The sequence below is a fragment of the Citromicrobium bathyomarinum genome (assembly GCF_021021475.1).
Lineage (GTDB): Bacteria > Pseudomonadota > Alphaproteobacteria > Sphingomonadales > Sphingomonadaceae > Alteriqipengyuania > Alteriqipengyuania bathyomarina.
Map to the genome: position 1 here is coordinate 1,395,579 of NZ_JAINWL010000001.1, position 109,919 is coordinate 1,505,497.

Annotated in this window: 119 protein-coding genes and 2 tRNA genes (2 of these 121 cut by a window edge); 61 read left to right on the forward strand and 60 right to left on the reverse strand. The window is 66.5% G+C overall.

Translation table 11 applies throughout. The features are described from left to right. Positions 1-558, reverse strand: partial view of a YqaA family protein gene (locus K7H93_RS06990; RefSeq protein WP_029140627.1) — the 5' portion only. Its footprint begins 84 nt before the window's first position; 558 of the gene's 642 nt are visible here — the first part of the coding sequence; it begins with the start codon at positions 556-558; the stop codon falls past the left edge of the window. 206 nt (positions 559-764) lie between these two features. Between K7H93_RS06990 and K7H93_RS06995 the strand changes: the two genes are divergently transcribed. Then, on the forward strand, positions 765-1,268 hold the full coding sequence (locus K7H93_RS06995) for a hypothetical protein (protein ID WP_230783008.1): 504 nt from the start codon (positions 765-767) through the stop codon (positions 1,266-1,268). Further along, positions 1,258-2,628, forward strand: a complete 1,371-nt coding sequence (locus K7H93_RS07000; RefSeq protein ID WP_230783174.1) for a DNA-packaging protein — start codon at positions 1,258-1,260, stop codon at positions 2,626-2,628. The genes K7H93_RS06995 and K7H93_RS07000 overlap by 11 nt, the downstream gene beginning before the upstream one ends. 17 nt (positions 2,629-2,645) lie before the next feature. On the opposite strand, the gene K7H93_RS07005 is transcribed toward K7H93_RS07000, so the two are convergent. After that, positions 2,646-3,071 (reverse strand): hypothetical protein, encoded by a 426-nt coding sequence (locus tag K7H93_RS07005; protein WP_230783009.1) that lies wholly within the window; start codon positions 3,069-3,071, stop codon positions 2,646-2,648. 103 nt (positions 3,072-3,174) lie between these two features. On the opposite strand from K7H93_RS07005, the gene K7H93_RS07010 reads away from it, so the two are divergent. From K7H93_RS07010 to K7H93_RS07095, 18 genes are all read left to right on the forward strand, one after another. Next, positions 3,175-4,335, forward strand: coding sequence for a phage portal protein (locus K7H93_RS07010; RefSeq protein WP_230783010.1), 1,161 nt, complete (start codon positions 3,175-3,177; stop codon positions 4,333-4,335). Next, a complete protein-coding gene (locus tag K7H93_RS07015; RefSeq protein WP_010239774.1) occupies positions 4,332-4,640 on the forward strand; it encodes a DUF6127 family protein in 309 nt (102 codons plus the stop codon). Before K7H93_RS07010 ends, K7H93_RS07015 begins: the two co-directional genes overlap by 4 nt. Continuing rightward, complete coding sequence (locus tag K7H93_RS07020) at positions 4,637-5,026, forward strand: HK97 family phage prohead protease (protein WP_230783011.1); 390 nt, start codon at positions 4,637-4,639, stop codon at positions 5,024-5,026. Before K7H93_RS07015 ends, K7H93_RS07020 begins: the two co-directional genes overlap by 4 nt. A gap of 107 nt (positions 5,027-5,133) precedes the next feature. Further along, entirely contained in the window at positions 5,134-6,309 is a 1,176-nt protein-coding gene (locus tag K7H93_RS07025; RefSeq protein ID WP_230783175.1) for a phage major capsid protein, read from the forward strand. Positions 6,310-6,427: 118 nt separating this feature from the next. Further along, a complete protein-coding gene (locus K7H93_RS07030) occupies positions 6,428-6,967 on the forward strand; it encodes a head-tail connector protein (RefSeq protein ID WP_230783012.1) in 540 nt (179 codons plus the stop codon). Beyond that, positions 6,967-7,125 carry a hypothetical protein gene (locus tag K7H93_RS07035; protein ID WP_226664385.1) on the forward strand — a complete coding sequence of 53 codons (159 nt, stop codon included), beginning with the start codon at positions 6,967-6,969 and terminating at the stop codon, positions 7,123-7,125. The genes K7H93_RS07030 and K7H93_RS07035 overlap by 1 nt, the downstream gene beginning before the upstream one ends. Further along, positions 7,125-7,517: a tail completion protein gp17 gene (gp17, locus tag K7H93_RS07040; protein ID WP_230783013.1), complete on the forward strand. Its 393-nt coding sequence runs from the start codon at positions 7,125-7,127 to the stop codon at positions 7,515-7,517. Before K7H93_RS07035 ends, gp17 begins: the two co-directional genes overlap by 1 nt. A 17-nt stretch (positions 7,518-7,534) precedes the next feature. Then, complete coding sequence (locus tag K7H93_RS07045) at positions 7,535-7,942, forward strand: phage major tail protein, TP901-1 family (RefSeq protein ID WP_230783014.1); 408 nt, start codon at positions 7,535-7,537, stop codon at positions 7,940-7,942. After that, the gene (locus K7H93_RS07050) at positions 7,939-8,280 is read left to right on the forward strand and encodes a gene transfer agent family protein (RefSeq protein WP_230783015.1); all 342 of its coding nucleotides are present in this window, start codon (positions 7,939-7,941) and stop codon (positions 8,278-8,280) included. Before K7H93_RS07045 ends, K7H93_RS07050 begins: the two co-directional genes overlap by 4 nt. Continuing rightward, positions 8,277-8,474 (forward strand): phage tail assembly chaperone, encoded by a 198-nt coding sequence (locus K7H93_RS07055; protein WP_230783016.1) that lies wholly within the window; start codon positions 8,277-8,279, stop codon positions 8,472-8,474. The genes K7H93_RS07050 and K7H93_RS07055 overlap by 4 nt, the downstream gene beginning before the upstream one ends. Next, on the forward strand, positions 8,467-9,048 hold the full coding sequence (locus tag K7H93_RS07060) for a tail tape measure protein (protein ID WP_230783017.1): 582 nt from the start codon (positions 8,467-8,469) through the stop codon (positions 9,046-9,048). The genes K7H93_RS07055 and K7H93_RS07060 overlap by 8 nt, the downstream gene beginning before the upstream one ends. Continuing rightward, on the forward strand, positions 9,048-11,387 hold the full coding sequence (locus K7H93_RS07065; protein ID WP_230783018.1) for a DUF2460 domain-containing protein: 2,340 nt from the start codon (positions 9,048-9,050) through the stop codon (positions 11,385-11,387). The genes K7H93_RS07060 and K7H93_RS07065 overlap by 1 nt, the downstream gene beginning before the upstream one ends. Beyond that, complete coding sequence (locus tag K7H93_RS07070) at positions 11,384-12,199, forward strand: DUF2163 domain-containing protein (protein ID WP_230783019.1); 816 nt, start codon at positions 11,384-11,386, stop codon at positions 12,197-12,199. The genes K7H93_RS07065 and K7H93_RS07070 overlap by 4 nt, the downstream gene beginning before the upstream one ends. Continuing rightward, positions 12,199-12,633 carry an NlpC/P60 family protein gene (locus K7H93_RS07075; protein WP_230783020.1) on the forward strand — a complete coding sequence of 145 codons (435 nt, stop codon included), beginning with the start codon at positions 12,199-12,201 and terminating at the stop codon, positions 12,631-12,633. The genes K7H93_RS07070 and K7H93_RS07075 overlap by 1 nt, the downstream gene beginning before the upstream one ends. Beyond that, positions 12,621-14,789, forward strand: coding sequence for a phage tail protein (locus K7H93_RS07080; protein WP_230783021.1), 2,169 nt, complete (start codon positions 12,621-12,623; stop codon positions 14,787-14,789). Before K7H93_RS07075 ends, K7H93_RS07080 begins: the two co-directional genes overlap by 13 nt. Next, entirely contained in the window at positions 14,789-15,241 is a 453-nt protein-coding gene (locus K7H93_RS07085) for a DUF2793 domain-containing protein (protein ID WP_230783022.1), read from the forward strand. The genes K7H93_RS07080 and K7H93_RS07085 overlap by 1 nt, the downstream gene beginning before the upstream one ends. A gap of 222 nt (positions 15,242-15,463) precedes the next feature. Next, a complete protein-coding gene (locus K7H93_RS07090; RefSeq protein ID WP_230783023.1) occupies positions 15,464-16,579 on the forward strand; it encodes an OmpA family protein in 1,116 nt (371 codons plus the stop codon). Between the two features lie 93 nt (positions 16,580-16,672). Next, positions 16,673-17,224: a superoxide dismutase family protein gene (locus tag K7H93_RS07095; protein ID WP_230783024.1), complete on the forward strand. Its 552-nt coding sequence runs from the start codon at positions 16,673-16,675 to the stop codon at positions 17,222-17,224. A 57-nt stretch (positions 17,225-17,281) separates the two neighbouring features. On the opposite strand, the gene K7H93_RS07100 is transcribed toward K7H93_RS07095, so the two are convergent. The 7 genes from K7H93_RS07100 to K7H93_RS16045 all read right to left on the reverse strand — a co-directional run bounded on the left by K7H93_RS07100 (position 17,282) and on the right by K7H93_RS16045 (position 24,208). Continuing rightward, on the reverse strand, positions 17,282-18,886 hold the full coding sequence (locus K7H93_RS07100) for a spinster family MFS transporter (RefSeq protein WP_230783025.1): 1,605 nt from the start codon (positions 18,884-18,886) through the stop codon (positions 17,282-17,284). A gap of 21 nt (positions 18,887-18,907) precedes the next feature. After that, positions 18,908-19,603, reverse strand: coding sequence for a 7-cyano-7-deazaguanine synthase QueC (gene queC / locus K7H93_RS07105; protein ID WP_230783026.1), 696 nt, complete (start codon positions 19,601-19,603; stop codon positions 18,908-18,910). 57 nt (positions 19,604-19,660) lie between these two features. Continuing rightward, positions 19,661-20,071 carry a hypothetical protein gene (locus K7H93_RS07110; protein WP_230783027.1) on the reverse strand — a complete coding sequence of 137 codons (411 nt, stop codon included), beginning with the start codon at positions 20,069-20,071 and terminating at the stop codon, positions 19,661-19,663. A gap of 85 nt (positions 20,072-20,156) precedes the next feature. After that, entirely contained in the window at positions 20,157-21,086 is a 930-nt protein-coding gene (hslO, locus tag K7H93_RS07115) for an Hsp33 family molecular chaperone HslO (protein ID WP_230783028.1), read from the reverse strand. Positions 21,087-21,134: 48 nt separating this feature from the next. After that, positions 21,135-22,064, reverse strand: a complete 930-nt coding sequence (gene argF, locus K7H93_RS07120; RefSeq protein ID WP_230783029.1) for an ornithine carbamoyltransferase — start codon at positions 22,062-22,064, stop codon at positions 21,135-21,137. Next, positions 22,064-23,257, reverse strand: a complete 1,194-nt coding sequence (locus tag K7H93_RS07125; RefSeq protein WP_010239728.1) for an aspartate aminotransferase family protein — start codon at positions 23,255-23,257, stop codon at positions 22,064-22,066. Before K7H93_RS07125 ends, argF begins: the two co-directional genes overlap by 1 nt. A 138-nt stretch (positions 23,258-23,395) precedes the next feature. After that, positions 23,396-24,208 (reverse strand): cold-shock protein, encoded by an 813-nt coding sequence (locus tag K7H93_RS16045; RefSeq protein ID WP_010239727.1) that lies wholly within the window; start codon positions 24,206-24,208, stop codon positions 23,396-23,398. Between the two features lie 355 nt (positions 24,209-24,563). On the opposite strand from K7H93_RS16045, the gene K7H93_RS07140 reads away from it, so the two are divergent. Genes K7H93_RS07140 through K7H93_RS07150 form a run of 3 tightly spaced genes read left to right on the forward strand, consistent with a single transcriptional unit; the run spans position 24,564 to position 27,574 of the window. After that, entirely contained in the window at positions 24,564-24,977 is a 414-nt protein-coding gene (locus tag K7H93_RS07140; RefSeq protein WP_230783030.1) for a hypothetical protein, read from the forward strand. After that, positions 24,970-25,932 carry a sterol desaturase family protein gene (locus K7H93_RS07145; protein WP_230783031.1) on the forward strand — a complete coding sequence of 321 codons (963 nt, stop codon included), beginning with the start codon at positions 24,970-24,972 and terminating at the stop codon, positions 25,930-25,932. Before K7H93_RS07140 ends, K7H93_RS07145 begins: the two co-directional genes overlap by 8 nt. A 49-nt stretch (positions 25,933-25,981) precedes the next feature. Beyond that, positions 25,982-27,574, forward strand: a complete 1,593-nt coding sequence (locus tag K7H93_RS07150) for a GMC family oxidoreductase (protein WP_230783032.1) — start codon at positions 25,982-25,984, stop codon at positions 27,572-27,574. 39 nt (positions 27,575-27,613) lie between these two features. Here the strand turns inward: K7H93_RS07150 and K7H93_RS07155 are convergent, their stop codons facing one another. The 14 genes from K7H93_RS07155 to glpX form a co-directional block, all read right to left on the reverse strand. After that, positions 27,614-28,537: a hypothetical protein gene (locus tag K7H93_RS07155; protein ID WP_230783033.1), complete on the reverse strand. Its 924-nt coding sequence runs from the start codon at positions 28,535-28,537 to the stop codon at positions 27,614-27,616. 110 nt (positions 28,538-28,647) lie between these two features. Beyond that, positions 28,648-29,214: a pyridoxamine 5'-phosphate oxidase family protein gene (locus K7H93_RS07160; RefSeq protein ID WP_230783034.1), complete on the reverse strand. Its 567-nt coding sequence runs from the start codon at positions 29,212-29,214 to the stop codon at positions 28,648-28,650. A gap of 106 nt (positions 29,215-29,320) precedes the next feature. Then, the gene (locus K7H93_RS07165; RefSeq protein ID WP_230783035.1) at positions 29,321-30,883 is read right to left on the reverse strand and encodes a peptide chain release factor 3; all 1,563 of its coding nucleotides are present in this window, start codon (positions 30,881-30,883) and stop codon (positions 29,321-29,323) included. Between the two features lie 95 nt (positions 30,884-30,978). Beyond that, positions 30,979-31,728 (reverse strand): SDR family NAD(P)-dependent oxidoreductase, encoded by a 750-nt coding sequence (locus tag K7H93_RS07170; RefSeq protein WP_230783036.1) that lies wholly within the window; start codon positions 31,726-31,728, stop codon positions 30,979-30,981. Further along, a complete protein-coding gene (gene pheT / locus K7H93_RS07175) occupies positions 31,725-34,112 on the reverse strand; it encodes a phenylalanine--tRNA ligase subunit beta (protein ID WP_230783037.1) in 2,388 nt (795 codons plus the stop codon). The genes K7H93_RS07170 and pheT overlap by 4 nt, the downstream gene beginning before the upstream one ends. After that, a complete protein-coding gene (gene pheS / locus K7H93_RS07180; protein WP_230783038.1) occupies positions 34,109-35,224 on the reverse strand; it encodes a phenylalanine--tRNA ligase subunit alpha in 1,116 nt (371 codons plus the stop codon). The genes pheT and pheS overlap by 4 nt, the downstream gene beginning before the upstream one ends. 89 nt (positions 35,225-35,313) lie before the next feature. Further along, positions 35,314-35,673, reverse strand: coding sequence for a 50S ribosomal protein L20 (rplT, locus tag K7H93_RS07185; protein ID WP_010239708.1), 360 nt, complete (start codon positions 35,671-35,673; stop codon positions 35,314-35,316). Positions 35,674-35,726: 53 nt separating this feature from the next. Beyond that, positions 35,727-35,930, reverse strand: coding sequence for a 50S ribosomal protein L35 (gene rpmI / locus K7H93_RS07190; RefSeq protein ID WP_010239706.1), 204 nt, complete (start codon positions 35,928-35,930; stop codon positions 35,727-35,729). Positions 35,931-36,049: 119 nt separating this feature from the next. Continuing rightward, positions 36,050-36,784 (reverse strand): SDR family oxidoreductase, encoded by a 735-nt coding sequence (locus K7H93_RS07195; protein WP_230783039.1) that lies wholly within the window; start codon positions 36,782-36,784, stop codon positions 36,050-36,052. A 2-nt stretch (positions 36,785-36,786) separates the two neighbouring features. After that, positions 36,787-37,545 carry an SDR family NAD(P)-dependent oxidoreductase gene (locus K7H93_RS07200; protein WP_230783040.1) on the reverse strand — a complete coding sequence of 253 codons (759 nt, stop codon included), beginning with the start codon at positions 37,543-37,545 and terminating at the stop codon, positions 36,787-36,789. Positions 37,546-37,593: 48 nt separating this feature from the next. Continuing rightward, complete coding sequence (locus tag K7H93_RS07205) at positions 37,594-38,025, reverse strand: gamma-glutamylcyclotransferase family protein (protein WP_230783041.1); 432 nt, start codon at positions 38,023-38,025, stop codon at positions 37,594-37,596. After that, positions 38,025-38,828, reverse strand: coding sequence for an inositol monophosphatase family protein (locus K7H93_RS07210; protein WP_230783042.1), 804 nt, complete (start codon positions 38,826-38,828; stop codon positions 38,025-38,027). Before K7H93_RS07210 ends, K7H93_RS07205 begins: the two co-directional genes overlap by 1 nt. Positions 38,829-38,856: 28 nt before the next feature. Continuing rightward, a complete protein-coding gene (locus K7H93_RS07215) occupies positions 38,857-39,792 on the reverse strand; it encodes a ribose-phosphate pyrophosphokinase (protein WP_010239689.1) in 936 nt (311 codons plus the stop codon). Between the two features lie 770 nt (positions 39,793-40,562). Then, the gene (gene glpX / locus K7H93_RS07220) at positions 40,563-41,552 is read right to left on the reverse strand and encodes a class II fructose-bisphosphatase (protein ID WP_230783043.1); all 990 of its coding nucleotides are present in this window, start codon (positions 41,550-41,552) and stop codon (positions 40,563-40,565) included. A 63-nt stretch (positions 41,553-41,615) separates the two neighbouring features. On the opposite strand from glpX, the gene K7H93_RS07225 reads away from it, so the two are divergent. Continuing rightward, positions 41,616-42,167 (forward strand): hypothetical protein, encoded by a 552-nt coding sequence (locus K7H93_RS07225; RefSeq protein WP_230783044.1) that lies wholly within the window; start codon positions 41,616-41,618, stop codon positions 42,165-42,167. A 6-nt stretch (positions 42,168-42,173) separates the two neighbouring features. Here K7H93_RS07225 and K7H93_RS07230 read toward each other — a convergent pair whose 3' ends face one another. Both K7H93_RS07230 and K7H93_RS07235 read right to left on the reverse strand, forming a co-directional pair. Next, positions 42,174-43,490, reverse strand: a complete 1,317-nt coding sequence (locus K7H93_RS07230; RefSeq protein WP_230783045.1) for a homoserine dehydrogenase — start codon at positions 43,488-43,490, stop codon at positions 42,174-42,176. A gap of 63 nt (positions 43,491-43,553) precedes the next feature. Then, positions 43,554-44,435: a hypothetical protein gene (locus K7H93_RS07235; RefSeq protein WP_230783046.1), complete on the reverse strand. Its 882-nt coding sequence runs from the start codon at positions 44,433-44,435 to the stop codon at positions 43,554-43,556. Between the two features lie 344 nt (positions 44,436-44,779). On the opposite strand from K7H93_RS07235, the gene K7H93_RS07240 reads away from it, so the two are divergent. The 5 genes from K7H93_RS07240 to K7H93_RS07260 all read left to right on the forward strand — a co-directional run bounded on the left by K7H93_RS07240 (position 44,780) and on the right by K7H93_RS07260 (position 47,909). After that, the gene (locus K7H93_RS07240) at positions 44,780-45,412 is read left to right on the forward strand and encodes an energy transducer TonB (protein ID WP_230783047.1); all 633 of its coding nucleotides are present in this window, start codon (positions 44,780-44,782) and stop codon (positions 45,410-45,412) included. Between the two features lie 84 nt (positions 45,413-45,496). Then, positions 45,497-46,243 (forward strand): MotA/TolQ/ExbB proton channel family protein, encoded by a 747-nt coding sequence (locus K7H93_RS07245; protein WP_010239677.1) that lies wholly within the window; start codon positions 45,497-45,499, stop codon positions 46,241-46,243. Between the two features lie 81 nt (positions 46,244-46,324). After that, the gene (locus K7H93_RS07250; RefSeq protein WP_010239675.1) at positions 46,325-46,855 is read left to right on the forward strand and encodes an ExbD/TolR family protein; all 531 of its coding nucleotides are present in this window, start codon (positions 46,325-46,327) and stop codon (positions 46,853-46,855) included. Between the two features lie 34 nt (positions 46,856-46,889). Beyond that, positions 46,890-47,321, forward strand: a complete 432-nt coding sequence (locus tag K7H93_RS07255; protein WP_029140622.1) for an ExbD/TolR family protein — start codon at positions 46,890-46,892, stop codon at positions 47,319-47,321. 141 nt (positions 47,322-47,462) lie between these two features. Further along, positions 47,463-47,909, forward strand: coding sequence for an ExbD/TolR family protein (locus tag K7H93_RS07260; RefSeq protein ID WP_230783048.1), 447 nt, complete (start codon positions 47,463-47,465; stop codon positions 47,907-47,909). A 15-nt stretch (positions 47,910-47,924) separates the two neighbouring features. Here K7H93_RS07260 and K7H93_RS07265 read toward each other — a convergent pair whose 3' ends face one another. From K7H93_RS07265 to K7H93_RS07285, 5 genes are read right to left on the reverse strand one after another with little or no spacing between them, the layout of a single operon-like run. Beyond that, complete coding sequence (locus K7H93_RS07265; protein WP_230783049.1) at positions 47,925-50,363, reverse strand: ligase-associated DNA damage response DEXH box helicase; 2,439 nt, start codon at positions 50,361-50,363, stop codon at positions 47,925-47,927. Positions 50,364-50,404: 41 nt separating this feature from the next. Beyond that, positions 50,405-51,412: a DUF2059 domain-containing protein gene (locus K7H93_RS07270; RefSeq protein WP_230783050.1), complete on the reverse strand. Its 1,008-nt coding sequence runs from the start codon at positions 51,410-51,412 to the stop codon at positions 50,405-50,407. Positions 51,413-51,461: 49 nt separating this feature from the next. Then, positions 51,462-52,865: a phosphoglucomutase/phosphomannomutase PgmG gene (pgmG, locus tag K7H93_RS07275; RefSeq protein ID WP_230783051.1), complete on the reverse strand. Its 1,404-nt coding sequence runs from the start codon at positions 52,863-52,865 to the stop codon at positions 51,462-51,464. Beyond that, complete coding sequence (locus K7H93_RS07280) at positions 52,862-53,158, reverse strand: J domain-containing protein (protein ID WP_230783052.1); 297 nt, start codon at positions 53,156-53,158, stop codon at positions 52,862-52,864. The genes pgmG and K7H93_RS07280 overlap by 4 nt, the downstream gene beginning before the upstream one ends. After that, positions 53,155-53,967, reverse strand: coding sequence for a division plane positioning ATPase MipZ (locus K7H93_RS07285; protein WP_230783053.1), 813 nt, complete (start codon positions 53,965-53,967; stop codon positions 53,155-53,157). The genes K7H93_RS07280 and K7H93_RS07285 overlap by 4 nt, the downstream gene beginning before the upstream one ends. Positions 53,968-54,051: 84 nt before the next feature. Here K7H93_RS07285 and panC point away from each other — a divergent pair, with 84 nt between their 5' ends. Beyond that, entirely contained in the window at positions 54,052-54,915 is an 864-nt protein-coding gene (gene panC, locus K7H93_RS07290) for a pantoate--beta-alanine ligase (protein WP_230783054.1), read from the forward strand. Between the two features lie 130 nt (positions 54,916-55,045). Here panC and K7H93_RS07295 read toward each other — a convergent pair. Beyond that, positions 55,046-55,119 (reverse strand) — tRNA-Gly (locus tag K7H93_RS07295). Between the two features lie 112 nt (positions 55,120-55,231). Here K7H93_RS07295 and cysD point away from each other — a divergent pair. Genes cysD through K7H93_RS07310 form a run of 3 tightly spaced genes read left to right on the forward strand, consistent with a single transcriptional unit; the run spans position 55,232 to position 58,805 of the window. Continuing rightward, positions 55,232-56,134 carry a sulfate adenylyltransferase subunit CysD gene (cysD, locus tag K7H93_RS07300; RefSeq protein WP_230783055.1) on the forward strand — a complete coding sequence of 301 codons (903 nt, stop codon included), beginning with the start codon at positions 55,232-55,234 and terminating at the stop codon, positions 56,132-56,134. After that, positions 56,134-58,062 carry a sulfate adenylyltransferase subunit CysN gene (gene cysN / locus K7H93_RS07305; RefSeq protein WP_230783056.1) on the forward strand — a complete coding sequence of 643 codons (1,929 nt, stop codon included), beginning with the start codon at positions 56,134-56,136 and terminating at the stop codon, positions 58,060-58,062. Before cysD ends, cysN begins: the two co-directional genes overlap by 1 nt. Next, positions 58,059-58,805 (forward strand): 3'(2'),5'-bisphosphate nucleotidase CysQ, encoded by a 747-nt coding sequence (locus tag K7H93_RS07310; protein WP_230783057.1) that lies wholly within the window; start codon positions 58,059-58,061, stop codon positions 58,803-58,805. The genes cysN and K7H93_RS07310 overlap by 4 nt, the downstream gene beginning before the upstream one ends. A gap of 9 nt (positions 58,806-58,814) precedes the next feature. On the opposite strand, the gene K7H93_RS07315 is transcribed toward K7H93_RS07310, so the two are convergent. The 8 genes from K7H93_RS07315 to pepN form a co-directional block, all read right to left on the reverse strand. After that, entirely contained in the window at positions 58,815-59,465 is a 651-nt protein-coding gene (locus K7H93_RS07315; RefSeq protein ID WP_230783058.1) for an OmpA family protein, read from the reverse strand. Between the two features lie 38 nt (positions 59,466-59,503). Further along, positions 59,504-61,405, reverse strand: a complete 1,902-nt coding sequence (locus tag K7H93_RS07320; protein WP_230783059.1) for a cation:proton antiporter — start codon at positions 61,403-61,405, stop codon at positions 59,504-59,506. Between the two features lie 87 nt (positions 61,406-61,492). Then, positions 61,493-62,050 (reverse strand): adenine phosphoribosyltransferase, encoded by a 558-nt coding sequence (locus K7H93_RS07325; RefSeq protein ID WP_230783060.1) that lies wholly within the window; start codon positions 62,048-62,050, stop codon positions 61,493-61,495. Between the two features lie 22 nt (positions 62,051-62,072). After that, positions 62,073-62,942 carry a cytochrome c1 gene (locus K7H93_RS07330; protein WP_010239638.1) on the reverse strand — a complete coding sequence of 290 codons (870 nt, stop codon included), beginning with the start codon at positions 62,940-62,942 and terminating at the stop codon, positions 62,073-62,075. Between the two features lie 52 nt (positions 62,943-62,994). Then, positions 62,995-64,284, reverse strand: a complete 1,290-nt coding sequence (locus tag K7H93_RS07335; protein WP_010239636.1) for a cytochrome b — start codon at positions 64,282-64,284, stop codon at positions 62,995-62,997. Positions 64,285-64,305: 21 nt separating this feature from the next. Next, entirely contained in the window at positions 64,306-64,896 is a 591-nt protein-coding gene (gene petA, locus K7H93_RS07340; protein ID WP_010239634.1) for a ubiquinol-cytochrome c reductase iron-sulfur subunit, read from the reverse strand. A gap of 211 nt (positions 64,897-65,107) precedes the next feature. Then, positions 65,108-65,878, reverse strand: a complete 771-nt coding sequence (gene pgeF / locus K7H93_RS07345) for a peptidoglycan editing factor PgeF (RefSeq protein ID WP_230783061.1) — start codon at positions 65,876-65,878, stop codon at positions 65,108-65,110. Continuing rightward, entirely contained in the window at positions 65,871-68,513 is a 2,643-nt protein-coding gene (gene pepN, locus K7H93_RS07350; protein ID WP_230783062.1) for an aminopeptidase N, read from the reverse strand. The genes pgeF and pepN overlap by 8 nt, the downstream gene beginning before the upstream one ends. A gap of 58 nt (positions 68,514-68,571) precedes the next feature. On the opposite strand from pepN, the gene K7H93_RS07355 reads away from it, so the two are divergent. Next, on the forward strand, positions 68,572-69,357 hold the full coding sequence (locus K7H93_RS07355; protein ID WP_230783063.1) for a Rossmann-fold NAD(P)-binding domain-containing protein: 786 nt from the start codon (positions 68,572-68,574) through the stop codon (positions 69,355-69,357). A gap of 13 nt (positions 69,358-69,370) precedes the next feature. Here K7H93_RS07355 and K7H93_RS07360 read toward each other — a convergent pair whose 3' ends face one another. Both K7H93_RS07360 and K7H93_RS07365 read right to left on the reverse strand, forming a co-directional pair. After that, the gene (locus tag K7H93_RS07360; protein WP_230783064.1) at positions 69,371-70,327 is read right to left on the reverse strand and encodes a DMT family transporter; all 957 of its coding nucleotides are present in this window, start codon (positions 70,325-70,327) and stop codon (positions 69,371-69,373) included. After that, complete coding sequence (locus K7H93_RS07365; RefSeq protein ID WP_230783065.1) at positions 70,324-71,331, reverse strand: threonine aldolase family protein; 1,008 nt, start codon at positions 71,329-71,331, stop codon at positions 70,324-70,326. Before K7H93_RS07365 ends, K7H93_RS07360 begins: the two co-directional genes overlap by 4 nt. 60 nt (positions 71,332-71,391) lie before the next feature. Between K7H93_RS07365 and K7H93_RS07370 the strand changes: the two genes are divergently transcribed. Further along, a complete protein-coding gene (locus K7H93_RS07370) occupies positions 71,392-71,694 on the forward strand; it encodes a GNAT family N-acetyltransferase (RefSeq protein WP_230783066.1) in 303 nt (100 codons plus the stop codon). A gap of 4 nt (positions 71,695-71,698) precedes the next feature. Here the strand turns inward: K7H93_RS07370 and K7H93_RS07375 are convergent, their stop codons facing one another. From K7H93_RS07375 to K7H93_RS07385, 3 genes are all read right to left on the reverse strand, one after another. Next, entirely contained in the window at positions 71,699-73,312 is a 1,614-nt protein-coding gene (locus tag K7H93_RS07375) for a PH domain-containing protein (RefSeq protein ID WP_230783067.1), read from the reverse strand. Continuing rightward, complete coding sequence (locus K7H93_RS07380; RefSeq protein ID WP_230783068.1) at positions 73,309-73,815, reverse strand: PH domain-containing protein; 507 nt, start codon at positions 73,813-73,815, stop codon at positions 73,309-73,311. The genes K7H93_RS07375 and K7H93_RS07380 overlap by 4 nt, the downstream gene beginning before the upstream one ends. A 98-nt stretch (positions 73,816-73,913) precedes the next feature. Beyond that, positions 73,914-73,988: transfer RNA gene (locus tag K7H93_RS07385), tRNA-Thr, on the reverse strand. 117 nt (positions 73,989-74,105) lie between these two features. Here K7H93_RS07385 and K7H93_RS07390 point away from each other — a divergent pair. The 11 genes from K7H93_RS07390 to K7H93_RS07440 all read left to right on the forward strand — a co-directional run bounded on the left by K7H93_RS07390 (position 74,106) and on the right by K7H93_RS07440 (position 83,878). After that, positions 74,106-74,255 (forward strand): hypothetical protein, encoded by a 150-nt coding sequence (locus K7H93_RS07390; protein WP_230783069.1) that lies wholly within the window; start codon positions 74,106-74,108, stop codon positions 74,253-74,255. Between the two features lie 35 nt (positions 74,256-74,290). Next, on the forward strand, positions 74,291-74,977 hold the full coding sequence (gene gpmA, locus K7H93_RS07395) for a 2,3-diphosphoglycerate-dependent phosphoglycerate mutase (RefSeq protein WP_010239611.1): 687 nt from the start codon (positions 74,291-74,293) through the stop codon (positions 74,975-74,977). Continuing rightward, positions 74,977-75,462: a 5-(carboxyamino)imidazole ribonucleotide mutase gene (gene purE / locus K7H93_RS07400; RefSeq protein ID WP_230783070.1), complete on the forward strand. Its 486-nt coding sequence runs from the start codon at positions 74,977-74,979 to the stop codon at positions 75,460-75,462. Before gpmA ends, purE begins: the two co-directional genes overlap by 1 nt. A gap of 10 nt (positions 75,463-75,472) precedes the next feature. Then, the gene (locus K7H93_RS07405; RefSeq protein ID WP_230783071.1) at positions 75,473-76,546 is read left to right on the forward strand and encodes a 5-(carboxyamino)imidazole ribonucleotide synthase; all 1,074 of its coding nucleotides are present in this window, start codon (positions 75,473-75,475) and stop codon (positions 76,544-76,546) included. Beyond that, on the forward strand, positions 76,543-77,034 hold the full coding sequence (locus K7H93_RS07410) for a dihydrofolate reductase (RefSeq protein WP_230783072.1): 492 nt from the start codon (positions 76,543-76,545) through the stop codon (positions 77,032-77,034). Before K7H93_RS07405 ends, K7H93_RS07410 begins: the two co-directional genes overlap by 4 nt. Then, positions 77,031-78,233, forward strand: coding sequence for a dipeptidase (locus K7H93_RS07415; protein WP_230783073.1), 1,203 nt, complete (start codon positions 77,031-77,033; stop codon positions 78,231-78,233). Before K7H93_RS07410 ends, K7H93_RS07415 begins: the two co-directional genes overlap by 4 nt. Further along, complete coding sequence (locus tag K7H93_RS07420) at positions 78,230-79,159, forward strand: bifunctional riboflavin kinase/FAD synthetase (RefSeq protein ID WP_230783074.1); 930 nt, start codon at positions 78,230-78,232, stop codon at positions 79,157-79,159. The genes K7H93_RS07415 and K7H93_RS07420 overlap by 4 nt, the downstream gene beginning before the upstream one ends. Positions 79,160-79,435: 276 nt before the next feature. After that, positions 79,436-82,375, forward strand: coding sequence for an isoleucine--tRNA ligase (gene ileS / locus K7H93_RS07425; protein WP_230783075.1), 2,940 nt, complete (start codon positions 79,436-79,438; stop codon positions 82,373-82,375). After that, on the forward strand, positions 82,375-82,902 hold the full coding sequence (gene lspA, locus K7H93_RS07430) for a signal peptidase II (protein ID WP_054523188.1): 528 nt from the start codon (positions 82,375-82,377) through the stop codon (positions 82,900-82,902). The genes ileS and lspA overlap by 1 nt, the downstream gene beginning before the upstream one ends. Positions 82,903-82,904: 2 nt before the next feature. Beyond that, positions 82,905-83,315 (forward strand): DUF3035 domain-containing protein, encoded by a 411-nt coding sequence (locus tag K7H93_RS07435; protein ID WP_010239601.1) that lies wholly within the window; start codon positions 82,905-82,907, stop codon positions 83,313-83,315. 263 nt (positions 83,316-83,578) lie between these two features. Next, positions 83,579-83,878 carry a UrcA family protein gene (locus tag K7H93_RS07440; RefSeq protein WP_230783076.1) on the forward strand — a complete coding sequence of 100 codons (300 nt, stop codon included), beginning with the start codon at positions 83,579-83,581 and terminating at the stop codon, positions 83,876-83,878. A gap of 110 nt (positions 83,879-83,988) precedes the next feature. Here K7H93_RS07440 and K7H93_RS07445 read toward each other — a convergent pair whose 3' ends face one another. The 3 genes from K7H93_RS07445 to K7H93_RS07455 all read right to left on the reverse strand — a co-directional run bounded on the left by K7H93_RS07445 (position 83,989) and on the right by K7H93_RS07455 (position 87,596). Next, entirely contained in the window at positions 83,989-84,723 is a 735-nt protein-coding gene (locus K7H93_RS07445; RefSeq protein WP_010239599.1) for a LytR/AlgR family response regulator transcription factor, read from the reverse strand. Beyond that, on the reverse strand, positions 84,713-85,936 hold the full coding sequence (locus K7H93_RS07450; RefSeq protein WP_420840377.1) for a sensor histidine kinase: 1,224 nt from the start codon (positions 85,934-85,936) through the stop codon (positions 84,713-84,715). Before K7H93_RS07450 ends, K7H93_RS07445 begins: the two co-directional genes overlap by 11 nt. A 142-nt stretch (positions 85,937-86,078) precedes the next feature. Then, on the reverse strand, positions 86,079-87,596 hold the full coding sequence (locus tag K7H93_RS07455) for a fumarate hydratase (protein ID WP_230783177.1): 1,518 nt from the start codon (positions 87,594-87,596) through the stop codon (positions 86,079-86,081). 171 nt (positions 87,597-87,767) lie between these two features. On the opposite strand from K7H93_RS07455, the gene K7H93_RS07460 reads away from it, so the two are divergent. The 5 genes from K7H93_RS07460 (at position 87,768) to K7H93_RS07480 (ending at position 92,952) form a co-directional block, all read left to right on the forward strand. Beyond that, positions 87,768-88,367 (forward strand): protein-L-isoaspartate O-methyltransferase family protein, encoded by a 600-nt coding sequence (locus K7H93_RS07460; RefSeq protein ID WP_230783078.1) that lies wholly within the window; start codon positions 87,768-87,770, stop codon positions 88,365-88,367. 2 nt (positions 88,368-88,369) lie between these two features. Next, positions 88,370-89,842 carry a TolC family outer membrane protein gene (locus tag K7H93_RS07465; protein WP_230783079.1) on the forward strand — a complete coding sequence of 491 codons (1,473 nt, stop codon included), beginning with the start codon at positions 88,370-88,372 and terminating at the stop codon, positions 89,840-89,842. A 25-nt stretch (positions 89,843-89,867) separates the two neighbouring features. Continuing rightward, complete coding sequence (locus K7H93_RS07470; RefSeq protein ID WP_230783080.1) at positions 89,868-90,344, forward strand: DUF2497 domain-containing protein; 477 nt, start codon at positions 89,868-89,870, stop codon at positions 90,342-90,344. 89 nt (positions 90,345-90,433) lie between these two features. Continuing rightward, a complete protein-coding gene (locus K7H93_RS07475; RefSeq protein ID WP_230783081.1) occupies positions 90,434-92,569 on the forward strand; it encodes a S9 family peptidase in 2,136 nt (711 codons plus the stop codon). Continuing rightward, entirely contained in the window at positions 92,566-92,952 is a 387-nt protein-coding gene (locus K7H93_RS07480) for a (2Fe-2S) ferredoxin domain-containing protein (RefSeq protein WP_230783082.1), read from the forward strand. Before K7H93_RS07475 ends, K7H93_RS07480 begins: the two co-directional genes overlap by 4 nt. Before the next feature lie 6 nt (positions 92,953-92,958). Here the strand turns inward: K7H93_RS07480 and K7H93_RS07485 are convergent, their stop codons facing one another. Then, positions 92,959-93,282, reverse strand: coding sequence for a hypothetical protein (locus tag K7H93_RS07485; protein WP_040379218.1), 324 nt, complete (start codon positions 93,280-93,282; stop codon positions 92,959-92,961). Positions 93,283-93,370: 88 nt separating this feature from the next. Here K7H93_RS07485 and K7H93_RS07490 point away from each other — a divergent pair, with 88 nt between their 5' ends. The 3 genes from K7H93_RS07490 (at position 93,371) to xth (ending at position 95,092) form a co-directional block, all read left to right on the forward strand. Further along, positions 93,371-93,802 (forward strand): CBS domain-containing protein, encoded by a 432-nt coding sequence (locus K7H93_RS07490; protein WP_054523180.1) that lies wholly within the window; start codon positions 93,371-93,373, stop codon positions 93,800-93,802. A gap of 31 nt (positions 93,803-93,833) precedes the next feature. Then, entirely contained in the window at positions 93,834-94,163 is a 330-nt protein-coding gene (locus tag K7H93_RS07495) for a HesB/IscA family protein (RefSeq protein WP_010239572.1), read from the forward strand. 155 nt (positions 94,164-94,318) lie between these two features. Beyond that, positions 94,319-95,092 carry an exodeoxyribonuclease III gene (gene xth, locus K7H93_RS07500; protein WP_230783083.1) on the forward strand — a complete coding sequence of 258 codons (774 nt, stop codon included), beginning with the start codon at positions 94,319-94,321 and terminating at the stop codon, positions 95,090-95,092. 76 nt (positions 95,093-95,168) lie between these two features. On the opposite strand, the gene K7H93_RS07505 is transcribed toward xth, so the two are convergent. From K7H93_RS07505 to K7H93_RS07550, 10 genes are all read right to left on the reverse strand, one after another. Next, on the reverse strand, positions 95,169-95,831 hold the full coding sequence (locus K7H93_RS07505) for a cell wall hydrolase (RefSeq protein ID WP_054523177.1): 663 nt from the start codon (positions 95,829-95,831) through the stop codon (positions 95,169-95,171). Between the two features lie 216 nt (positions 95,832-96,047). Continuing rightward, positions 96,048-96,386, reverse strand: coding sequence for a DUF1491 family protein (locus K7H93_RS07510; protein ID WP_010239565.1), 339 nt, complete (start codon positions 96,384-96,386; stop codon positions 96,048-96,050). Then, complete coding sequence (locus tag K7H93_RS07515) at positions 96,383-96,853, reverse strand: PaaI family thioesterase (protein ID WP_010239563.1); 471 nt, start codon at positions 96,851-96,853, stop codon at positions 96,383-96,385. Before K7H93_RS07515 ends, K7H93_RS07510 begins: the two co-directional genes overlap by 4 nt. Further along, a complete protein-coding gene (locus tag K7H93_RS07520; protein ID WP_040379194.1) occupies positions 96,840-97,301 on the reverse strand; it encodes a PTS sugar transporter subunit IIA in 462 nt (153 codons plus the stop codon). Before K7H93_RS07520 ends, K7H93_RS07515 begins: the two co-directional genes overlap by 14 nt. Positions 97,302-97,404: 103 nt before the next feature. After that, entirely contained in the window at positions 97,405-97,971 is a 567-nt protein-coding gene (gene hpf / locus K7H93_RS07525; protein WP_054523175.1) for a ribosome hibernation-promoting factor, HPF/YfiA family, read from the reverse strand. Between the two features lie 49 nt (positions 97,972-98,020). After that, on the reverse strand, positions 98,021-98,722 hold the full coding sequence (gene dnaQ, locus K7H93_RS07530; RefSeq protein ID WP_230783084.1) for a DNA polymerase III subunit epsilon: 702 nt from the start codon (positions 98,720-98,722) through the stop codon (positions 98,021-98,023). A gap of 37 nt (positions 98,723-98,759) precedes the next feature. Next, the gene (gene coaE, locus K7H93_RS07535; protein ID WP_230783085.1) at positions 98,760-99,368 is read right to left on the reverse strand and encodes a dephospho-CoA kinase; all 609 of its coding nucleotides are present in this window, start codon (positions 99,366-99,368) and stop codon (positions 98,760-98,762) included. Then, the gene (locus tag K7H93_RS07540) at positions 99,365-100,222 is read right to left on the reverse strand and encodes a shikimate dehydrogenase family protein (protein WP_230783086.1); all 858 of its coding nucleotides are present in this window, start codon (positions 100,220-100,222) and stop codon (positions 99,365-99,367) included. The genes coaE and K7H93_RS07540 overlap by 4 nt, the downstream gene beginning before the upstream one ends. Further along, positions 100,219-100,809: a Maf family protein gene (locus tag K7H93_RS07545; protein ID WP_269060167.1), complete on the reverse strand. Its 591-nt coding sequence runs from the start codon at positions 100,807-100,809 to the stop codon at positions 100,219-100,221. The genes K7H93_RS07540 and K7H93_RS07545 overlap by 4 nt, the downstream gene beginning before the upstream one ends. Beyond that, entirely contained in the window at positions 100,806-101,642 is an 837-nt protein-coding gene (locus K7H93_RS07550) for a pyruvate, water dikinase regulatory protein (RefSeq protein ID WP_230783088.1), read from the reverse strand. Before K7H93_RS07550 ends, K7H93_RS07545 begins: the two co-directional genes overlap by 4 nt. A 314-nt stretch (positions 101,643-101,956) precedes the next feature. Between K7H93_RS07550 and hemE the strand changes: the two genes are divergently transcribed. The 4 genes from hemE (at position 101,957) to K7H93_RS07570 (ending at position 105,399) form a co-directional block, all read left to right on the forward strand. Then, positions 101,957-102,982, forward strand: a complete 1,026-nt coding sequence (gene hemE / locus K7H93_RS07555) for a uroporphyrinogen decarboxylase (protein WP_230783089.1) — start codon at positions 101,957-101,959, stop codon at positions 102,980-102,982. 22 nt (positions 102,983-103,004) lie between these two features. Next, positions 103,005-103,448 carry a CopD family protein gene (locus K7H93_RS07560; RefSeq protein ID WP_230783090.1) on the forward strand — a complete coding sequence of 148 codons (444 nt, stop codon included), beginning with the start codon at positions 103,005-103,007 and terminating at the stop codon, positions 103,446-103,448. 162 nt (positions 103,449-103,610) lie between these two features. Then, complete coding sequence (rho, locus tag K7H93_RS07565) at positions 103,611-104,876, forward strand: transcription termination factor Rho (protein WP_054523168.1); 1,266 nt, start codon at positions 103,611-103,613, stop codon at positions 104,874-104,876. Positions 104,877-104,880: 4 nt separating this feature from the next. Continuing rightward, complete coding sequence (locus K7H93_RS07570; protein WP_230783091.1) at positions 104,881-105,399, forward strand: AAA family ATPase; 519 nt, start codon at positions 104,881-104,883, stop codon at positions 105,397-105,399. Here K7H93_RS07570 and K7H93_RS07575 read toward each other — a convergent pair. Both K7H93_RS07575 and K7H93_RS07580 read right to left on the reverse strand, forming a co-directional pair. Then, a complete protein-coding gene (locus tag K7H93_RS07575) occupies positions 105,394-105,795 on the reverse strand; it encodes a nuclear transport factor 2 family protein (protein ID WP_230783092.1) in 402 nt (133 codons plus the stop codon). The two genes, K7H93_RS07570 and K7H93_RS07575, sit on opposite strands and share 6 nt — an antisense overlap. Continuing rightward, positions 105,792-106,487, reverse strand: a complete 696-nt coding sequence (locus K7H93_RS07580; protein ID WP_230783093.1) for a dienelactone hydrolase family protein — start codon at positions 106,485-106,487, stop codon at positions 105,792-105,794. Before K7H93_RS07580 ends, K7H93_RS07575 begins: the two co-directional genes overlap by 4 nt. A 92-nt stretch (positions 106,488-106,579) precedes the next feature. Here K7H93_RS07580 and K7H93_RS07585 point away from each other — a divergent pair, with 92 nt between their 5' ends. The 3 genes from K7H93_RS07585 to mnmG form a co-directional block, all read left to right on the forward strand. Beyond that, positions 106,580-106,843, forward strand: a complete 264-nt coding sequence (locus tag K7H93_RS07585; RefSeq protein WP_230783094.1) for a DUF6489 family protein — start codon at positions 106,580-106,582, stop codon at positions 106,841-106,843. Then, positions 106,833-108,122 (forward strand): tRNA uridine-5-carboxymethylaminomethyl(34) synthesis GTPase MnmE, encoded by a 1,290-nt coding sequence (mnmE, locus tag K7H93_RS07590; protein ID WP_230783178.1) that lies wholly within the window; start codon positions 106,833-106,835, stop codon positions 108,120-108,122. The genes K7H93_RS07585 and mnmE overlap by 11 nt, the downstream gene beginning before the upstream one ends. A 62-nt stretch (positions 108,123-108,184) precedes the next feature. Beyond that, on the forward strand, positions 108,185-109,919 hold the 5' portion of the coding sequence (gene mnmG, locus K7H93_RS07595) for a tRNA uridine-5-carboxymethylaminomethyl(34) synthesis enzyme MnmG (RefSeq protein WP_230783095.1). 125 nt of this gene lie beyond the right edge of the window; only the first 1,735 of its 1,860 coding nucleotides appear in the window; its start codon is at positions 108,185-108,187; the stop codon falls past the right edge of the window.

Below are 109,919 nucleotides of genomic sequence, written 5' to 3' on the forward strand. Positions count from 1 at the left end.
CACCCCACCGATCACCAGCGCGACGAACGCGGCGGTGACCCACGGAAGATACTTGTCGATGAAGACCTTGATCGGCGCGCCGAAGATGCGGAACAGCAGGCCCACGGTGAAGAAGATCATCCCGCGTCCGACCAGGCTGGCGAGGATGAAGGTGACGATGTTCATGTTCACGAACCCGGCAGAGATCGTCAGCAGCTTGAACGGCACCGGAGTCGATCCGGCGACCACGATCGCCTCCCAGTCGTATTCGCGCAGATAGCAGGCGGCGCGCGGGAAGCTGTCGGTCATCCCGATCACGCCGATCAGCCATTCGCCGACCAGATCGTACAGGCCCCAGCCGATGAAATAGCCGAACAGCCCGCCGACAACCGAGGCGAGCGTGGCGATCACGCCGAAGCGAATCGCCTTCTTCGGCTCTGCCAGACACATCAGGCCCAGCAGCGGGTGCGGCGGGATGGGGAAGAAGCTGGCTTCGACGAAGCAGAAGAACGCGAGCCACCACTGCGCATAGGGATGCGCCGCCTTCTCCATCGTCCAATTGTACAGACCGCGCAGCATTGCCGCTCCCTCCCAGATTTCGCCAGCGCTTAGGCGAGCCGCCCACCCCGCGCAAGCGCGTGCGTGGATCGGATAATTTACCAGATAGGTTATTTGAGCATTGACATCGTGACGCTCTTTGGTTAGAGGTACGGAACATCGCGATGGTGCGGGCGGCAGCGGGATCGACCGCCGTACCAATCGCCAGCCCCCGGGGTCATCATGTCATGACAGAAACACCACTGGGCGCGCCTGCAAGGGCGCGCGCCAAACGCTCGCGCCTGATCGACCGACAGACGGGCGCGCGGGCGGAAGGCCCGGTCAGCACCCACTGGCGGACCTATTTCCTCGAAGCGCTGGCCGCGACCTCCAACGTGTCCGCGTCGGCAAGGGCGGCGGGCGTCTCCCCCAGCCGCGCCTACAAGACCCGGCGCGAACATGCGGACTTCGCCGCCGCATGGCGTGGCGCGCTGTACGAGGGATACGAGCACCTGGAGATGGAAGTGCTGGCAAGCCTGCGCGGCCACGATCCCGACCGCAAGCTCGACATCACCAGCGCAATCCGCCTGCTCGCCGCACACCGCGAGGCCATCGCCACCGAGAGGGCGAAGCGCCACGGGCAGGACGAGGCGGAGGTGTTCGCCTCGCTCGAAGCCAAGCTTGCCACGATCCGCGAGCGCCTCGCCAAGGACGGCGCCGCATCGCAGACCGATGGCGGCGATGGGCGCTGACTGGCTGGGCGACCTGCTCAAACTTGCCCCGGAGGCGCGGCTCGACTGGTACGCCTCGCTGAGCAAAGGAGATGCCCACGCGATCGCCCGCTACTGGCCGCTCTGGGCGCGGGCGGAACAGATGCCGCCGACAAGCGACTGGCACACGTGGCTGATCTGCGCCGGGCGCGGCTTCGGCAAAACGCGGGCGGGTGCCGAATGGGTGCGCATGCTCGCGCGCACTGATCGGCACGCACGGATCGCGCTGGTCGGTGCCTCTCTGGCCGAGGTGCGCAGCGTCATGATCGAAGGGGAGAGCGGCATCCTCGCGGTGTCGCCGCCGGATTATGCTCCGCAATGGGAGCCGAGCCTGCGGCGGCTCTCGTGGCCTGGCGGCGCGCGCGGCTATTGCTACTCCGCCGCCGAGCCCGAATCCTTGCGCGGTCCGCAGCACAGCCACGCGTGGTGCGACGAGATCGCCAAGTGGGACAATGCAGGCGAGCGGGCCACGGCGGCGTGGGACAACCTGCAGATGGGCCTGCGCCTGGGTGGGCACCCCCGCGTGGCTGCGACCACCACGCCGCGCGCCGTCCCGCTGGTCCGGCGATTGCTGGAGGAGGCCGAAACCGGCGACGTCGCGGTGACGCGCGGGACGACATGGGACAACGAGGGCAACCTCCCCACCCGCTTCGTGAACCGGATGCGCCGCCAGTTCGGCAGCACCACGCTGGGGCGGCAGGAACTGGACGGCGAACTGCTGACCGACATCGAAGGCGCGCTGTGGACCCGCGCCATGCTGGAGATGTGCCGCACCACTCCCCCTCTCCTTCAGGGGATGGGGTCGGGGGAACGGGCTGCGACCGAGACCAACGGTCTCACCCGCATCGTCATAGGCGTAGATCCCCCCGCCAGCGCCCACGGCGACGCCTGCGGGATAGTAGTCTGCGGCATCGACGACGAAGCGCTCGCCACCGTCTTCGCCGACGAAAGCTTAGAGCGCGCCTCGCCCGAGAAATGGGCGCGAGCCGTCGCGCGAGCCGCCGAGAAGTGGGAGGCCGACCGCGTCATCGCCGAGGCTAACCAGGGCGGCGCGATGGTCGAAAGCGTGCTGCGCGCGGCGGATGTGTCGCTGCCGGTCAAGCTGGTCCACGCCAGCCGAGGCAAAGCCGCCCGCGCCGAACCGGTCGCCGCGCTCTACGAAGCAGGCCGCGTGCACCACGCCGGGCTGTTCGCGAAGCTGGAGGACCAGCTGTGCGGGCTCACGATCGGTGGAGGATACGAAGGCCCGGGCCGCTCCCCCGACCGCGCCGACGCGCTGGTCTGGGCGCTGACCGAACTGATGCTGGGGCGCAGCGGGAGGCCGCGGGTGCGGGGGATGTGAAAGAGCCTACCTCGGAGCTAGCCCTTCAGACCTTCCACACACGTCCGGAACGCCTTGAACTCGGGAATGTCCTCGCTCGTGTCCGCCTCAATGCGCTGCGCCGTTCCGCCGACCGCGTAGGAGAAGCGCCCGGGCGTCTCGCTCAGCATCCATGCGAGGTCGTCCACGCTCATGTCGGCGATGTAGCCCTGGGCGTAGTCGCCCGCGAAGCCGTCGCGGTAGGTCACCGGGCCGCCGGTCGAGAAGTCGAGACGCATGTAGAAATAGCCTTCGCGCTCGCGTCCGGGCGTGTCGACCGCGGCCTTGAACATGAGGCCGATGATCGCCGAACCGTCCGTATCGGCGCGCATCAGCAGCGCCTTGGCCCCATTGCCCACCTCGATGCGGCACGTGGCATCGGAGACCTCGACCACGCGGTTCTGCGCGAGCGCAGGCTGGGCCATGGCCGCTCCAGCCATCGCTGCCAGAACGATTGATAGACCTAATTTCATCGCTTCCCCCTTTCGGGCCAACCGCCCGGGGGGCTGCCTGATCCCGGGAGACGCCATGTCCATGTTTACCGACCTGATCTCCGCCTTCAAGGGCGGGGGGAGCGCCCGTGTGCCTATTGCACGCGGGTTCGTTTCGCCCTGGGCCTCGGCGTTCGAGGCGCGCGGGGCCGCCGCTCCGCCGTTCGACTATGCGACCAGTCTGGAGGCGGGCTATGCCTCCAACCCCGTCGCGCAGCGGGCGGTGCGAATCGTGGCCGAGGGCGTCGGGGCCGCACCCGTTTCCACCGATGCGTACGAGCTGCTCGCTCTGGTCACCGCGCCCAGCGCGGGCCAATCGTTGGTCGAGACCATCGCCGCCCACCTGCTGCTGCACGGCAATGCCTTTATCCAGATCCTGAAGGACGCGAGCGGTAAGCCGGTCGAGCTGTTCGCGCTGCGGCCCGAGCGGGTGGCGATCCGCCAGCGCGCCGATGGCTGGCCCGAAGCCTTCGCCTATCATCTCGGTGCGCAGACGCATGTGATCCCGCTGGAGGACGAGGATGGCTGGCCCGAGCTGATCCACCTCAAATGCCTCAACCCCGGCGACGATCACTATGGCGCGGGCGCCTTGAGCGCCGCCGCGCAGGCGATCGCGATTCACAACGCGGCGAGCCGCTGGAATCACGCCCTGCTGGAGAATGCCGCGCGGCCCTCTGGCGCGCTGGTCTACCAGCCGGGCGACGGACAGGGGCTGACGACGGACCAGTTCGAGCGATTGAAGGCCGAACTCGCCAGCGCCTTCCAGGGCAACGGCAATGCCGGGCGGCCGATGCTGCTCGAAGGCGGGCTCAGCTGGCAGAGCATGGCGCTGAGCCCTGCGGACATGGACTTCGCCACGCTGAAAGCAGCGGCGGCGCGCGACATTGCGCTTGCCTTCGGGGTGCCGCCGATGCTGCTCGGCCTGCCGGGCGACAACACCTATTCCAATTACCGCGAGGCCAACCGCGCGCTGTGGCGCCTCACCCTCCTGCCGCTGGCGGACAAGATCTTCGGCGGGATCGCTGCCGGGATGGCGCCGTGGTTCTCCGATGCGCAGATCGCCGTGGATCTCGACCGGGTGCCCGCGCTGTCCGAAGACCGCGAGCGGCTGTGGAAGCAGGTGAGCGAGGCGGATTTCCTCACGCCCGAGGAACGCCGCGCAATGCTCGGCCTCGCCCCGCAGGAGGACCGGTCATGACCACCGAAGACATGCTCACCGCGCTGCTCTCGCAGGCGCGGGCCGAGGGCGCGGAGCTGGTCACGCTGCGCGCGATTGCCGAGGAAGCGGGCGAGCTGGGCGCGGCGCGCGCGCTCGCCCGGATCGGCCTGTCGGACGAGGCTGCCTCGGGCGATATCGACGAGCTGCGCGAGCTGCTGCAGGCCTGGCGCGATGCCAAGGCGAGCGCGTGGAAGGCCGCGATCGAGTGGCTGGTGCGCGGCGTGTTCGCCGCGCTGCTGGTCGGTATCGCGGTGCGGCTCGGTGTCGCGGAGCTGGTCCGATGAGGATCGCCGGCTATGCCGCGCTGTTCGACATTGCCGATGCCGCGCGCGACACCATCCGCCCCGGTGCCTTTGCCGCCACTCTGGCACAGCGCCGCGATCCCCTGCCGCTGCTGTGGCAGCACGACCCGCGCCAGCGGATCGGCTGGGTCGAGCGGATCGGCGAGGATGCGCGCGGCCTGCGCGTGGTCGCCGCGATCGACCGGCCCGCCAGCCGCGCGGCTGCTCTGCTGGCAGCCCGCGCGGTGTCCGGTCTCAGCTTCGGGTTCCGCGCGCGGTCGGCGCATAGCGGACCGCAGGGGCGCGAGCTGATCGCGCTCGACCTGATCGAGATCAGCCTCGTCACCCACCCGCTCCAGCATGGCGCGCGGGTGCATCTGGTCGCCTGACTTTCCCAGACCCCCGTCAAACCTCGCCTGCCCCACCCCAACCCCCTCCCCTGCAAGGAGAGGGGGCCTTTCCCGTGCCCAACGAAAGAGAGACTGCCATCATGGACATGCCCCTTCCCAACACCGCGCCCATTGCCCCGGCCGACGCGGACGCCACCGCGATCGACGCCAGCTTCGACATCGTCGCCCGACAGGACCGGGTCGAGCAGCAGGTCGAGGGCCTGCGCAGCGAAGTCGAGGAGGTGAAGCTGCGGGTCGACCGCATCGCCCAAGGCGCACAGCGCGCGGCGCAGCGCCCCGCACTTGCCGCCACCAGTGCCGCCCAGACCGAGGTGAAGGGCTTCGTCGATGGCTATCTGCGCCGCGGCAATACGCATGAGATCAAATCGATCTCCGGCACCAGCCCAAGCGATGGCGGCTATGCCGTGCCGCGTCAGATCGACGCGATGATCGCCCGCCAGCTGACCGAAATCAGCCCGATCCGCGCGCTGGCACAGGTCGTCCAGACCGGCAGCGCGGGCTATCGCAAACTGGTCGCCACCGGCGGCACCGCCAGCGGGTGGGCGGGCGAGACGGCCGAGCGGCCCGAGACCGACACGCCCAGCTTTGCCGAAATCGCCCCGCCCAGCGGCGACCTCTACGCCAACCCGGCGGCGAGCCAGGCGATGCTCGACGACGCAGGCTTCGATCTGGAATCCTGGCTGTCGAGCGAGATCGCGATGGAGTTCGCCCGCGCCGAAGGTGCCGCCTTCGTGAACGGCTCCGGCACCAACCAGCCCAAGGGCTTCCTCAAGGCCCCCACCAGCACGCTGGGCGATGCGGCGCGTGCCTTCGGCAGTGTGCAATATGTCGGCACCGGCGATGCGACCGGCTTCGGCACCGATCCGGAAGAAAAGCTGATCGACCTGGTTCACACGATGAAGGCGGGCCACCGCCAGGGCGCGAGCTTCGTGATGAACTCGACCACGCTGGCCGAGGTGCGCAAGCTCAAGACCAGCGACGGCGCATTCCTGTGGCAGCCCGGCCTGATCGAGGGCCAGCCGGACCGGCTGCTGGGCTATCCGGTGGTCGAAGCGGAAGACATGCCGGATATTGCGGGCGGCGAATATCCGATCGCCTTCGGTAATTTCCGCCACGGCTATCTGATCGCGGAACGCAGCGCAACGCAGGTGCTGCGCGATCCCTTCACCAACAAGCCCTTCGTCCACTTCTACGCGACCAAGCGGATCGGCGGGCAGGTGCTCGACAGCGCAGCGATCAAGCTGCTGCGGATCGAGGCCTGACGCCAAGCGGCGCGGGCGGGCTCTTCCCGCAACCGCGCCGCCGCGCCCGCGTCGGCTCCCCCCATTCCCCCGGCCGACGCGGGCGCCTTTTTCACGACGATCATTTCAGGAGACCGCCATGATACGCACGGTGCTGGCGACCGGCGATCTCGCGCCCGCGCTGGCCGAGCTCAAGCATTGGCTCGGCATCTCACGCTCGGCCGACGACGCGCAGCTGACCGGCCTGATCGGGGCCGCGCTGGAGGCGTGCGAGCGGTTCACCACCCTCACCCCGATCGCCTCGACCATCGAGGTGGTGATGGAGGCGAGCCATGAATGGACGCGGCTTGCCAGCCGACCGATCGCGCGGCTCACGAAGATCGAGCGGCTCGCCAATGACGGCACCCGCACCGCCCTGGGCGAGGAGGATTACGACCTGCATCTGGCAGGCGACGGCTCGGCTCAATTGCGGCTGCGCAGCGGCCCTTACCTGAGCCGCGTCGTGGTCACGCTGGAGACGGGCCTTGCACCCGACTGGCCCGGTCTGCCCGATGGCCTGCGCCACGGCATCCTGCGCTTCGCCGCCTTCCTCCATCGCGAGGGAGAGGCTGCGGGCGGCGAGCCACCCGCCGCGATCGCGGCGCTGTGGCGGCCCTGGCGCGTGCTGAGGCTGGCGTGATGGCCGGGATGATCCGCGTGCGGATGCCCGCGCTCGACCGGCTGGCCCATGCGCTGGAGCGGCGGGCGCTCAAGCGCCTCGAGAACCGCGCCCGGAAGCTGGGCGGCGATCCTTGGCGCTCGCCCGACCGGCTCTGGCCTCATTTCGGAGACGACTGATGGAAACCCGGCTGCGCGCCGCGCTGCTCGATCACCTGCGCGCCGATCCGGCGCTGATGGACGCGATCAATCTGGTCGACGAGGCGGAGGTGGAGCGCGCCTCGCCCCCGTGGCTCGCACTGGTCGCCTCCGCCTCGACCGACTGGGGCACCAAGACCGAGGCCGGGCGCGAGGTGCGCATCGCGCTCGAACTGCGGCTGCACGGCGACGATCCGGCGAGCGGCGGGGACATCGCCGCACGGGTCGATGCCCGCACGCTCGCCCTGCCCGCGCAGCAGTCCGGGTTCCGCGTGGTCAGCGCCACATTCCTGCGCGGACGCGCCGAACGCCGCCCGCTCAACGCCCGCGCATTGCTGCGCGAATACCGTTTCCGCCTCCTCGCTTCCGACTGATCCCGAAAGGACATCCCATGACCGCACAAAGAGGCTCCGCCTTCCTCCTCAAGATCGGCGACGGGGCCGCACCGCCCGCCTACCAGACCGTCGCCGGGCTGCGGACCACCCAGCTGGCGATCAACGGCGACAGCGTGGTGGTCACGCACAAGGAGTCCGGCGGCTGGCGCGAATTGCTGTCGGGCGCGGGCACCCGCTCGGTCTCGGTCAGCGCGGGGGGCATCTTCCTCGGCTCGGATGCCGAGGCGCGGGTGCAGACCCACGCGCTGGCCGGCACGATCGACGATTACGAACTGTCGTTCGAGGATGGCGCGCGGCTGCGCGGGCGCTTCCTCGTCCAGCGGCTCGACTATTCGGGCGATTTCAATGGCGAGCGCAATTACACGATCCAGCTCGAAAGCTCGGGCCCGGTCGTCCCGGCATGACCCCGGAACAGGTCCGGGGTGACGAACCCAATCCGCCCCCCAACGCCCTGCGCGGGGAAGCGGCAATCCGTATCGCGGGCGAGGTGCGCAAACTGCGCCCCAGCTTTACCGCGCTGGTCGCGGCGGAGGAAGAACTCGGCCCCCTGTTCGCGCTGGTCGAGCGTGCAGCCAATGGCGAGCTGCGCCTGGCCGAGATCGCCGCGCTGTTCTGGCACTGCCTGCAATCGCGCGAGGGGCTGACCCGCGAGGCTGTGGGCGACGCGATTCTGGCAGGCGGGCTTGCCGCCGCCACCAAGCCGCTGCGCGCGCTGCTCGGCGCGATCCTGCAGGGCCGATGACCCGCGCCTTCTCCCCCGGCGTGCCGCCGCTGGCAGCGCTCGCCGCGCAGGCGCTGGGCTGGACGCCCGAGGCGTTCTGGCACGCCACGCCCGCCGAACTCGCCGCCGCGCTCGGCCCGACGACCCCAGCCGCTGCGCCAGTCGTGGACCGGGCCGAGATCGACAGTCTGATGGAGCAATATCCCGATGCCTGACCTTGCAGCCGACCCGGTCGACGCAATGCTGATCGACGTGCGCGCCAATACGCGCGGCTTTGCCGAGGATGTCGCACGCATGCGGCAAGACCTCGACGGCGAACTCGTGGCAGGCTTTTCGCGCGCGGGCGAAGTGCTCGAACGCAGCCTGCTGAGAGCGATCCGGCGGGGCAGCCTCGGCTTCGAGGATCTGCAGGCCTCCGCCAGCAAGGCGATCGACCGGATCGCGAGCCAGGCGCTCAAGCTCGGGATCGGTCAGATTTTCGGGGCGAACAATCCGCTGGGCGGGATCGTCGGGACTCTGCTGGGCGGCGTGCTCGGCCTGCCGGGCCGTGCGACCGGCGGCCCGGTGAGCGCGCAGCGCGGCTATCTGGTCGGTGAGCGCGGGCCCGAACTCTTCGTGCCTCCGTCGGATGGGCGGGTCGTCCCGCTGGCAGCGCATGGCGGCGGCGCGCGGCGGGTCGATGTTGCGATCCAGCTGGCCGCGCCTGCGGGCACTGCCGCGCCGATCGCGCTCGAACGCTCCAGCCGGCAGATCGCCGCAGCGGTGCGTCGGGCAATGGAGAACAGCTGATGGCCTACTGGCTTTGCGCTGCCCGCAACGGGCAGGAGCACGACCATATCCAGCGCTTCGATCCGCGCTTCTGGACGGTCAATTTCCCCCGCCCGATGATGGCGAGCGTGGTCACCATCGCGCCCGATGCGCTGCGGTTGACCTGTGAATTCCATCATGCGGGCGAACTCGCGGGGCTGATCTGGGAGAGCGAGGATAGGCTCGACCATCCGCTGCAGAGCTACGCGACCGACCGCGATTATTCGCACACGGTCCTGTCCTTCCGGTGGCGCAGCGGCGGGGTGATCGCGCTCGACGCAGTCAATGGCCCCACGCTGACAATCGAGGGGCGCGATGCGAGCGGCACCGCATGCAGCTGGTACGTCCGGCTGTGGAACTACACCGAGGGGTCGCCCGAGGACGCGCTGGTGACGCTGCCGTTCTCGGCGCTGGAAAGCGGCTTCGCGTTGCCCGGAGAGCCAGTCCACTCCGCTGACATCGACCGCATGTTCATCTCGCTGGTGCCCCCCGGCTACGTGCCGGGCAGCGCCGATCCGCTGGCCCAGCGCGCCGATGGCTGGGTCGAGCTGAGCGCCATCTCCTGCGACGGGGCGCGCGCGATGCTGGAGATCGGCGAGAGCATGCTGCCCGAGCATGGCGAGCAGATCGCGACCGCTTATGACGACTGCTTCAACCAGACACCCGCCCGGCTGATCCGCCAGATTCGCCAGCTCGGCTATCGTGGGCGGGTGGTCCACTATGTCGGGATGAGCCACTATTTCCGGCTCGAACCGCTTGCCGGCGGGCATTACGTCAGCCTCGCGGGCGGCGTGCTCAACGATGCCTGCGCTGCATGGCACCGGGCCTATGCCGAGAAGGCGCAGGCCGCGGGGTTCGAGATCATCTGGTCGCTGTCCTACGAGTTGTTCGACGCGCATTGCTGGAACGACTGGAAACAGCGCGCCTACGATGGCGCGCCTGCGCAGACCGGGTGGGAGCCGCCCTCCGCGCTGCTTTCGCCTGCGCATGCAGGTGCGATGGGCTACCTGCGACAGGTCGCCACGGCCTTCGTGCAGATCGCACAGGCCGCCGGATTGCCCGTTCACTTCCAGATCGGCGAGCCGTGGTGGTGGGTCACACCGGGCAGCTTTGCACCGTGCCTTTATGACGATGGCGCAAAGGCCACGTTCGGCGGCGATCCACCGGTGATCACCGATATGCGCGCGCCGCTGGATGAGGCGCAGAAAGGACTGCTCGATCAGGCGGGCGTGCTGCTGTCCACCTCCACCGCCGCGCTGGCGCAGGCGGTGCGCGATGCTGCCGGGGGTGAGGCGGAGGTGCTGCTGCTCGCCTTCACACCGACGATCCTCGACGGCCAGATGCCCGAGATAGAACGCGCAAACCTGCCGGTGGGCTGGGCCTGGCCCGCCTTCGATCGCTTGCAGCTGGAGGATTACGACTGGCTGACCGCCGGTGCCGATGCGCGCCGCCGCGGGGCTTACGCGCATGTCGATGCACGGCTCGGCTATCCGATCGACCGGCAGGACTATTTCGCAGGCTTCGTGCTGAACGCCGAAGATGCGCCCGCATACTGGGCGCGGATCGATGCCGCGCTCGACGAAGCGCGCGCGCGCGGTGTGACCCAGCGCTTCGTGTGGGCGCTGCCGCAGATTGCACGCGACGGATACACCCGGCTTGCCCCGCCCCAGACTGACCACCGCGAGGACTACATGCAGAACTTCGACGACGTCCCCTATCCGCTCACACTCGGCACGGATGCCAGCGCGAGCCCCGAATTCTCGACCTCGGTGCTGGTCACCGCCTCGGGCCACGAACGCCGCACAGCGCAGTGGGCCGACGCGCGGCTTCGCTTCGATGTCGGGCCGGGCATTCGTTCGGAGAGCGAGCTGGCAACCCTGCTCGGCTTCTTCCGCGCCCGCCATGGCCCCGCACGCGGCTTTCGCCTGACCGATCCGTTCGATTTCTCCTCCAAAGGCACCACGGGCGCGCCGACCCCGGCGGACCAGTTGCTCGGGCTCGGCAATGGCGAGACCACCCGCTTCGCGCTGGTCAAACGCTACGGCGAGGAACCCGAGCCGCAGGTCCGGCGGATCACCCGACCGCGTAGCGGCACGGTGCGCGTGTCGGTCGGCGGTCAGGAGACCGCAGGCTTCACGCTCGATCCGCTGGGCTTCGTGGTGCTGGACGAGGCACCTCAGGCCGAAGTGGAGGTGCGCGCGGGCTTCCTGTTCGATGTGCCCGTGCGCTTTGCCGAGGACCGGCTGGCGATCAGCGCCGCCGGTTTTGCCGCCGGGCAGGCGCCCAGCGTGCCGCTGATCGAGATCAGGGAGGCGGCATGAGCGAGGTATATGGGGAAGACCGCCTCGCCACCCGCGCCTTCTTCTGGCGGATCGAGCGGCGCGATGGCGTAACGCTGGGCTTCACCAGCCACGACCGCGACCTGATGCTGGACGGCGTGCGCCTGCGCGCCGCGCCCGGCATCCGCCCCGCCGCGCTGCGCCTGACGAGCGAGATTGCAGGCGACGACGCGCAGATGGACGGCGCGATCACGCACGACGCAATCTCCGCAGTCGATCTGGAAGCGGGCCGCTTCGACGGCGCAGCGGTGACGATCGGCAGCATCGACTGGCAGAGCGGCGAGGCTCAGGCGCATTACTGGGGCACGATCGGCCAGACGGAAGCCGTCGCCGACGGTTTCTCCGCCCAGCTGCATTCGGCCAAGGCCGCACTGGAGGCAGACCCGGTCCCGCGCACCAGCCCCGGATGCCGCGCACGTTTCTGCGGGCCCGGCTGCAACCTGTCGCCTGCTCGCTTCACGGTTGAGCGGCAGGTCGCGGCGATCGACGCAGGTGCCAATGCGGTCGGCTTTGCAGTGCTCGCAAGCGCAGATTTCGTGTTCGGGGAACTGCGCTGGCTGGACGGGCCCGCGGTCGGCCTGCGCCAGGCCATTATCGCCGATGAGGCCGGAATGCTCGTGCTCGACAGCGGTATCCCCGCCGGAGTGCGCGAGGGAACCAGAGCACAGCTGCGCGAGGGCTGCGACCGCACCATCGCCACCTGCTCCACACGCTTCGGCAATGCGGTGAACTTTCGCGGCGAACCCTTCCTGCCAGGCAACGACCTCGTCGCCCGCTACCCATCGCGCAGCTGATGGACAGGGCATCCCGGATCGCACGCGCGGCGGGCGATCTGGTCGGCACACCGTTCCGCCTGCAGGGGCGTGATCCATCGATCGGGCTCGACTGTATCGGAGTGGTACTCGCCAGCCTTGCGGCAGCGAAGATTACGCTCGCGGTACCGGCGGATTACCGGCCGCAGCGCAGGCGCTTCACCTTTCCGCATGAGGCGCTGGCAGCAGCACGCCTGATCGAGGCGCACGGCCCACGGCTAGCGGGCGATCTGCTGCTTGTGCAAACCGCCCCGACGCAGGTCCACGCGGCGGTCGCCGTGGATGGGCACCGGATCATCCATGCCCACGCCGGGCTTCGCCGGGTCGTCGAAAGCCCGCTGCCCGACCACTGGCGCGTGCTCGCCTGCTGGCGGGCCGCCGCCAATCCGCAAGGAGCTACATCATGGCAACGCTGATCCTGTCCACGGTCGGCACCGCGCTCGGCGGGCCGATCGGCGGGGCGATCGGGGCGGTGCTGGGCCGCGCGGTCGACAGCGCGGTGATCGGCACGCCAACCCGCCAAGGCCCGCGCCTGACCGAGCTGGCAGTCTCCACGTCCAGCTACGGCCAGCCGGTCCCGCGCGTGTTCGGCACGATGCGGGTGCCCGGCGCGATCATCTGGGCGACCGAACTGGTCGAAAGCAGTCAGACGAGCGGCGGCAAGGGGCAGCCGAAGACCACCACCTACAGCTACGCGATCTCCTTCGCGGTCGCGCTGTCGAGCCGGCCAGTCGCCGCGATAGGGCGTATCTGGGCCGATGGCGCATTGCTGCGCGGGAGCGCGGGCGACCTGAAAGTCGGCGGGGTCATGCGGCTGCACAAGGGCACCGGAGACGACGAAGTCGATCCATTGATCGTCGCAGACAAGGTCGCGCAGGCCTGTGCCTTCCGCGACCTCGCCTATCTGGTGTTCGAGGACCTGGAGCTGGCCAGCTTCGGCAATCGCATCCCAGCGCTCAGCTTCGAGGTGACCGCGCCCGACGGTACGCTCGACGTCGTCGACCTGCTTGAAGACATCCCGCTTGCGGCTGGCGCTAGTGCTCCGCTGGCGGGGCTGCGGGGCTTCGCCGATCAGGGCGGGTCGCGCGCGGATCTGCTGGCGCATGTGGGGCAGGTTTTCCCGCTGACGCTTGGCGCGACCGCCAAGGGCCTCTCGCTATCGCCGGTGGAGGTCGGCGAGCCGATCGCGCTGCCGCGCCCGGTTGTCGGTCGCCTCGACGGAGAGGATCGCGCCGAGCCGCGCGTGCGCCGCGACGCGTCCACGCGCGAGGTGCCAGCAGCCTTGCGCTATTACGATCCCGCGCGCGACTACCAGCCCTCGCTCCAGCGTGCGCCGGGCGTCGGCGGGGCGAGCGGGCAGATCGAGTTCCCCGGAGCCTTTGCCGCACCGGACGCACAGCGACGGATCGCCGCGCTGCATCGCCGCGCTCTCACCGCACGCGACAATCTCGAATGGCGGATCGCAGAGCCTGCGGCGGGAATCGTGCCGGGGGCCGTGGTGACGCGTGCGAGCCACGGCGATGTCTGGCGCGTGAGCAGCTGGGAATGGCACGCCGACGGGATCGACCTGGGGCTGGAGCGGATCGCGCGGCTCCCTGCGGGGCAGTCGGTTGCCGATCCGGGCTCCGGCCCGCCCCCGCTCGATGACGTACCCGGCGAGCTCGTGCTGCGCTATGTCGAGCTGCCATGGGACGGATCGGGCGATCCGGCGACGCCGCAACGCTACGCCGCGCTCAGCATGGCGGGCACGCGCAGCCCGATCGCGCTGGCGGCGGTGGAGGGCGATGCGCTGCTTCCGCTCGGGCAGGTCGGCCGTGGCGACACGGTCCAGGGTGCCAGCCTCGCGCCGCTCGCACCCTCCCCCAGCCTGCTGTTCGAGGCGGAGGCCACGCTGGAGATCGCGCTGGTCTCGGCCGGCATGCAGCTGCAATCGGTCGACATGCCCGCGCTGCTGAGCGGCGCGAACCGGCTGCTGCTGGGTGAGGAAGTGCTCCAGTTCCGCCAAGCCGAGCCGCTCGGCGATGCGCACTGGCGCTTGACCGGCCTGCTGCGCGGGCGCGCAGGGACCGAGCATCACGCAGCTGCGGGCCACCCGCAGGGCACTGCCGCAATCCTGATCGACCACCGGCTGGTCGCGCTCCCGGCGCAGGATCACATGGAGATCGCTGCGCTTCCCGGTGTCGGCTCGACCGAGCCTGTCTACGCCGCACTTGGCTCTGCCGGCGTCACGCAGCGCCCGCTCACCCCTGTCCACCCGCGGGTCGATCTCACAGCGGCGGGCGATGCGATGTGGAGTTGGGTGCGCAGGGCACGCGGAGGCTGGCGCTGGCAGGACGGAGTGGACATGCCGCTGGTCGAGGAGCGCGAAACCTATCAGGTCGGCCTCGGTTCGCTCGAAACGCCGCATGCGCTGTGGGAGGTGACCGGGCCGAGCTTCTCCCTAACCCAGACCCAATGGGCAGACTTGCGCGCACTCCACCCGTTAGCGGCGCTGTGGGTTCGCCAGATCGGCACCCGTGGTCTGTCGCACCCCGTCCACCTTCCTCCCGCCCCATCCCAGGAGACCAACTGATGTCCATCCCACTGGAACTCGCAGCGCGATCGCCGCGCAACGCTCTGCCCTTCCTGGTCGTCGCCCAGGCGCAGAAGGAAGCGACCGTGAACGAGGCACTTGCGCGGATCGACGCGCTGCTGCGCCCCGTGGTGGAGGGGGAAAGCGATGCACCTCCGGCGGAGCCCGCGGAGGGCACAGGCTGGATCGTGGGTGCGGGAGCGCAGGGCGAGTGGGCGGGGCTTGAGGGCGCGCTCGCGTTCAGGATCGCAGGCAGCTGGATATACGCGCAACCTTCGGAAGGCACCGTTGTATTCGACCGCGCGCTGGGCGGCTTGCGTCATTGGCGCGATGGCTGGCAGGCGGTCGCGTTGCCCACAATCCCCACTGGCGGTGCAACGATAGACACGGAAGCGCGCTCCGCGATCGAGGAACTTATAGCGCAACTTCGCGCCTTTGGCCTGGGGATTTGAGAGCGCCGCCGGGAACCGCCGGTTTGACGAAGCGTTGGCGGGCCGGGAGGAACAGGGATCGATCCCGGCTTCCATCAAGAGACGTTCTCGCTGATGAGGCAATCTTGCAACAGTGTCTTCGCTTTACGGAAACGAGGGCCTGTCTGCTTGCCTCGGAACTGGGGAAAAGTTAAGTGGGGGCCTCCTGGTGGCTCCCAATCATTACAAAGGGGAATTACAGTAATGCGCAATATCGTCATCGGAATGGCGATGGCTTCGACGATGCTCGCATCGCCGGCACTTGCACGTGACAGCCAATGGTACGTGCAGGTCGAAGGCGGTCCGATGCTGGTCGAAGACCTCGACTTCGACGTCAATGGCGTCGAAGACCAGCTCACCCAAGATTACGACGCCGGCTATGATTTCGGCGGTCTCGTTGGTTACGATTTCGGCCCGGTCCGGATCGAAGCCGAAGCGAGCTACCGTGAAGCCGACGCCGACCAGCTTATCGTCGGCACGCTCGGCTTCCCGGCCGGTGCCGGTACGCGCCTCGCAGCCGCAGGCCAGTTCCCGGCGAACGGCTACGTCAACTCGCTGAGCTTCATGGTCAACGGCTTGGCCGACTTCGGTCCCGATGACGGCCTGCAGGGCTTCGTCGGTGGCGGTGTCGGTGTCGCCCGGACCAAGGTCCAGACGACCATCAACACCAACGGTGCGCCGGGTCTCGACGATTCGGACACCGGGTTTGCTTGGCAGATCCTCGCGGGCGTTCGCGCTCCGGTGACCGATCGCATCGATGTCGGCCTGAAGTATCGCTTCTTCAACGCCCAGAACATCGAAATGGTCGATCGTCTTGGTGACGTGCTCGAAGGCCGCCTGCGCTCGCACTCGCTGATGGGCACGGTGACCTACAACTTCGGCGCACCGCCGGCACCGCCGCCCCCGCCGCCGCCGCCGCCGCCGCCTCCCCCGCCGCCGCCGCCCCCGCCGCCCCCGCCGCAGGTGGAGTGCAACACGGGCCCGTACATCGTGTTCTTCAACTGGGATCGTTCGGACATCACTCCGGAAGCAGCCTCGGTTCTGAACAACGCGATCTCGGCTTACCAGAACTGCGGCAACGCCTCGGTCATGCTGGCCGGTTACACCGACCGTTCGGGTACCGTTCAGTACAACCTCGGCCTCGCGGCACGTCGTAACGCTTCGGTCCGTCAGTACATGACCGGCCGTGGTATCCCCGACGCCCGCATCAGCAGCGAAGCCTTCGGTGAAGCGAACCCCCGCGTTCCGACCGCCGACGGTGTTCGCGAACTGCAGAACCGTCGCGTGGAAATCACCTACGGTCCGGGTTCGGGCATGTAATCGAGCGGACTTCCGCTACGAAACACTGGAAGGGGCCGGAGCAATCCGGCCCCTTCTTCGTTGGGCAGGTGAAAACGGAGGAGATCACCTGTCATGACACGTCTTTCCAGGCTCACACGCGTTGCCCCGGCCGCGCTCGGGCTCACCTGCGCCGCCGCACTCGCTGCATGCGCGACCACACCGGTACCCGGCGAAGAACTGCTCGCCACCGCCACCCTGCTCGACACGGACGGCAACCCCACGGGCGAAGCGCGCCTGCTGGGCGTTGGGGACCGCGCGGAGCTCGCCGTCACGGTCGAGGGGCTCACGCCGGGCGAGCACGGTTTCCACCTGCACACCACGGGCCGCTGCGCCCTGCCCGACTTCAAGTCGGCAGGCGGGCACCTCAATCCCGCCAACAAGGGCCACGGCCTGCTCGATAATGACGGCAGCCATCTGGGCGATCTGCCGAACTTGGTGGTCGCAGCGAACGGCACGGCGAGCGTGCAGGTGCCGCTCGACGGCACACGCACTTACGTGATCGACCAGATCTTCGATGCAGACGGCACCGCCGTGGTCATCCACGCGGACGCCGACGACGGGCGCACAGACCCGTCGGGCAATGCCGGTTCGCGCGAGCGCTGCGGCGTTCTCGAACAGGCCTGACAATCAGAAGGGGCGAGGCCACAGCGGCCCCGCCCCAACGCTTCACTTACAGGATTTTCAGGCTTCGGACTGGCCCGCTGCGAGCACGCGCTCCTGCGCGGCCGGGACCAGCTTCAGCGCCGCAACCAGCAGGACGAGCCCGATCGGCGCGACCCACAGGGTGCTCAGCATACCCAGGCCAAGATCGCCATCCGCCTTGGACGAAACAAGCCCGGCGAGATACGGCCCGAGCGCCAGCCCAACCAGCGTCGTCGCCAGGAAGAATGTGGCCGTCGCCACCCCGCGCATACGGGGCAGAACCAGCGACTGGCTGGTCGCGGCGGCGGCGCCAAGCGCGCTCGACGCGAACAGCTGGGCCACCGCCGCTAGCACCAGGAACAGCGCTTTGCTGTCGGTAGTAAACATCACCCACACCACCGGCACCGGCGCGAGCAGCCCGAACAGCACGACATAAAGCCGCCCGCCGGGCAGCTTGGTAAACAGCCAGTCCGCCATCCGGCCGCCGGCGATCACCCCGAGGAACCCGGTTACCGCTGCCGGCGCCCCCAGCAGCAGGCCCAGCTCGCTCTTGGAAATCTCGAACACCCGTTCGCCGTAGGGCGCGCCCCAATAGGACGTGGCGTAGGAGATGAAGGCAACCGTGCCGTAACCGAGGATGGTGCACAGGAAGGCCGGCGAGCCCCAGGTCAGCGCGAAGGTCTGCGGGTCGCGTGACCGCAGCGCGCTCGCCCAGCTGAAGATCGCGTAATAGCCGACCGCCAGCAGGAACCACTGGTCCGATATCGCCAGGTCGAAGCCCATCCCGCCCATGATGAAGCCCTGCCCGGTCTCCGCCAGCAGGGTGATCAGCCAAGCGGCGGTGAAGAAACCAACCAGCCCGACGAGATTGATCGCCAGAGCCGTCGGGCTGCGCCGCGCGGCCCCCAGAATCGTGAACGGCGGGATGATCTGCAGCAGCTCCTCGACGAAGCCGCGCCACGGCTTCTCGACCGGCTCCGACGGCATGCCGTCGATCAGGCCACGCACCGGCTCTTTCAGCGTGAAGACCCAGATCGCGAGCAGAAGGCCAGGCAGGCCCACCGCGATGAAGGCCGCCTGCCACCCGGCGAGGCCCAGCGGGCCGCCATTGGGGTAAGCCGCGTTCCAGTTCTCGACCACCAGCGCGCCGATCACCAGCGAGATACCGCCGCCGACATACAGGCCCGAGGAATAGATCGCGAGCGCGGTGGCGCGCAGACGCGCGGGGAACCAGTCCGAAATCAGCGAATAGGCGGACGGGCTCGCTGTCGCCTCGCCGATCCCGACGCCGACGCGCGCGCCGGAAAGCACCGCCGCATTCTTCGCAAAGCCGGACGCCGCGGTCATCAGCGACCATAGGCCAAGACCGATCGTCATAAGCCTGACGCGGTGCCAGCTGTCCGCCAGCTTGCCCAGCGGAATGCCGAAAAGCGCGTAGAAGATCGCGAACGCGGTGCCGTAGAGGAAGCCCAGAAACGCGTCGTCGACGCCCAGATCCGCCTTGATGTCGTTCGCCAGGATCGAGAGGATCTGGCGATCGACGAAGTTGAGCACGTAAACCAGCACCAGCACGCTGAGCGCGTACCAGCTATAGGCGGGCACCTTGGCATCTGGTGCCGATGCGGGCTTGTCCGTCGCGTCCATTCATCCCCCTCGTCGTTTTTCTTATGTATCCGCCGGATAGGTCAGCCCGTCGGTCAGCCCCGCATCGGCAAAACCCTTGCGGCGCAGACGACAGCTATCGCACAATCCGCACGGCAGGCCATCCCCTCTCGGGTCGTAACACGACCAGCTGAGTGCGGTATCGAGCCCAAGCCGGTTCGCCTCGCTCGCAATCTCGGCCTTGCCGAGGAACTGGAGCGGGGCGTCGATCGCGAAACCGCCGCCTTCGATCCCCGCCTTTGTGCCCAGCCGCGCCGTTTCGGCGAAGCTCGCGATGAATTCAGGGCGACAGTCCGGATAGCCCGAATAGTCGAGCGCATTGACCCCGATCACGATCCGGCCTGCGCCGATGCTTTCGGCAAAAGCGGTGGTCAGCGCGAGGAAGACGAGATTGCGGGCGGGCACATAGGTGACAGGGATCGTGCCATCGACGCCATCCTTGGGCACGTCGATATCGGCGGTGAGCGCCGATCCGCCGAACTTGCGCAGGTCGAGCGTGATTTCGCGATGGCTCGCAAGTCCCAGCGCCCTGGCGATTTTGCGCGCCGCCTCGATCTCGCGCACGTGGCGCTGGCCGTAGTCGATGGTGAGCGCGTGCACTTCGTGCCCCCGCTCGCGCGCCAGAGCGGCGGCAACCATGGAGTCCAGCCCACCCGAAAGCAGGGCGGCGGCGATGGCGTCAGGATTTTTGCCCGTCATGGGCTCCGCGCTAGCGGCTTGCGCGATCGATCCGCAAGCCCGAACAGCGCACGCGGATCACTTGCAGTCGCCCACCCGCCGGCCTTCCGCGGCAAAGGCGAAAGGCGAACCGCGTTCGATCCCGGTGGTCCGCAGCTGGATCAGCTCGGGCGATTCCCACCGAATATCGGTCTGGCCATAACCATTGCCGTTGCAGCTGTAATGGACGGTCGCGCTGACACCATTGTCGTCGATCACGTTGCGGCTGCAGCGCATCCCGCGATGGCGCAGCTGGACCAGATCGCTTTCGCGCCTGAGGCAGATCCGCCGCGTGGTTGCGCCTTCGCCGCGCTCGCGGATTTCCCAAGTGCCGAGATGAAGCTTGTCGAATAAGGTGGTGGAGCCGCCCTGCGCCGCAAGCGGCGCGGCAAGGCCCACGGCCCCCGCGAGGGCGAGCGCAAGGGAGATGGTGATCCCGCGTCTCGTCATTGCCCTATCCCCTTCAAATTCGGCGATTCTGTTAAAGTAGAAGAGCATCTATACACGATTTCACCCGCGCCGGACATGAACGCCGCTAGGCGTCGATTGTGAAAATTCGCGAACAGAACGCGCAATCGACCAGAATGTCACCCGCTTCATTGCGCATTTCGGCCCTGTCTTCCTGAGAGAATCGACGAATGAGCGATTCGTAGTGCTCGACACTGCAACGGCAACCGCGTGTCAGCGGCTTTCCCTGAAAGACACGCACCTCGTCTTCTTCGTGGAACAGTCGCCAGACCAGCGCTTCGAGCGGGAGCGCCTCGTCGAGCAGTTCCTCGTGCCGGATCGAGCCTGCCATGGTCTCGACATGCTCCCAGTGCGGGTGGGAGACGCGAACATGCAGCCGTTCGCGCCCGACCTCGCCATCGGGAAGATGCTGCGCGAGCAGGCCTGCAGCGAGCGTGCGCTCGCCTTCGGTCTTCACCGCAACTCGCACGAGCGTGGGGAGCTGTTGCGACTGAAGGAAATAGCTCTCGCACGCGGCGGCCAGGCTTTCTCCCTCCAGCGGCACGATCCCCTGATAGCGCCCGCCCCGCTTGGGCACGTCGAAGGTGATCGCGAGATAGCCTTTGCCGAACAGCGCGGGGAGCGAGGGGTTGGCGCCCAGCTTGGCCAGCGCCTCGGCATCGAAATCGGCATAGCCGCGCACCGCGCCCTGGCGGAAGTCGCAGACCAGCAGCTTGACGATGCCCGCCTCGGTCTGGGCCTGCATGGTCATCTGGCCGCCGCCTTCGCCCTCCGCGCTCTCTTCATCATCTTCGTCGATCAGCGCACCGACCAGCGCGGCAACCACCAGCGCTTCGGCGAGCAGGTTGCGGATCGCGGGGGGATAGTCGTGCGCGGCGAGGATTTCGTCGAGCGTGCGGTCGAGCCGCACGAGCCGCAGCCGCGTATCCCGCGAGGGGATCGACGCGCCCAGCAGGTGGTCGGAGAAGGTTTCGCTTGTCTGGAGAGTATCGGTCACGGCGGGCTATATAAGAACGCCCGCCGTCTCCCCAAGACCCCCTGCGATTCAGAGCTTGCCGAAAGCCCAGAGAAGCACGGATTTCTGCGCGTGGATGCGGTTCTCCGCTTCGTCGAACACGCGGCTTTGCGGCCCTTCGATCACGCTTTGCGTCACCTCGTCGCCGACATGTGCGGGCAGGCAGTGGAGGAAATCCGCATCCGGCTTGGCCAGCGCCATCAGCGCGTCATTGACCTGGAAAGGCTGCATTGCGGCGATCTTGCTCGCGGCGTTTTCCTGCCCCATCGAAACCCAGGTATCGGTGACGATCACGTCCGCGTCCCTCGCGGCGCCCTCAGCATCCTGCGTCAGCGTGATCGTCGCGCCGCCCGCGCGGGCCGCTTCGACGAACGCCGCCTCGGGCTCGAAACCTGCTGGCGTGGCAACACGCACGTTGAACTTGAAGATGCCGGCGGCCTCGAGGATCGAGTGGAGCACGTTGTTGCCATCGCCCAGCCAGGCCAGTTCCAGCCCCGGCAGCGCCTTGCCATGTTCGATGATGGTCAGCAGATCGGCGACGATCTGGCACGGGTGCGACGCGTCGGTCAGCCCGTTGATCACCGGCACGCTGGCATGGCGGGCCATTTCCTCGACCTTGGCGTGATCGTCGGTCCGGATCATGATCGCATCGACCATCCGGCTCAGCACGCGCGCGGTGTCGGCGATGCTCTCCCCCCGGCCGAGCTGCATCGAGCCGCTCTCCATCACGATAGCGCTGCCACCCAGCTGGCGCATCGCGATGTCGAAGCTGACCCGCGTGCGGGTCGAGCTTTTCTCGAAGATCATCGCCAGCACATGCCCGGCGAGAGGTGCATCGGCATCCGCCTTGCCCTTGGGCCAGGACTTGCGCGCACCCTTGCGGTCGATCGCGTCGTTCAGCATCGCGGCGAGGGCATCGCCGCCTGCGTCCGAGAGGTCGAGGAAATGCCGCGTGCCCATCAGCTGGCGTCCGGCACTTCGTAGTCGGCCGCACCGGCAGACAGCTTGTCGAAGAACTCGTCGATCTCCGCATCGCCCACCACCAGCGGCGGAAGCACGCGCAGCGTGTTGTCGCCTGCCGCCACGGTCAGCAGCTGGTGCTTGTCGCGCAGGTGCTGGAAGAACGGGCGGCTTTCGACCTTCATTTTGATGCCGAGCATCAGGCCTTCGCCGCGGACCAGCTCGAACAGGTCGGGATAATTGCCGATGAACTGTTCCAGCCGCGCCTTCAGCCGCGCACCCTTGTCGCGCACGCCTTGGAGGAATTCGTCGTTGGCGACCGCTTCCATCACCGCGACGCCCGCCGCCATGGCGAGCGGGTTGCCGCCGTAGGTGGAACCGTGGGTGCCGAAGGTCATCCCACGTGCGGCATGTTCGGTCGCAAGGCAGGCGCCCAGCGGGAAGCCGCCGCCGATGCCCTTCGCGCTCGCCACGATGTCCGGCTTCACGCCATAGAGCTCGTGCGCGTAGAACTTGCCCGTGCGCGCGACGCCGCACTGGACCTCGTCCAGCACCAGCATCAGGCCATGTTCGTCAGCCAGATCGCGCAGGCCCTGCATGAACTCCTGGCTGGCGGGGCGGATGCCACCCTCGCCCTGGATCGGTTCGACCAGGAATCCGGCGGTCTGCGGGCCGATCGCGGCCTTTGCAGCGGCCAGATCGTCGAACTCGCAATATTTGAAGCCCTGCAGCAGCGGCAGGAAGCCGTGGTGCATCTTGGCCTGGTTGCTCGCGCTGATCGTCGCCATCGTGCGCCCATGGAACGCGCTGGTGAACGTGATCAGCTCGGTCCGGGCGGGGTCGCCATCCTCGTGCTGGTGGAACGCGCGCGCGGTCTTGATCGCGCATTCGACCGCCTCGGCGCCCGAATTGGTGAAGAACACCGTATCGGCGAAACTCGCGTCGACCAGCATCTGCGCCAGCTTTTCCTGATGCGGGCTGCCGTAGAGGTTGGAGACGTGCATCAGCGTCTCGGCCTGGCGCTGGATCGCGCCGATCAGCCCTTCGTGGCTGTGGCCGAGCAGGTTGACCGCGATGCCGCTGGCGAAGTCGAGATAGCGCGTGCCATCCTCGTCGATCAGGTGGCAGTGCTCGCCCTTCACGGGGCGGACGTCGCAACGGGGATAGACGGGCATCAGGGCGGGGATCGACATGGCAACTCCGGAAAATTCAAAACGGTGAACGACAAATGGCGGCCCCGCGAGGGAACCGCCATTCGCGAATGACCGGCGATCTATTGCGTCAGCCGGGCCGGGTCAAACTGGTGAGCATGACCCTAGCCGGTGCGCGCCTTATTCCTGTACGGGAACGAGGTTGACCGCCGAATACTTGCCTCGTCGGTCGACTTCGAGATCGAATTCGTAGCGTTCGCCCTCGTTGATCTGCGACAGGCCCGAGCGTTCCACCGCGCTGATATGCACGAAGGCATCGGGCTGGCCGTCGTCGCGCACCAGGAAGCCGAAGCCCTTCATCGAATTGAAGAACTTGACCGTGCCGGTCGCCTTCTCGCCCGTCAGCTCGCGCCGCGGAGCACCGCCGGCCGCGCCGGGGCCGCCATCGCGGGGAGCGGCTACGGCACCACCGGTGACGGGGATGACGTCGCCCACGACCTGCAGATCCTGCGCGGAAATCTTGCCGCCACGATCGACCAGGTTGAATTCGAGCTCCTGCCCTTCGGCAAGGCCTTCAAGACCGGCGCGTTCGACGGCACTAATGTGCACGAACACGTCGTCTCCGCCGCCTTCCTGCTGGATGAAGCCGAAGCCCTTCTGGCCGTTGAAGAATTTCACCTGGCCCTTGCCGGTGCCGACGACCTGTGCGGGCATGCGGTTGAAACCGCCGCCACCGCCAGCGCCGCCGCGCGGACCACCGCCGCCGCCGCCGAAGCCGCCACGGCCACCGCCGCCCGGTCCGCCGCGATCCTGGAACCCGCCACGGTCCTGAAAACCGCCGCGATCCTGGTAGCCACCGCCACCGCGATCGTCGAATCCGCCGCGATCCTGGAACCCGCCGCCGAAATCACCGCCGGGAAACGGCTCGAAACCGTCTTCTCCGATGTTGTCCCGCTTGTCGCGCCCGCGACGACGCCCTTTATCGTAACCCATAACTCGCCAAAAACCTTGCTACTTCCACCCGCCCGCAAAACGAAATCCCGTAAAGGCGCGAACGGTCGCCTCCCGGCATTGCTGGAGTGGCAAACGATCGACGTTCATGCCGCCAGTCCCCCACCAACTGGCCCCACCCTTATCGCAGAATGCGCGTGGGCGCGAACCAATTCGCAATAGGGTACTTGATTCCGCAAGATTATGACAATTTCGAAGGCTTGCGCGGCTTCGGGAGAGCCTGCATGTCTTGCCCGGGATGGAGGGGCCGATGCGCTCGACGGACTTGGCAGGACGGGCACAGCACACCGCGAGGGGGCGATTCGCCCCGAAGCCCGGCGGGAGCGATTGAGCGCCGATGGATACTCAGCTTCTCCAACTGGGCGGATCGCTGCTCGCGATTCTGGTGCTGGCGGGAATCGCCTGGGCGCTCAAGCTAGGCCAGCCGCGCACCATCGACACCGCCGAGCGCGCTCTCGCCCTCGCCCGCGAGGCGGATAGCGCGTTCGATCCCAGGGAAGCTGCGGTCGGGCGCGACGGCTCCGCCGCGATTCTCGCCGATTCGGCCGGGCGGATCATGGTGCTGCGCCGTCATGGCACCCACTTCGCCGCGCGCGTTCTGGAGCCGGGCACGCCCGCGCACAGTGAGGGCGATATCCTCACCATCGTGCCGCACGACCGCCGCTATGGCCCGGTGGTGCTGGATCTCGGCCCCGAGGCGCAGGCTTGGGCCTCGCGCATCGAGGCGCTAGGAAGGTCGGACCATGCCTGACTTCTCGCCCGTCGATTACGCCATTCCCGGCTTCGTCCTGCTCGTTCTGGCAGAGATGCTGTGGGCGCGGTTCAAGGCGCCGCATTCCTATGAGCCGAAGGATACGCTGGTCAGCCTCGCCTTCGGCCTGGGCAGCACCGTCGCAGGATTGCTGCTGGGCGGGCTGGCGCTGGCGGTGTTCCTCGCCGCCTACGAGGTGCGCTTCTTCACCATCGGCTGGGAATGGTGGGCGTGGCCTGTGTGCTTCGTGCTCGACGATCTCAAATATTACTGGGTCCACCGATTCGGCCACCGCAGCCGGTGGTTCTGGGCGAGCCACGTGAACCATCACTCGAGCCAGCACTACAACCTCTCCACTGCGCTGCGGCAGACGTGGACCGGCGCGTTCACGCTCGGCTTCGCCTTCGCGCTGCCGCTGGTGCTGCTGGGCTTCCACCCGGCGATGATCGCGATCTGCGGCGGGTTCAACCTGATCTACCAGTTCTGGATTCACACCGAAGCGATCGACCGCATGCCGCGCTGGTTCGAGGCGGTGATGAACACGCCCAGCCACCACCGCGTGCACCACGCGACCAACCCGCGCTATCTCGACCGCAATTACGCGGGCGTGTTCATCGTGTGGGACAAGCTGTTCGGCACCTTCGAGGCGGAGCGTCCGCATTCCGAAGAACCGATCCGCTACGGCATCGTGAAGCAGCTGGGCAGCTTCAACCTGCTGTGGGCGGTGTTCCACGAATGGGTCGGGATGCTCGGCGACATCTGGCGTAGCCCCTGGAAGCACAAGCTTTCCTACCTGCTGCGCGAGCCGGGCTGGAGCCACGACGGCAGCCGCGAGACATCTGACATGATTCGCGCTCGCTGGCAGGAGCAGCAACAGCAGGCAGACGCCGCGCCGGTCGAGACGACGCAGGACGAGCCGCAAAAGCCGATTGCGGGGCCACGCCGCGCAGCCTAACCTTTCCGTAAACGGAGAGAATATTCCGTACACGAGAGAGGACGGGCGCATGAACCAATACGACTATATCGTCATCGGCGGGGGCAGTGCGGGCAGCGCGGTCACCGGGCGGCTGGCTGTGGACGGCCATCGCAGCGTGTGCCTGATCGAGGCGGGCGGGCGGAACAACGACTTCCGCGTGAAGACGCCCGGCATGATGCCTTTCCTGAGCGGCAGCCAGAACTACCGTTACGAAACCGTCCCGCAGAAGGGGCTCGGTGGGCGCACCGGGTTTCAGCCGCGCGGGCGTGGGCTGGGCGGCTCCAGCGCGATCAACGCGATGATCTATATCCGCGGCAATGCCTGGGATTACGACAACTGGGCGGCGATGGGCTGCGATGGCTGGGCCTACGACGACGTGCTGCCGTGGTTCAAAAAGGCCGAGGCGAACGAGCGCGGAGAGGATGAATATCACGGCGCAGGCGGCCCGCTGTTCGTATCGAACCAGCGCTGGACCAACGAGACCAGCCGCGCCTTCGTGGCAAGCGCCGCCTCGCTCCAGTATCCCGAACGTGACGACTTCAATGGCGAGAAGCAGGCAGGCTTCGGCATCTATCAGGTGACGCAGCGCAAGGGCGAGCGCTGGTCCGCCAGCCGCGCCTATGTCGAGCCGATCCGCAACCAGCCCAATCTCGATATCCGTACCAAGACGCTGGTCGAGAAGCTGGTGATCGAGAATGGCCGCGTGACCGGCGTCATGGTCCGCAAGGGCAAGCACCGGGAATATCTCAACGCGCGGCGCGGGGTGATCCTGTCGGCGGGTGCGTTCAACTCGCCGCAGATCCTGATGCTGTCGGGGATCGGCCCGGGGCGGCACCTCAACGCGATGGGGATCGAGGTCGCGCTCGACCGCCCGGCGGTGGGCAGCAACCTGCAGGACCATATCGATTACGTTTCGAGCTGGGAGAGCGAGAGCCGCGTGCCGATCGGCAACAGCCGCGAAGGCACGCTGCGCATGCTGGGCGCGATTGTCGAGCACCGGCGCACCCGCACCGGGGTGATGACCACCCCCTATGCCGAGGCGGGCGGATTCTGGACCGTGATGCCCGATGCGCCCGCGCCCGATGTGCAGTGGCACTTCGTCCCCGCCATGCTGGAGGATCACGGGCGCGAGAAGGTGAACGGCCACGGAGTCTCGTTGCACGCCTGCGTGCTGCGCCCGGAAAGCCGCGGCACCGTGCGTCTCACCAGCCCCGATGCGGCAGACGCGCCCGCGATCGACCCCAACTTCCTCGACGACGAGCGCGATATGGCGGTGCTGCGCGAAGGCGTGCGCCTGTCGCACCGGATTGCCGAGACCGCGCCGCTGGCCGATTACGGGCTGACCGATCGTCACCCGGTCGACCTGACCGACGATGCGGCGCTCGACGCGATGATTCGCAGCCGCGCAGACACGGTCTACCACCCGGTCGGCACCTGCCGGATGGGCTCGGACGAGGAAGCGGTGGTCGACCCGACGCTGAAGGCGCGCGGGATCGAAGGACTGTGGGTCGCCGATGCCTCGATCATGCCCAAGCTGGTCTCGGGCAACACCAACGCCCCCTCGATCATGATCGGGGAGCGGTGTGCGGACTTCGTGATCCAGGCGGAGAAGGCGGGCTAGCGCCGCCTTCCCACCGGGGGCGCCGGAACCGGCGCGACGTCAGAGCCCCTGTGCCTCGCCCGCCCCCTGCGGCGCGAGCCGGGGCAGGCCAAGCTCGGCAAAGAAGTCGCTGCCATTCTCCAACGTGGGCGGGGTCGGGTCGATCGGGCGGCAGGTGCCCGGCTCGATCGAGGTCTCCAGACACACGAAGCGGTTGTAGTCGAACCGTGCGCGCGCCCAGGCACGGGCGCCGTCGATCGTGTTGTACTCGCCGTAAACCGCGTAATCCGGGCTGTTCTTCTTCTCGCTCTCACGCTCGACATTGCGCAGCGTGCCGGAGCGGTAGCCTTGCCCCTCGGCTACGAAATAGCTGTTGAGGCGCAGCAGCGCGTCGAGCCGCGATTCGCCCGCACCCTCGCCAAAGGCGATGCCGCCGAACCGCTCATACGCGGCGATCAGCTCGCGCGTGCGCTCCTGCTCGAAGAAGTCGACCGCGTTGACGCCCACGGCTTCGAACGCGAGGTCAATCTGCTCGGGCGCATTGGCCACGCTGCGCACCGTGCCAACAAAGGCCTCGCGATCGCAGCGGCCATTCCACACCGATCCGTCGGCAGTGTCGAACAGGCGACAATTGGCACCGTTGCGGCGGCCGATCAGGCTTGAGGGGCGCATGCCCCCGGTGCCGCGATACTCGCCCTTCACGATGTCGCCGTCGAATTCGAGCTCGGCCTGGAAGCTGCCGCCGATCAGTTCGGGGCAGCCGCCTTCGCGCTTGGGGCACTTGGTGTCGGTGCGCCGGGGCGTGCCGGGCACGGTGGCGACCACTTCGCCGCTGTGATTGCCGAAATACTGGACCTTGCCATGGAAATCGGCGGGCAATGGATCGGCTGCGGCCGCATTGGCCACCTGAGCCGCAGCGGGCGCGGCCCCGAGCGGGAGGAGAGATCCTGCGAAAAGCGAAATTGCGAGTATCAACGAACGCATGTGAGGCTCACTCCCGATCATTGCTGTCGGCGTTAACCATACCATGGCGCGCTTTGCGGCAGAAGCGCTGGTTCGTCCGGCAGCCGATTGGGCCCGCCGGGTGAAGCGGCTCAGTCGAGCGGCGTGCCTGCAATATAGTGATCGGTGGCGCGGGTGGGCAGGCCATCGATGCTCGACGTGCGATCCTTCATCTTGGCCGCCCATTGGTCCGGATCGGCCTGAGCGTGCGCCTTCTTGAGCGTCGGCCGCTCCGCCTCGTAGGCCATGAAGGGCACGCCCCAGCCGCACGAGGTCTGCACGCTTTCGACGTCGATTACGAAGATCTGACGCGTGCCGGGCAGCAGCGTGAAGTGCCCGGCCAGCCCGGCCCACTCGGCATCCTGCGGCAGCACCGGGCGACCCCGGCCATAGATCCGCAGGATCAGCGCAGGCTGCTCAAAATTGCAGAACATCAGCGTGATGCGGCCATCCGCGGCGAGATGCGCGTGCGTCTCGTTGCCCGATCCGCCAAGGTCGAGATAGGCGACCTTGTTCGGCGCGAGCACCCGGAATGCGTCGTAGCCCTTGGGGCTGAGGTTGATCCGTGCGTCTTCTGCCGCAGTTGCGACGAAGAACACCGGCTGCTTCGCGATCATCGCGATATGCTTGTCGGAGAGCGTGTCGAAGAAGTCGGCCATAGGGCAAGATTTACCCCACCCCCAACGATCCGTCACCCCCGCGCAGGCGGGGGTCCCGCTCGTTTGAAGAAAGCGGGATTCCCGCCTGCGCGGGAATGACGGGATGTTATCGTTCCTTGGTGGCCGAGAACTTGAGGTCGGGGTTCTTTTCCTGCTGGTAGTTCACGTCCCAAGGGCTCTTGGCGAGGAACACCATGTCGCCATCGCGATCCTTGGCGAGGTTCGCGCGGTTGAACTTCTCGAACTCGTCGAGCGCCTTGTCCTCGCCCTTCACCCAGCGCGCGGTCGCGAAGGGTGCGGGCTCCAGCGCGGCCTCGACCTTGTACTCGGCGGCGAGGCGCGAGATCAGCACTTCGAGCTGCAGCTGGCCGACCACACCGACGATGTGGTTCGCGCCCAGCTCCGGGTAGAACACCTGGATCACCCCCTCTTCGGAGAGGTCGTCGAGCGCCTTCCTCAGCTGCTTGGTCTTGGTCGGATCCTTCAGTTGGACGCGGCGCAGGATTTCGGGCGCGAAGTTGGGCAGGCCGGTGAAGCGTACCTCGTTCTTCTCGCTCAGCGTGTCGCCCACCCGCAGCGTGCCGTGGTTGGGTATGCCGATAATGTCGCCGGGGTAGGCATTGTCGGCGATCTCGCGGTCCTGCGCGAAGAACAGGATCGGCGAATGCACCGCGATCGGCTTGCCGAGGCCGCTGGGCGTCAGCTTCATGCCGCGTTTGAAGGTGCCCGAAACCTGCCGCATGAAGGCGATCCGGTCGCGATGGTTGGGGTCCATATTGGCCTGCACCTTGAAGATGAAGCCGGTCACCTCGTCGCGGGTCGGCGCAATCTCGCCCTCATCGGTCGGCTGCGGGCGCGGTGCGGGCGCGTATTTGGCAATCGCATCGATAATCGCGGTGACGCCGAATTCCTTGAGCGCGGAGCCGAAGTAGACCGGCGTCAGGTCGCCATTGCGATAGGCCTCGAAATCGAACGGGGCATAGCCCTCGCGCGCCAGCAGGCCTTCCTCGGCCACCCGCGCGACACCATCGGCGGAGAGATATTCGGCGAGCTTTTCATCCTCAGGCCCGTCGACCTTCACGGTCTTGCCCTGGAATTCCTTGCTGTCGCCCTCGGGCAGATACAGCTCGTTCTCCTCGAAGTCGTAGACGCCTTCGAACAGCCCGCCCATGCCCACCGGCCAGCTCATCGGCGCGGTGTCGAGCGCGAGCTTCTCGGCGATCTCGTCGAGCAGTTCGAATGGCTCGCGCCCCTCGCGGTCGATCTTGTTGATGAAGGTGATGATCGGGACGCTGCGCAACCGGCAGACCTCGAACAGCTTCAATGTCTGCGCCTCGATACCGGCTGCCGCGTCGAGCACCATGATCGCCGAATCGACCGCGGTCAGCGTGCGGTAGGTATCCTCGGAGAAATCCTCGTGCCCCGGCGTGTCGAGCAGGTTGAAGGTGATCCCGTTCCGCTCGAAAGTCATCACCGAGGACGTGACCGAGATGCCGCGCTGCTGCTCGATACTCATCCAGTCCGAACGCGCCCGCCGCGCGGCCCCGCGCGCCTTGACCTCGCCCGCCAAGTGAATCGCGCCGCCACGCAGCAGCAGCTTCTCGGTCAGCGTGGTCTTACCCGCGTCGGGGTGCGAAATGATCGCGAAGGTACGGCGTTCGGAGGTCATGTGTCTTCCTCGTCATTCCCGCGAAGGCGGGAATCCAGATACGTTGTCCAGGGGCGGGAAGGTCAGCTGGACCCCCGCCTGCGCGGGGGTGACGGTTAGTTTTCGTCCCGCGCCACGCGGAAGCCCGCGAAGTCTTGCGTCACCGGCATGATCTCCAGCCGGTTGACGTTGAGATGCACGGGCAGCTCGGCGACCCAGCGGATCGTCTCGGCAATATCCTCGCCCGTCATCGGGTGCGCGCCCGAATAGAACTCGTCGGACTTGTCCTGGCTGCCCGTGCGCACGGTGGTGAATTCGGTCTCGACCATCCCCGGCTCGATGCTCGTCACACGCACGCCGGTGCCGTGCAGATCGGCGCGGATCGCCAGCGTAAAGTGGTTCACGAAGGCCTTGGAGCCCGCGTAGACATTGCCGCCGGGATAGACGTAGCTCCCCGCGACCGAGCCGATATTGACCAGCGCGCCCTTGCGCTCGATCAGGCCGGGCAGCATTTTGCGCGTCAGCCGGACCATCGCGGTCACATTGGTGTCGATCATGGTCTGCCAGTCGTCGAGATCGGCGTCCTGCGCGGGGTTGAGCCCCTTGGCGAGGCCGGCATTGTTGACCAGCAGGTCGATCCCGCGCCACTCCTCCGGCAGCCCGTCGATCGCCGCATCGCGCGCGGCGTCATCGGTGATGTCGAAGGCGAGGCCGAGGAAGCGATCCGCGCCCAGCTCCTGCGACAGCGCATCGAGCCGCTCCTGGCGCCGCCCGGTGCCGATCACGCGCCAGCCGTTCTCGACCAGCAGCCGCGTGGTGGCACGGCCGATCCCTGCGGTCGCTCCGGTAATCAGGGCTGTTTTCATGCTCTCAACTCCGCTCCGGTTTTCGCCGCCGCTTTCACGACCGCGTCGGAAATCGCCTTCAGTTCCTCGTCGGTGAAGCTCTTCTCGCCCGGCTGGAGCGTGACTTCGAGCGCGAGCGAGGTCTTGCCTTGCGGAACGCCCTGCCCGTCGAACCGGTCGAAAATGCGCGCATCGACGATCCGCTGCTTGTCCGCGCCGCGCACCGCCTTGACCAGATCGCCGGCGGGCATGTTGCTGTGGACCAGGAACGCGAAGTCGCGCGTCACCGGCTGGAGCGCAGGCGGGCTGTAGGTCGAGCGGGCGAACTCGGCGTTCTTCTTCGCGGGGATCGCATCGAGGAAGATCTCCGCTGCCACGACAGGCCCGTCGATGTCGAACGCCTTGAGCGTCGCGGGATGCAGTGCGCCGAAGCGGGCGAGCACCTTCTTCGGGCCGAGCCTCAGCGTGGCCGACTGGCCTGGGTGGAACTGAGTGCCAGCTTCCCCCATCACCATCAGGTTGTCGACCGGGGCGCCTGCGGCTTCGAGCAGCGCGAGCGCCTCCGCCTTGGCGTCGTAGGCGTGGAAGCCTTGCGCCTTGCCATTGGCCCAGCCGCGCGGCGTCTTCTCGCCCGCGAGGACGAGGCCGAGCGTCGCGCGCTCGTCGCTATGGCCGCTTCCCCCTCGGAAATAACGTCGCCCGATCTCGAACAGCCGCGCACCCGCCGCGCCGCGATCCGCAGCGCGCTTGGCGGCGGTCAGCAGGCCCGGCAGCAGCGAGGGGCGCATGGCTTTCAGGTCTTCGCTGATCGGGTTGTCGAGCACCCACAGATCGGCACCATCGGCGAAATGCTCCGCTTGCGCCACCGGAAGGAAGCTCCACGTCACCGCTTCGTGCAGGCCGCGCGCAGCCGCCGCGCGGCGCAGCTTGCGCTGGACCAGCTGCTCGGGCGTGGCGGTCGGCTTGGCGACGCCGGGCGCGCGGGTCAGCGGGACGCTGGCGACCTTATCGAGCCCTTCGATGCGGACGACTTCCTCGACCAGATCGGCAGGCCCTTCGATGTCGTGGCGGCGCGGCGGGCAGGTGACCTGCCAGTCGTCCGCCACCTTGAAATCGAGCGCGGTCAGGATCGCGCGCTGGCGGTCCTCCGCCACCTCGACCCCGCCCAGCTTCGCGGTGCGGGCCGGGTCGAATTGCACGACCTTGGGCTCGACCGGCGGCTGGCCTGCGCGCACCACTTCGGTGGGAGTGCCACCGCAGGTCTTCACGATCAGCGAGGTCAGGATCGCGAGCCCCTCGTCGAGGAATTCGGGGTCCACGCCACGCTCGAACCGGGTGCGTGCGTCCGAAGTCAGGCCCAGCTTGCGGCCGGTCACGCCGATCCGCGCCGGGTCGAAATACGCGATTTCGAGCAGCACGTCGGTCGTGGCTTCGGTGGCGCCCGAATGCTCGCCGCCCATGATCCCGGCGACATCGTGCACGCCCGCATCGTCGGCGATCACGGTCATCGTGTCGTCGAGCGTGTAGGTCTTCTCGTTCAGCGCCTCGATCTGCTCGCCGTCCTTGGCGCGGCGGGCGACCACCGGGCCGGTGAGCTTGGCGAGATCATAGACATGCGCAGGCCGCCCGAAGGCGAGCATCAGGTAATTGGTGCAATCGACCAGCGCCGAAATCGGCCGCTGGCCTGCGGCCTTCAGCCGCCGCTGCATCCACTCAGGGCTAGCGCCGTTGCTCACGCCGCGAATCACGCGGCCGTAAAAGGCCGGGCAGCCCTCGGCATCGTCGGTGCGGATTTCGACCGGGCAGGCGCCTTCGCCCGAGACATCGCCCGCTTCGACCGGTTTGAACGTGCCAAGCCCCGCTGCCGCCAGATCGCGCGCGATGCCCATCACGCCCATGCAATCGGGGCGGTCGGGGGTGATCGCCACGTCGATGATCGGCGAGGCGGCGTGATATTCGGCAAAGCTCGCGCCGACCGGCGCATCGGCCGGCAGCTCGATGATCCCGTCGTGCTCCTCGCCCAGCTCCAGCTCGCGCACCGAGCACATCATGCCGTTCGATTCGACGCCGCGGATCTTGGACTTTTTCAGCTCCATGCCGTTGGCAGGCACGACCGCGCCGGCCACGCCGAGCACGCCCTTCATCCCGGCACGCGCGTTGGGCGCACCGCACACGACCTGCAAAGGCTCGCCCTCACCGGTGGAGACGGAGAGCACCTGCAGCTTGTCCGCATCGGGGTGCGGGCCTGCGGTGAGCACCTCGGCGACGGTGAATCCGGCGAGCTTTTCCGCCGGATCCTCGATCCCCTCCACCTCGTGGCCGATCGCGTTCAGTGTGTCGGCGATCTCCTGCACCGAGGCGTCGGTTTCGAGGAAGTACTTCAGCCATTCGATCGAGAACTTCATGCGCGCGCTCCCACACCGCCCGAAAGCGTCGGTTGGTCGAAGGGCGAGAAGCCGTAGTGCGACAGCCAGCGGGCGTCGCCGTCGAAGAAGGCACGCAAGTCGTTCATTCCGTATTTGAGCATGGCGAGGCGATCGATCCCGAGGCCGAAGGCGAAGCCCTGCCACTCGTTCGGATCATAGCCCGCGAATTCGAGGACGCGCGGATTGACCATCCCGCTGCCGCCCAGCTCCATCCAGTCGTGCCCCTCGGCATCGCCGTGGCCGCCGACCACGCGGCGTCCGCCTTCGTTGGAATAGCCGACGTCGAACTCAACCGAAGGCTCGGTGAAGGGGAAGTAGGACGGGCGCAAGCGCAACACGATGTCCTCACGCTCGAACAGCGCCTTGAAGAAGGTCTCCAGCGTCCACTTGAGATGGCCGAGGTGAATGTCGCGGTCGATCGCGAGGCCTTCGACCTGGTGGAACATCGGCGTGTGGGTCGCGTCGCTATCGCTGCGATAGACGCGGCCCGGCGCGATGATCCGCACCGGCTCGCCGCCGTTCTGGGAAGCCGCCTTCATCGTGCGGATTTGCACCGGCGAGGTGTGCGTGCGCAGCAGCATCCGGTTGCCGTCGCCATCGCGGTCGGGGAAATAGAACGTGTCCATCTCCGCGCGCGCGGGGTGCGTTTCGGCCATGTTGAGCGCGGTGAAATTGTGCCAGTCGTCCTCGATCTCGGGGCCGGTGGCGACCGCGAAGCCGAGGTCCGCGAAAAGCTCTGCGATCTCGTCCATCACCTGGCTGACCGGGTGCACGCTGCCCTGCGGCATCTGCGGCGCGGGCAGCGTGAGGTCGATCACTTCGGTGGCGAGACGCGCTTCGAGCGCGGCGGCTTCGAGCACGGCCTTGCGATCCTCGATCGCATCGGCGACGCGCGCGCGCATCCCCTGCAGACGCGGCCCTTCGGTCTGGCGCTCTTCCGGGCTCATCTTGCCCAGCGTCTTCATCAGCGCGTTGAGCCAGCCCTGCTTGCCCAGCGCCTCCACCCGGATCGCCTCGACCGTCTCGAGATCGTCGGCGGCATGCAGCCGCTCCAGCGTCTGGGTGACTTGTGCTTCGTGTTCGGTGCTCATGATGGGGCGCTCGCTAGACGAATGGGGGACAAAGAAAAAGCGCCTACCCGGGTGGGTGGCGCTTCCTCTTTTCAAACAGCTTCGATCAATCAGGCAGGAAGCGCGTCCTTGGCCTGCTTGATGATCGCCTTGAAGGCCGCTTCCTCGTTCATGGCGAGGTCGGCCATCACCTTACGGTCGAGCTCGATGCCGGCCAGCTTGGTGCCGTGCATGAACTGCGAATAGGTCAGGCCTTCGGCGCGCACGGCCGCGTTGATGCGCTGGATCCACAGCGCGCGGAAGTTGCGCTTCTTAACCTTGCGGTCGCGATAGGCGTACTGGCCGGCCTTTTCGACCGCCTGACGGGCGACGCGAATCGTATTCTTGCGACGGCCGCGATAGCCCTTGGCCTGGTCTAGGAGCCGCTTGTGCTTCTGGCGCGTGGTAACGCCGCGTTTGATGCGAGGCATGGTATTATCCTTTCAGAATTTGTTGTGATGCGAGGGGATTGCCCCTCAAGCACTCACTTCAGGCCGTAAGGGGCCCACTTTTTCACGTGATCGACATCTGCGCTGGAGAGCACGTCGGTCCCGCGGTTCTGGCGGATATACTTCGCATTGTGGCTCATCAGGCGGTGGCGCTTGCCGGCGACACCGTGCTTGACCTTGCCGGTCGCGGTGAACTTGAAGCGCTTCTTCACACCGCTCTTGGTCTTCATCTTGGGCATTTTCATCTCCTTGACAGAGACACGTCCGAACCAGCCCTGGCAGCCCTTACAGCCAGACCGGCGGTGAATTACGTGTCGGTGAAGGCGGGCGATCTAGCGATTCTAAGCGAAAACGCAAGTCAGAAGTGGGCGAGGTAGCCGCCGTCGACTGCGAGCACCTGCCCGGTGATGTAGCCCGCATCGGGAGAGGCGAGGAATGCGACCGCGCCCGCGATCTCATCCGGCTGGCCCCAGCGGCCCAGAGATGTCCGGCGCTTCAGATGCGCCGCAATCTCCTCGTCGGCGACCATTTCGGCGTTGGTCTCGGTCGCGAAATAGCCCGGGGCTACCGCGTTGACCGTAATCCCGTGCGGGCCGAGTTCCGCCGCAAGCGCCCGGGTCAGCGCGTCGAGCCCGCCCTTGCTCGCGGTGTAGGCCACGTCGCCGCGCGCGATCTGGCCCGCGATCGAGCTGACATTGACGATCCGGCCCCAGCCGCGCTCGATCATGCCCGGCGCGATCCTGCGGGCGAGGTCGTAAGGAGCGGCGAGGTTGGTCTCCAGCATGGCCGAAAAGGCCTCGCGCGGCAGATCGGCCAACGCGCGGCGGTCGCGCATCCCGGCATTGTTGACGAGGATGTCGATCGCGCCTGCTTCGCTGAGCGCAGCCTCGCAGGCGCGCGAATCGTCGAGGTCGAACACCAGCGGCTGCGTCCCGCCGCCGACATCGGCAAGCGCGGCCTCGTCGCGGCCCGAGACCAGCACGCGTGCGCCGTTTTCCGCCAGCCGCAGGGCGATCGCCTTGCCCAGCCCGCGCGCCGCACCGGTGACCAGCGCCGTGCGCCCGCTCAGATCGAGATGTCCCCCCGTCGTCATGGTCAGTGCTCGTAGATCATCTTCACAGTCATGCCACCATCGACGTTGATCGCCTGTCCGGTGACGAAGCCTGCGCCGATCAGCCAGTCGACTGTCTGCGCGATGTCCTCCGGGTTGCCGACGCGGCCTACGGGGTGCTGCGCCTTGTCCTGTTCGCGATGTTCGACCTGTTCGCGATTGGCCTGCTTCTGCCAGTTGCGCGTCTCGATCCAGCCGGGGCGGATCGCGTTGACGCGGATCTTCGGGCCGAGCGAGACCGCCATCGCGTGCGTCAGCGCGTCGAGCCCGCCCTTGGCGGCGGCATAGCCGTAGGAATTGGGCTCGCTCATCACCGCGCGGGTGGAGGAGATGTTGACGATCGTCCCGCCATCGCCGCGCCGCAGGAAGGGCAGGAGCGAGCGGCTGCACAGGAAGGCGGCGGTCAGGCTGGCGTCGATCCAGCTCTGGAAGTCGGCCAGCGACAGGTCTTCGAGCGGACCGGCATAGGGGTTGGCGATACCCGCGTTGTTGACGAGACAGGTCAGCGGCGCGCCGTCGAGCCATTCGGCCAGCCGGTCCGCCGTGTCGATCACATGCGCTTCCTTGCCCGCATCGCCTTCGACCAGCAGCAGATCGCCATCGAGCCCCTCGCGCAGCTCAGCCAGCGCTTCCTCGTCCGGGTCCAGCCCGGCGACGCGCCAGCCCTTGTTGGCGTAGTGGATGGCCAGCGCACGGCCGATGCCGTTGCCGATACCGGTGATGAAGATCGTTTTCTTGGTCATGGCCCGGCAACGCGCAAGGTGGCCACAAAGTGCCGTGGAATCGGAGACTTAGTCGCGACCCAGAATCGCGCGGCGGTTGGTCTCGCGCAGCCATGCTCCGAAATGGCCGCCGGGGATCGGCTCGGCATCCCCGGGCAGGTCGCGCACGTAGCAATAGGCAAAGCCGCTGGTCGCGGTCCCGTCGTCAAGCGCTACCGTAAGCTCGCGCCGGGCATATTCGGCACCGGGCCCGTCATGCGCATCCTCGAAATCGTCCATCGCGGGCCAGTCGACGCCGCTGGCATCGTGGAGCATCCCGTGGACCGTGCCGCCATCGGCATCGGGCAGGAGGATCGGATACCACCCGCCATCAGGCCCGCGCAGCCCGTAGAGCGTGCCGCGCACCGTCGCGGCCCGCCCTTCGTCGAGCGGGGCGATCAGCTGCGCCGCGCGGCCCTTCGCCAGTTCGCGGTTCAGAACGCCGTACGCGAACAGCCGCATCAGTGCTCTTCGTGCGCGTGCCCGGCCAGCGCCTCCAGCACATCCTCCAGCCGCGCGGGGTCGCCCAGCGCGATCACCGATCCGTCGCTTTGCGCGTCCAGCGGATTGCCCTGCCAGTCGCTCATCGTGCCGCCCGCACCCTCGACCACCGGGACCAGCGCGGCATAGTCGAACAGCTTGAGACCCGATTCGCACACGATGTCGATCTGCCCGCCCGCGAGCAGACCGTAATTATAGCAATCGCCGCCATAGACGATCATGCCCTGCCGCTTGTTGCCGCCGACCGCATGGGCCAGCCGCATGTAGCCATCGGCACCCTCGGCATCGAAATAGTGCGGGCTGCTGGTGGCGAGGATCGCCGCATCGAGGCTCTTGCACGAACGCGTGCGGATTTCCTTGCCGTTGAGCGTGGTCGGCATGCCGATTCGCCCGACCCAACGCTCCCCCGTAATCGGCTGGTCGATCAGTCCCAGCACCGGCCAGCCATCCTGCATCAGCGCGATCAACGTGCCGAAGATCGGCCGCCCGGCGATGAAGCTGATCGTGCCGTCGATCGGGTCGAGCACCCATTGCCGGCCCGACCGGCCCTCATGCTCGGGATATTCCTCGCCCACGATCCCGTCCTGCGCGTATTCGGACATCAGGATCGCGCGCATCGCATCCTCCGCCTCGCGGTCGGCGATCGTCACGGGCGAGGCGTCGCCTTTGAACTCGGGCGAGACTTCGCGGAAATGCGGGCGAATCGCCTCGCGCGCAGCATCGGCCAGCCGGTGGGCGACCGCCAGTTCGTCGTCGAGTTTCATCGCGCGGCTCTCCTTTATGGTGCCCGCCCTAGTCGAACAGGCTGGAAACCGAGCTTTCATCCGCAATCCGCCGCACCGCTTCGCCGATCAGCGGGGCGATGGTGAGATAGCGGATGCGCTTGGCATCCTTTGCTGCTTCGGCGGCGGGAATCGTGTCGGTCACCACCAGCTCGGTCAGCTGCGAGGCATCGACCCGCGCCACTGCCGCGCCCGACAGCACGCCGTGGGTGATGTAGGCCGCGACCGAGGATGCCCCCTGTTCGAGCAGCGCGTCGGCCGCGTTGCACAAGGTGCCGCCCGAATCGACGATATCGTCGATCAGCACGCAGTGGCGGCCCTGCACGTCGCCGATGATGTTCATCACCTCCGATTCGCCGGGCCGGTCGCGCCGCTTGTCGACGATCGCCAGCGGCGCATTGTCGAGCCGCTTGGCCAGAGCGCGCGCGCGGACCACGCCGCCCACGTCGGGGCTGACCACCATCAGGTCGCGGTCGCCGTAACGGGCCTGAATGTCGGCAGCCATCACGGGCGCTGCAAACAGGTTGTCGGTCGGGATGTCGAAGAAGCCCTGGATCTGGCCCGCGTGCAGGTCCACCGCCAGCACGCGGTCGGCCCCGGCCTGGGTGATCAGGTTGGCGACCAGCTTGGCACTGATCGGCGTGCGCGGGCCGGGTTTGCGGTCCTGCCTGGCATAGCCGAAATAGGGGACCACGGCGGTGATCCGGCGGGCCGATGCGCGCTTCAGCGCATCGATGCAGATCAGCAGCTCCATCAGGTTGTCGTTCGCCGGGAAGCTGGTCGACTGGAGCACGAACACGTCCTCGCCGCGCACGTTCTCGTGGATCTCGACGAACACTTCCTCGTCGGCGAATCGGCGCACGCTGGCGTCGGTCAGCGGAATTTCGAGGTAGCCTGCGATCGCACGGGCGAGGGGCAGGTTCGAATTGCCGGCCATCAGTTTCATAAGGGAGGCGGTCCTTGTTGGAGGCGGGGCGGGGTCGGTTGCGCGGCTAAACCGCCGGTCACACGAATGCAATGTGTGGTTCGCGTGTGCGCCCCGGATCGCGCGCTCAAAACGCTTTCCTACTGCTGCCCGTTCGTGGCTTAGAATGCCCGATGGCGAAGCCCAGTGCCCACCATTTGCGCCGCCGCCCCGGCTGGTTCCGCCCCGTGCCGCTGCGCACCCGGCGCGACGGGTGGAGCGTGGCGCGCCAGTGCGCCTTTCTCGTGCAGCTCTACCTCACCGGATCGGTCGCCGTGGCGGCGCGCCATGTCGGGATGAGCCGTGCGAGCGCCTATCGCCTGCGGGCACGCCCAGAGGCACGGTCGTTTGCCGATGCGTGGGACCGCGTGCTGACCCCGCCCGGGTCGGGTCGCTTCGAAGGCGCGCGCGAGGATTTCCGGAAGGTGACGGATACGCAGCTGTTCGCGCGGGTGAAACGCGGGCTGGTCAGGCCGGTGGTCTATCGCGGCGCCATGGTCAGCATCGCGCGCAAACCGGACATTCCTGCGCTTTTGAGGCTGACGCGCAGGGTCGGCTCACCAGATCGCGATCGCCTGTCTGCGGGCCCGGGCAAAGACGGAGCGAGTTTGCCATCCGGGCCCGGTAAATGTGTTACGCCAACGTCTCCCCGCAGACTACCGGATGCGGTGCTCGCCCCGAATCCAGCGCGAGTCCCAGTTCGGGGTGCGAAGGCCGTTGCACTTACGGAAACGCCAGCGTCTCCCCGCAAATCACCGAATGCGGTGCTCGCCCCGAATCCAGCGCACCGTGCCGCTCGACGCGCGCATCACCACGCTTTCGGTGGTCATTCGTCCGCCCTTGCGGCGCTTCACGCCTTCGAGCAGCGATCCCGAGGTCACGCCGGTCGCGGCGAAGATGCAGTCGCCCTTGGCGAGATCTTCCAGCTTGTAGATCCGGTCGAGATCCTCGATCCCCCACTTGGCGGCGCGGGCCTTCTCGTCGTCGTTGCGGAACACGAGGCGGCCGTTGAACTGCCCGCCGACGCAGCGCAGCGCGGCTGCGGCCAGCACGCCCTCGGGCGCGCCGCCCTGGCCCATGTACATGTCGATCGTGGTGTCCTCGTCGGTGACCGCGATCACCCCGGCGACATCGCCGTCGCCGATCAGCACCACGCCGCAGCCAAGCCCGCGCAGCTCCGCGATCAGCTCCGCATGGCGCGGCCGGTCGAGCACGCAGACGATGATCTCTTCGGGCTTCACGCCCTTGGCTTCGGCGACCGCGCGCACGTTCTCGCTCGGCGACTTGGCGAGATCGATGATACCCTCGGGGTAGCCGGGGCCGACCGCCAGCTTGTCCATATAGGTGTCGGGCGCGTTGAGCAGGTTGCCCTTCTCCGCCGCCGCGAGCACGGCGAGCGCGTTGGGCCCGGCCTTGGCGGTGATGGTGGTGCCTTCCAGCGGGTCGAGCGCGATGTCGATCTTGGGCCCGGTGCCGGGCGCGCCGCCCACCTTCTCGCCGATATAGAGCATGGGGGCCTCGTCCCGCTCGCCCTCGCCGATCACCACGGTGCCGTCGATCTCGAGCTTGTCGAACGCCTTGCGCATCGCTTCGACCGCGGCGGCATCGGCGGCTTTCTCGTCCCCGCGACCGACCAGCTTGGATGCGGCGATCGCCGCTTTTTCGGTGACTCGTACCAGTTCGAGCACCAGCACGCGATCCAGTTCATTGGCGAGTTCGTTGGACGTGCCTGAAGTGTTCATTGGTAATTCAGCCCTTCTGGTATCGTTTGCCTTGGTTGAAGCGCCTAGTCGGGGAGCGGGCCTGTGTCGATACGAAGCGCTTTTGTCATCACGATTTGCGGCGGCGTGGCGCTGGCTGGCACGCCCGCTGCGGCGCAGGATCGCGAGGATGTGGTCGGCCCGGTGCTGGAAGAGGCGCGGCGTGCCTATGGCGCGCCCGAGCCGGAGCGCGAACTGCCCGCCGACTGTCCCGAATCGGCCGACAACGAAATCGTGGTCTGCGCGCCCGTGGAACAGAACCCGGACCAGTACCGGGTGCAATCGCGGCTGGAGCGCGGCGACGAGAGTCATCTGGAGTGGACCGGGCAGGCGCCGGACGTCTCGGGCCCCGGCATCTTCAAGGGCCCGGCGACCGTCAGCGGCTGTATCAAGGGCATCAACTGCCCGCCGCCCCCGGCCTACATCATCGACTTCTCCGAGCTGCCCGAGGCACCGCCGGGGTCTGACGCGGACCGGATTGCGCGCGGTCTCGCTCCGCGTGGCTCGGCCTATGATGGCGGCGCTTCTGCCGATGGCCAGCCTTCCGACGAGCAGGCACAGCCGCAGGAGGCCCCGCCGCCCTCGCCCGAAGGCTGAGGCGAATCAGTCCTGCAGGATCGGCATCGAGAGCGGCGGCTCGACGATGCTCTGCGATCCCTGCAACCGGGCCAGCGCATCGCGGATGTTGCGGGCAGGTGCGCGGTGGGTGGTCAGCGCGACCATGATCCCGCCGGCTTCGGGGTCGACCCCCTCGCCTTCCTGGATCAGGCTCTGGATGCTGACCCGCGCATCGCGCATCGCGGCGGCCAGCTCGGCGAGCACGCCGGGGCGGTCCGCAACGACGAAGCGCAGGTAATAGCGTGCCTCTCGCGCCCCCGAATCGGCCCGCTCGGCCACCGCCAGCTGCCCCGCCGGGACGGCGAGCGGCGCGCGCGCCTGGCCTCTGGCGAGCGCGACTACGTCGGCCACGATCCCGCTGGCGGTCGCCGCACTGCCCGCGCCCGCGCCCTGGATCAGTATCGGGCCCGACTGGTCGCCCAGCGTCAGCACCGCGTTGGTCGGCCCGTCGATTCCGGCAAGCAGGTGATCGGCAGGCAGCAGGCACGGGCGGACCCGCTGCAGCAGCGCCGGTGCCTCCCCCGGTCGATCGACCATGTCCGCCATCGCGACGAGGCGGATCTTGTACCCCAGCCGTTCGGCCTGGGCGATGTCGGCGGCGCGCACGTCGCGGATGCCGTTCACCTCGACGCCCGCGAAATCGGGCCGCAGGCCGAAGCCGAGTGCGGCGAGAATGGCGAGCTTGTGCGCCGCATCGCCGCCATCGACGTCGAGCGCGGGATCGGCCTCCGCGTAACCGAGTCGCTGGGCCTCGGCGAGCGTCTCGCCAAAGTCCTCGCCCGAGCGCTCCATTGCGGAGAGGATGTAATTGCTGGTGCCGTTGAGGATGCCCTCGATCCGGTCGATCCGGTTGGCAGACAGCCCGTCGCGCATGGTCTGGAGGATCGGCGTGCCCGCACACACCGCAGCCTCGAACAGCAGCGCCGCGCCCGAGGTTTCCGCCGCCTGCGCCAGCTCGAACCCGTGGGTGGCGATCATCGCCTTGTTCGCGGTCACCACGCTGCGCCCGGCAGACAGGCTGGCGCGGGCGAGATCGAGCGCGGGGCCGTCGGTGCCGCCCATCACCTCGATCACCGCGTCCAGCCCCTCGACCTGCGCCAGATCGGCCGGATCGTCGCACCACTGGTATCCGGAAAGGTCGATCCCCCGGTCCCGGCCACGCGTCCGCGCGCTAACCGCGACCACCTCGATCGGCCGCCCGGCGCGCGCGGACAGGAGATCGGCGTTGTCGTCCAGCAGGCGCAGCACCCCCGTGCCGACCGTGCCGAGGCCTGCAAGGCCCAGTTTGAATGCATCGCTCATGAGCGCGAGGGCTTAATGCCGCGGCGCACAATGGCAACCACCCGCGGCACCTGCCTGACCGATTCAGTAGCGGATGGTCGGCACCTCGCGCAGCCGCGGGCATGGGCCCAGCTGGGCGATCACGTAGCGATAGTCATCACTCGCCCGCGCACGGTCGGCGGGTTCGCGCGCCAGGTTGGCCTCGCTCGGCAGGGTCCGCGGCATCGCGCAGGCAAGGCGATAAGCGGCCAGCGATCCGCGCGGCGGGATCCGCACCGCCTGGTCGACGATCTCGGAGAAGGACACGCCCCACACCGGCTCCATGCCCGGGCGACGCACCACGCTGATTGCGGCGGGGGCATCGTCGACCGTCTCGAGGAAGATCTGCGTTTCCGATTCGCCCGCCAGCGTTCCCGCGACCGAAAGCGCATCGCGCACCCCGGTGATTCGCGAAGGCGCATCGGGGGCGACCAGCTGTTCCAGAATGAGACGCGTGCGGCGTTCCAGCTCCGCGTTCCAGCGCAGCTGCGCGTCGGGCGCGACCAGCTGCAGCTCGCCCGGGCGGCCCGCAACGGGGCGCGCGAACAGGATCACTTCGGCATTGCGCAGGCTGGGCTTGCGGCCCCGCGCGTCGAGCGGGAGATCGACCAGATAGCGCACCCGTTGGCCAACCGGGGTGGCGCCCGCCAGCAGGCTCTGCGTTTCGGCCTCGATGTAAAATCGGGTATGGCCCGGTTGCAGACCCGGCGCGCGCTCGGGCTTAAGTTCGCTTTGCCGACGGACCTTTGCGCGCAGCACGAGGTCTGCGTAATCGGCCAGGTCGATCAGATCGGCATCGGTCGCCTGCTGCGGCACGGCTGCCGTCTGCCCGGTAGCGTCCTGCGCGTGCGCGGAAACCGCGATGCTTACCGGCCCGATCGCGAGTGCGGCGAGGGCAGTGACAATGATCGGCCTCAGGAACTTCAATGCGCTCTCCGGTATTGAGATTGGACGGACAAGCCGCCTTCCGATTAGTAAATTTTCACGATGCAGACACATTGGCTAGTGAATTCCAACTGAACCGACAAAGGGTTTGCAGTGGGTTTGCATCATGTCTAAGACCCGACCCGTCTGGGTGGACGGTACGGAAATTACCCGGACACGGCCCCACTGGCTCGTGACATTGCGCCTTCCGCCAGCCGGGAGACGCAATCGAATTGGCTAACGGGTCGTAAACTATCGCCGTCCGGTGCAGCCGCCGGACATGATCGCCGGGCCGCGCCCGGTGCTTGATGGAGTGATGCGACTGCATGGCTTATTCAGATCAACAGATGAGCGGCAACAAGATTGTCGCGATCATCATAGTCGGTCTTATTCATGTCGCCATCGGCTACGTCCTCATTACCGGCCTGGCCTATTCAGCCGTCAAGAAGGTCGTGGAACGGGTGACGACAGTCGATATCGAAGAACCGCCGCCCCCTGAACCCGAGGAAGAACCGCCGCCCCCCGAGCCGCAGCCGGATACTGCTCCGCCGCCGCCCGTGGCACCGCCGCCGCCGATTTCGGTTGCGACGAACCCGCCGCAGGTGCGCACGCAGCAGACGATTCCGCCGCCCGCTCCGCCGGCGCTGCGGATTCCCCCGGCCGCACCGGTTGCGCCTCCCGCGCCGCCGCCGCCGCCGCCCCCGCCTCCGCCGCCGGCCAATCCGCCGCGGCCGTCGAACGGGAACTGGATCACCGATTCAGACTACCGGTCGAGCTGGATCAGCCGCGACTACTCGGGCACCGTGTCGTTCACGCTGTCGATCGGCAGTAATGGCCGGGTTTCGGGCTGCTCGATCACCGGCGGGAACGCGCCGGGCGAGCTCAAGGACGCGACCTGCCGCCTGATCGAGCGTCGCGCTCGGTTCCGGGGTGATGCCGGGTCGTTCTCCGGAACGGTTCGCTGGGAAATTCCCAACTGATTTGAACGGCGCGCCCCCTGCTGCAGGGCAGACCGGGGGCGCGTCGAGGTTACTGGTTAAGACATTTTTTTTGGAGACTTCGCGATGTTCATCAATCTTATGGCGGCTGCCGGTGACGCAGGTCCGCAGACTGAATTCGGCTTCATGGAAGCTATGGAACAGGGCGGCCCGATCGCCTGGACCATTCTCGCCGTGCTCGTGATCATGTCGGTCGGTTCGTTCTACATCCTGATCACCAAGCTGCTCGAGCAGAACAAGGTGCTGGGTCAGTACAAGAAGGTCCGCAGCCAGTTCTGGCGTGCGAACAGCCTCGAAGAGGGCGCCGGCAAGCTCGACAAGAACAGCGCATGGCGCCAGATGGTCGACGACACCGTCGCGGCCCAGGCCTCGCACGGCAAGATGACCGACAGCATGGAAGCGCACGACTGGATGCACGGTTCGCTGGCCCGTTCGCAGGATGCGATCATGTCGCGCCTCAACGGCGGCCTCGCCTTCCTCGCCACGGTCGGTGCGACCGCGCCGTTCGTCGGTCTGCTCGGTACCGTGATCGGGATCTATCGCGCGCTGATCAACATCGGTCTCGCCGGTTCGGCCTCGATCGACAAGGTTGCCGGCCCGGTCGGTGAAGCGCTGATCATGACCGCGATCGGTCTGCTCGTCGCCGTGCCTGCGGTGTTCGCCTACAACTGGCTGATGTCCCGCAACAAGCGCATCGCCGAGCTGCTGACCGGTTTCTCGACCGACCTGCTGGCCTACGTCAACTCGAACGGCTCGGTTCGCCCGATGACTGCCGCTTCGACGCAGCAGGCTGCCAAGACCGTCAAGAAGTAAGTCGACAGGGGCCGCCCATCGCTGGTGGCGCGGCCCCCTTCGCTCACTTCTCTGGTCACATAACGGAATAGGACGCAAACCATGGCGATTTCCACGGGAGGCGACGGCAATACGCCGATGGCAGACATCAACACCACTCCGCTGGTGGACGTGATGCTGGTGCTTCTCATCATCTTCCTGATTGCGGTTCCTGTCGCGATCCAGACGATCGAGAAGCTCCAGATTCCGGTCTTCGAATCGGAAGAATCGAAGGACAAGGTCGAGAACCTGCAGCTCACCGTGAGCACCACCGATGCCAACGGCAACGCGGCCGGTGATCCGGGGTACAGCGGTGCGGTTCGTGACGGCGAATGCCGGGTCTACTTCGGCAACACCACGCCGGTGAGCTCGGAAGAGCTGTACGACCAGGCGTTCGAGCGGCTCGACAGCATCGTGCAACGTGCAGGTGGCCCGGAAGCCATCAAGGCAGAGCCCGACCTGATCCCGCAGGTGCACATTCGCGGCGACGTGAACGCACCCTGGCGGTGTGTCGCCGGCACGATCTACAACGTGCAGGCAGCAGGCTATCCGACCGTCGGGTTCATCTCGAACCCGGTCGATCCGAACGCCTGATCCGCCGCAGACAAAGATTTAGGAGACCACACCCATGGCTATGTCAGGCGGTTCCGATGATGGTGCCCCGATGATGGACATGAACATGACGCCGCTGATCGACGTCCTGCTCGTGCTCCTCATCATGTTCATCATCACCATCCCGGTGGCGACCCACGCGGTCAACATCGACCTTCCGCAGCCCAACCCCAACGATGCGCAGCAGGAGATCGACCCGGTCAAGAACAAGATCGTGTTGACCCAAAACGGCGAGATCCTGTGGAACGGCGAGGCCATCAATCAGGGCCAGCTGGTCCGCAATCTCCAGCTGACCCGCGATATCGAGCCCGAGCCCGAACTGCAGTTCGAGCCCGAGCCCCTCGCCAGCTACGACCTCTCGGCCAAGACGCTGAACATCATCAAGGCCTCGGGCGTGACGAAGTTCGGCTTCGTCGGCAACGAACAGTACCGCACCTTCGGCAAGTAGGTCCGGTTACATATTTGGCAGCATTGCGATGCAGCCAGTCGATCAGGGGGCGGAGCGATCCGCCCCCTTTTTCGTGCGTACTGGCCAAGCACGATTGATTGTTATACTATCTCTCTCGCGAGCCACAAAAGTGGCCGCCCTATGGGAGACAGGATGATGGCCAGTGCTGCAATCGACCGAGCCGTGAAAGCCCCCGCCCCGGTGGGCGAGATCAACATGACCCCGCTGATCGACGTCCTGCTGGTGCTGTTGATCATGTTCATCATCACCATCCCGATCGCGACCAACGCGGTGGAGATCGATGTCGGCGTTGGCGAGGGCAGCCCGATCGACCCGGTCATCAACAAGGTGGTGGTGACCGAGGACGGCGCAGTCCTGTGGAATGGCGAGGCCGTCTCCCAGCGCCGACTGGCGACCAACCTCACGCTGGCCAGCCGCGTGGCGCCCGAGCCCGAACTGCAGTTCGAGCCCGAGGCCAATGCGAGCTACGACCTGTCGGCCCGCACGCTCGCGCTCATAGAGGCCTCGCCGGTCACCAAGTTCGGCTTCGTGGGCAACGAGAAGTATCGCAAGTTCACGACCGACTAGCCCCACCGGCGCGCCCTAACCGGCGGGCCGCATCGCCTCGCCCGCAAGGCTTTCGGCCTCGAGCAGCAGTTCGTCGTCGACCGAGCCCTGCGGAAGGCTCTCGCGCCCGATCATCACCATCACCGGGACCGCAAGCGGGCTCACGCGGTCCAGCTTCACATGCACCAGATCGCCCTGCGCGCGGTCGAGCAAGTCGCCCAACCGCCCGACATCGGTCAACCGTGTGCGTGCGTCGGCCCAAGCGGCCTCGAGCAGCACATGCTCGGGCTCGTACTTGCGCAGCACGTCGTAGATCAGGTCGGTCGAGAAGGTGACCTGCTTGCCTGTCTTGCGTTTGCCCGGATGCTGCCGCTCGACCAGTCCGCCGATCACCGCCACCTCGCGGAAGGAGCGGCGCAGCAAATGCGAATCCTGCACCCAGTCGACGAATTCGTGCGCCAGAATATCTGGCGATAGCAGCGGCGCTGGATCCTCGACGGGCTTGAGCCCCCACACCGCCAGCGAATAGTCGTTTGCAACGAAGCCGCCGGGCATCAGCCCGCGATCCTCCATCCGCTTGGTAATCAGCATCCCCAGAGACTGGTTCGCGTTCCACCCGGTGAAAGTGTAGTAGACCGTGTATTCGCGGCCACCACGCGGGAAGCTTTCGACCAGCAGATTGTCCGGCCCCGGCAGCTCGCTGCGCCAGTCCTGCATCTCCAGCCACTCGCGCACATCGTCGGGAAAGCGCGCCCAGCTCGCGCGATCGACCAGCATGGCCCTGACCCGGTCCGCCAGATGCGTGGTCAGCGGCATGCGCGCCCCGCCATAGCTTGGGATCATCGCCGACTTGCTCGATGCGCGCACGATGATCTCCATGTCGCGCAGCTGCTCGACCTCCAGCGAGGTGCCGGCGAAGGCGAAGGTGTCCCCCGGTGATAGCTGCGCGGCGAAATTCTCCTCCACCCGGCCCAGCGAACGGCCGTTCCTGAAGCGCACCTCCAGCATCTGCGCATCCATGATGATGCCCGCATTCAGCCGATGGCGCGCGGCATGCTGCGGGTGGGTCAGCCGCCACTCGCCCGACCGGTCGCGCACGATCCGCTGAAACCGGTCGTAGGCCTTGAGAGCGTAGCCTCCGGTTGCAACGAAGTTCAGCACCCGCGCAAACACATCCTCGTCGATCCACGCATAGGGCAGGCAGCTGCGCACCTGCGCGAGCAACTCGGCCTCCTCGAACGGCGCGGCACAGACGCAAGCCATCACGTGCTGGGCGAGCACGTCGAGCCCGCCGGGCCGGAAATCCTCACCATCGCGCTGCCCTTCGTCGACCGCATCCTTGGCTGCCTGGGCTTCGAGAAATTCGAACCGGTTGCCGGGGACCAGCAGCGCACGACTGGGCTGGTCGAGCCGGTGATTTGCGCGCCCCACGCGCTGCAACAGGCGGCTGGAGCCCTTTGGCGCGCCCATCTGGACCACGCAGTCGATATCGCCCCAGTCCACCCCCAGATCGAGGCTGGCGGTGGCGACCAGCGCGCGCAGCTCGCCCGCCGCCATCGCCCCCTCCACCTTCTCGCGCGCCTCGCGGCTGAGCGAGCCGTGGTGAATGCCGATCGGCAGCTTGTCCTCGTTCACATCCCACAGGTGCTGGAAGATATATTCGGCGAGGAAACGCGTGTTGGTGAAGACCAGCGTGGTGCGGTTCTGCCGCAGCACCTCGTAGAGCTGCGGGATTGCCCAGGTCGCCGCATGGCCGCCCCACGGCACGCGGTTCTCGTCGGGCAGGAGGATTTCCACTTCGGGCGGAGCGCCCACCTCGCCCTGCACCACCGCAACCCGGTCTATCTCGCCATGGGGCGCCAGCCAGGCTCGAAAGCCCTCTTCGTTGGCGACCGTGGCTGAAAGCGCAGCACGTTGCATATCGGGTGCAATATGCTGCAACCGTGCAAGACACAGCGCCAGCAGGTCGCCACGCTTGCCTGTGGCGAAGGCGTGGATCTCGTCGATCACGATCCGCTGGCACCCGGCGAAGATATCGAAGCTTTCGGGGTAGGAGAGCAGCAGGGACAAGCTCTCCGGCGTGGTCAGCAGCACATTGGGCGGCTTGTCGCGCTGGCGGCGCTTGCGGTCGGACGAGGTATCGCCGCTGCGCGTCTCGACGCTGATCGGCAGGCCCATCTGCTCCACCGGAGCGATCAGGTTGCGCTGCACATCCTGCGCCAGCGCCTTGAGCGGCGAGACGTAGATCGTGTGCAACCCCTCCGGCGGCTTCGCATCGCCCAGCCTAGAGGGGGTGAACGCGGCGAGCGTCGGCAGGAAGCCGGCCAGCGTCTTGCCCGCACCCGTATCGGCCACCAGCAGCGCGTGATCGCCCCGATCGCTCGCCTCCAGCATCGCGAGCTGGTGATCACGGATGCGCCAGCCGCGCCCCGCAAACCAGGCTTCGATGTCAGGGGGAATGTCAGTGCTCGGCATGCCGCAACAATGCACGCGCAGCGGGAAAGAGCCGAGCTTCGTTACGCTCCGACTTCCTCCATCGCTTCCTCGAAGGCATCGGACGTCTCTTCGGTTTCGACATCGGGAATTGCCTGATCGTCATCACTCCACGCGTCATCTGCCGGTGCCCCGCCTGCGGCGCCCGCTTCCTCGGCCTTCGCTTCCTCGGCCTCAGCCATGCGCGCACGGAGCGTCGGCTGGTCGACGCCGAGCAGCTCGGCCGCGCGGCGCTGTTCGGAAGGAGTAAGGTCGTCATACCGGCGCGGCGCGGGCAAATCGCCTGCGGTATCGCCTTCACCGCCTAAAAGCGCAGGCATTTCCTGCATCAGCGCGGGCATCGCCTGCCCGACGCTGGCCATGATCTGTGGGTCGGTAAACATGATCAGGCTCTCGCCCGCATACTTCGCGCCAGCGGGAGTGGCGAAAAACGCATTGATCGCTTCCAGCTCGTCGGTGGAGAACCGCGTTGCCAGTGCCCGCGACAGACCTTCGCGCAGCCCCGGTTCGAGACTGCCGAAAACCCGCTCCATCATATCCGTCATCGCGGCCATCTCGGCCTCCATGCGTTCCTGATAAACCGGGTCGAAAATCGTGGTGAGCTCGCGCCGTTGCTCTTCAGTCAGCGCGTCGACCTCTTCGCCGTAGAGCCCCGTATAGTCGGCAAGATCAAGGCTGCTCATCGCATCGCCCTGCTCCAGAATCATGCCGAAGAGACCGCCAACGGTGCCGTCCATCATCTCGCGCATCATGCGCCCGTAAATGCCTTCCGGCACGAGCGCATTCGCAGCCGCACCCGCTTCAGGCAGTCTGGCCTCCTGCTCCGCAGTCAAAGGCTCCGCGCTGAAGATCGCGCCCATCAACTCGGCCAGGGCGACACCGGCGCTCTGGCCGGCCTCGTCCGGATCGGCTTGCTGAAGTTCGGCCTGGGTGTCTTCAGTCGCCTCTTCTGTCGCGCGCTCGTCCTGCGCCATCGCGGGCTGAGCCAAGGCTAGCGCGCCCATTGCGGTGACCAATGCGATATTCTTCATCGTGCTTCCTCACAGACTCCGGGAAACTTTCGCAAACCCTGCGTCCCGATCAATGCTCCGCCTGCGGCCCGCGCTCGAGGCCCGACAGCGCCAGTTGCTCGTCGATCTGCTGCATCAGTCGCGCAAGGCCCGCCGCGCTGTCGCTTTCGGCGCGCGCGACCAGCACGTCCTGCGTGTTCGAGGCACGCAGCAGCCACCAGCCGTCATCGGTGGTGACGCGGACACCGTCGGTCGCGTTGACCTGAGCGGGTGAGTCGGCCAGCCGGTCGCGAACCTCCTCGACCGCAGCGAACTTGCGGGACTCATCGACCTGGAAACGCATTTCCGGCGTGTTGACCATGTCGGGCATCGCCCCGCGCAATTCGGTGACGGAATGTCCCAGCCGCGCCGATGCCGCGATCAGCCGGACCCCGGCGTAAAGCGCATCGTCGTAGCCGTAGTAGGTATCGGCGAAGAACACGTGCCCGCTCATCTCTCCAGCCAGCGGCGCGCCAGTTTCCTTCATTTTGGACTTAATCAGCGAATGGCCGGTCTTCCACATCACCGGCTTGCCACCATGCGCCTCGACATGGTCGAACAGCGCGCGGCTGGCCTTCACATCGGCGATAATCGTGGCCCCGGCCCGCCTTTGCAGCAGATCCTGCGCGTAGATCATCAGCAGCTGGTCGCCCCAGATCACGCGGCCCTCGCCGTCGATCGCCCCGATCCGGTCGCCGTCCCCGTCGAAGGCAATTCCGAAGTCGAGCTGCTTGTCCGCGACCAGCGCGCGCAGGTCCGCCAGATTCGCCTCGACCGTCGGATCGGGATGATGATTGGGGAAGGTGCCATCGACCTCTGCGTAAAGCACATGATGCTCACCCGGCAGCCGCGCGACGAGCTTTTCGAGCGCGGGCCCGGCCGAGCCATTGCCTGCGTCCCAGCCGATCCTGATATCCGCGAGCGAGGCGGGGTCGATCCCGTCCAGCCCTTCCAGCAACCGCTCGACATAGGCGTCGATCAGCGGGCGATCGATGACCGAGCCAGTGCCATCCTCCCACTCACCAGCGGCGGCCACTTCGCCGAGCTGCTGGATGTCCGCCCCGAAAAACGGGCGGCCTTGAAACACCATCTTGAAGCCGTTGTAATTGGGGGGATTATGGCTGCCGGTTATCTGGATGCCGCCATCCACATCATCGGCTGAAGCCTCTGCATAATAGAGCATCGGCGTGGGGCCGAGGCCGACCCGCACGACATCGCACCCGCTCGCGGTCAGTCCCTCGACCAGCGCATGTTCCAGCATTGGCGAGCTTTGCCGCCCGTCATAGCCGACCGCCACGCGCGATCCGCCGCTGCGCCTGAGCATCGAGCCGAAGCTGCGCCCGATCGCGCGGGCATCATCCGCCTCCAGCGTCTCGCCGATAATGCCGCGGATATCATATTCGCGCAGGATGGTCGGGTCGAAGGTGTGGCTCATTTCGCTCTCTCCCTTGGGGGAAGTTGGTCGATCAGTATGTCGCGCGCGGCGTTTGCCTCATGCACCTGCGCCGCGCTGCCACCCCGGTCCGGGTGGACCTGGCTTACCAGCCGCTTGTGCGCCTCGATGATCTGCGCGTGGCCCGCATCGGCCGGCACGCCCAGCAGCTTGCGCGCACGGGACATCGCCTGAGACCGGGTCGGCGCGGGTTTGAGATAGTCCCATGGCCATCGTTCGAACGCCCAGCGGCAAACGACGCTGAGCAGTGCGGCGATGATCAGGAACCGGATCATGCAGCTTCCAGCGCCCGATCGGCCCCTTCGGGAACCGGCAGGTTCAGGTTCTGGACCAGCTGGCGCAGCTCCTGCCGGGCGACCAGATGGCTGGTTCCCAGATCGCCCAGGTGCCCCTTGTCGAGCAGAGTCAGGCCCGAGGGGAACAGCTCGCGATAGATCACGCGTTCGGACAGGCCGGAGGAGACGCGGAAACCGACCCGCTTGCTCAGCTCGGTGAGCGCGCGTTCGATACGCACCATGTTGCGCGCCTCGGTGTGGCCGGTGCGGTTGCGCACCACCACCCAGTCCATCTGCGGGCGGTTCTGCTCGATCGAGCTCTTGCTGCGCGCCAGCCGCGCTTCCCAGATCGCCTCAGCATAGAAGCTCAGGCGGCGGACCTTGAAGCTTTCCGCGTCGACCTGGCCGATCAGGTCGAAATCGACGAAACTGTCGTTGAGCGGAGTGACCAGCGTATCGGCTTCCTTGGCCGCATGCTGCGCCAGCGGATCGTCGCGACCGGGCGTGTCGAACAGCAGGAAATCGGCGTCCGCGGCGAGTTCCTTCGCCTTTTCCTCCAGCGCCTCTGCACCACCGCCCGCGAATACCTCGCACCGTGCGGTCGGCAGCGCGATCCCGCGACGGCGCGCGGTTTCGTCGCGGTTTTCGAAATAGCGGTCCATCGTGCGCTGACGGTGGTCGAGATCGATCGCAGCCACCCGCGCACCCTGATAGGCCAGCGCGACCGCCACATGGACTGCGGTGGTCGATTTGCCGGTCCCGCCCTTTTCGTTGGCGAAGACGATGCGATGGGGGCGATGGCCAGTCACGTGCGCGGCGATCCTTTGCTGATTGCGGAACAGGGCCAGCCAAGGCTAGGCCGTCGCCAATCATCTATCGGAGGGGTCTGACCCATGCAATCGCTTCACCGGCTGGATCACCTGCGCAGTGCCATCGAGGCCTGGCGCGCGAAGGGCGAGAGCATTGCCTTCGTGCCGACCATGGGCGCGTTGCACGAAGGGCACCTGACTCTGGTGCGCGCGGCCCGCGAAAAGGCGGACCGCGTGGTGGTGTCGATCTTCGTCAACCCGACCCAGTTCGGCCCGAACGAGGATCTGGATGCCTATCCGCGCACGCTGGAGGCGGATTCGCGGCTGCTGGAGGGCGAAGGGGTGGACGCGCTGTGGGCACCCAATGCGGAAGAGATGTACCCCGATGGTTTCGCGACCAGCATTTCGGTCGAGGGCGTTAGCGCAGATTTCTGCGGAGCAAGCCGCCCGGGCCACTTCGCCGGGGTCGCCACGGTGGTGTGCAAGCTGTTCAATCAGGTCCGGCCCGATGTCGCTCTGTTCGGGGAGAAGGACTGGCAACAGCTCGCGGTGATCCGGCGGATGGCACGGGACCTCGATCTCTCGCAGCCCCAGGCGGACGCAATCCTAGGCGTGCCGACCGTGCGCGAGGCGGACGGGCTCGCGCTGTCGAGCCGCAACCGGTATCTCGACGAGACCGCGCGCGCGCAGGCCGCGGTGCTGCCCGCAGCGATGCGGCAGGCGATCGCCCGGATCGAAGCGGGCGCGCCGGTGGGTGCCGCGCTGCGCGATCTGGAGCACAAGCTGATCGAAGGCGGATTTTCGAAGGTCGACTACGCCGCGCTGGCCGATGCGGCCTCGCTCGAAAGGATCGATACGCTGAGCAACCGCCCCGCCCGCCTGCTGGTCGCCGCGCATATCCTCGGCACGCGCCTGATCGACAATATGGCGGTGGATTCGGCCGGATAGGCACGGCCCGATCCGTTGCGCAGCGACGGCAAGGGCGACCGCCCGCCCGCAGCCGCCCCGGAGCCCGCTAGGGCGAACGGAATAGCGGCGAGGATCAGGGAAAAGGACTTCCAGATTTTCAGCGAAAATCTGGAGCGGGTAAGGGGAATCGAACCCCTCTAGCCAGCTTGGAAGGCTGGAGCATTACCACTATGCTATACCCGCCCGCTTCAGGATCATGCCTTTGCCATCGGCGATGGCGGGGCGTCAATCGCTTCTGGCGCTTCAAGCCATTCTATCTTGGCGCTGCGGGGATCACCGGCCATGTGAGGCCGCGATGTCTGCACTTACCCATCTCCAGCGCCTCGAGGCGGAGGCGATCCATATCATGCGCGAGGTCGTGGCGGAAACGCGAGCGCCCGTGATGCTCTATTCCGCAGGGAAAGACAGCGCGGTGATGCTCCATCTCGCGCGCAAGGCGTTCCACCCCTCCGCTCCGCCCTTCCCGCTGCTGCATGTCGATACGACGTGGAAGTTCAGCGAGATGTATGCGGTGCGCGACAAGTCCGCCGCAGACGCCGGCATGGAACTGCTGGTGTGGCAGAACGCCGAGGCGAAGGAACGCGGGATCAACCCGTTCGACCATGGCGCGCTGCATACCGACATGTGGAAGACGCAGGGGCTCAAGCAAGCGCTCGACCACTATGGCTTCGATGCGGCTTTCGGCGGCGCGCGGCGCGACGAGGAGAAGAGCCGCGCCAAGGAGCGGGTGCTCTCCTTCCGCACCGCGACCCACGCGTGGGACCCGAAGAACCAGCGGCCCGAATTGTGGAACCTGTACAATACCCGCAAGGCCCCGGGCGAGAGCATCCGCGCCTTCCCTCTGTCCAACTGGACCGAGCTCGACATCTGGCAATACATCATGGCCGAGGGGATCGAGATCGCCTCGCTCTATTTCGCGAGCCCGCGTCCGGTGGTGGAGCGCGACGGGATGCTGCTGATGGTCGAGGACGAACGCTTCCCGCTGCGCGAGGGCGAGCAGCCCCAGATGCGCTCTGTCCGCTTCCGCACGCTCGGCTGCTATCCGCTGACCGGCGCGGTGGAGAGCGAAGCGGCGACCGTACGCGACGTGGTGCAGGAAATGCTGCTGACCACCAGCAGCGAACGGCAGGGCCGCGCGATCGACAAGGACGAAGGCGGTGCCGGGATGGAGAAGAAGAAGGCGGAGGGGTACTTCTGATGGCCGACGCCGAAGACCGGACCTACCGCCCCGATGCGCTGATCGCGCAGGACATCGACGCCTATCTGGAACGGCACCGCGACAAGGGGCTGTTGCGCTTCATTACCTGCGGCAGCGTGGATGACGGCAAGTCGACCCTGATCGGGCGGCTGCTGTACGATTCGCGCGCCGTGTTCGAGGATCAGCTCGGCCAGCTGGAAAGCGACAGCGCGCGGGTCGGCACGCAGGGGCAGGAACTCGATTTCGCATTGCTGGTCGACGGGCTGTCTGCCGAGCGCGAACAGGGCATCACGATCGACGTCGCCTACCGGTTCTTCGCAACCGAGAGCCGCAAGTTCATCGTCGCCGACACGCCGGGGCACGAGCAGTATACCCGCAACATGGTGACCGGCGCATCGACAGCCGATGCCGCCGTGCTGCTGGTCGATGCGCGCAAGGGCGTGCTGGTGCAGACCCGGCGGCACGCGTTCCTCGCGAAGCTGCTGGGCATCCGCCACGTCATCCTCGCGGTGAACAAGATGGACCTGGTCGATTACGACCGCGCCACCTTCGAGGCGATCCGCGACGATTTCGCCGCCTTCGCGGAGGATTTCGGGTTCGAGGGTCTGACCGCGATCCCGATCTCGGGCTTCAGGGGCGACAATGTCGTCGAGCGCTCGACCGTGACCGATTGGTACGACGGGCCGAGCCTGGTCGAGGCGCTGGAGGCGGTGCCATTGGCGGGCGAGGGCTCACAGGCGCGGCCGTTCCGGATGGCGGCGCAGTGGGTCAACCGGCCCAATCAGGATTTTCGCGGGTTTGCCGGGCTGATCAGCGACGGCACCGTTCGCCCGGGTGACGCGGTCCGCGTGCTCCCCTCGGGCGCGCAGACCACGATCAAGGCGATCCACACCTTCGACGGGCCGCTAGGAAAGGCGGTGGCCGGGCAATCGGTCACGCTGACGCTGGCCGAAGAGGTCGATTGCAGCCGGGGCGACGTCATCAGCGCTGCGGACGATCCGCCGCAGGTCGCCGACCAGTTCGAAGCGAGCGTGGTCTGGATGGACCAGACCGCGATGAAGCCGGGTCGCGGATACTGGCTCAAGATCGGCACGCGCACCGTCACCGCGACGCTCGCCGCGCCCAAATACGAGATCGACGTCAACAATCCCGCCGGATCCGGCTCCCGGCTGGCGGCCAAGACGCTGGAGCTGAACGGGATCGGCGTGCTGGAACTGCGCACCGACCGCCCGATCGCGTTCGAACCCTATGCCGATAGCAAGGCGCTGGGCGGGTTCATCCTGATCGACAAGGAACGCGATGCGACGGTCGCGTGCGGGATGCTCAACTTCGCGCTGCGCCGCGCGCAGAACGTGCATTGGCAGCCGACCGACATCGCCCGCGAGCATCATGCGGCGCTGAAGAACCAGACCCCGCGGGTACTGTGGTTCACCGGGCTTTCCGGCTCGGGCAAGTCGACCATCGCCAATGCGGTGGAGAAGAAGCTCGCATTGATGAACCGGCACACCTTCCTGCTCGACGGGGACAATGTGCGCCACGGGCTGAACAAGGATCTCGGCTTTACCGAGGCCGACCGGATCGAGAATATCCGCCGGATCGGCGAGGTTGCCAAGCTGATGGCGGATGCAGGACTGATCGTGCTGACCGCCTTCATCAGCCCCTTCCGTGCCGAGCGGAAGATGGTCCGCGACATGCTGCCCGAAGGCGAGTTCGTGGAGATTTTCGTCGACACGCCGCTGGAAGTGGCGGAGGAACGCGACGTGAAGGGCCTCTACAGGAAAGCGCGGGAGGGCAAGCTGAAGAACTTCACCGGGATCGACAGCCCTTACGAGCCGCCCGAGCAACCGGAGATCAGGGTGAACACCGTCGACATGAGCGTTGACGAAGCGGCCGACCACATCATCGCGCAGATCCTGCCGCTCAAATGAGCCTTGCCGAGGATATAAAGCTGGCGGCAGCGCTGGCCGAGGCGGCCGGGCGCATTGCGCTGGCGGTGCGCGCGAGTGGGCTGGTCGAAGGGCGCGGTCTGGGCGATGCGGGGGACAAGGCGGCCAATGCCTTCCTGATGCTCGCGTTGCGCCAGCATCGGCCCGACGATGGAATCCTGTCGGAGGAGAGCGAGGACAGTGCCGAGCGCCTCTCGCACGACCGCGTGTGGATCATCGACCCGGTCGACGGCACGCGCGAATTTGCCGAGGGGCGCGGCGACTGGGCGGTCCACGTCGGCCTATCGATCAATGGCGAGGCGCAGGTCGGTGCGGTCGCCCTGCCCGATCTCGGGCTGGTGCTCTCCAGCGATGCGGCAGGGGCACGGGCCGCCGAAGCAACCGGCAAGATGGTGGTCAGCCGCAGCCGTGCGCCCGCTTTGGCAGAGGACGTCGCTCGGAAGGTCGGCCTCGAGCTGGTCGGCATGGGCAGCGCAGGTGCCAAGGCGATGGCCGTGGTGCGCGGCGAAGCGGACGCCTACCTCCACAGCGGCGGGCAATACGAGTGGGACAATTGCGCGCCGGTTGCGGTGGCACAGGCGCATGGCCTGCACTGTTCGCGGATCGACGGCTCCGCGCTGCGCTACAACCGCGCGGAGGCGCTGTCGCCCGACCTGCTGATCTGTCGCCGCGAGCTGGCCGAGCCTTTGCTGGGCGCAATCGCGAGCTCGCAGGCCAAGGCCTGATACGCCCGGCTAGCGCGCCCCGCCCGTGCCGGACGCGCCTGGCGTGGGCGAGGTGGCCGGTGCGGGCGAGGATGGCGGGCCGATGGGCGTCGGTGTCACCGTCGGCCCGGGATCGGGAATGGTCGCACCCTTGGGCACCAGAATGGTGATCTCGACCCGGCGATTTGCCGCACGGCCCCGCTCGTTGGGTTCGCCATTGGGCAGCAGGTTCGGCTGGACAGGATTCTGCGCGCCGAAGGCGATGATGCGGATCTGGTCCTCGGTCAGCCCCTGCTCCATCAGCCAGTCGGCGACCGCCTGCGCACGCTCTTCCGACACGCGCATGTTGACCCGGTCGGGGCCGCCCGCGTCGCTGTGCCCGCGCAGGATCACCCGCTCGACCTGCTTCCACTGATCGGTGTCGAGCAGGCCGTTGAGTTCAGCCATCGCGGTCTCGTCCAGCTCGGTGCCGCCGGCCCCGAAGGGAATCGTGGTCCGCAGCGGTTCGAGCGCGATCGGCGGCCGCTCCACTTCGATGTCGGGGCGGATTATCGAATTGTTTTCCGGCGGGCTGTCGCTCGCGGTCGCGCTCGGCGTGGGGGTCGGCGCGGGGCTCGGCTCCTCGCTGTTGCAAGCCACCAGCAGCGCGCCCAGCGCCAGCACAATCATCGGGCCACGCATGGCCACCCTCCTTCGGTTACCAGTTCGTATCAGCTCACTCATGCCGGTTTGGGCTTCCCGCCCGCCGGCCCAGGCTCGCGGTTGTCCGACGGCTTTTTGCCCGCGTCCTTCTGCCCCGCTTCGCGCTTGGCCGATTCGGCCTCGGCGCGCTTGAGGTGCTGGGGCGTATAGGTGATGACGATGTCCCCCGGGCGCGGTTCGGGCCGGGCCGCGTGAGTAAAGAAGCGCATGGTGCCGTTTTCGCGCAGCAGCAGCAGCATGTTGGCTTTCTCGCCCAGCTTCTCGCGCGCGTCGTCGATCGTGAATTCTTCGGTCAGCTTGGTCCGGCGGAAGACCCAGCCTTCCTTCTGCCGCTGATCGACCTCGGCCACTCCGAAACCCGATTCGAACAGAGCGCGGCCGCGCAGGCTGCCCGGCAAGGCCCGCCGGTCGTCCTCCACGGCCTCGCCCAGCTGGTACACGCTGTCGCGCCCAATCTCGTGGGCGAACTCGTTGCAGACGAGCGCGTTGTAAGCCTCGTTATCGGTCGCCGCGACGAGCACCTGATACGGGTTGAGGTCGAGATTGTGCTCGGTCGCCTCGTTGAGGAATTCGCCGTGATAATAGGGCAGGCCCTCGCGCCGCGCGGCGGCGAGCCGCTGCCAGCTCGAATCGACGATCATCACCGGGGTCTTGAGCGCGTGCATCTGCTTGGCCAGCGCGATCGTCCACGGTGTGCTGCCGGCAATGATCAGGCCGGGGCGATCGGTGCCCTTCACCTTGAGCAGCTTGGCAACCAGATCGACCGTAAAACCGTGCGCCACGATGGTCGCGACCACCACGGCAAAGCTCAGCCCGATCAGGACATTACCATCGCCATAGCCGAGTTCGCTCAGACGCAGGGCGAACAGGCCGGAGATGGCGACCAGCACGATCCCGCGCGGGGCGATCCAGGCGAGGAACAGGCGCTCGTTCCACGGAAGCGGGCTGCCGAGCAGACTGATCAGCACGGTCGCCGGACGGACGAAGAACAGCAGCGCGAGCAGGAATGCGCCGAAGCGCCAGTTGAGATATTGCAGGTCGTCGTAGCTGAGCGAGGCGGACAGCAGGATGAAGATGCCCGAGACCAGCAGAACCGCGATGTTCTCCTTGAACGGGTGGATGCTGCGCAGGGATGAGACGTCCATGTTGGCGAGCGCGACGCCCATCACGGTGACCGCGACCAGCCCGGCCTCGTGCTCGATCATGTTGCACACGACGAACACCGCGATCACGAGTGAGAACAGCACCGGCACCTTCAGATATTCGGGCACCGCGCCACGCGGGAAGAGGTACGAGATGATCCATGCCGCGGCATAGCCGATCAGGCCCGAGATGACTGCGGCCACGATCAAGGGTGGCACGACCTCGAACAGCGAAGCGCCCGGCGATTCGGCGACCTTGCGGAAATATTCGTAGGCGATGACAGCGCACAGCGCGCCGGTGGGGTCGTTGACGATCGCCTCCCACTTCAGGATCGAGGCGGGCCGGGTTTGCACGTTGGACTGGCGCAGCAGCGGCAGCACAACCGTCGGGCCGGTGACCACCAGGATCCCGCCGAACAGGATCGCCACCGGCCATACCAGCCCGGCGACGTAATAGCCGGTTACCGCGCCTAGCGCCCAGCCGACCGCCACGCCGATCGTTGCGAGTCGCCAGACCGCGCTGCCCGAATGCTGCAATTCCCGGAAGCTGAGGCTGAGGCCGCCTTCGAACAGGATTAGCGCGACCCCGATTCCTATCATTGGCTCCAATAGGGAGCCGAAGGTTTCTTCGGGATCGAACAGGCCGAGGATGGGGCCCGCCAGAAAACCGGCGGCCAGCATCAGGACGATGGCAGGCCAATTGGTCCGCCACGCGATCCATTGCGCGCCAATGCCGAGCGCGCCGACCGCTGCGATTACAACTGCTGCCGTTTGCATGGCGAGATCAGACCCCCTTCGATCCGCTAGCAACGGTGCCCGAAGGCAATCCGTTCCACAAGTCCCTGAAGAGACGCGTGGTTGACGCTAGTCGCCGTCGAACGAAACCAGCGAGTGGACGGGGATGTCCGCATCGCGCAGCCGGGCCGAACCGCCCAGATCGGGCAGATCGACCACGAAGAGCGCGGCAGCCACATGCGCTCCGGTGAGCGTTACCAGCTCGACTGCCGCCAGCGCGGTGCCCCCGGTGGCGATGAGATCGTCGACCAGCGCAACCCTTGCTCCGGGTGCCAGCGCGCTCGGGTCGAGTTCAAGGCGGTCGGTGCCATATTCCAGTGCGTAGTCGACGCCGATCGTTTCCACCGGCAGCTTGCCCGGCTTGCGGATCGGCACGAAGCCAAGCCCCGCGTGGATCGCAACCGCCGCGCCGAAGATGAAGCCGCGTGCTTCCATCCCGGCGATTACGGTCGCTCCCTGATCGCGCGCCATATCCGCCAGCAGCGACACGCTGGTGCGCAGCGCGGCAGGCTCGCTCAATAGAGTAGTAATGTCGCGGAACTGGATGCCCGGCTTGGGAAAGTCGGGCACCGTGCGGATGCTGGCCCGCAGCTGCTCGAGATCGAGCGCTGCGGGAGCATTTCTCACGGAAGCATCAGCCGGGATCGGCTCAGGCCTTTTTCGGCTTCACGCTCGACCAGACCTGCCGCTTCGCGAAATAGGCCAGAACCGTTGCGAACAGCAGGAAGACGAGGACTGCGAAACCAGTCTGCTTGCGCTCGACCAGCTTGGGCTCGGCCGTCCAGGTCAGGAACGCGGCGACGTCGGCCGACATCTGCGACACCGTCGCTTCGGTGCCGTCGTCGTAGGTCACCTGACCGTCCACGCCGAGCGGCGGAGCCATCGCCAGGTTGAGGTTGGCGAAGTAAGGGTTGAAGTAGAGCCCCGGCGGCGTCTGGAAGTCGGGGAACTCCTCCATCAGGCGCTTGCCGTCCTTCTCGAAGGTGGCCGGATCCGTGTACCCGGTCAGCAGCGAATAGACGTAGTTGCTGCCGTGGTGGCGCGCCTTGGTCATCAGCGAAAGATCGGGCGGGATCGCGTTGTTGTTCGCCGCGGCGGCAGCCACCGCATTGGGGAACGGCGAGGGGAAGTAATCGGTCGGTTCACCCGGACGCATAGTGCTTTCGCCGGTGTTCGGATCGATCCCGGGCACCTGCTTGGTCGCGGCGAAGGCCTTCACCTGCGCTTCGCTGTAGCCGATCTCTTCCAGATCGCGGAAAGCGACGAACTTCAGGCTGTGGCAGGCCGCGCAGACTTCGCTGTAGACCTTGAGGCCACGCTGCAGCTGCGCGACGTCCCACTTGCCCACGGGACCGTCGAACGAATAGCCGCCTTCGGGGCCGTGCGCGTCGAGATGGAACTCGTGGTCGGCCGAGTGCATGGGCTCTTCGGTCAGCCAGGTGGTCGCACCCATGACGAAGGCGAGCAGAACCACGCCTGCAAAGACGAGTCCGGCAAGGGCGGAAAGAATGCGGATCATCGGGTGTCCTTAACGTTTATCCGTCGTCACTAGGCAATCGGTAGGTCGACCGTCAGGTCGCGGGCTGGGTGTTTTCGCCCAGCACGGCCTTCTTGTCGGACCCCAGCACCGCCTCGGTAATCGAGTAGGGCAGGGGCTTGGGTTTCTCGATCGAGGAAACGATCGGCAGGATCACGAGGAAGTGCAGGAAGTAGTACGCCGTCGCGATCTGGCTGATCATCACATAGGGCTCTTCAGCCGGCGCACCGCCGCAGTAGAACAGCACCGCCATATCAACCAGCAGGATGATGAAGAAGGTGCGGAACAGCGGGCGGTAGTGGCCGCTGCGAACCGGCGAACGGTCGAGCCAGGGCAGCAGGAACCACAGCAGGATCGAGCTGAACATGGCGAGCACGCCCCACAGCTTCGCTTCGAGGATGAAGTCGAAGGTGAACGCACGCAGGATCGCGTAGAACGGGTAGAAATACCATTCGGGCACGATGTGGGCGGGCGTCGAGAGCGGGTTCGCCTCGATATAGTTGTCCGGGTGGCCGAGCATGTTCGGCAGGAAGAACACGACCACGCAGTAGATGATCAGGAACACGCCGAGGCCGAAGCCATCCTTCGCCGTGTAATACGGGTGGAACGGTACGGTGTCGCTTTCGCTCTTCACTTCGACGCCGGTCGGGTTGGACGAACCGGGGATGTGCAGCGCCCAGACGTGCAGGATCACGACGCCCGCGATCACGAAGGGCAGCAGGAAGTGCAGCGAGAAGAAGCGGTTGAGCGCGGCATTGTCGGGCGCGAAACCGCCCAGCAGCCAGATCTGGATCGGCTCGCCGACGAAGGGAATGGCGCTGAACAGGCCGGTGATGACCTTGGCACCCCAGAAGCTCATCTGGCCCCACGGCAGCACGTAGCCCATGAAGGCGGTCGCCATGGCGAGCAGGAAGATGACCACGCCGAGCAGCCAGATCATTTCGCGCGGAGCCTTGTACGAGGAGTAGAAGAAGCCGCGGAAAATGTGGAGGTATAGCACCAGGAAGAAGAAGCTGGCACCGTTGGCGTGCATGTAACGCAGCATCCAGCCCCAGTTCACGTCGCGCATGATGTGTTCGACAGTGCCGAAAGCGACCTGTGCGTTGGCGGCATAGTGCATCGCCAGCACCACGCCGGTGACGATCTGCAGCACCAGACAGAACCCGGCGAGGACGCCGAAATTCCACATGTAGTTCAGATTGCGCGGCACCGGATAGCCCGCGCCCACCGCATTGTAGACGAAGCGCGGCAGCGGCAGCTTCTCGTCAACCCACTTGGTGAACCCGTTTGCCGGGGTGTATTCCTTGGCCCAGGGAAAACTCATCGCTCTCGTCTTTCTCTTGCCTTAGCCGACGGTGATCGTGGTGTCGGAGCTGAACACGTAATCCGGAACCACCAGGTTCGTGGGCGCGGGGCCCTTGCGGATACGCGCGGCGGTGTCGTAGCTCGAACCGTGGCAGGGGCAGAAATAGCCGCCGAATTCGCCCTTGTTCTCGCCCTCGGCGGCACCCAGCGGCACGCAGCCCAGGTGGGTGCAGACGCCCATGGTCACCAGCATATCGAGGTGGCCTTCCTTGGTCCGGTCGGCCAGCGTTTCCGGATCGCGGAGCGCGGAAAGCGGCACAGCATCGGCTTCGGCGATTTCCTTCGGCGTCAGTCGACGCACGAACAGCGGCTGCTTGCGGAAGACCGCCTTGATCGCCTGGCCCGGTTCGATCGCAGAAACGTCGACCTCGGTCGTGCTCTCGGCGAGCACGTCCGCCGAAGGAGCCATCTGGCTGATCAGCGGATAGAGCACCGCCGCACCGCCGACTCCGGCTGCACTGACCGCAGCGATGTTGATGAAGTCGCGGCGACGAACGCCACCTTCACCGGTTTCGCTGGTTTCGCCGATATTATTGGGTTCCGCAGCTGCGGCACCGGTTGCGTCTGCCATCGTTCCTGCCTTGTCGCGCGCATGATGAACGAAACGCCCACCTTGCGCGAGTTGCTTTTTCTCAGGGAAATTCGGGCGATCCGCTCGGCCCCGGTGGCGCGAAAACGCCTGCTGGGGGAGCTGACCCCTTCCCATCTGCGGGGGCTGTTAGCGCGTAAGGCCCGAACTGCCAATGGCCTTTTGCGTGCGACCAGTTGCGCGCCGCGCAAAGCTAGCCGAGGCCGATGAACGCACCCTGCCTGCCATAGGTCGCCTCGCCCCGGTGGGTCGCGCGGCGGAACGAGTAGAAGCGGGCCGGGTCGGCATAGGTGTCGAGGCCCAGATTCTCGACCTTGCCGACACCTGCGGCGGCCAGCTGCGCGGCGACAAAGCCGGGCAGATCGAACTGGAAGTGGCCCGGTTTGCCGGATGCGAAGAAGCGATCAGTGGCGGGATCGTCGGTCAGAAAGGCATCGCGAAAACCGGCATCCACCTCGTAGCTGGGCTGCGCGATGGTCGGTCCGATGGCGGCGGCGATCCGGCTGCGATCGGCCCCAAGACGTTCCATTTCCGCGACCGTATTGGCCAGCACGCCCTCTTTCGCGCCGCGCCAGCCGGCATGGGCAGCGGCGACCACGCCCGCCTGCCGATCCGCCAAAAGCACCGGCGCGCAATCGGCGGTGACAACGCCGATCAGCAGGCCCGGCGTAGCGCTCACCAGCGCATCGACGCGGGGCCGGTCGTCGCCCTCGACCGGAGCGGACACGACCGCCACGTCGGGCGAGTGGACTTGAAAAGGCATCGCCAGCCCCGCACCGGGAAGCACGGCGGCGATCACCCGGCGGCGATTTTCCGCCACGAATTCCGGATCGTCTCCCGCGCCGAAGCCGACCTGCAACCCGGCAACCTCTCCGGTCGAGACACCGCCCTGCCGGCCGAAAAAACCGTGCGGCACGCCTTCCAGCGCGGCCGCGCGGATCGGTGCGGGGCCGCCGTCAGCCAAGGCTCGCCTCGACCTGTTCGGCGACATCGCGCGACAGCTTGCCCGCCTGCGAGATCCGCTCCAGTTCGGCGCGCATCATTGCCGCGCGCTTGGGCTCGATCCGGCGGAAGCGGCCCAGCGAGGGCACGAATCGTGCGGCAAGCTGCGGGTTCCGGAGGTTGAGCTCCAGAATCAGGTCGGCGATCATGCGATAGCCGGTGCCGTCCGCTGCATGGAACGCCAGTGGATTGCCCGCAGCGGCGGCATAGAGCGCGCGGACCCGGTTGGGATTGCTCATGGTGAAGGCCTGATGCCGGGCAAGCTGTTCGATCTGCCCCAGCACATCCTCGCGCAGGGCCGAGGCCTGCAGCGTGAACCACTTGTCGATCACCAGCGCGTTGTCCGCGAATCGGCTGTAGAAATCGGCCAGCGCCTCTTCCCGCTCGGGCCCGTCGAGCCCGGCGAGCACTGCGAGCGCGCCCTGCCGGTCGGTCATGCCCGGCGCGTCGCGATATTGCGCGAGCCCGCGTTTCGCTCCGTCCGCCGGGTCCGCCGCCGCGAGATAGGCGAGCGCGACGCTGCGCATCCGCCGCGCCTGCTTGCCCGCCATTCCGTCCGCGCGCGAGGGTTCGGCGAGCGAGTCGTGCAGGTCGGCAAACCTGCCTGCGAAGGTCTCGCCCAGCCAGGTCTTGAGCCCTTCGCGCTTGTCGACCATCGCGCCCGGGTCGAACACCTCGGAGCGTTCGGCGAGATAGGCGAAGGTCGGCAGGCCGAGCAGCTCGGCTCGCATTTCGTGGTCGAGCGCATCGTCCGTAAGGATCGCCCCCGCTGCGGTGCCGATCGCCTCGCGCGCAGCCTCGTCGCCATCGCCCAGCAGATAGCCGAGCAGTAGCTCCTGCATCGCCTCGTGCCGCGCGAAGGCGTCGTCGTCGTGCGCGGCGAGGAACACCAGATCCTCGCGCGCAATGTCCCGCTCTATCGCGACCGGGGCGGTGAAGTTGCGGTTGATCGAGAGAACCGGCGGCTTCGCATGGCCATCGAAGGTGAAGTCCTGGCTATCCTGCGTCAGCACGATCAGCTGTTCACCCGAATGCGTGCCCGCCTCGCGGTCGAACAGTGCGATCTTGAGCGGGATCGGCACCGGCAACTTGTCGGGCTGGCCCGGTGTGGCCGGGACGACCTGCGTCAGCGTGAGCGTGACCCGGTCACCCTCGTGCCGCTGCTCGACGGTGACCTGCGGCGTGCCCGCCTGTTCGTACCAGCGACGGAACTGCGTGAGGTCGAGCCCCGCGCCATCCTCCATCGCCTTGACGAAATCCTCACAGGTCGCGGCCTCGCCATCATGGCGCTCGAAATAGAGATCGCTCCCCTTTCGGAACGCCTCCAGCCCCGCCATGCTCCGCATCATGCGGATCACCTCTGCGCCCTTGTTGTAGATGGTCGCGGTGTAGAAGTTGCTGATTTCCTTGTAGCTATCGGGCCGGATTGGGTGCGCGAATGGGCCGCTGTCTTCGGGGAACTGGACGCTGCGCAGCATCCGGACATCGCCGATCCGCTTGACCGCAGCGCCGTGCAGATCCTCGCTGAAGGTCTGGTCGCGCAGCACGGTGAAGCCTTCCTTCAGGCTCAGCTGGAACCAGTCGCGGCAGGTGATCCGGTTGCCCGACCAGTTGTGGAAATATTCGTGCCCGATCACGCCTTCGACCGCGTCGAAATCGGCGTCGGTCGCGGTTTCCTCGTCCGCCAGCACGTATTTCGTGTTGAAGATGTTGAGGCCCTTGTTCTCCATCGCCCCCATGTTGAAATCGCCCACCGCGACGATGTTGAACCGGTCGAGGTCGTATTCGCGCCCGTAGGTCTCCTCGTCCCATTTCATCGACCGCTTGATCGATTCCATCGCGTGTTCGGTGCGCGAGAGATCGGCTTCGCGGACCCACACGCCCAGTTCGACCTCGCGCCCGCCCATGGTGGTGAAGCTGTCCCGGCGCGCGACCAGATCGCCCGCGACCAGCGCGAAGAGGTAGGACGGCTTGGGCCACGGATCGTGCCACTCGGCAAAATGCCGGCTACCTTCAAGCTGGCCCTCCTCCACCGGGTTGCCGTTCGACAGCAGCACCGGGAAGGCCTTCGCGTCCGCCTCCATCCGCACGGTGTAGACCGACAGCACATCGGGCCGGTCGGGGAAGAAGGTGATGCGGCGAAAACCTTCCGCCTCGCACTGCGTGCACAGCATCCCGCCGCTGGCATAGAGGCCCATCAGCTGGGTGTTTTCGGCAGGCGCGATCCGGGTGACGATGGTGAGCGTGTGCGGGCCGGAAGACAGCGGCACGACCAGCGCCTCGCCATCGCGCTGCCAGTCGTCGCGCGGCTCGCCATCCACGGCCACGCTTTCGAGCACCAGCCCATCGCCATCGAGGCGGATGGCAGAGGCGGCGCCTGCCTGCGGGTTGGGCTCGACACTCAGCGTCGCTTCGACCCGCGTGCTCTCGATACCCAGATCGAAGGCCAGCCGCACCTCCGGCACGCGCCACGGAAACGGCGTGTAGTCCTTACGCCGGATGATGGCGGGCGCGTCGGGCTCGGGCGCGGCGTCGGGCAGCACGGGCGCCCCGGCGGGGGCATTGTCGGCGGCGGCGGGATTGCTCGGCTGGTCCATCGGTCCTCGTTTCTTCGCGCTTTTTCTTTTCGCGGCATTTGTGGCAGCAGGGCCGCCAATGCCAAAATTATTCATCTTCGGGCTTGGCTACAGCGCCAAGCGGATCGCACAACGCGCGCAATCGCTCGAGTGGGAAGTGGTTGCGACCGGCAGCGAGGGCAAGCTTTCCTTCGACGATGCCGATGCCGTGCGCGCCGAATTGTCGCGCGCGGATGCGGTGCTGTCCTCGGTCCCGCCCGACCGCGAGAGCGAAAGCGACCCCGTGCTGGAACGCTATGGCGCTGCGCTGGGCCATACCTGGATCGGCTATCTCTCCTCCACCGGGGTCTATGGCGACCGGCAGGGCGCGTGGGTCGATGAAAGCTCACCCACCGGCGACGGACGGCGCAATGCCCGCATGGCCTGCGATGCGAGTTGGATGGAGCGCGGCGCGCGGGTCTTCCGCCTGCCCGGCATTTACGGCCCGGGGCGCAGCATTTTCGACCGGATTGCCGAGGGCAAGGCCAAGCGGATCGACCTGCCGGGGCAGGTCTTCAGCCGGGTGCATGTGGATGACATCGCCGGCGGCGTGGCCGCCGCGCTGGCGAGCGATGCGCCGCCGGGGGCGTACAACCTCGGCGACGATCTGCCCGCGAGCCAGAATGCGGTGGTGGAGGAAGCCTGCGCGCTGCTGGGCGTGGAGCCGCCACCGCTGGTGACACTGGAAGAGGCCAACCTCAGTCCGATGGCGCGCGGCTTCTATGCCGAGAACCGGCGGGTCGCGAACCTCAAGGCGAAACGCGTGCTCGGCTGGCGGCCGCATTACCCGACCTACCGCGAAGGTCTGAGGGCGCTGCTCCGCTAGTCCGCCACGAGAGTCAGTGCCGCAGAGAGCCGGACTGCTGTACCTGCACGGCTTTCTGGCGCCGCGCGGTGAGCGCGATCACCATGCCGATCACCGCCAGCACCATCCCGCCGCCGGTCAGCCAGGTCCAGCGATAGTCTTCGAACAATGTCGACAGCAGCATCGCGACCGAGATCGTCAGGATCGAATTATACGCGGTCCGCCCCGCGCCGATCTCGCGCACCAGGTTGTAGTGCAGCGGGAAGGTGACCACCGACCCGATCAGCGCGAGATAGACGATTCCCAGCCAGTATCCCGGCGCGCCCGGCAGTGGTGGCGGCCCCGTCGTCACCCAGGCGAAAGCGAGATCGAACACCGTGCCGTACAGCATCGCCCAGGCGAGCAGGCTGACCATCGGCACCGCGCGCCCGGTCGGGTTGGCCTGCACCACATTGGCGACCGAGGCGGAAAGGATGCCGAGCAGCGCCAGACCGATACCCAGCACCACGTTGCCGCCGATTACCCCGGCATCGGGGTTCGCCTGCCATTCGTGGATCAGCAGGAAGGACACGCCGATGATCGCGATGCCACTGCCCGCGATGAATCCGCCCTTCACCCGCTCGCCCAGGAAGAGCCGCGCGAACAGCGCGTTGGGCACCATCAGCAGGCCGAACATCATCGCGACGATGCCCGAGGTGACGTACAGTTCGGCATGGTAGACGAACAGGAAGTTGCCGCTGAACTGGAAGATGCCGACCACCAGCGCCAGCAGATGCTCGGGCCGGGTCAGGCGCAGCCGCCGCTTCATCAGCGCCGCGACCAGGAACAGCGCCGGGGTCGCGAGCGCGAAGCGATAGAACACCGACCATGCGGCGGGCACGTCCGCAATCTGGCCGGTGATGACCAGCCAGGTCGATCCCCAGATCGTGCCCGTGATCAGGAAGGGCAGGATTACGCGGGGCCGCAGCATCCCGCCGCTGCTATCGCTCATAGGTCGGCAATCGCCTGGCCGAGCGCGCGCGCCTCGCCCGGATCGCTGTCCCACGAGGCGACGAAGCGCGCCGCGTCCGCGCCCCAGTCGTAGAACTGGTAGCCGATCCCGCGCAGCATCTCGCGCTCGTCAGGGGAGAGGCGGATGAAGACCTCGTTCGCCTCGACCGGATGCATCAGCCGCTCGCCGCCGCGTTCGGCGATCGCCTGCGCCGCGGCATTGGCGGCGCGCGCATTGTCGAGCCACAGGTCGTCCTCGACCATTGCGAGCAGTTGTGCGGCGAGGAAGCGGCCCTTGGATTGCAGGTGGCCCGCGCGCTTGCGGCGGTAGCGGGCCACGTCCGCCAGCGCGGGGTCGAAGAACACGATCGCTTCCGCGCTCATCCCGCCATTCTTGACGCAGCCGAAGCTGAGCGCGTCGATATCGCCCGCAGCCTCTGCCGCCGATCCACCCAGAAAGGCAGTGGCATTGGCGAAGCGCGCGCCATCCATGTGCAGCGCAAGGCCGCGCTCGCGCGCCAGCTGTGAAATCGCCGCGATCTCTTCCGGGCGATAGACGCGGCCATATTCGCTCGCCTGCGTGATCGAGATCGCGTGCGGCTGGACCTGATGGACATCGTCGCGGATCGGATCGATCACGTCGCGAATCGCCTGCGGGGTCAGCTTCGCGCCGTCGCCCCCATCGCTTCGACCCGCGAGCAGCAGCTTGGCACCGTGGAGGTAGAAGCCGGGCGCCCCGCCCTCGTCCATCTCGATATGCGCCTCCCGGTGGCAGACCACGCCGCCATGCGGCGGGCACATCGTGGCCAGCGCAAGACAGTTGGCCGCCGTACCCGTGGCGACCCACAGGACGGTGGCTTCGCGCCCGAACAGCTCGGAAAATCGTGCGTCGAGCTGCTGCGACAGCGCATCGCCGTCATAGGGCGAATCGACCCCATCGGCGGCGCGCAGCGCCTCCCACACCTTGGGGTGTACGCTTGCGGCATTGTCGGACATGAAACGCATTGGAACGCCCCTACGCAGCCCGGCGTTCGATGCAAGCATATCGCAAAGGACAGGACACCCATGGGCACTGCCACCATTACTCATCACGTCGTCGGCCAGGGCGGCAAGTATATCGCGCATCTGGAGGGCGAGGATGCGAAGGGCACGCTGGAGTGGGAGCCGGGCGACGAAGTCGACGGCAAGGAAGTGCGCATCGCAACCCACACGCTCGTCCCCGAAGCGATCGGCGGGCGCGGCGTCGCGGCGCTGCTGGTCGAGCGGCTGGTAGCCGACGCGCGCAAGCAGGGTTTCCTGATTCGCCCCGACTGCTCCTACGTCGCGAAGAAGTTCGAGGAGAACGACTGGGACGCCGTGCGCGCCTGAGCGGCTATTTCACCAGCCGGGAGAAATCGGTTTCGACCATGCTCGCCAGCAGTGCGCGGCGCAGCGCCTCGGCCTCCTCGCGCGGGAGGCCGGGCAGCGCGAAATGGCCGCCCGCGAGCCCGAGGTTGAGCGTGACGTAACCGAACATCCGCCCCAGCGGCCCGCGCGCGATCTCGACCGATTGCAGCTTCACCCGGTCGGCAATCTTGTACCCGGGCGCGAGCCAGCCGCTGCGCTTGTAGAGATGCCGCGGCGAAATCGCGTGCCGCTCCACCCGCCACAGGAACAGCTGCTGGATGGCGGTAAAGCCCGCCATCACGGCCAGCGCCGCCGCCACCAGCCACAGCCAGTCATACCGTTCTGGCACGAACAGATGCGTCGCCACCGCGACTGCTGCGGCAAGCAGGACGAAGCTGACCGCGTTGATCAGCGCCGAAACCACGCGGTAGGATCCGGTGGTGCGATGCCATGAAAGGCCCCGGGGCGGCAGCGGGAAGCCCGCGACCTCGAGAATCGGGGTCAGCTCCGCAGCCTTGGCAAAAGGCGCGACCACGTGGCTGGCATTGCCCGCATCCTGCGCCAGGCTGACCAGCTTGAGGCTCTTCCAGCCGAACCGGTGGCGCACCGCGCCGGTCCCGATCCGGACCGCCTGCACCCGGTGCACCGGCATGACCACGTCGGTTCGGGTGAACAGCCCGCGCCGCCGGCGAAAGCCCTTGGGCGTGCGCTCCAGCCGGAAATCCCAGTCGCGTGCGAAGGTCTTTGCGATTCCGCTGACCACGCCGACCACCAGTAAGGTGATAATCGCAGCCACGGCGCCCAGCGCCTGCGCAATCGGGCCCAGCTCGGCGAGCTGTTCGCCCTGCCCCGCAACCAGCCCGCGCCAGAAATCGAAGTCCCAGATGTCGAACGGCAGCAGGAAGTCGAGCTGCTGCGCCGCCGCGCCGAGAAAGGCGACCAGCGCGAGCGAGAATTCGAACAGGCCGAACACGAACAGACGGCGCGGGCCCATCGCGAACAGCAGCTGGGCGTCGGCCTCGCGCGCGCCTTGCTCCTCGCGCGCCTCCTGCGCAGCGGCGGGCGCGGCCACGCCATCGGCCTCGTCGCGCAGCTCGCGCACCAGTTCGCGCAACCGCTCGCCTTCCTCACTGGAGAGGTAGGCGAGCTTGATCTCGTCCGATCCGCCCGCGCCGGTTTCTAACTTGACGCTGGTCAGCCCGAACAGGCGCGGCACGAAGCCCTGTTCGAGGCTGACGTCCTGAATCCGCTCGTAGGGCACAGAGCGGGCCGCGCGCGACAACACGCCGGTCTCCAGCCGGATGTCGCTGTCGCCCACGCGGTAGGTCTGCCGCCACCAGCCCAGAAAGGTGAAAAACGTGATCGCCCCCAGCAACAGCACGCCGAGGCCGAGCATCACGGGCACCGCGAAAGACCCTTCGTCGCGGGTAGCGAGCGCCACCGCCACCAGCGGAACGATCGTGCGCGGGACGGTCTGGACCGCCTGGACCAGGAAGGTGCGCGGGTCGGTCCGCTTGGGTTCCCCGTCGGGCGATTCGCCCACGGCTGCGCTGTCTGGCGCCTCCTCGCGATTCGGATCGCTGGCGGAAAGCTCGCTCACAGCGATGCGCGCTTGATGTGGGCGCGAATCGTCTCGCGCATGTCCAGCGCATCCTGGTGCGCAAGGCCGGGCAGGCTGATCACGTCGCCGTGCGAGCCTGCGGTATAGAGCTGCAGCGTGGCGAGCCCGTAATATCTCTCGATAGGCCCGCGATCGACGTCGATATGCTGGACCCGGCCGAAGGGGACGACGGTGTCCGCATGGAACATCATGCCTCTGACCACCCGCAACCGGTCCTCGCTCAGCGCATAACCGCGCACCGCATAGCGGCGATGCGGCAGCATGATGACCACCAGCAGCAGGATCAAGGCAACCGGGCCCGCGATCAGGAAGTTTGGAAACGGGGTCAGATATTCGGCGACCAGCGCGCCGATCAACAGCGGCAGGGCAACCAGCACTGCTTCGACCCGCATCGCCTTGGGATGGTTGGGATGGCCCTGCTGCAAAGGCTGTTCGTCGCCCTGTGTCGCCGCCACCTGTGCGTATGCCCCGTCTTCGTTCATGGCTGCGATGAATGGCCAAGCGGCAAAAGGCCCGCAAGCCCTTTCGGGCGAGTGGCCGAGGCGAATCGACGGGTGATTCGCGAGAGGGGGTAGAGTGGTGGTGCTGCTGGGGAGGATTGAACTCCCGGCCTCACCCTTACCAAGGGTGCGCTCTACCACTGAGCTACAGCAGCATAAGGGGGCGTGGGCGAACGCTATCGCCCGCCACAGGCCGCGCGCTATTGTCGCGTGCGGCGCACAAGTCAAGCCAAGCTTGCCTCGAAGCCTTCGCAATAGCATGGGAGCACACGATGAGCGAGCCCGACAGCCCCCCTCCAGCACCGCCCACAAGGGAGGAACGCCTTGCCGCACAGCTGCGCGCGAACCTGCGGCGGCGCAAGGCGGGCACCCAGGCCACACCGCAGGAACGCGACCTTTCCAAAAACGGTGAGGCCCGCTAACGGCTCGCAGCCTATCCGCAAGGGAGCACAAGAATTTGTCGACGCTGATCCTCGTCCGCCACGGACAGTCGGAATGGAACCTCGCCAACCGTTTCACCGGATGGTGGGATGTCGATCTGACCGACAAGGGCGTGGAAGAAGCGCGCGCCGCGGGCCGCCTGCTGAAAGACAAGGGCGTACTGCCCGATATTGCCTTCACCTCGCTCCAGACGCGCGCGATTCGCACGCTCAATCTCGCGCTGGAGGAATGCGGGCGGCTGTGGATTCCGGTGACCAAGGACTGGCACCTGAACGAGCGGCACTATGGCGGCCTGACCGGGCTCGACAAGCAGCAGACGCGCGACAAGCACGGCGACGAGCAGGTCCATATCTGGCGCCGCAGTTTCGACACTCCGCCCCCGCCGATGGAGCCGGGCAGCGAATATGATCCCGGCGCGGACCCGCGCTACGAAGGGATCGACGTGCCCTATACCGAGAGCCTGAAGCTCACGATCGAGCGCGTGCTGCCCTACTGGGAAGAACACATCCTGCCCCAGCTGACCGGCGAGCGGACGGTGATCGTCTCCGCCCATGGCAATTCGCTGCGTGCGCTGGTCAAGCACCTCTCGGGCATTTCGGACGACGAGATTACCGGCCTCGAAATCCCCACCGGGCGGCCGATCATCTACCGGTTCGAAGATGGGCAGGTCGCGGGGGAACGCCGCTACCTGGACGAAACCTGATGTCCGGCGCCGCGACCGTCGCCATCGTCATGGGCAGCCAGTCCGACTGGCCGACGATGAAATGCGCCGCCGATGTTCTCGAAGAACTGGGGATAGCGCACGAGGCGCGGATCGTCTCCGCCCACCGCACGCCCGACCGGATGTACGATTTCGCCAAAGGCGCGGCGGACGAAGGCTTCAAGGTGGTAATCGCTGGCGCGGGCGGCGCGGCGCATCTGCCAGGCATGATCGCCGCGATGACCCCGCTTCCGGTGCTCGGCGTGCCGGTCCAGTCGAAAGCGCTGTCGGGCATGGATAGCCTGCTGTCGATCGCGCAGATGCCCGCCGGCATCCCGGTCGGCACGCTCGCGATCGGAGAGGCGGGGGCAACCAATGCCGCGCTGCTCGCCGCCGCGATTCTCGGCGCGCATGATCCGGCGGTGATGGAACGGCTGGTCGCCTGGCGCGCCGCGCGCACCGCCAAGGTTGCGGAACGGCCTGAGTGATCGAGCGGTCATGATCAAACCGGGCGGCACGATCGGCATCCTCGGCGGTGGGCAGCTTGGCCGTATGCTGGCGATCTCCGCCGCGCAGCTGGGCTATCGCGTGATCGCCTACGCTCCGGCGGGCGAGGCGGTGATCGCGCAGGTGTGCAATGAATATATTGCCGCAGACTGGCACGATGCGGACGCGCTCAAGGCCTTTGCCGATGCGTGCGACGTGGTGACGCTCGAGTTCGAGAACGTCCCCGCCGCCCCGCTCGATGCCATAGCCGACAAGCTCGCCCCGCACCCCCGGGCCCTCGCGATCGCGCAGGACCGGCTGGCAGAGAAGCGCTTCGTCGCTGATCTCGGCGGCACGCCGGCACCCTTCCACGCGGTCGATTCGCGCGCCGACCTGCTCGCCGGGATCGAGGCGCTGGGCACACCGGCGATCCTCAAGACTCGCCGCGACGGGTACGACGGCAAAGGCCAGTGGCGGATCGGCTCGCGCGAAGAGGCCGAGGCGCTCGACCTGCCCGACACGCCCTGCATCCTCGAAGGCTTCGTGCAGTTCGAATGCGAATTCTCGGTCATCCTCGCCCGGCGCGCGGATGGCACGGTGGCCTTCTGGGAAAGCTCGCAGAACGGGCACGAGGACGGCATCCTCGCCCGCTCGACCCTGCCCGGTGCCGCGATCATCGGCCAGCAGGTGAGCGAGGCGCGCAAGCTGGCCAAAGCAGTGGCGGACAAGCTCGACTATGTCGGTGTGCTGACGCTCGAATTCTTCGCCAGCGAAAGCGGCCCGATCTTCAACGAGATGGCCCCGCGCGCGCACAATTCCGGCCACTGGACCATCGAAGGTGCGGCCACCAGCCAGTTCGAGAACCAGGTCCGCGCGATCTGCGGCCTGCCGCTGGGCGATACCCGCCGCGTCGCGCCGCGCGTGGTGATGGAGAACGTGATCGGCCCCGCCGCCGCGACTGCGCACGAAGCGCTCGCCGATCCGGCCGCGCATCTCCACCTCTACGGCAAGACCGACTCGCCCGAGGGGCGCAAGATGGGCCACATCACACGGCTCGAATGGCCCGAGGGAGACACCAGCTCATGATTCAGGATCAGCTCTTCCTCGTCTACGCGCGCGCCGCGAACGGCACGATCGGCAAGGATGGCGGCCTGCCCTGGCACATCCCGGCGGACCTGAAGCACTTCAAGGAAGTGACCATGGGCAAGCCGATGATCATGGGCCGCAAGACCTTCGAGAGTTTCCCCGCCCCGCTCCCCGGTCGCCGCCATATCGTGCTGAGCCGCGATTCGGACTGGCAGGCCGAAGGTGCCGAGCATGTGATGTCGGTCCCCGAGGCGCTCGCCGCCGCCGGGGGTGAGGAAACCGCGATCATCGGCGGGTCCGAGGTATTCCTGCTGTTCGAGCCGCAGGCCGAACGGATCGAGCTGACCCAGATCCACGCCGATTACGACGGCGACACCTTCATGGACGCCCCCGATCCCGAACGCTGGACCGAGGTCGCGCGTGAGGACCACGAGGCCAGCGGCGACACCCCCGCCTTCTCCTTCATCACCTATGAGCGGCGCGCGTGAAGAAAACCGTACTGATTATCGTCGGGCTGGTGCTGCTGGTCGGCATCGCAGGCTTCTTCCAGTTCGGCCCCGGCGTGGTCGAGCGGAGCATGAACCAGATCGACGGCGAACCGCTGATCGAAGTCTCCGACGAAGCGAAGGCGCTGCACGAGACGCTGACCATCGTCGATCTGCATTCCGACACGCTGCTGTGGAACCGCAACCTGCTGAATCGCGCGGATCAGGGCCATATGGACCTGCCGCGCCTCGAAGAGGGCAATGTCGCGCTGCAGGTATTCTCCAGCGTCACCAAGACGCCCAAGGGCCAGAACTACGACGCGAACGATGCCGATAGCGACAACATCACCACGCTGGTGATCGCGCAGCTTCAGCCCACCCGCACCTGGAACAGCCTGCTGGAACGCTCGCTGTGGCATGCCGAGAAGCTCGACCGGGCGGCGGCGAAGTCGGACGGCGAGCTGCTCAAGGTCGCTTCCATCAAGGATCTCGACCGTCTGCTGCGTGAACGATCCAGCCAGACGCCCAAGCCGGTCGGTGCGCTGCTCAGCATCGAAGGCCTGCAGAACCTCGAAGGCGATCTGTCGAACCTCGACGTGCTGAGCAAACAGGGTTTCCGCATGGCCAGCCTGACCCATTTCTTCGACACCGACCTCGCGGGCTCGATGCACGGGATGGAAAAGGGCGGGCTGACCGACAAGGGACGCAAGGCCGTGCGGCGCATGGAAGCGCTCGGCATGGTGGTCGACATCGCGCATTGCAGCCATACCTGCGTGGCCGACATCCTCGCGATGGCGGAGCGCCCGGTCGTCTCCAGCCATGGCGGGGTGCAGGCGACCTGCGACGTCAACCGCAACCTGTCCGACGATGAGATTCGTGGGGTCGCCAAGACCGGCGGTGTGGTCGGCATTGGCTACTGGGATGCGGCGGTGTGCGGCACGTCCCCGCGCGATGCGGCCAAGGCGATGAAGCACGTGCGCGATCTGGTGGGGATCGACTATGTCGCGCTCGGCAGCGACTACGACGGCGCCACAACGGTACGCTTCGACACCTCGCAGCTGGTGCAGGTGACGCAGGCGCTGATGGACGAGGGCTTCACCGAGGACGAAATCCGCGCCGTGATGGGCGGCAATGCGCTGCGCGTGCTGCGCGGAGGCCTCGGCCCCATACCCGCACCTGCGGAGCCGGTAGAAGCCGCATGAGGTGGCTCGACCATCGCGAGCCGGTGCCTGCGCCCTTGCGCGGAGCGATCGTCGCGCTCGGCAATTTCGACGGGTTTCACAAGGGCCACCAGGCGGTCGCGGGCGAGGCGATTCGCTGGGCGCGCGAGGAAGAGCGCCCCGTCATCGTCGCCACCTTCGATCCGCACCCGGTGCAGTTCTTCAAGCCCGACACCCCGCCCTTCCGCCTGACCAGCCTCGAGCAGCGGCACGAGCTCTATCTCGCCTTCGGGGCGACCGCGATGCTGGTGTTCCACTTCGATGCCGAGCTGGCAGGCACCAGCGCGGAAGACTTCATCGAGCGTATCCTGGTCGAGCGGTTCGGCGCGCATGGCGTGCTGACGGGAGAGGATTTCACTTTCGGCAAGGGCGCCAAGGGCAATGCCGCTCTGCTGAAAGAGCACGGCGCGAAGCATGGGCTGGAAGCGCGCACCGTTTCGGCGGTGAGCGATGGCGACGCGGTCGTCTCCTCCAGCCGGATTCGCGATCTTCTGAAGGAGGGCGAGCCACAGGCCGCCGCTCAGCTGCTCACCCGCCCCTTCGCGATTCGCGGGATCGTGGAGCATGGCGACAAGCGCGGGCGCGAGATCGGCTACCCCACCGCCAACCTTGCGCTCGAGGATTACCTGCGCCCGCACTACGGCATCTACGCCGTGACGGGGCGCATCCTGTCCTCCGGCGAGGAGCTGCAAGGCGCGGCCAATATCGGCATCCGCCCGCAGTTCGAACCGGCCAAGGAGCTGCTCGAGCCCTATTTCTTCGACTTTTCGGGCGACCTCTACGGGCAGGAAATCGAGGTCGCGCTGCACCACTTCATCCGGCCCGAGGCGAAGTTCGACGGGCTCGACGCGCTGATCGCGCAGATGGACCGCGATTGCGCGGAGGCGCGGCGGTTGCTGGCGAAGTAGGGTTGGCGCTCAGCGGCTTCTGACACACCTGACACAGTGTCCTGGGGGCAAAAAACTGGCCTCTTTTTCGAGGGCGGATTTCATCGCGCGAAAGCCGATGAACAGCTCGCGGGGATCGACATTTTGAAAGAGCGGCAGCGAGGTTAGCCGGTCGGCCGCATGTAGGACAGGTTGCGCGAAGTCTCCCGCGCGCCCCGATCCTCCCGCGACCGGATACCGCGCATGGCAATCGAAAAATTGCGCGATGCACAAGGCCCCGCTAAGGCCTCGCGCCTGATGAGCGACGATACAAAGAAGGATTGGCGGGACACCGTCTTCCTGCCGAAAACCGATTTTCCCATGAAAGCCGGGCTCCCGCAGAAGGAGCCGGGCATTCTGGCCGGGTGGCAGCAGGACGACCTGCACGGGACGCTGCGCGCCGAGCGTGCGGGCGCGGAAAAGTTCATCCTTCACGATGGCCCGCCCTACGCCAATGGCGACATTCACGTCGGCCACGCACTCAATCACATCCTCAAGGACATGGTCGTGCGCACGCAGACGCTGCTGGGCAAGGATGCGCCCTACGTGCCCGGGTGGGACTGCCACGGCCTGCCGATCGAGTGGAAGGTCGAGGAACAGTACCGCAAGAAGAAGCTCAACAAGGACGAGGTTCCGCGCGCCGAGTTCCGCGCCGAATGCCGCGCCTATGCACAGAAATGGGTCGATACCCAGCGCCAGCAGCTGAAGCGCCTCGGCATCCTGGGCGACTGGGACAATCCCTACCTCACCATGGACTACGACAGCGAAGCGACGATCGTCGCCGAGCTGATGAAGTTCGCCGAAGCCGGCAATCTCTACCGCGGCTCCAAGCCGGTGATGTGGAGCCCGGTCGAAAAGACCGCGCTCGCCGAGGCCGAGGTCGAGTACGAGGACATCACCTCGACCCAAATCGACGTGGCGTTCGAGATCGTCGAATCGCCGAATGTGCCTGAACTTGAGGGCGCGTATGCGGTGATCTGGACGACGACGCCGTGGACGATCCCGGTGAACCAGGCTTTGGCTTATGGGCCGGAGGTTGAGTATGTCCTGTTCGACTGTCTCGTGAACTACAATGATGACGAGATCGGCATGAACCTCCGGGAAGGCGGTCGGTATCTTGTCGCTGCTGGCTTGCTGGAGTCGGTAACGACCCGTCTTCGGCGCGACTGCGACCCACAAGAATTCGTGATAAGCTCGCGGCGAACCATAAAAGGCTCCGACCTCGCCGGAACCAAGGTCCGCCACCCAATGCACACCCTCGGTGGGTTCTACGAAACTCTGCGCCCGATGCTGCCGGGCGATTTCGTCACCACCGACAGCGGCACCGGCCTCGTCCACATGTCGCCCGACCACGGCGAGGACGATTTCTACCTGTGCCGCGAGAACGGGATCGATCCGGTCTTCGCGGTCGATGATGGCGGCGTGTACCGCGACGACTGGCCGTGGCTGGGCGGAAATGACGAGCGCCGCCGCGCGGTCATCAACGCCAACTTCAACGCGCCCGACGGGCCGATCTGCACGGACCTGCGCGAAGCGGGTGCGCTGCTGAGCGCGAGCGCGGATTACAAGCACTCCTACCCGCACTCGTGGCGCTCCAAGGCGAAGATCATCTACCGCTGCACGCCGCAGTGGTTCGTGCCGATGGATAAAGACCTTGGCGCCGAATCCCCCCTCCCCGACGGGGAGGGGTCGGGGGTGGGGTCTCCCACGCCCGCAGACGCCGAACACCCTCACCCAACCCTCTCCCTCAAGGGAGAGGGCTCGACCTTGCGGGAAAGGGCAATGTCCGAAATCGAACGCGTCCGCTTCGTGCCCGAGCGGGGGCGCAACCGTATCCGCGCGATGGTCGAAGGGCGGCCCGACTGGGTGCTGTCGCGCCAGCGCGCGTGGGGCGTGCCGATCACGCTGTTCGTCCGCAGGGACGGCACCTACCTGCAAGACGCTGCCGCGAACCAGCGCGTGGTCGATGCGATCCGCGAAGGCGGCGTCGATGCATGGGACGAGGCGCGCAAAGCCGAGTTCCTTGGAAGCGATCACAACCCCGACGATTTCGAGATGGTGCACGACATCCTAGACGTGTGGTTCGATTCGGGCTGCACGCATGTCTTCGTGCTCGAAAGCGATCGCTGGCCGGCGCTGACCTGGCCCGCCAATCTCTACCTCGAAGGGTCCGACCAGCATCGCGGCTGGTTCCAGTCCTCGCTGCTCGAAAGCTGCGCCACGCGCGGCCGTGCGCCCTACGACCAGGTGCTGACCCATGGCTTCACCATGGACCAGAACGGGCGCAAGATGTCGAAGAGCCTCGGCAACACGGTCGACCCGCTCAAGATCGTCGACCAGTACGGTGCGGATATCCTGCGGCTGTGGGCGCTCAGTGTCGATTCGACGATGGACCACCGCATCGGCGACGAGATCCTGAAGGGCGTTGCCGACCAGTACCGCAAGCTGCGCAACACCTTCCGCTACCTGCTCGGCGCGCTGGAGGGCTACGAGGCCGACGAAGCCGTCGATTATGCCGAGATGCCCGAGCTGGAGCGCTACACGCTGCACAAGCTGGCCGAGCTCGACGGCAAGCTGCGGCAGGCAATCGCGGATTACGACTTCAACGAATACACCCGCCTGCTGACCGAGTTCGCGAACGAGGACCTGTCCGCCTTCCTGTTCGATATCCGCAAGGACCGCCTCTATTGCGACGATCCGGCATGGGTCGAACGCCGCGCCTACCGCACCGTGCTCGACACGCTGTTCCACGCGCTGGTCCGCTATGCTGCGCCGGTGCTCGTCTTCACCGCCGAGGAAGTGTGGACCACCCGCTTCCCCGAGGCGAAGAGCATCCACCTCCAGCAGATCGACCCGCTTCCGGACAATTGGACAGACGAAGCGCTGGCAACGCGCTTCGCTGCGCTGCGCGAGCTTCGCGAGGATGTGACCGAGGCGATCGAGCCGCTGCGGCGCGAGAAGACCATCCGTTCCAGCAACGAAGCGGCGGTGTCCGTGCCCGCGCAGGCCGTGCCGGAAGGGTTCACCCGCGACGATCTTGCCGAGCTGTTCATCGCCGCGTCAGTCGCCACCCACGATGGCGAAGGGGTGACCGTAACCCGTTCCTCCTGTAACAAGTGTGGCCGTTGCTGGCGCCTCCTGCCGAGCGTGGCTGAGGATGGCGACCTGTGCAGTCGGTGCGAAGAGGTGGTGAACTGATGGACGGTGCGTGGAATCGCCGCTTGCGCGGCCTTGCGCTGGCCGCGCTCGTCTTCGGGCTCGACCAGCTGGTCAAATGGCTGGTCACCGGCCCGCTGGGAATCGATTCCATCGGCGCGGTGAAGGAACTGCTGCCCTTCTTCGACCTGCGCTTCACCACCAATTTCGGCATTTCGCTCGGCCTGTTCGAGGCGCAGAGCGTGGAACAGCGCTGGCTGCTGGTGATGGGCACCGGCGCGATCGCGCTGATCGTGCTGTTCTGGATGCTGCGCGAGCGGACCAAGGGCGATATCTTCGGCCTCGCCCTCATTCTTGGCGGCGCGCTGGGCAATATCCTCGACCGCGTGCTCTACGGCTACGTGATCGACTATGCGGACCTGCACTTCGGCGCGTTCCGCCCGTTCATGATCTTCAACGTCGCCGATGCGTGCATCACCATCGGCGTCCTCATCATCCTTGCCCGTTCCTTCTTCCTGCGCGACAAGGGCGCGCAATCCGATATGCACCTGGCTGCGAAAGAGAGCTGAACATGCGCCACAAGAGCCTCATCATCCTCGCCACCTTCGCCATGGGCCTGTCCGCCTGCGGCAGCGGCGGCGGAATCCTGGGCCGCGACCGGCCGGACGAATTCGCAGTGCAGCGGCAGGCGCCGCTGGTGGTTCCGCCCGATTTCAGCCTCGCCCCACCCGAACCTGGCGCACCGCGCCCCTCTGAAGGCACCGCGGCGGAACAGGCGCTGGACGCGCTGTTCGGCGGCCCGGCTCCGCGCAGCCAGGTCGAAGCTGCCGCGCTCAGCCGCGCAGGCGAGGCGGCTCCCGGCATCCGCTCCTCGGTCGGCGATCCCAAGACGCAAACCGTCGCCAAGGGCCGCGTGACGCGCGACATCCTCGCCGCGCCGCAGGGCGATGGCGGTTCGGCGCAGGCGGTCATCCCCGGCTGATCGCGGGGGCTTTGCCCCGCCCCCCTTTTTTCGAATCACCTGCAATGGCCCCGCCCGCATTTTGCCGGCGGGGCTTTTTGCGCTCCTGTCGTTGGCCGGACGAGATCGGCGGTTGATCCCCGATTCCGTAACGTCCGTCTAGCAATCACGCCTCCGGTCGAAAGCCGCGTGCCCCGCCGGGCATGATGGGTCACTCCTGTGTCCGGCGGCGCACCAATCCCCCCTGAACCCCGGTGCGCCGCCCTATAAAAGGAGGACCCCCAATGAAGACGTCTCTCGTACTGATCGCCGCCACCGCCCTCGCTCTGCCGGTGGTGCCCGCCATGGCCCAGAACGCGTCTGTCAGCGTACCCTATGCCGATCTCGACCTGAGCAGCCCCGAAGGGCGCGCCACGCTCGACAAGCGGATCGATGCGGCCGCGCGCAAGGTTTGCGGTGTCGGCGAGCTGCGCACCGGCACCCGGCTGAACCCCAGCGCCGCGCGCAAATGTGTCGCCAATGTCGACCGGCAGGTCCGCGCGCAGATCGCGGCAATGGAGACGGACGACAATCTGGGCGGCTGACGCCCCTCGCCCCTTCGCACAAAGCCCCCGTCGGATCCCGGTCCGGCGGGGGCTTTCGCATGGGTGTGCGTGTCACGCTAGCGCGAAGGCCGACGCGTGCAGTGGCGCTCCTAGCGGCCCGCCATGGCCTTCACCTTGGGCAGGTAGGTGCGACCGATCCGCAGCGTCTCGCCATCTTCCAGCTCGACCGACCAGACGCCCAGCCCGTCATGACGCAGGCCCGCGATGTTGTCTTTGCGCAGGATCGTGCTGCGATGAATGCGGATGTATTCCTCGGGATCGAGCTTTTCCTCCAGCCCGGCGATGGTCTGCAGCAGCAGGTAGGTCTTTTCGCCCACGAACAGCCGCACATAATCACGCTCGGCATCGATCCGGCGCACGTCCGAGACCGACACACGGACCAGTTCGGACCGGTGCGGCACCCACAATTCCTGCAGCCACTTGGTGTCGCTGGTGCCCGCAGGCTCGCCCCGCTTCGCGATCGCGCGGCCGATCGCACGCTCAAGCCGCTCGGCAGCGACGGGCTTCAGCACATAGTCGACCGCGTCGAGATCGAATGCTTCGACCGCGAAGCTCTCGTGCGCGGTGACGAAGATGACCGCAGGCGGCGTCGTCTGTTCGGACAGTTTGCGCGCGACTTCGATCCCGTCGATCCCGGGCATGGTCAGGTCGAGCAGCACCAGATCGGGCGCGGTCTTGCCGATCACCTCCAGCGCGGCTTCGCCGTGATCGGCCTTGCCGACCACTTCGACGTCGGCAATCCGGCCGCACAGGGTTTCCAGACGCTCGATCGCGAGCGGTTCGTCGTCGACCAGTACGACGCGCAGGGGTCCATTATCGTCCATCGTTGAAATCCAGCGGCATGATGAGTTCTGTACGGTAGCCTCCGCCCTCGACCTTTCCGGAGCGGACTTGAGCGCGCGAGCCGAAGCGGGCCTTGAGCCGGTCGCGCACGTTGGAAAGGCCGATGCCGAAGCCGCCTCCGGTCCCCTCGGGAAGACCGGGGCCATTATCGGCCACCACCAGATGCAGGCGCCCATCGGCGGCAAAGGCCTCGATCGACACGCGCACCGGGGTGGTCGAGCGGGCGACTGCGTAGCGGACCGAATTTTCCACCAGCGGCTGGAGGATCATCCCCGGCACGCGCGCACGCTCCAGATCGTCGGGCAGGTCGATCGCGACCAGCAGGCGTTCGGGGAAGCGGACCTCCTCGATCGCGAGGTAGTCGCGTTGCAGCGCGATCTCGTCCTCCAGCGCGACGTCCTCTGTCGGCTCCTCCGCCAGGCTGTGGCGGTAGAAGTTGGAGACCGCCTGGATCATCGCCTCGGCCCGCGTTTCCTTGCCGGTGATCACCAGCGAAGAGAGCGAATTGAGCGTGTTGAACAGGAAGTGCGGATTGATCTGGTAGCGCAGGGATCGGAGCTCTGCGGCCTTGGCGGCGGTTCGGAAGCGCTCTTCACGCACCTGTGACGCGCGGGCCTGTGCGCCCGCCAGCATCGCGAGATACAGCGCAGCCCAGGCGAGCAGCAGGAAATAGCGGCCCAGCGCGATGTCGGACAGTTGCCGCCAGCGTTCCGCTCCCTTGGGTGCGGGGGCAAGCACGAAGGTCCGCCCCTCGCCATCGTCGAGGTCCATCTCGCGCCGGTCGGTCGCGGCGCCGGTGGTGCCGACGGTGCCGGTTCTCTGTGCGCGAGGGATCGGCGGGAACTCGACCAGCAGGTTGCCCGATTCATCGCGCCGGATGACGATCCCCTGCTCCTTGGCGTAATCCTGATAGATCCGGTCCTGCACGTCGGCGAAGACCATCTGGTTGACCTGCGCGATCATCAGCGAGGCGGGCAGCGCGACGAGCAGTGCGGTCGCGGTCTTTACCTGCAGCGATCGCGAATCGACCAGCCGCAGCACCAGCCACATTCCAAAGGTGACCACCGCGCCGACCAGGCACACGATCAGCCGGCGCCACATCAGCGCCTCCTGCAGGTCCAGCCCGACAACCAGCCCGCGCAGCGAAACGAGCACGTAATAGGTCAGCCACAGTCCCGCGATGGACAGCAGCACGAGCCGCAGTGGCAGAACGCTCGATGTGCGGGCGGCGGGGGTGTCAGGTGAAACGTCGGTCACGATCCGCCCTCATTGCGCTGCGCGCGCGCGCAAGGCCATGCCGCCGGTCGATAGCAGCCGGACACCGGTCGAGTGCCGCTCACGACTTTTCGAGCAGCTTTTCCTCCGCGATCCGCTTCTTCCACTGCGCGGGTGCCAGCGTGTGGACGTTGTTGCCCTGCGCATCGACCGCGACCGTCACCGGCATGTTCTCGACCGTGAATTCGTAGATCGCCTCCATACCCAGCTCCTCGAACGCGACGACCTTCGATTCCTTGATCGCCCGCGCAACCAGGTAGGCCGCGCCACCGGTCGCCATCAGGTAGGCGGTCTTGAAGCGGCTGATCACTTCGACCGCATCGGCGCCCCGCTCCGCCTTGCCGATCATCGCGAGCAGGCCGAGGTCGAGCATCATCTCGGTGAACTTGTCCATCCGGGTGGCGGTGGTCGGGCCCGCCGGGCCAACGACTTCGCCCATCACCGGGTCGACCGGACCGACGTAATAGATCGCGCGCCCCTTGAAGCTCACAGGCAGCTCCTCGCCCGCTTCCAGCATGTCTTTGATGCGTTTGTGCGCCGCGTCGCGGCCCGTGAGCATCTTGCCAGACAGCAGCAAGCGGTCGCCATGGTTCCAGCTCTCCACCTCTTCCTGCGTCAGCGTGTCGAGGTTCACGCGCTTGGCCGCGCTGTCGGGCTGCCAGTTGACCTTGGGCCACTGGTCGAGATCGGGCTTTTCGAGATAGCTCGGCCCCGACCCGTCGAGCGTGAAATGCGCATGGCGGGTGGCGGCGCAGTTGGGAATCATCGCCACCGGCTTGCCCGCGGCATGGCACGGCCAGTCGAGAATCTTGACGTCGAGCACGGTCGAGAGGCCACCCAGCCCCTGCGCGCCGATTCCCTGCGCGTTGACCGCATCGAAAATGTCGATCCGCAGCTGCTCGATATCGGTCTGCGCGCCGCGCGCCTTCAGCTGACCCATGTCGATCGGGTCCATCAGGCTCTGCTTGGCCAGCCGCACGCAGTGCTCCGCCGTCCCGCCGATGCCGATGCCCAGCATCCCCGGCGGGCACCAGCCAGCACCCATGCTGGGCACCTGTTCGACCACCCAGTCGACGATATTGTCGCTGGGGTTCATCATCTTGAACTTGCTCTTGTTCTCGCTGCCCCCGCCCTTGGCGGCGACATCGACGCTGACCGTGTTGCCCGGCACCATCTCGACCGACAGCACGCAAGGGGTATTGTCGCGCGTGTTGCGGCGGGTGAAGGCAGGATCGGCGAGAATGCTGGCGCGCAGCTTGTTATCGGGGTGATTGTAGGCCTGCCGCACGCCCTCATCGACCACGTCCTGCAGGCTGCGCTTGCTGTCCAGCCGGCAGTCCTGCCCCCACTTCACGAACACGTTGACGATGCCGGTATCCTGGCAGATCGGACGGTGCCCTTCGGCGCACATGCGGCTGTTGGTGAGGATCTGCGCGATCGCGTCCTTCGCCGCCGGGCCCTGCTCGGCCTCGTAGGCTTCGCCCAGCGCGCGGATATAGTCCATCGGGTGATAGTAGGAGATGAATTGCAGCGCGTCGGCCACGCTTTCGATGAGATCGTCTTCCTTGATAATGGTCATGTCGCTCATCGACGGGCACCTCCTGCTGATCGAAACCGAAGCGCCACTAGAGCAGCACAAGCCTATGCGACAAGTGATGCGGGTCTTGGCGAGCCTTTCCGCCCCCTATAAGGCACCGCCGAGGCCCGCATCCGCCGATCCACTCCGGCGACAGAAAACGAGACGAGAAACATGATCGCAACCGCGCACAAAGCACCCGACTTCACCGCCGCGCGCCGCCACATGATCGAAAGCCAGCTGCGCACCAGCGGGATCAACGATGCATGGGTGCTGGACCGGATGGCCGCGATCCCGCGTGAAGATTACGTGCCCGAAGCCGCGCGGGCGTCCGCCTATGTCGACCGGACGGTTCCGTTGGGTGCCGGTGCCTTCCTCGCCCCGCCGCTGGCGCAGGGGCAGATCCTGACCCATGCGAAGCCGCGTGCCGACGAACGCACTCTGCTGATCGGCCCCGCGACCGCCTATCTCGCTGCGCTGATCCGGCCGCTGGTCGGCGAACTCCGCGAAGCGACGCCGGACGAAGTGCTGTCGGGCGATGTCGACGGCGCGTTCGATCTGGTGATCGTCGATGGCGCGGTCGAGCATGTGCCCGCGCAGCTGGCAGCCACGCTGGCCCCGTCGGGCAGGCTCGTCACCGGAGTTGTTTCGCGCGGCGTCCCCCGCCTCGCAATTGGCCGCCATAGCGGCGCGGATGTTTCGCTGATGACGCTGGTCGAAAGCCAGCTTCCCCGCCTCCCCGCGTTCGACCGGCCGCAAAGCTGGACTTTCTGATCATGAAACGCACCGCCATCCTCGCCCTGACGGCGTCGAGCATTCTGGCTCTCGCCGCGCCCGCCTATGCGGATACGCTGAACGAGGCGCTGGCCGAAGCCTATCGCAGCAACCCCACGCTGCAGGCCGCGCGGGCCCAACTGCGCGCCACGGACGAGAATGTTGCGATCGAGAAGGCCGACGGACGGCCGAGCGTCACCGGATCCGCCGCGCTGACCGAAGTGCTGATCCAGAATTCGACGAGCTTCTTCGCGCCTGCCCGCTCGCTGAGCGCCGGGGTCGATCTGGGCGTGCCGATCTATTCCGGCGGTGCGGTCAAGAACTCGATCCGCGCCGCGGAGCAGCGGGTCGAGGCAGGCCGTGCGGATCTGCGCGGGACCGAGAGTGCAATCTTCAGCCAGGTCGTCGCGGCCTATATGGACGTGCTGCGCGGCGAAGCGCTGGTCGGCCTGAGCGCCAATCAGGTCCAGGTGCTGGAGGTCAACCTGCGTGCCACCAGCGACCGGTTTGAGATCGGCGACCTGACCCGGACCGATGTTGCCCAGTCGCAATCGCGGCTGGCACTCGCCCGCGGCGACCTGCGTTCGGCCCAGGCCGGACTGATCCAGGCGCGCGAAAGCTACATCCAGCTGGTCGGTTCCGCCCCGGGCGAGCTCGAACCGCCGCCGCCGCTCCCCAACCTGCCGGCCGATCCCCGGATGGCGGTCGATGTCGCGCTGGACAATAATCCAGACCTGATCGCCGCGCGCGAACGTGCGCAGGCCGCAGGATACGATATTGATGTCGCCGGGGCGAGCCGCCTTCCCCGCCTGTCCGCTTTCGCCGGCTATGATTATCAGAATTTCCTCGGCTCGGTCCCCGATTCGCCGACCGGGCCCAGCCCCCAGACTGCCGACGCCTCGTCCGCCGGCCTGACCCTGTCGATCCCGATCTTCCAGGGTGGACGCCCCGCAGCGCTGCAACGCCAGGCACAGGCCCGCGCGTCCGCCGCGCTCGATCAGGTGATCGCCGCCGAGCGTGACGTGATCGCGCAGGTGCGCGCCTCTTACGCGAGCTATTCCGCCGCGCTGGCGATTATCGACAGCTCGCGCGAGGCGGTTGCTGCTGCCGAACTCAGCCTCGAAGGCGTGCGCGCGGAAAACTCGATCGGCAACCGCACCGTGCTCGACGTGCTCAATGCCGAGCAGGAGCTGCTGCTCGCCCGCGTCGATCTCGTCACCGCACGACGTAACGCTTACGTCGCCGGCTTCAGCCTGCTGGCCGCGATGGGCCGCGCAGAGGCGCGCGATTTGGGCATCGAAGGCGGCGCGCTGTACGATCCGCTGGCGAATTACGAGCGCGTGTCGGACCGCTGGAGCGACTGGGATCGCGACCCCGAACCCGAAGCCGCCGGCACACGGACCGTTGACATTCCCGCCGCCGACGCGGAAGTCGGCACGGTCTACGGCCCGATGATCGAGCCGGAACGGAACTGAACGACCACTGTCGGGGGACGGAAACTTGCGGGACGGGGAAGCGTCGGTCGAGGAAATTCTCGATTCCATCAAGAAGGTGATCGCGCGCGACAACCGCGCGGGCGCGCTGGATGCGCGGCGGCGGCGCGAACGCGCCAGCCGTACGGAAGCGGTTCTTGAGGAAGAGGCCGACGAGGTGTTCGATCTGGCCGAAGCCGACCTGGTCGATGACGACGATGCGACGGGCGGCGGGCACGCCGCTAACCATGAAGACGAACAGGACGAACCTCTGATGAGCGCCACCTCGCGCGAATCCATGCGCGACAATCTCGCGACCCTCGCGTTGCTGGCAGAGCCGGGCGCGCAGCCGCAGATCGTGCGCTCGGGCGAGACCTCGCTCGAAGGCATGGCACGCGAAATGCTGCGCCCCATGCTGGCCGACTGGCTCGACAAGAACCTGCCGCCGATGGTGGAGGAACTGGTCCGCCAGGAAATCGCGCGAATCGTCAAGAAGCAGGGCTGATCACCGCTGCGGGTTTTCGCCCCGGCCCACCCCGACTCGTCACCAGAATTCGCTTGCGAGGCGCAGCGACAGGCTTAGTTTCGCGCGCCATGCGCAAGGCTTTCAAACCGCTCGCCCTTCTCGCCGCCTCCGCGGCGTTCGTCACCACCCCCGCGATCGCGCAAGAGACTGCTCAGAGCAGCGCCGCCCAGCCAACGTCCCCGCACCCGATGACCGCGCTCGACCTGGTCACCATGCCGCGTCTCGGGGGCCCGAGCGCCAATGATGACGGCACTCTGGCGCTCTATTCGGTCACCACGACCGATTCCGAATCGCTTGCCCGCAGCACGCAGTACCGGGCCCGCACGATCGCCACGGGGGATGAGGTCGCGGTGACCATGCCCGAAGGCGCGTCCTCGCCCGTGTTCGTCGGCGATGACGAAGTCTATTTCCTCGCGCCCGGCGGCGAAGGGTCGACCGGCGCACAGGTGTGGCGCGGGGCGCTGCGCGGCGACAGCACGCTGGCCGATCTGCATCAGGTGACCCAGCTGACCCGCGAGGTCGGCGGATTCGAAGTCTCGCCCAATGGCGAAAGCCTCGCGATCTTCGGCAATGTTCCGCGCGGCTGCGCGCAGTTCGACTGCCCCGATGCCGCCACCACTGCGACCGGTTCCGGCAGGCTCTACGACAATGAAGACGGCTTCGTGCGGCACTGGGATACGTGGGAGACGCCCGATGTGTTCAGCCGCGTGTTCGTGTTCCCGCTGTCGGGCGGCAAGGCGCGTGGCCCGGGCGTCGCGGTCGACGGGCCCGACGGGGAAGGCGCGCTGGTCGGCGACACGCCGCTGCAGCCCTTCGGCGGGCTGGAAGACATGGCGTGGAGCCCGGACGGCAAGACACTCTATTTCGTCGCCCGTGAATCGGATGCGGCAGAGCCGACCTCGACCGACACCGATATCTACAGCTTCACCATGGGGGACACCGCCCCCGCCAATCTGACCGATGCGAACAAGGCGACCGACGGCACCCCCGCACCGTCACCCGACGGCAAATGGCTCGCTTTTCTCGCGATGGAGCGGCCCGCATACGAAGCGGATCGGCTGCGGATCATGCTGCGCGATCTGGCCACCGGCGAGACGCGCGCGCTGACGCAGGATTTCGACCGGAGCTTCGGTTCGCTCGCGTGGACCCCCGATTCGCGCTGGATCGTGGCCACCGCGCAGGACGTGCTCGACACGCCCGCCTTCCGGATCGACCCGCGCACCGGCACGGTGACCAAGCTCGACCTGATGCCCGGCAACGAAGCGCATATCGGCAATGTGACTCCGCTGGATGGTCAGCGCCTGCTGTTCACCCGTGATTCGATCGCCGCCCCGGCCGAAGTCTACCTCTCGCGCAACTGGGGTGAGGCAGACCGGCTGACCAGCGTCGCGACCGACCGGATCGATGCACTCGCCCCGGTCGAGACCCGGCGGTTCGATTTCGCGGGCGCGAATGGCGACACCGTTTGGGGCCAGATCACCAAGCCTTCCGGCGCCACCGGGCCGCTGCCTGCGATTCTCTACGTCCACGGCGGGCCGCAGGGTTCGTTCAACGATGGCTGGTCGAGCCGCTGGAACCCCCGCGTGCTGGCGAGCCAGGGCTACGCGGTGATCTCGGTCGATTTCCACGGATCGACCGGATACGGGCAGGCCTTCACCGATGCGATCAACCGCGACTGGGGCGGCAAGCCGCTGGAGGACCTGCAAAAGGGCCTCGCCGCAGCACTCACGCTCGATCCGCAGATCGACGGGACCCGGGCCTGCGCGATGGGCGCGTCCTACGGCGGCTACATGATGAACTGGATCGCCGGGAAATGGTCCGACCGGTTCGACTGCCTGGTGCAGCACGACGGCCTGTTCGATATGCGCAGCTTCTATTACGCGACCGAGGAATTGTGGTTTCCCCGCTGGGACTTCGGCGGCAGCTATGCCGAGGCGCGCGACACTTACGAGCGCTGGAACCCTGTCAATTACGTCGACAACTGGCAGACGCCGATGCTGGTAGTAACCGGGGAGAAGGATTTCCGCGTGCCCTATACCCAGGGCATCGGCGCCTTCACCGCCTTGCAGGAACGCGGCATCCCCTCGCAGCTGCTGGTCTTCCCCGACGAGAACCACTGGGTCCTAAAGCCTGCAAATTCCCTGCAATGGCACGATACCGTGTTCACGTGGCTCGACCGCTGGCTGGGCGAACGCTCCGAATGAACAAGGCGAAGGAACTGCGCAAGGCGCGCGAGGCGCTCGCCAAGACGGGTGGAGAGCGCGCCGCGCGGCACATCTTCTTGTGCGCAATGCCGGAAAAGGCGAAGTGCTGCGACCGCGCGCAGGGCAAGGAATCCTGGAACTACCTCAAGAAACGCCTGAAGGAGCTGCGCATTGGCCCGTCTAAAGATGACGGGCAGGATCTGCTGGTCCGGCGGACCAAGGCCGATTGCCTGCAGATCTGCGATGCAGGGCCGATCGCACTCGTCCAGCCCGATGGCGTCTGGTACCACTCCTGCACGCCTGAGGTGCTGGAGGAGATCATCCAGCAACACCTTATCGGCGGAGAGCCGGTGGAGGCGTATCGCCTGTATCCGGAGCGCTGAGGGCTCTCAGCGCCGCCAGTCGTCCTCGCCACTGTCGTGCCAGCCATCCTCGTCGGCCAGCGGATTGTGGATCGATTCGTCGTGGCCGGTGCCGTTGGAGAGGAACACCAGCCCCATCAGCGCGCTGGCAAGCAGCATCGTCAGCCCGATGCCCAGCGCGACCGCGATGAAGAAATGCGGGCTGACCTCCGCCTCACTCCAGAAGATCGCCGCCATTGCGGCCGCGACCACGATAATCGTCACCAGCAGCATGAAGCGCATGATCCGCTTGTAGCGCGCCCAGGCGAAGGCGGCCTGTTCGGGATCGTCAAGCGGGGATTTGGGCGGCATCGGGCCCTCCTGTGGCAGGGTGTCGCGCAGATTCGCCAAAACGCACCCTTCGTGTCATGATCCTCCTCCCAAAAAAGGAGAGCTGAGGATGGATATCGAACGGCTTGTCGCGGATCGCGATCCTCATGACATCGTGAGCTGCCAGACGCAAACTCCGATGCGCGACGCGGTTGCGCTGCTCGCGGAAAAGCGGATCGGCGCGCTGCCGGTGATGGACGGCGGCAAGGTCGCGGGCATCTTTTCCGAACGCGACGTGATCTATTGCATGGCTGCGCAAGGCCCGTCCTGCCTCGAAAGGCCGGTGGGCGAGGTCATGACCTCACCCGCAATCACCGTGACGCGCGATCAGAAGATCGACCAGGCGCTGGCGCTTATGACCAAGCGGCGCATTCGTCACCTCCCGGTGGTCGAGGACGATGCACTGCTCGGCTTCGTCTCGATCGGCGATCTGGTCAAATCGCGCTTCGACGAGGTGGAGCGAGAGGCAGAGGATTTGCGTAGCTACATCCAGACGGCTTGAGGCAAGGCCCCCTCGCGCCCATATCGTAGCTATGACCGATACTCCCGCTCTCACGCAAGCCGCCGCAGCGCGCGTCTCCGCCATTGCCAGCAAGCAGGGCAAGCCCGCGGTTTTGCGGCTTGCCGTGGATGGCGGCGGATGCTCGGGCTTCCAGTATCGCTTCGAACTGGCCGATGGGCCCGAGAGCGACGACCTGACCAGCGAAACCGACGGGGTGACACTGGTGGTCGATCCGGTCAGCCTCGATCTGGTGGCAGGCAGCAAGGTCGATTTCGTCGAATCGCTGGGCGGGGCGGCCTTCCAGGTCGAGAATCCGCAGGCGGCCGCGGGCTGCGGCTGCGGTTCCAGCTTCGGCATCTAATGCATGGTCCGCGTTTCGCCTTCGGCCAAACGCTTGCACGGTACCAGCCCACACCCCCACCCGGCCAACCCGACAGGATAATTCCATGGGCTGGCCGGGTGGGGGTGTGGGCTGGTACCGCCATGTCCATCTGACAAGATGGACAGCCAGAAAAAATGAAAATCGCCACCTTCAACATAAACGGGATCAAGGCCCGTCTGCCCCGCCTGCTCGAATGGCTGGAGGAAACGCAGCCCGACGTCGCGTGCCTGCAGGAAATCAAGTCGCAAGACGACGGCTTCCCTGCCAGCGAGTTCGAGAAGATCGGCTATCAGGCGCTGTGGCACGGACAGAAGAGCTTCAACGGGGTCGCCGTGCTCGCCAAGCAGGGTCTGACCATGGAAGAGCGACAGCGCGGCCTGCCCGGTGACGAGAGCGACGATCAGGCCCGCTATCTTGAGGTCGAGGTCGATGGCGTGGTCGTTGCCAATCTCTACCTGCCCAACGGCAATCCCCATCCCGGCCCCAAGTTCGATTACAAGCTGGCGTGGATGGAGCGGCTGCGCGCGCGTATGGCGGCGCTGTGGGCGCAGGAGAAGCCCACGATCGTGCTCGGCGATTTCAATGTCATCCCGCAGGACAAGGACGTGTGGTCGCCGCCCGCGATGGCGAACGACGCGCTGATGCAGCCCGAATCGCGCGATGCCTACGCCCGCCTGCTGGCGGACGGGTGGACCGACGCGATCGACACGCTCAACCCGCGCGGCGGGGTGTGGACCTTCTGGGACTATCAGCGCGGCGCCTGGCAGCGCGATCATGGCTTCCGCATCGACCACTGCCTGCTCTCGCCCGAACTCGCAGACCGCTTGCAGGCGGCGGGCGTCGACAAGCATGCACGCGGCCGCGAGAAGGCCAGCGATCATGCACCCGTGTGGGTCGAGATCGCCTGAGGATGTACCATCACGCGAAAGGGGCGCAGCACCCTCCCGTGCCGCGCCCCTCTTCAAAAAATCGATCCGGTATCGCTTACCGGTAGAAGATGTGCGTCTTGATGGTTGCCCGTGCGACCTTCTTGCGCGCCCAGCTCGGCTTCACATAGGTCGCGTGGAAATAGAGCGAGTCTTCCGCCGCGCTGTTCCACATGCCTTCGTGCGCAATCCGCGCGATCTTGCGCGCGCGTTCCCACGCAGCGGCATTGCTGCGGCGGCTGGGGATGACGCCGTTCTTCACGAAGGAGAACTGCGAACGCTGGGTGACAACCCCGCAATAATCCGAAGGGAAGGCGGAGGATTCGGCGCGGTTGATGATGACCTGCGCCACCGCCAGCTGGCCTTCGATCGGCTCACCGCGCGCTTCGAAATAGACTGCGCCTGCCAGGCATTCGAGCTGGCGCGACAGCGTCGCGGGTGCATCGACCTCGGCGACCAGTTCGCGCAGCGATGATGCCTGCGGCGTGGCTGCGTCGGCGACCTGCGCCGTCTCGTCCGCCTTGCTCGTGTTCTCTTCCGGCAGCGGCTGAACCACTTCTTCGGAGATGAACACCGGATCGGCCGAAGCCTCCGGCTGCGGCGCGATGGAAATTTCAGTGTCGCCCTGTTGGGCTTGCGCGTCCGCGTAGGTGAACCCTGCGGATGCGATCAGTCCAGCTGCGACAAACGCCGCAAAGCCGAATTTCGTCTTGCTACCCATTGATCCCGTTCAAAGGGCGGTGAACGAACACAGACGCAGGCTGGAACCATCACGCGCCGAAGCGCTTGTTGAAGTTGTGTAAGGTGTGAGGGTTCTTGAAAGGCCTGCCGGCCGTTCCCCGACTGCGTGCTTATCGATGCGACCGTATTGCCGCTTCGACCGCCTGCGCAAATTCGAAGTCGCGGGCCCTTCGTCTGTGCGGCGCGCTAGGTCAAGTTAAGGCCGCATTTGTGCGACGAACCGTTGTGCATTTTCGACCTGTGCCTCGACGACCCACAAATCTTCGTCCTGGGCATGTCTGCGATCGCAATATTCGTAGATTTCCCCTTCGTTTTCAGGGGTTTTCTCCTGCGTTACTTGCCATTCGAAGCCAAACCCGGCGGACGGGCGCCTTTCAACTAGTTTCACGCTTCCGTCTCGCTCGCGCAGCAAAACAATATAGGTGCCGCTTTCACGGTCACCTTTGGCAAGGATAACTCCATTGCCACCGTCTGCCGAAACTTGCCGCAAAAGAGCACTCACCAGCAGGTGAGTCGGCAGCCGCGAATCGCTCATTGCGATTCGTCCGCGTATCCTTCGAGGCCCGAAAGCGGGATTCGCGAGCGCATGAATGTGCCGGTGCCGCGCCCGATCTCGTCACCCTCTTCGTCGACCAGCCGCGATTCGGCGACCAGCACGCGCCGTCGCCCGCTGATCCACACGCCCGACGCAGTCACCCGCCCCTCGCGCACCGGCTTGGTGAAATGGGCGTTGAACGCGGTCGTCAGCAGGAATCGGTCGGTGACCAGGGTGTTGGCGGCGTAGAAGGCCGCATCGTCGAGCATCTTGAAATAGACGGTGCCATGCGCCGCACCCGCCGCGTGATAGACGCTTTCGGTAATATCGAACTCGATCCGCGCACGGCCTTCACCCTCGATGGTGAGACCCGATGCGAACAGCGCGTTGATCGGGGCCGAGCGATAGAGTCGCTCGAGCGCGCGATAATGGGCGGCGGGCCCGGGGGAGTCCTCAGGCTGCGTCACGCAGACCCGAATTCGCGATGATCGCGAACAGCTCTTCCTCGCTGCGCGCTTCGAACAACTGGTGCAGCACGCGTTCGTCACGCGTCACGCGGGATATCGCCGCGAGTGCGTGGAGGTGCTGCGCACCCGCATCGCTGGGCGAGAGCAGGCCCACCACCAGCCGCACGGGGATTCCGTCGGCAGCGTCGAAATCGACGTCGCGGTCGAGATGAATCAGCATCGCCAGCGGGCGATCGATCGTCTCCAGCCGGGCGTGCGGGATCGCAACTGCCCGGCCGAAGCCGGTGCTGCCGAGCGCCTCGCGTTCGCGCAGCGCGTCCAGCACCATGCCCTCGTCGAGCCCGTAGGCGGATGCAAATCCGCGCGCGAGCTCGGCAAGGATGGCACGCTTGTCGCTGCAATGGGCGCAGCGAACCGCCTCGGGAAGCAATCGGAACGGACTCGGCAAGGTACTGTGCTTTCGTGAGCTGACGTCAGGTCTGGCGTGATGCCGCAAGAGGCGCGGCGGGCGCGCCCTTGCTGGTTGGCATCAATGCCGAACCGCTGGCGCGTCAGTGAGGCTCCACCCATCCGATCGAGCCGTCGTGGCGGCGATAGACCATATTATGGCGGCCACTGCCAGCATTTTTGAAGAACAGCGCATTGGTGTCGCGCAGATCGAGCAGCATGACCGCATCGGCGACCGAGACTTCGGGGATGTCGGTCTTGGTCTCGGCAACCACGGGTGCCGCTTCATCGACCTCACTCTCGTCTTCTTCGGCGCGCGCGGCGAAGATCCGGTAGGCGGCTTCCTCCGCCTCGGGCGACAGCGCGCGGTCGGTGTGCTTCTCGCTCAGCCGGCGCTTGTAGCGGCGCAGCTGCTTTTCGAGCTTGGCGGCCGACGCGTCGAGTGCCTGGTGGATGTCATGCGCCTCACCGCGCGACTTCAGCGTCAGGCCCTGCTTGATATGGGCGACGATATCGCACGAGAAAGCCCCGCCCGGCACCTTGCCGAAGGTGGCGTGGGCCGAAATCGCGCGGCTGAAATACTTGTCGACGATGGCTGCGAGACGATCGGTCGCGTTTTCCTGCAACGCAGCGCCGGTGTCGATCTGGTGGCCCGAAATCCTGACATCCATGCTCAGCAATACTCCTTCTTATTGGCCGCCTTCGGGGGGAGGGCGGGGCCTATCTATGCCAGATAGGTCTTGTCATACGGTCAAGAAAGGCCGCGTGGGCCGCGAGTTCCTGTTCGCTCGCGGAATGGGGCCGGGCCGGGCGCCGCGGACGATCGCCGGAGGGAAGCATCGCGGCCAGTTCGGGCTCCGCCGGAGCGGTATCGCCTTCGCCAAGCTCGCCAATCAGGCCCATCGCGATCTGCCGCCCGCCGGTCAGCTCGATATAGACCTGCGCGAGCAGCTCCGCGTCGAGCAGAGCGCCGTGGAACACGCGGTGGCTGCGATCGACCCCGTAGCGCGAACACAGCGCATCGAGCGAATGCTTGCCTCCCGGGTTCTTGCGCCGTGCCATTTCCAGCGTGTCGATCTTGCGGGTCAGGCAGATCGGTTCGCGCGTACACAGCTCCAGCTCGGCATTGAGGAAGGCGAAGTCGAACCCGGCATTATGCGCCACCAGCATGTCGTCTCGGACGAAATCGAGAAACTCGTCGACTGCATCGGCGAAACGCGGCTTGTCCGCCAGGAACTGCGCGCTCAGCCCGTGGATCGCCTCGGCCTCGGCGGGCATGTCGCGCTCGGGGTTGTAATAGGCGTGGAAGGTTTCGCCGGTCGGCATCCGGTCGACCAGCTCGACACAGCCGATCTCGACCATCCGGTGCCCCTGCTTGGGGTCGATCCCGGTGGTTTCGGTATCGAAGATGATTTCGCGCATGGCCGGAGTATCGGCCTCCATGGGCCAACTGGCAAGGTCAGGCGGGGGAAGGGCGCTCGCTTTTCAATAGGGCGATCAGTTCGGCGACCTCCGCCTCGGTTTCGGCGAGCGACTGGCCGGTATCGATCACGTGATCGGCGCGCGCGCGCTTGTCCGAGTCCGGGGTCTGCAGCGCGAGGATCTGCTCGAATTTCTCCTCGGTCATGCCCTCGCGCGCCAGCACCCGCTCGCGCTGGACGGGATGGGGCGCGGAGACCACTACCACCCGGTCGACCCCGCCCGCGCCGCCCTTTTCGAACAATAGCGGGATGTCGAACACGATGATCGGCGCGTCGCTGTTTTCCGCGAGGAATGCCGCGCGACGCTGCGCCACCGCAGGGTGCATGATCGCTTCGAGCCGGGCGAGCTCTTCGCGGTTGCCGAACACCAGCGCGCCCAGCTTGCCGCGATCGACACCCTCGGGCCCGGTCGTCCCGGGAAAGGCCGCCTCGATCGCCCCGAGCACCGGGCCGCCCGGCCCCTGCATCGCGCGAACCTCCGCATCGGCATCGAACACGGGCACCCCGTGCGCCTCGAACATGGCGGCGACCGCCGATTTGCCCATCCCGATCGAACCGGTCAGGCCGAGGATCAGCGGGCGTGTCATGCGCTCAGCAGCTCGCGCAGTTCGGCATCGTGCTCGCGCGGGGGACGGGCGCCGTAGAACAGGCGGAACGCCTCCGCCGCCTGCCCGATCAGCATCGCCAGCCCGTCGATCGTTGGATGCCCCGCCGCGCGTGCGGCCTGCAGGAATGCGGTGTCGAGCGGGTCGGTGACGATATCATAGGCGATCGCACCGGGCGGTGCATGGCTCCAGTCGAAAGCGAGCTCGTCCTTGCCGCGCATCCCCAGCGGGCTGGCATTGACCACCAGATCGAGCATGCCCTGCCGGTCGTCGAAGGCGAAATCGGTCGGCGCGGCGAAGTGGTCGATCGGGGCGACATGGTGCTCCGTGGTGCCGGGCAGCTGCGCGATCAGCTCTTCGGCCTGTTCGGTGCGCCTTGCGGCGAGCAAGAGAGTGAAGCCTTGCACGGCCAGCGCATGGGCGATCGCCCGCGCGGCCCCGCCCGCACCGATGATCCGCGCCATGCGAAACAGGTGCGTGTCCCGCAGCTGCTGCGTCAGCGGTTCGAGAAACCCGGCGGCATCGGTATTGGTCCCGGCAAGCACGCGATCGAACGCGGGATAGATCGTGTTGACCGCACCGATCGAGGCGGCCGGGTCTTCCACCGAAGCCAGGTACGGCTGGACCGCCTGTTTGAGCGGCATGGTCACGTTGCAGCCGCGCCAGTTCGGGTCGGCCTGCCGCTCCGCAAGATAGTCCGCCAGATCGTCCTCGGTCACGCGGGTGGCGCGATAATCCGCCTCGATCCCCAGCTTCTCGAGCCAGAAGCGGTGGATCGCGGGCGACTTGGACTGGGCGATGGGATCGCCGATCACCTCCGCAAAGGGCATGCTCATGAGGCCAGCACGTCCTCATCACGCAGCGCGCCGAGCACTTGCAGCAGCGGCATGCCCAGGATGGTGAAATAGTCGCCCTGAATCCGCTCGAACAATTGCACGCCCAGCGCCTCGATCCGGAATACCCCGACGCACTGGGCGACCTCGGGCCATTCCACGGCGAGGTAGGATTCGATGAAATCCTCGCTCAGCTCGCGCACATGCAGCGTGGCGACGTCTTCACCCAGCCACACGATCCGCCCGTCACGCGCGAGTGCGGCCGCGCTGTAGAGATTGAGCGGCTTGCCCGAGAAGAAGCGCAGGTGTTCGGCGGCGGCATCACGGTCGCGCGGTTTGTCGAACCGCTCGCCCTCGACCATCACCAGACTGTCACCACCCAGCACCAGCGCGCCGGGATTTTCCGCGGACACCGCGCTGGCCTTTGCTGCGGCGAGCGCCTGCGCGATCTCTGCGGGCGGCGCATCTGCCATCTCTGCTTCCAGCGCGCGCTCATCCACATCGGCACCAATGGCGGAGGCGATGGAGATGCCCGCCGCCTCCAGCATGGCGCGGCGCGAGGCACTGTTCGAGGCGAGGATCAGGGTCAGATCGGCTTCTCCTGCGGCTTGGTGCGCGAGCCATGTTCGCCGGCCAGCTTGATGATCGCGGCGGCGGTTTCTTCGATCGAGCGGCGGGTGACGTCGATCACCGGCCAGTTATTGTCTGCAAACATGCGCCGCGCGAAGCGGATCTCCTCCTCCACCCGCTCATGCTCGGCATAGGCGGTCTGCGAGGCTTCGTTGAGCGAGAGCAGGCGGTTGCGGCGGATCTGCACCAGCCGGTCGGGCGCGGTGGTCAGGCCGACGATCAGCGGGCCGCTCAATTCGAACAGCACCGGCGGCGGCGGGCTTTCGATCACCAGCGGGATGTTGGCGACCTTAAAGCCCCGGTTGGCGAGATAGATGCTGGTCGGCGTCTTCGATGTGCGCGAAACCCCGGTCAGCAGGATATCGGCGCGGTGCCAGTCTTCACTGCCCACGCCATCATCATGCGCGATGGTGAAATGGATCGCATCGACCCGCTTGAAATAGGCATCGTCCATCCGGTGCTGGCGACCGGGGCGACCATGCGCCTCCTGCCCCAGATGGTTTTCGAGCGCGGTGGTCACCACCCCCAGCGCGTCCACCGCGGGCATGCCCAGCTGTCGACAGCGATCTTCGAGCAGGTCGCGCGTATCCTCGTTCACCAGCGTAAACAGGATCAGGCCGGGTGCCTTTTCCAGTTCCGGCATGATCCGTTCCAGATGCTGGCGCGAACGGACCATCGGCCAGAAATGGCGCACCACGTCCGCCCCTTCGAACTGGGCGAGCGCGGCGTTCGCGACCATCTGGAGGGTCTCGCCGGTCGAATCGGAGAAGAGGTGAATATGCGTGCGCGCCAAGGGATGATCCGGCCTGTGGAAAGCTCTCGGGATAAACCACTTCATATCCGCAAGGACAAGTCCGGCACGGTTTTCGTGCCCACCGGCCCCCGGATTCACACCGGGGGTTTGCCAACAGGGATGGCCTTTATCCGCATGCTGGGTACAACCGGGATAAGTTTCGATTGACCGCGCAGCCGTGCGGATTCGGTTGGCTGGGGGTGGCCCGGGTTATGAGTCGGGGGCTGTGCAGCAGTGGGTTATCCCGCCTGTCCACAGGGCCTACTTCCTTCATCCATCTATTAATAATATTATTATTTAGGATAGTTAGGCGCATGCCCGGTCCTCTTCTCGATTGCCTGCGCGGCGAACGCGCCGAAAGCCCACCCGTCTGGTTCATGCGCCAGGCAGGGCGATATTTGCCCGAATACCGCGCCTTGCGTGCCGATAAGGGCGGGTTCCTCGATCTGGTTTACGATAGCGAGGCGGCGTGCGAGGTAACCTTGCAGCCGGTCCGCCGGTTCGGGTTCGACGGGGCGATCCTGTTTTCCGATATCCTGATCGTGCCGCACGCGATGGGGCAGAAGCTCGAATTCCTCGCCGGCGAAGGCCCCAAGCTGAGCCCGCCGCTGGTCGAGAGTGAGCTTGCCGGGCTCAGCGCCGATCCCTCCCGCTATGACCCGGTCTACCAGACCGTGCGGCTGTGCCGCGACCAGCTCGCACCCGATGTCACCATGCTCGGCTTTGCAGGCAGCCCATGGACCGTCGCGACCTACATGATCGCGGGCGAGGGCAGCCGGGATCAGCACGCGGCACGGGCGATGGCCTATGCCGATCCGGGCAAGGTCGAGGCGATTATCGGCGCGATCATCGACCAGACCGTCGGCTATCTGCGTGGGCAGATCGATGCGGGCGCGGAAGCGGTGCAGCTGTTCGACAGCTGGGCAGGGAGCCTCGCACCGGACGAGTTCGACCGCTGGGTAATCGAACCCAACGCGCGGATCGTCGCCGCGATCAAGGATAGCCATCCGGATATTCCGGTGATCGGTTTCCCCAAGGGGGCGGGCGAGAAATTGCCGCGCTATGCGGAGCGGACCGGAGTCGACGCGGTCGGCCTCGACGAAACGCTCGACCCCGAATGGGCGCATGCGGCTCTGCCCAAGGCCATGCCGGTGCAGGGCAATCTCGACCCGATGCTGTTGCTTGCCGGTGGCGATCGGCTGGACCACACGATCCGGCAAATCCTGTCGGCACTGGCGGACCGCCCGCACGTGTTCAATCTGGGCCACGGAATCGACCGCCACACGCCGATCGCGCATGTCGAACATGCGCTGGGCGTGTTGCGCGATTGGCAGCGCTAGGCAGAGCCGCTAAGGCAGCGCCATGCAGGAAACGCTCAGCATGCTCTATTTCTGGCTCAAGGCCGGGCACATCATCTTCATGGTGTTCTGGATGGCCGGCCTGTTCATTCTGCCGCGCCAGCTGGTCTACATGCACCCGAGCGCGCCCGGATCGGCAGAGGAAGCGCTGTGGGCGACGCGCACAGGCCAGCTTCGCAACATCATTCTGACTCCCAGTCTGATCGTCACCTGGGTGCTGGGCCTTACGCTGTCGGTCACCATCGGCGCGTGGAGCGACGGGTGGTTCCACGCCAAGCTGTTTCTGGTGTTGCTGCTGACAGGCTATCACGGTTTCATGGTCGCGCTGTCGAAGAAGATGGCGCGCGGCGAGCGGCCGATGGCGGAAAAGCGGCTGCGCCTGTGGGGCGAAGTGCCTGCGCTGCTGCTCGCGCTGATCGTGGTGCTGGTCGTCATCAAGCCGTTCTGATCGGGAAATTCGTGGGCCAAGGTCGATTGACCTGCGCCGCGGACCGACCTATTTCATGAAGTGACCCGGCCGGGTCCCTGTCGGCATCCTGCCGAACACCATCCATGCTTTCTCCAAGCCCTTTCGGTGATGGCCGGCCGCATTCTTTCGGACTAAAAATCTATGCATCTCAAAGACTTAAAGAAGAAGGCTCCGGCCGATCTCGTCAGCATGGCGGAGGAACTGGGCGTCGAGGCGGCGGGCACGATGCGCCGCCAGGACCTGATGTTCTGCATCCTGCGCGAACTCGCGGAGGACGAGGATTACGACGAGCAGATCATGGGCATCGGCACGATCGAGGTGATGCAAGACGGCTTCGGCTTCCTCCGCTCGCCCGAGGCGAACTACCTCGCCGGGCCGGACGATATCTACGTGTCGCCCAACCAGATCCGCAAATGGGGCCTGCGCACCGGCGATACGGTGGAAGGCGAGATTCGCGCCCCGCGCGAGGGGGAGCGCTATTTCGCGCTGACCAAGCTGACCAGCGTCAACTACGACGATCCCGAAGCGGTTCGGATGCGCACCAATTTCGACAACCTGACGCCGCTCTATCCCGAACAGAAGCTCAACCTCGACACGCTCGATCCTACGGTCAAGGACAAGAGCGCGCGGGTGATCGACATCATCTCGCCGCAGGGCAAGGGCCAGCGCGCGCTGATCGTCGCGCCGCCGCGTACGGGTAAGACCGTGCTGTTGCAGAACATTGCCAAGGCGATCACCGACAATCACCCCGAGGTGTTCCTGCTGGTCCTGCTGGTCGACGAGCGGCCCGAGGAAGTGACCGACATGCAGCGTTCGGTGAAGGGCGAGGTCATTTCCTCTACCTTCGACGAGCCTGCGCAGCGCCACGTGCAGGTCGCCGAAATGGTGATCGAGAAGGCAAAGCGCTTGGTCGAACACAAGAAGGACGTGGTGATCCTGCTCGACTCGATCACCCGTCTGGGCCGTGCCTACAACACCGTGGTGCCCAGCTCGGGCAAGGTGCTGACCGGCGGTGTGGACGCCAACGCGCTCCAGCGCCCCAAGCGCTTCTTCGGTGCGGCGCGCAACATCGAGGAAGGCGGCTCGCTCTCGATCATCGCCACCGCGCTGATCGATACCGGCAGCCGGATGGATGAAGTCATCTTCGAAGAGTTCAAGGGTACCGGCAACTCGGAAATCGTCCTCGACCGCAAGGTTGCGGACAAGCGCATCTTCCCCGCGCTCGACGTCGGCAAGTCCGGCACGCGCAAGGAAGAGCTGCTGGTCGAGAAGGACAAGCTCTCCAAGATGTGGGTGCTGCGCCGCATCCTCATGCAGATGGGCACCATCGATTCGATGGAATTCCTGCTCGACAAGATGAAGGATTCGAAGACCAACGAAGACTTCTTCGATACCATGAACCAGTAGGATCATGCGCCGCGCCGTCGTTACCGGGGCACCGGGGTCGGGCAAGTCGACCCTGCTGGCCGAGGTGGCAAGGCGCGGTGTTGCTACGGGGGAAGAGGTCGCACGGGCGATCCTCCAGGCTCCCGGCGGCATGGAGATGCGTGCGGAGCGGCCGACCGACTTCGCGCTCGCCATGCTGGAGGCGCAGCGCGCCTCGTGGGATCGGGCAGGGGAGGGCGATGCCCCGATCCTGTTCGATCGCGGCTTTGCCGATATCGTCGGTTTCCTGAGGCTCGAAGGGCTCGCCGTGCCGCCCGCGATCGACGCGGCATGCCGGGAATATCGATACGAAGGCCCGGTTTTCCACGCGCCGCCCTGGCGCGAAATCTACCGTCAGGATCACGAGCGCATTCAGAGCTGGGAAGAGGCGGTCGAAAGCGATGCGGCGGTGCTCGGCGCATGGCGTGATTACGGGTACAGCCCGATCACGCTGCCTTTCACCGATCCCGCCGCTCGCGCGGGTTTCGTCATCGAAAGGCTATGAAGCGGACGCTTTCTCCAGCTCTGCCGCCATCATTTCCCAGACCTTGTTCACCGCCTTGATCGGGCGGATCATCACCTTGAAATCGGCAATCATGCCCGCCTCGTCGAAGCGGATGATGTCGACGCCGTTCACCTGAATGCCGTCGAGCACGCAGGTGAATTCCAGCATCACGTTCTGCCCGTCGACCAGTTCGCGCACATAGCGAAACTCGCCTTGGCCCAGCGTCGCCGCAGCGGCGCTCAGATAGGAAACCACCAGCGCGCGCCCTTCCTGCGGCGTATGGACCACCGGGGAGTGGAAGACCGCATCCTGTGCCACCAACCGCGCCAGACGTTCAGGGTCCGGCGCGGTGGCGAGCGTGTGCCATTCGGCGAGGCCTTGCTGCGTGGGCGTCATCCCAGATGCTCGGCGAAGAAGGCCATCGTGCGCTTGTCGGCGAGCTGCGCGTTCTCTTCGTTCCGGCGCTTGCCGAACTGGGTGGCGAAGCCGTGGTCCATGCCTGCGTAGTCGTGCAACGTGACCTTGGGATGGTCGTCCAGCCCTTCGTGCATCGCCTTCTGCGTCTCCTTGTCGACGAAACCATCCTCGGTCGGGATGTGGAGCATCAGCGGGTTGGAGATCGCCTGCTTTTCTCGCAGCAGCTCGTCGATGCCCACCGCGTAATAGCCCACACTTGCGTCCGAATCGGTCCGCGCCGCAGTCATGTACGCGAGCCTCCCGCCAAGGCAGTAGCCGACCGCGCCGACCTTCTTGCCTGACTTCTGCCGCGCCCATTTGATCGTCGCTTCGATGTCGCGCACGCCTTCGTCCTGATCGAACTTGCCCATCAGATCGAGCGCCTTCTGAAATTCGGGTTCGATATCGGGATCGAGTTCGATTCCCTCGCCGAGCTGCCAGAACAGGTCGGGCGCCACGGCCAGATAGCCGGCTTCGGCCAGAAGATCGCATTTGCGGCGGATCCCTGCGTTCACGCCGAAGATTTCCTGAATGACCACGATTGCCGCGCGTGATTCGCCTTCGGGCTGCGCGACATAGGCCATGAAGTCCTTGTCCCCGTCGAGGGTGGTGATCCGTGTCGTCTCGCTCATCGAAATGCTCCAGTCCTTGGTCGATCCGTGCGCTTGCGCGCTGGCTTTGCGCAGCCCACATAGCCTGCACGAGAGGTAACGGAGAACCCCCGATGAAGGTCCACGTGGAAATCGACTGCACGCCCGAGGAAGCACGCGCCTTCATGGGCCTGCCCGATCTCTCCCGCGCGCAGGCCGCCTATTCGGAAGGCATGGAGAAGGCGATGCGCGGCGTTTCCAACCCCGACCAGTTGCAGGAGCTGGCGCGATCGATGGCTCCGATGGGGCAGGCTGGGCTGAAGATGTTCCAGGCCTTCATGGAAACCAGCGCGGCGAACATTGGCCGCAAGGGCGGCGAGACGAAAACTGGCGACTGACACGCGCGACACGATTTTTGCGCTGTCCTCGGGCGCGCCGCCCTGCGGTGTCGCCGTTATCCGCATGTCCGGGTCGAAAGCGGCAGAGGCGCTGACTCGGCTTGCAGGCCCGCTGCCAACGCCGCGCCGCGCCAGCCTGCGGCAGATTGCCGATCCGGATAGGGGCTGGCTCGACGAGGCTTTGGTGCTGTGGTTTCCCGGCCCGAATACCGCCACCGGTGAAGACTGCGCCGAGATCCACTGCCACGGCGGGCGTGCGGTGATCCGCGCGATCGAGACTGCGCTGGAGACAGGCTGTGGCCTGCGCCGCGCCGAGGCGGGGGAGTTCACCCGCCGCGCCTTCCTCAACGGTCGGATGGACCTGCTGGAGGCGGAGGCGCTGGGCGACATGCTCTCCGCGGAGACCGAGTTGCAGCGCGCCGTGCTGGCGAGTTCGGCAGGCGGGGCAGCGTCTTCGCGGTTGGCCGAGTGGCGCGACGAAGTGCTCGCCGCGTCCGCAGCGGTCGAGCAGGAGCTCGATTTCTCGGACGACGACCAGGGTGATCTTCCGCCTGCGCCATGGCGCGGTGCGCTGGAAGGGATCGCATCCCAGATGGATCAATGGCTCGCCACGCCCTCGGCAGACCGCTTGCGCGACGGCTTGCGGATCGTACTCGCCGGGCCGCCCAACGCGGGCAAGTCGAGCCTGTTCAACGCCGTTCTCGACGAAGCGGCAGCGATCGTCTCTCCGATCGCAGGAACCACCCGCGATGTGATCGAGCGTCCGATCGCGCTCGGCGGTGTACCCTTCCTGCTGGTCGATACGGCAGGACTGCGGGGCGAAGGTGCGGACGAAATCGAGCAGCTCGGAATCATGCGCGCGGAAGGTGAGCTGGGTCGGGCTGACATCATCCTTTGGTTGGGACCGGAGGGTGAGGGGCCTGCGGAGGCGCTGGAGGTTGCCAGCATGATCGATCTTGAGGACGCTACGCGAAAGGGGGAGGGTGCTTTTCACGTGTCCTCGACCACTCGCGATGGGTTGGCCGATCTGATCGCACATCTGGTCGCGCTGGGTCGTGAATGCTTGCCCAAGCCAGGTCAGGTAGCCGTCTCGCGGCGGCAGAAGGAGCGCTTGGCGGACGCGCGTGAGTCGATTCGCCGTGCCGAAGGCGAGGACGACTTGCTGATCGCGGGCGAAGCGCTGCGGCAGGCGCGCCACGCGATGGATGCGATGCTGGGCACGGTGGCGACCGAAGATATGCTCGACGCGCTGTTCGGACGCTTCTGCATCGGCAAATGATGTTCCACGTGGAACATTGCTCCCTCTGGCGATAGCGACCCAGCGCGCCTATAGGAACGCGCATGCAGCATTATCCGATTATCGTCATCGGCGGTGGTCACGCCGGCGTGGAAGCGGCCTGCGTCGCCGCGCGCATGGGCGTGCGCGTTGCGCTGGTGACGATGGACGCCAGCAAGATCGGCGCGATGAGCTGCAACCCGGCGATCGGCGGGCTGGGCAAGGGCCATTTGGTGCGCGAGGTGGATGCCTTCGACGGTGTGCTTGGCCGGGCGGCGGATGCGGGCGCGATCCATTACCGCATGCTCAACCGGTCCAAGGGAAGCGCCGTATGGGGACCGCGCGTACAGGCGGACCGCAAACTGTTCGGGGCAGCGGTGCGTGCGCAGGTTGCGGCGGAAGAGACGCTCGACGTGATCGCGGGCGAGGCGGCGGCGCTGGTGCTGGACGGCGAGCGGGTCGCTGGCGTCGAACTCGCGGACGGAACGCGAATCGGATGCGAGGCCGCGATCCTGTGCACCGGGACCTTCCTTGGCGGCGTTCTCTTCCGGGGAGAGGAGACCTTCGTCGGCGGGCGTGTGGGTGAGGGTTCTGCCGCACGGCTTGCCGCCCAGCTGCGCGAGGCGGCTCTGCCGATGGCGCGGTTGAAGACCGGTACGCCGCCCCGGCTTGATGGGCGAACGGTCGACTGGTCGCGACTCGATGAGCAGCCGTCCGACCACGAGGTGTGGACTATGTCGCCGCTTTCACGTGGACGGGCCAATCCGCAGATATTCTGTGCCATCACCCGAACCAATGCGCGCGCGCACGAGATCATCCGCGCGAACCTCTCGCGCTCCCCGCTTTATTCAGGCGCGATCGGCGCGCAGGGGCCGCGATATTGCCCCTCTATCGAGGACAAGATCGACCGCTTCGGCGATCGCGACGGGCACCAGGTCTTTCTTGAGCCGGAGGGGCTGGATACGCCGCTGGTCTATCCCAACGGGATCAGCACCTCGCTGCCGGTCGACGTGCAGGAAGACTTTCTGCGCGCGATCGACGGGTTGGAGCAGGTCCGGGTGGTCGAACCGGGCTATGCGGTCGAATACGACCATGTCGATCCGCGCTCGCTCGACCGATGGTTGCAGATGCGCAGTTTGCCCGGGCTCTATTGCGCGGGGCAGATCAACGGCACCACGGGCTACGAAGAAGCGGCGGCGCAGGGACTGGTCGCTGGCCTGCACGCCGCATCCAGCGTTCTGGGACGCGACGCGCCGGCGCTCGATCGTGCGAACAGCTATATCGCGGTGATGGTCGACGACCTCACGCTGCATGGCGTGACCGAACCCTATCGCATGCTCACCGCGCGTGCCGAGTATCGCCTGCGGTTGCGCGCCAACAACGCCAGCACCCGGCTGACGCCACTGGCCATCGAGGTGGGCTGTGTTCACGAGGAACGCGGCGCATGGTTCGAAGCCCGAGCGGCTGCACGCGCAGATGTGGAGAGCGCGCTGGCTGAGGATTATGGCCCCGCGCAGATGCGCGCGCTCGGCTTCGGAGCCACGGATGATGCGGGTCGGCAGCCGTTGCGGGATTGGACGCGCTTCCCTGGCATCGATCTTTCCGCACTGCAGTATGCAGGGCTTGTTCCACGTGAAACGGACCCGGCCTTGCTGGAAGAGATCGGCGAAGACCTGCACTATGCGCCCTATATCGCGCGTCAGGACGCCGAATTGCGCGAGCTACGCGCCAATGAGCAGGTCCGGCTCGCGCCTGATTTTCCCTTCGCGCAGGTTCCCGGTCTTTCGAACGAGATGGTCG

Coding starts and splice junctions, on each gene's coding strand:
- K7H93_RS07155 (WP_230783033.1), bottom strand. CDS start 28,537: ATGCGTTCGTTGATACTCGCAATTTCGCTTTTCGCAGGATCTCTCCTC.
- K7H93_RS07210 (WP_230783042.1), bottom strand. CDS start 38,828: ATGAAACTCGACGACGAACTGGCGGTCGCCCACCGGCTGGCCGATGCT.
- K7H93_RS07080 (WP_230783021.1), top strand. CDS start 12,621: ATGGCAACGCTGATCCTGTCCACGGTCGGCACCGCGCTCGGCGGGCCG.
- K7H93_RS07505 (WP_054523177.1), bottom strand. CDS start 95,831: ATGGGTAGCAAGACGAAATTCGGCTTTGCGGCGTTTGTCGCAGCTGGA.
- K7H93_RS07050 (WP_230783015.1), top strand. CDS start 7,939: ATGACCCCGGAACAGGTCCGGGGTGACGAACCCAATCCGCCCCCCAAC.
- K7H93_RS07010 (WP_230783010.1), top strand. CDS start 3,175: ATGTCCATGTTTACCGACCTGATCTCCGCCTTCAAGGGCGGGGGGAGC.
- K7H93_RS07420 (WP_230783074.1), top strand. CDS start 78,230: ATGAGGTGGCTCGACCATCGCGAGCCGGTGCCTGCGCCCTTGCGCGGA.
- K7H93_RS07465 (WP_230783079.1), top strand. CDS start 88,370: ATGAAACGCACCGCCATCCTCGCCCTGACGGCGTCGAGCATTCTGGCT.
- K7H93_RS07510 (WP_010239565.1), bottom strand. CDS start 96,386: ATGAGCGATTCGCGGCTGCCGACTCACCTGCTGGTGAGTGCTCTTTTG.
- panC (WP_230783054.1), top strand. CDS start 54,052: ATGCAATCGCTTCACCGGCTGGATCACCTGCGCAGTGCCATCGAGGCC.
- K7H93_RS07270 (WP_230783050.1), bottom strand. CDS start 51,412: ATGAAGAATATCGCATTGGTCACCGCAATGGGCGCGCTAGCCTTGGCT.
- gp17 (WP_230783013.1), top strand. CDS start 7,125: ATGGAAACCCGGCTGCGCGCCGCGCTGCTCGATCACCTGCGCGCCGAT.
- K7H93_RS07170 (WP_230783036.1), bottom strand. CDS start 31,728: ATGAAAACAGCCCTGATTACCGGAGCGACCGCAGGGATCGGCCGTGCC.
- xth (WP_230783083.1), top strand. CDS start 94,319: ATGAAAATCGCCACCTTCAACATAAACGGGATCAAGGCCCGTCTGCCC.
- rpmI (WP_010239706.1), bottom strand. CDS start 35,930: ATGCCCAAGATGAAGACCAAGAGCGGTGTGAAGAAGCGCTTCAAGTTC.
- K7H93_RS07455 (WP_230783177.1), bottom strand. CDS start 87,596: ATGACCATTATCAAGGAAGACGATCTCATCGAAAGCGTGGCCGACGCG.
- K7H93_RS07540 (WP_230783086.1), bottom strand. CDS start 100,222: ATGAGCATGCCCTTTGCGGAGGTGATCGGCGATCCCATCGCCCAGTCC.
- K7H93_RS07335 (WP_010239636.1), bottom strand. CDS start 64,284: ATGAGTTTTCCCTGGGCCAAGGAATACACCCCGGCAAACGGGTTCACC.
- K7H93_RS07075 (WP_230783020.1), top strand. CDS start 12,199: ATGGACAGGGCATCCCGGATCGCACGCGCGGCGGGCGATCTGGTCGGC.
- K7H93_RS07265 (WP_230783049.1), bottom strand. CDS start 50,363: ATGCCGAGCACTGACATTCCCCCTGACATCGAAGCCTGGTTTGCGGGG.
- cysD (WP_230783055.1), top strand. CDS start 55,232: ATGTCTGCACTTACCCATCTCCAGCGCCTCGAGGCGGAGGCGATCCAT.
- K7H93_RS07315 (WP_230783058.1), bottom strand. CDS start 59,465: ATGCGTGGCCCGATGATTGTGCTGGCGCTGGGCGCGCTGCTGGTGGCT.
- K7H93_RS07370 (WP_230783066.1), top strand. CDS start 71,392: ATGGGCACTGCCACCATTACTCATCACGTCGTCGGCCAGGGCGGCAAG.
- K7H93_RS07070 (WP_230783019.1), top strand. CDS start 11,384: ATGAGCGAGGTATATGGGGAAGACCGCCTCGCCACCCGCGCCTTCTTC.
- K7H93_RS07215 (WP_010239689.1), bottom strand. CDS start 39,792: ATGAAACTGATGGCCGGCAATTCGAACCTGCCCCTCGCCCGTGCGATC.
- K7H93_RS07095 (WP_230783024.1), top strand. CDS start 16,673: ATGACACGTCTTTCCAGGCTCACACGCGTTGCCCCGGCCGCGCTCGGG.
- hpf (WP_054523175.1), bottom strand. CDS start 97,971: ATGGATGTCAGGATTTCGGGCCACCAGATCGACACCGGCGCTGCGTTG.
- K7H93_RS07250 (WP_010239675.1), top strand. CDS start 46,325: ATGGCGATTTCCACGGGAGGCGACGGCAATACGCCGATGGCAGACATC.
- rplT (WP_010239708.1), bottom strand. CDS start 35,673: ATGCCTCGCATCAAACGCGGCGTTACCACGCGCCAGAAGCACAAGCGG.
- K7H93_RS07035 (WP_226664385.1), top strand. CDS start 6,967: ATGGCCGGGATGATCCGCGTGCGGATGCCCGCGCTCGACCGGCTGGCC.
- K7H93_RS07320 (WP_230783059.1), bottom strand. CDS start 61,405: ATGCAAACGGCAGCAGTTGTAATCGCAGCGGTCGGCGCGCTCGGCATT.
- K7H93_RS07240 (WP_230783047.1), top strand. CDS start 44,780: ATGAGCGGCAACAAGATTGTCGCGATCATCATAGTCGGTCTTATTCAT.
- K7H93_RS07405 (WP_230783071.1), top strand. CDS start 75,473: ATGATCAAACCGGGCGGCACGATCGGCATCCTCGGCGGTGGGCAGCTT.
- K7H93_RS07260 (WP_230783048.1), top strand. CDS start 47,463: ATGGGAGACAGGATGATGGCCAGTGCTGCAATCGACCGAGCCGTGAAA.
- K7H93_RS07125 (WP_010239728.1), bottom strand. CDS start 23,257: ATGTCGATCCCCGCCCTGATGCCCGTCTATCCCCGTTGCGACGTCCGC.
- lspA (WP_054523188.1), top strand. CDS start 82,375: ATGGACGGTGCGTGGAATCGCCGCTTGCGCGGCCTTGCGCTGGCCGCG.
- K7H93_RS07110 (WP_230783027.1), bottom strand. CDS start 20,071: ATGACGAGACGCGGGATCACCATCTCCCTTGCGCTCGCCCTCGCGGGG.
- K7H93_RS07065 (WP_230783018.1), top strand. CDS start 9,048: ATGGCCTACTGGCTTTGCGCTGCCCGCAACGGGCAGGAGCACGACCAT.
- K7H93_RS07480 (WP_230783082.1), top strand. CDS start 92,566: ATGAACAAGGCGAAGGAACTGCGCAAGGCGCGCGAGGCGCTCGCCAAG.
- ileS (WP_230783075.1), top strand. CDS start 79,436: ATGAGCGACGATACAAAGAAGGATTGGCGGGACACCGTCTTCCTGCCG.
- cysN (WP_230783056.1), top strand. CDS start 56,134: ATGGCCGACGCCGAAGACCGGACCTACCGCCCCGATGCGCTGATCGCG.
- glpX (WP_230783043.1), bottom strand. CDS start 41,552: ATGAACACTTCAGGCACGTCCAACGAACTCGCCAATGAACTGGATCGC.
- argF (WP_230783029.1), bottom strand. CDS start 22,064: ATGGGCACGCGGCATTTCCTCGACCTCTCGGACGCAGGCGGCGATGCC.
- K7H93_RS07100 (WP_230783025.1), bottom strand. CDS start 18,886: ATGGACGCGACGGACAAGCCCGCATCGGCACCAGATGCCAAGGTGCCC.
- K7H93_RS07140 (WP_230783030.1), top strand. CDS start 24,564: ATGGATACTCAGCTTCTCCAACTGGGCGGATCGCTGCTCGCGATTCTG.
- K7H93_RS07060 (WP_230783017.1), top strand. CDS start 8,467: ATGCCTGACCTTGCAGCCGACCCGGTCGACGCAATGCTGATCGACGTG.
- K7H93_RS07020 (WP_230783011.1), top strand. CDS start 4,637: ATGAGGATCGCCGGCTATGCCGCGCTGTTCGACATTGCCGATGCCGCG.
- K7H93_RS06995 (WP_230783008.1), top strand. CDS start 765: ATGACAGAAACACCACTGGGCGCGCCTGCAAGGGCGCGCGCCAAACGC.
- K7H93_RS07090 (WP_230783023.1), top strand. CDS start 15,464: ATGCGCAATATCGTCATCGGAATGGCGATGGCTTCGACGATGCTCGCA.
- K7H93_RS07200 (WP_230783040.1), bottom strand. CDS start 37,545: ATGACCAAGAAAACGATCTTCATCACCGGTATCGGCAACGGCATCGGC.
- K7H93_RS07460 (WP_230783078.1), top strand. CDS start 87,768: ATGATCGCAACCGCGCACAAAGCACCCGACTTCACCGCCGCGCGCCGC.
- K7H93_RS07310 (WP_230783057.1), top strand. CDS start 58,059: ATGAGCCTTGCCGAGGATATAAAGCTGGCGGCAGCGCTGGCCGAGGCG.
- pgmG (WP_230783051.1), bottom strand. CDS start 52,865: ATGAGCCACACCTTCGACCCGACCATCCTGCGCGAATATGATATCCGC.
- K7H93_RS07085 (WP_230783022.1), top strand. CDS start 14,789: ATGTCCATCCCACTGGAACTCGCAGCGCGATCGCCGCGCAACGCTCTG.
- pepN (WP_230783062.1), bottom strand. CDS start 68,513: ATGGACCAGCCGAGCAATCCCGCCGCCGCCGACAATGCCCCCGCCGGG.
- K7H93_RS07475 (WP_230783081.1), top strand. CDS start 90,434: ATGCGCAAGGCTTTCAAACCGCTCGCCCTTCTCGCCGCCTCCGCGGCG.
- K7H93_RS07485 (WP_040379218.1), bottom strand. CDS start 93,282: ATGCCGCCCAAATCCCCGCTTGACGATCCCGAACAGGCCGCCTTCGCC.
- K7H93_RS07560 (WP_230783090.1), top strand. CDS start 103,005: ATGCAGGAAACGCTCAGCATGCTCTATTTCTGGCTCAAGGCCGGGCAC.
- K7H93_RS07410 (WP_230783072.1), top strand. CDS start 76,543: ATGATTCAGGATCAGCTCTTCCTCGTCTACGCGCGCGCCGCGAACGGC.
- pheT (WP_230783037.1), bottom strand. CDS start 34,112: ATGAAGTTCTCGATCGAATGGCTGAAGTACTTCCTCGAAACCGACGCC.
- K7H93_RS07390 (WP_230783069.1), top strand. CDS start 74,106: ATGAGCGAGCCCGACAGCCCCCCTCCAGCACCGCCCACAAGGGAGGAA.
- queC (WP_230783026.1), bottom strand. CDS start 19,603: ATGACGGGCAAAAATCCTGACGCCATCGCCGCCGCCCTGCTTTCGGGT.
- K7H93_RS07245 (WP_010239677.1), top strand. CDS start 45,497: ATGTTCATCAATCTTATGGCGGCTGCCGGTGACGCAGGTCCGCAGACT.
- K7H93_RS07055 (WP_230783016.1), top strand. CDS start 8,277: ATGACCCGCGCCTTCTCCCCCGGCGTGCCGCCGCTGGCAGCGCTCGCC.
- hemE (WP_230783089.1), top strand. CDS start 101,957: ATGCCCGGTCCTCTTCTCGATTGCCTGCGCGGCGAACGCGCCGAAAGC.
- K7H93_RS07585 (WP_230783094.1), top strand. CDS start 106,580: ATGAAGGTCCACGTGGAAATCGACTGCACGCCCGAGGAAGCACGCGCC.
- K7H93_RS07380 (WP_230783068.1), bottom strand. CDS start 73,815: ATGAACGAAGACGGGGCATACGCACAGGTGGCGGCGACACAGGGCGAC.
- K7H93_RS07205 (WP_230783041.1), bottom strand. CDS start 38,025: ATGCGGCTGTTCGCGTACGGCGTTCTGAACCGCGAACTGGCGAAGGGC.
- K7H93_RS07570 (WP_230783091.1), top strand. CDS start 104,881: ATGCGCCGCGCCGTCGTTACCGGGGCACCGGGGTCGGGCAAGTCGACC.
- K7H93_RS16045 (WP_010239727.1), bottom strand. CDS start 24,208: ATGGGTTACGATAAAGGGCGTCGTCGCGGGCGCGACAAGCGGGACAAC.
- K7H93_RS07360 (WP_230783064.1), bottom strand. CDS start 70,327: ATGAGCGATAGCAGCGGCGGGATGCTGCGGCCCCGCGTAATCCTGCCC.
- K7H93_RS07030 (WP_230783012.1), top strand. CDS start 6,428: ATGATACGCACGGTGCTGGCGACCGGCGATCTCGCGCCCGCGCTGGCC.
- K7H93_RS07150 (WP_230783032.1), top strand. CDS start 25,982: ATGAACCAATACGACTATATCGTCATCGGCGGGGGCAGTGCGGGCAGC.
- K7H93_RS07490 (WP_054523180.1), top strand. CDS start 93,371: ATGGATATCGAACGGCTTGTCGCGGATCGCGATCCTCATGACATCGTG.
- K7H93_RS07160 (WP_230783034.1), bottom strand. CDS start 29,214: ATGGCCGACTTCTTCGACACGCTCTCCGACAAGCATATCGCGATGATC.
- K7H93_RS07280 (WP_230783052.1), bottom strand. CDS start 53,158: ATGATCCGGTTCCTGATCATCGCCGCACTGCTCAGCGTCGTTTGCCGC.
- K7H93_RS07165 (WP_230783035.1), bottom strand. CDS start 30,883: ATGACCTCCGAACGCCGTACCTTCGCGATCATTTCGCACCCCGACGCG.
- coaE (WP_230783085.1), bottom strand. CDS start 99,368: ATGACACGCCCGCTGATCCTCGGCCTGACCGGTTCGATCGGGATGGGC.
- K7H93_RS07195 (WP_230783039.1), bottom strand. CDS start 36,784: ATGACGACGGGGGGACATCTCGATCTGAGCGGGCGCACGGCGCTGGTC.
- K7H93_RS07255 (WP_029140622.1), top strand. CDS start 46,890: ATGGCTATGTCAGGCGGTTCCGATGATGGTGCCCCGATGATGGACATG.
- K7H93_RS07580 (WP_230783093.1), bottom strand. CDS start 106,487: ATGAGCGAGACGACACGGATCACCACCCTCGACGGGGACAAGGACTTC.
- dnaQ (WP_230783084.1), bottom strand. CDS start 98,722: ATGCGCGAAATCATCTTCGATACCGAAACCACCGGGATCGACCCCAAG.
- K7H93_RS07495 (WP_010239572.1), top strand. CDS start 93,834: ATGACCGATACTCCCGCTCTCACGCAAGCCGCCGCAGCGCGCGTCTCC.
- K7H93_RS07355 (WP_230783063.1), top strand. CDS start 68,572: ATGCCAAAATTATTCATCTTCGGGCTTGGCTACAGCGCCAAGCGGATC.
- K7H93_RS07015 (WP_010239774.1), top strand. CDS start 4,332: ATGACCACCGAAGACATGCTCACCGCGCTGCTCTCGCAGGCGCGGGCC.
- K7H93_RS07330 (WP_010239638.1), bottom strand. CDS start 62,942: ATGATCCGCATTCTTTCCGCCCTTGCCGGACTCGTCTTTGCAGGCGTG.
- K7H93_RS07435 (WP_010239601.1), top strand. CDS start 82,905: ATGCGCCACAAGAGCCTCATCATCCTCGCCACCTTCGCCATGGGCCTG.
- K7H93_RS07005 (WP_230783009.1), bottom strand. CDS start 3,071: ATGGCCCAGCCTGCGCTCGCGCAGAACCGCGTGGTCGAGGTCTCCGAT.
- petA (WP_010239634.1), bottom strand. CDS start 64,896: ATGGCAGACGCAACCGGTGCCGCAGCTGCGGAACCCAATAATATCGGC.
- K7H93_RS07145 (WP_230783031.1), top strand. CDS start 24,970: ATGCCTGACTTCTCGCCCGTCGATTACGCCATTCCCGGCTTCGTCCTG.
- K7H93_RS07445 (WP_010239599.1), bottom strand. CDS start 84,723: ATGGACGATAATGGACCCCTGCGCGTCGTACTGGTCGACGACGAACCG.
- K7H93_RS07230 (WP_230783045.1), bottom strand. CDS start 43,490: ATGAGCGATGCATTCAAACTGGGCCTTGCAGGCCTCGGCACGGTCGGC.
- K7H93_RS07575 (WP_230783092.1), bottom strand. CDS start 105,795: ATGACGCCCACGCAGCAAGGCCTCGCCGAATGGCACACGCTCGCCACC.
- K7H93_RS07025 (WP_230783175.1), top strand. CDS start 5,134: ATGCCCCTTCCCAACACCGCGCCCATTGCCCCGGCCGACGCGGACGCC.
- K7H93_RS07045 (WP_230783014.1), top strand. CDS start 7,535: ATGACCGCACAAAGAGGCTCCGCCTTCCTCCTCAAGATCGGCGACGGG.
- K7H93_RS07440 (WP_230783076.1), top strand. CDS start 83,579: ATGAAGACGTCTCTCGTACTGATCGCCGCCACCGCCCTCGCTCTGCCG.
- K7H93_RS07365 (WP_230783065.1), bottom strand. CDS start 71,331: ATGCGTTTCATGTCCGACAATGCCGCAAGCGTACACCCCAAGGTGTGG.
- rho (WP_054523168.1), top strand. CDS start 103,611: ATGCATCTCAAAGACTTAAAGAAGAAGGCTCCGGCCGATCTCGTCAGC.
- pheS (WP_230783038.1), bottom strand. CDS start 35,224: ATGAGCACCGAACACGAAGCACAAGTCACCCAGACGCTGGAGCGGCTG.
- purE (WP_230783070.1), top strand. CDS start 74,977: ATGTCCGGCGCCGCGACCGTCGCCATCGTCATGGGCAGCCAGTCCGAC.
- K7H93_RS07000 (WP_230783174.1), top strand. CDS start 1,258: ATGGGCGCTGACTGGCTGGGCGACCTGCTCAAACTTGCCCCGGAGGCG.